We start from the raw sequence: 115,343 nt of genomic DNA, 5'->3' as shown, positions 1-115,343 counted from the left end.
CACGGTCGTGGTCGGCCACGGCGTCCCGGAGCCGGTCGCGCGTCCCGGCGGCGGCGCGCGCCTCCGCGAGGAGGGTCCGGCGGTGCCCGACCTCGTCCTCCGCGTGCCGCTGCAGCGCCGCGACGTCCCGCACCGACCCACCCTGAGCGACCCCGTCCCGCGCGGCGTCGTCCCGCACGGCGCTGTCCTGCACGGCGCTCTCCGGCTCGGTGTCGTCCCGTCGGGAGGTCGTGGCGCCGACCCGCTCCCGCAGCGCCGCGCAGCGCTCGGTCAGCGCGACGACGGCCGCGTCGCGCTCCCGCACGTCCGCCTCCGCGGCCCGGCGGCGCTCCTCCGCGGCGGCGACGTCCTCCTCGCGCACGTGGTCCGCGCCGAGCGGCGCGGGTCGGGGGTGCTCCGCCGCGCCGCACACCGGGCACGGCTCGCCGTCCGTGAGCCCGGCGGCGAGCTCGCCGGCGAAGCCCTCGAGCCGGGCGGTCCGCAGGCGCGCCTCCTCCTGGACCGCGACCCCGGCCACGGCGGCGGCGCCCGCGCGCTGCCGGGTCGCCTCCGCGAGCTCCCCCTCGGCCGCGCGCAGGTCACGCACGGCGGCGAGCAGCGCCTCGGCGTCCGCGACGTCGCGGGCGCGCGCGGGCTCGGTCGCGGCGAGGCCGGTCGCGTCGTCGAGCTCGGCGAGCAGCGCCTGCCGCTCCGTCGGGCGGGCGGCGAGCACCTCGTCCGCGTCGGCGATGGCACGCGCCCGTGCCGTCTGGCGGTCGCGCAGGCGGTCGAGCTCCCGGCGGCGGGCGGGCAGCCCGTCCTCGAGCGCGACGACCCGCCGCAGGGTCGCGACGAGGGCGGCCCCGGCGTCACGCTCCGCGGCGAGGGAGTCCGGCAGCGTGGCGTCGGCCAGGGCGGCGTCGGTGTCCGCGGGCGCCAGCCCTCCCGGCGCGGCGTCGAGGGCGGCGCGCAGCTCCTTCTCGGCACCGGCGGACGCCGCCCGGGCCTCGTCGAGGCCGCGCAGCGCCGGGCGCACGACCGCCGCCCGGCGTGCCCGGTCGAGCCGCCGGAGGTCCGCCGCGTGCTGATCGGCCGCGGCGGCGAGCCGCTCGCGCTCGACCACCAGGGAGGTGCGGCGCCGGACGAGCCGCAGCCGCCGGCCGGCCTCGTCGGTGGCCGCCCGGACGGTCGCGGCCCGCCGCGCGGCGGCCCGGGCGGACTCCTCCGCGGCAGCGGCCTCGGCGCGGAGCACGCCCAGGCGCTCCTCCACCAGCGCGGCGACCGTGGACGGGTCCTCCGTGGCCGCGTCGCGCAGCTCGGCGACCCCGTCGTCGTCCGCGCCGGAGGCGCCGGCGAACCGGGCGGCGCACTCCTGGACCCGGCCGCGGGCCTCGGCGACGGCCCGGGACGCCTCCCGCCCGAGCTCCTGGAGGCGCTGCTGCAGCCGGTCGTAGACCTCGGTGCCGAAGATCCGCTGCAGGAGGCCGCGGCGCTGCTCGGGGTCGGCCCGCAGGAACGCCGCGAACTCACCCTGCGGCAGCACCATGGTCTGGACGAACTGCGCGCGGTCGAGCCCGACCACCCGCGTGAGCTCGGCCCCGGCCTCGTCCAGCCGGGTCGACAGGAGCTCGCCGTCCGCGTCGTCCGGCTCCCCCGAGGCCGGTACCGCGGTCAGCCGCCAGAGCTTGACCGTCGCCTGCTGGCGCACGGTGCCGGAGCCCCGGCGCTTCGGCCGGTCGTACGCGGGGGTGCGCCGCACGCGGTAGACGCCCGCCCCGGTCTCGAGGACCAGGTCGACGACCGTCTCGACGTCCTCCCCCGCGAACGCGGAGCGCAGCCGGTCCTCGCTCGCGGCCGCGGACGCGACCTTGCCGTACAGCGCGAACACCACGGCGTCGATGACGGTCGACTTGCCCGCGCCCGTGGGGCCCTCCAGCAGGAACAGCCCCCCGGCGGACAGGGCGGCGAAGTCGACCGTGTGCCGCCCGGCGAACGGTCCGACGGCCTGCAGCGTGAGGGTGTGCAGCCGCATCAGGCGCTCCGCTCCGCCGCGGCCGCGTCCTCGTAGGCGCGCCGCAGCACGGCCGCCTCGGCGCCCGTCGGCGGGGCGCCGGTCACGTGCGCCACGAACTCGGCGGCCACCTCGAGCGGGTCGCGGGCGGCGGTCACCTCACTCGTCCGTCCGGCCGTGGCGCGGGCGGGCGGGCGGTGCTGCACGACGAGCGCGTGCGGGAACCGGCCGCGCACGCGGGCGTAGAGGTCGGCCGGTCGGAGCTCGTCCGTGACCGTGACGCGCACCCAGTCGTCCACGTGCGGCTCGCCCGCCTCGCCGAGCAGCTCCGCCAGCGTGCCCGTGACGTCCGCGAGCCGGCGCGGCACCGGTGCCGGGACCAGGCGCACCTGGACCGGCCCCTCGGGCGTGAGGTCCACCAGCGCGGTCGACTTGGTGTGGCGCGCCTCCGAGAACGAGTACGCCAGCGGCGAGCCGGCGTACCGCAGCACCGTCCGGGCGGCTGCGTCCCCGACCCGCTGCGGGCCGTGCAGGTGCCCGAGCGCGACGTAGTCGACGCCGCCGAACACCGCCGTGGGCGCGTGGTCGACGCCCCCGACGCGGATGTCCCGCTCGGACTCGCTGGCGGCGCCCCCGACGACGAAGGCGTGCGCCAGCACCACCGAGCGCGGCGTCGGGCGGCCCGCGGCCAGGGCGTCGGCGGTCCGCGCGGCCAGGTCGGCGCGCACGCGGTCCATCGCGGCGCCGAGCACCGCAGCGTGCGACCGCGGGAGCGGCTCCTCCCCGGGCGCGAGCGTGTGGCGGGCGGCGTCGGGGTCGAGGTACGGCAGGCCGTACACGAGCACGTCGCCGTCCGGGGACGGCAGCACGACGGGCCGCCCGACCTGGTCGGCGCGCGCCACCACGCGGACGCGATCGGTCAGCAGGTCGGACCCGAAGCCCAGGCGGACGGCGGAGTCGTGGTTGCCCGGGGTCAGCACGACGACCGCGTGCTCGGCGAGCCGCGCGAGCGCCGCGGAGAGCTGGGCGACCGACTCGACCGGGGGGATCGCGCGGTCGTACACGTCACCCGCCACGAGCACGGCGTCGACCTGCTCGTCCCGGACCACCTCGACCAGGTGGTCGAGGAACACCTGCTGGTGCGCCGTCAGGTCGACCCCGTGCAGGGTCCGCCCGAGGTGCCAGTCGGAGGTGTGGAGCAGGCGCATGCGTCGAACGTAGCCGCGGGCACCCACACCGGTCGCCACCCACCCCGTCCCCTGTGGAGGGACGGCGTGGCGGGGGGATGTGGAGGAGTCGCCGCCCTCCACGTCAGGCGACGGCGGGCTGGTCCTCGATCTCGAGCTCACCCGACATCCCGAGCAGCTCCAGCTTCTCCAGCACCTCGCGCCCCGGGTCGCGCAGCGTGAGCCGCTGACCCGTCTCGGAGGCGGCCAGGTGGAGCTGCAGCACGAACGCCAGACCGGACGAGTCGATGAACGTCACCCCGGAGGCGTCGACGACGATGGGAGCGGTGCTCGCCAGCGCCTGCGCCATCGACGCGCTGGCCTCCGCGCGCAGGGCGCCGTCGACCTCTCCCCACAGCCGGACCACCGTGCGCCCGTGCGCGGTGGTCACCCCGATGCCGCCCATGGGGCCGGTGGGATCCTCGGTCAGGTCCATCTGTCCTCGTCTTCTCGTCGTCGGGGCCGCGGAGATCATTCACCGGTGCAGCCGGTCGCGCACCCGCTGGCGCCCGCCCCGGCCTCCTCGTCGGGCCTCGTCCAGGGGAACGCGCGCACCGGCCCGGAAAGTTCCCCTCCGCAGGGGAGGGTTTGACCCGGGCTTGACCCGGGCCCTCGGGCACCGCTCAGCCGCGGTCCTCCGGCGCGGGATCCGTGACGTCCGCCACGGTCGCGCCGAGCACCCGCACGAGGTCGTCGCCGGCGAGCGTCGCGCCCACGCCGTGGCCCCCGCCGCCGATCGAGACCGTGCGGCCGGCCACCCGCGCGTCCGCGACCACGGGCCACGCCCGCAGGGACCCGAACGGCGTGATCGTGCCGCGCTCGTACCCGGTCACGTCGCGGGCGGTCGCCGCGTCCGGCATCGACATCCGGCTGGTGCCGAGCAGCGACCGGAGCTTCGGCCAGGAGATCGACCGGTCGCCGGGCACGAGGACGAACAGGAAGTCGTCGTCGCCGCGGCGGACGACGAGCGTCTTGACGATCGCCGCCGGCTCGACGCCGCGCGCCGCGGCCGCCTCGGCCAGCGACCCGACACGCCCGTGCCGCACGAGCGTGTGCGGGATGCCGGCATCGGCGAGCGCCTGCGCCGCGCGGCGCTCGCCCTCCGTCACGGGGGCCGCCGCGGCCGCGCCGTCGCCGGCCGGGGAGTCGCTCTGCGTCATGCCCGCCACCCTACGAGCGCCCTCCGACACGAGCCCGCCGTCCTCGACGCGCGCGGTCGTCCCGTGCCACGTGCGGCGCAGCCACCGGTCGTGCGACGCCACGACCACCGCCCCCGGGGCGCACCGCAGCGCCTCGGCCAGCTCGTCCGCGAGCGCCAGGGAGATGTGGTTGGTCGGCTCGTCGAGCAGCAGCACGTCGGGTGCCTGCGCGACGAGCAGCGCGAGGACGACCCGCCGCCGCTGGCCCACGGACAGCTCGCGCAAGGGCCGGTCCGCGTCCCGGGGCGCCACCAGCCCGAGCTCGACGAGCGGCACCGCGCCGGCGACGCCGCCCGTCACCAGGCCGTACACCTCCCGGGGCGTGCGCGGGTCGTCCGCGAGGCCCACGTCCTGCTCGAGCAGCGCCACCCGAGCCCCCCGGGCGCGGTGCACCGAGCCCCGCGCCGGCACCAGGTCGCCCGCGAGCAGGTGCAGCAGCGTCGACTTGCCGGAGCCGTTCGGACCGGTGACGAGCAGCGCGGTGTCCCGGTGCACGTCGAGCGCCGGGACGGACAGCCGACCGGGCACCTGCGCGCCCCGCACCGCCAGCACCGTCCCGTCCTGACGGGCCGCAGCCGTGAGCGTCCCCCGGAACGCGAGCCCGCGCGGCGGTCGTCGCACCGGCGCCGCCTCGATCTCGTCCAGCCGGCGGCGCGCGTCCCGCACCCGGCGCGACACCTGGTGCGCGACCCGGTCCCCGTAGCGCCCGTAGGCCATCTTGTTCCGGTCCGCCATCGCGCGGCCGGGCGCGACCGCGCGGGCCGACCCGTCGCCGGCGAGGGACGCGCGCAGCGCCGCGACCTCCTCGCGCTCGGCCTCCCAGCGCTCCTGCCACTGCCGGCGGGCCACCCGCTGCGCCTCCCGGTAGTCCGAGAACCGCCCGCCGACGACCCGCGGACCCCCGGGCACCGGGTCGAGGTCGAGCACCTCGGTGCCCACCTCGTCGAGGAACACCCGGTCGTGGCTCGCGAGCACCACGGCGCCGGGCAGCTCCACCAGGGCCGCCGCGAGGAACTCGGCCGCCGCGTCGTCCAGGTGGTTCGTCGGCTCGTCCAGCAGCACGGCGCCCGGGCGTCGGACCAGCACCGCCGCGAGCGCCAGCCGGCTCCGCTCGCCGCCGGACAAGGTGCCGCTGGGCCGGTCCGGGTCGACACCGCCGAGCCCGAGGCCCGCGAGCACGCGCTGGGCCCGGGCGTCGGCGTCCCAGACGTCGGCGGCCTGCGCCCGGGCGAGGGCCAGGTCGTACGCCGTCTCCGCCGCCGGTCCGGCACCGGGGTCGGCGAGCGCCGCCGCCGTCCGCTCCAGGTCGGCCGCGAGCGCGCGCACCACCGCGAGCGCGTCCTCGAGCACGTCGTGGACGGTCGCCCCCGGCCCGAACGGCGGCTCCTGGTGCAGGTACGCCAGGTCAGCGGGCCGTGAGACGGTGCCGCCGTCAGGGCGGTCCACGCCGGCGAGCAGCCGCAGCAGGGTGGACTTGCCGGCGCCGTTCTCGCCGACGACGGCCAGACGGTGGCCGGGGTCCACGGAGAGGCTCACGTCCGTGAGGACGCGGCGGTCGCCGAGCACGCGGGAGACGCCGACGGCACGCAGCACGGGCGTGCGGGACGACGCGGGAGACGCGGGAACAGGGCTGCCGGGTACCGGCACGGGATCACCACCAGCGGCGCGGCCGCGCGGACGGGCGCGGGCCGACGCGAGTCGAGGGACGGGACTCGGGGCCGCTCAGATCCACATGGCGACGACGGTAGGCGCGCCGGCACGAGGCGTCGAGGCCTTTTGCGGCCCCGCGCCCGCCGATCGCCCTGCGCGAATCGGATCGCGCCCGGCCGCCGCGAGCGGTGACAATGGTGCGCCGTGACTGACGCCGACCCCGCCTCCCCCGCACCCGCCCCCCGGCGGCGCGGTCGGCGACCCGGGCGGGGACGCGGCGGGAGCCGCCCGGCAGCCGGGGCACCCGCAGCGGCCGGCGCGCCCGGGGGCCCCGACCAGGGGCAGCCGACGGGCGGGCCCCGCGGCGCCGGCGCGCACGGGCGCCGGGGCGGTGCGGGCCGCGGACGCCGCCTCGCCGCCCTGGCCGACGCCCGCCGCGCGGCCGTCCTGCCGCCGGTCACCTACCCGGAGCAGCTCCCCGTCTCGGCCCGCCGCGCGGAGATCGCCGCCGCGATCCGGGACCACCAGGTCGTCATCGTCGCGGGCGAGACCGGATCCGGGAAGACCACGCAGCTCCCGAAGATCGCGCTGGAGCTCGGGCGCGGCCGGGACGGGCAGATCGGGCACACGCAGCCCCGGCGGATCGCCGCCCGCACGGTCGCGGAGCGCATCGCCGACGAGCTGGGGACGACCATCGGCGAGCTGGTCGGCTACCAGGTGCGGTTCACCGACGAGTCGTCGGACCGGACGCTCGTCAAGGTGATGACGGACGGCATCCTGCTCGCGCAGATCCAGCGGGACCCGGAGCTGCGCCAGTACGACACGCTCATCATCGACGAGGCGCACGAGCGCTCGTTGAACATCGACTTCGTCCTCGGGTACCTCGCGCAGCTGCTGCCGCGACGCCCGGACCTCAAGGTGGTCATCACCTCCGCGACCATCGACTCGGCGCGGTTCGCGGCCCACTTCGCCGGACCGGCGACGCCGGAGCACCCCGAGGGCGCACCCGCTCCGGTCGTCGAGGTCACCGGGCGCACCTACCCCGTGGAGGTCCGGTACCGGCCGCTGTCCCCCGACCGGCCCACCGACGACCCGGACGACGCCCCGGCCCGGCGTACCGCGCCGGCGGCGAAGGACGCCGCCAGGGACGAGGACCGCGACCTCATGACGGCGATCTGCGAGGCCGTCGACGAGCTCGCCGCCGAGGGGCCCGGCGACGTGCTGGTGTTCCTGTCCGGCGAGCGGGAGATCCGCGACGCCGAGGAGGCGCTGCGGGGGCACCTGGGCCCACGGGTGCAGGACGCGCGGCGCCCCGACGCGGTCGAGCTGCTGCCGCTGTACGGCCGGCTGTCCGCCGCCGAGCAGCACCGCGTGTTCCAGGCGCACGGCACCCGCCGCGTCGTGCTCGCCACCAACGTCGCCGAGACGTCGTTGACGGTGCCCGGCATCCGCTACGTCGTCGACCCGGGGACCGCCCGCATCTCGCGGTACTCCAAGGCCACGAAGGTGCAGCGGCTGCCGATCGAGCCGATCTCGCAGGCGTCCGCGAACCAGCGGTCCGGGCGCTGCGGGCGCGTCGCCGACGGCATCGCGATCCGGCTGTACTCCGAGGAGGACTACGCCTCCCGCCCGCGGTTCACCGAGCCGGAGATCCTGCGGACGTCCCTGGCGTCCGTGATCCTCCAGATGATCGCGGTCGGCGTCGCCGCGGGGCCGGACGACGTGGCGTCGTTCCCGTTCGTCGACCCGCCGGACGTGCGGGCCGTCCGCGACGGCGTGCAGCTGCTCACCGAGCTCGGCGCGCTCGAGGCCGGGCCGTCGGGCACCCGCCTCACGGACACCGGGCGGGCGCTCGCCCAGCTCCCGATGGACCCGCGGCTGGCGCGGATGATCGTCGAGGGCGGCCGCCGGGGTGTCGCGCGCGAGGTGATGGTCGTGGCCGCCGCGCTGTCGATCCAGGACCCGCGCGAGCGCCCCGTCGAGCAGCGCGCCCAGGCCGACCAGGCGCACGCCCGCTTCGCCGACCCGACCTCGGACTTCCTCACCTACCTCAATCTGTGGCAGTACGTCCGCGACGCGCAGCGCGACCTGTCGGGCTCGGCGTTCCGGCGGCTGTGCCGGTCGGAGTACCTCAACTGGCTGCGGCTGCGCGAGTGGCAGGACGTGGTGACGCAGCTCAAGGAGCTCGCGAAGCCGCTCGGCATCACCGTGAACCCCCCGCGCCGCACCGACCGCGACCTGTCCGCCGGCTCGGCCGACCACGAGGACCCGGCGACGGCCGCGCGCGGCTCGCTGCGGCTCGAGTGGGACGCGGACCGCATCCACGTGGCGCTGCTGTCGGGCCTGCTGTCGCAGATCGGGATGCAGGAGGCGTCCGACCTGTCGGGCGGCGCCCCGCAGCGCGGCCGGGGCCGGGACGGCGGGCGCGCACCCGACCGGCGCGGGCGCAACGAGTACCTCGGCGCGCGGGGTGCGCGGTTCGCGATCTTCCCGGGCTCGGCGCTCGCCAAGAAGCCGCCGGCGTGGGTGATGGCCGGCGAGCTCGTCGAGACCTCCCGGCTGTGGGGGCGGGACGCCGCGCGGATCCAGCCCGAGTGGGCCGAGGAGCTCGCCGGGCACCTGGTGAAGCGGTCGTACTCGGAGCCGTCGTGGTCCTCCAAGCAGGGCGCCGCCATGGCCCTGGAGCGCGTCATGCTCTACGGCGTCCCGATCGTCACGGGTCGGCGGGTGCTGTTCGGGAAGGTGGACGCCGAGCACGCGCGCGAGCTGTTCATCCGGCACGCCCTCGTCGAGGGCGACTGGACGACGCACCACGCGTTCTTCGCGGAGAACCGCCGCCTGCTCGACGAGGCGGAGGACCTGGAGGCGCGGTCCCGGCGGCGCGGGCTCGTGGTGGACGACGACGCGCTGTTCGACTTCTACGACGAGCGGATCCCCGACGACGTGGTGTCCGCGCGCCACTTCGACCAGTGGTGGAAGGGCGCCCGCCGGCAGGACCCCGACCTGCTGACGTTCACGCGCGAGCTGCTGGTCACCGAGGACGCCGCCGACGCCGGCATCGAGGGGGCGTTCCCGTCGACGTGGCCGCAGGGCGACCTGGAGCTGCCGCTGACCTACCAGTTCCAGCCGGGCACCGACGCGGACGGCGTGACCGTCCACGTGCCGCTCGTGGCCCTCGCGCGCGTGCAGCCCGACGGGTTCGACTGGATGGTGCCCGGCCTGCGCGAGGAGCTCGTGACCGCCACGATCCGCGCGCTGCCCAAGCCGGTGCGCGTCCAGCTGGTCCCCGCACCGGACGTGGCGCGGGACGTCGTCGCGTGGTTCGACGCGCACACCGCGTCCTGGGCGGACACGGTCCGCGCCGGGGACGCCGCGCCGTCGTTCCGCGCGACGTTCCGGCAGGCCGTCCGGGCGCTGCGGGACGTCGAGGTGCCCGAGGACGCCGTCGACGAGGACCGGCTGCCGCCGCACCTGCGCATGACGTTCCGCGTGGTCGACGACCGGGGGCGGGTCGTCGACGAGGGCAAGGACCTCGCGGTGCTGCAGCGCCGGCTCGCGGCCCGGACGCAGGACGCCGTCAGCACGGCGGTGCGGTCGGCGGTGCGCGACGCGATGGCCGACGCGGCACGCGGCGACGGCGACCGGGGCCGTGGGGAGCGGACGGCGCCCCGGCCGGCCGCACCCGTACCCGGCGCCGCCCCCGCCGGACGCCCCGCCCCCGCCGCGCTGCCCGGGTTCGACGCCGGGGACCTGTCCACCTGGCCCGACGGCCTGCCCGGCGGCGAGCTGCCCGAGCGCGTCGAGACCACCGACCCCAGCGGCCTCACCGTCCGCGGCTACCCGGCGCTCGTCGAGCACGGCCGCGGCCCGGCGGCCACCGTCCGCGTCGAGGTGCTCGCCGACGCCGGCGAGCAGGCGCTGCGGCACCGCGCCGGGCTGCGCCGCCTGCTGCTGCGCGACGTCGGCCTCGCGACCGCCCGGATCACCAGCCGGTGGACCGGCGCGCAGGCGCTCGCGCTCGCCGCCAGCCCGTACCCGAGCACCGAGGCCCTCGTCTCCGACGTGCAGCTCGCGGCGGTCGACCGCCTGCTCACCGAGCACCTCGCCGGCCGGCCCGCGACGTCCGTCCGCACCGCGGCGGCGTACGCCGAGGCCCGCGCGGTCGTCCGGGACCGTCTGGAGGACGCCACCCACCGCGTCGTCGGGGACGTCGTCGCCGTGCTCGGCGCGGCACGGGACCTCGACGCGGCGGTCCGGGGCACCCGGTCGCTCGCCCTGCTCGGCACGGTCCGGGACGTGCAGGCCCAGGCCGAGGCGCTCGTGCACGACGGGTTCGTCGCCGAGACCGGCGCCGACCGGCTGCCGCACCTCACCCGCTACCTGCGCGCCGCCGCCCACCGGCTCGACAAGGCGGGCGCCAACCCCGCGCGCGACGAGCAGCTCGCCTGGCAGGTGCGCGACCTCGAGCAGCTGCTCGGCCAGACCCGCGCCCGCGTGACCTCCCGGACCCCGGTGCCCGCAGCCCTCGCGGCGCTGGACGACGCCCGGTGGCTGGTCGAGGAGCTGCGGGTCAGCCTGTTCGCGCAGCAGCTCGGCACGCCGGTGCCGGTGAGCGAGAAGCGGATCCGGAAGGCCCTCGCGGCGCTGGGCTGAGCCTGTCGAACGCACTCCGTGTGGGAGGACCACCACCCGACGGGAGGCCGCTCAGGCCCTCCTGGCGTCGGGCAGCGTCGACCACATCGAGTACGGCAAGTACGTCACGGGTGTCCGCCAGCGACCCCTGGCCGTGAAGGGCGCGACTCCTGGCGCGGCACCGACACTCGTCCGCTCACGGGAGCCGTCGACGCGGCCGTCGTCGTCAGCAACGACTCCGACCTCCGGTTCCCGGTGCAGCTGGCTCGATCGCGCGTACCCGTCGGCTTGGTGAATCCTCGCGGCGGGCGCGTCGCCGGCGACCTCCGGGGGCACCCCGACGACGGCGTGGGCCGGCACTGGTGGCGCGGTGTCGGTGCTGCGGACTTCACGGACCATCAGCTGCCGGAGAGCGCCGGCGTGCCGGGCATGGCCTCCTCGCTGGTGCGACGAGGCCATGCCCGCCCGTCCGGCGCCCGCGTCAGCCCTCGTGCGACGCCCGCGTGTAGTCCTGGTCCTTCGTCTCCCGCGTGAGGAGCAGCGCCACGAGCGTCAGCACCGCGGCGCCCGACAGGTACAGGCCGACCAGCCACGTGCCGCCGTCCGCCAGGCCCCACAGGGCGAGCGCGACGATCGGCGCGAGCGCGGCGCCGAGGATCGACGACACGTTGTAGGCCACCGCGGAGCCCGTGTACCGGACGTTCGTGGGGAACAGCTCGGGCAGCAGCGCGCCCATCGGCCCGAACGTCGCGCCCATCAGGGTGAAGCCGAGGACGAGGAACGCCTGCACGAGCGCCCCGGTGAAGACCTGGTCCTCGCGCAGCGGCAGGAACAACGCGAACGTCATCCCGAACGCGATGATCCCGGAGGTCACCCAGATCAACAGCCGCCGGCGTCCGATCCGGTCGGCGAGCGGCCCGGAGAGCAGCGTGAAGAGGCCGAAGAACACGACTCCCAGGATCTGCATGAGCACGAAGTGCACGTACGGGATGCCCAGGCCGCCGGGCTCGCCGTCCTCCGGGGCGACGGCGCGGGTGCCGTAGGTCAGCGTGAAGTTCGTCATCAGGTAGAACAGCACGTAGGTCGCCAGCATGATGAACGTGCCGAGCAGGGTCTCGCGCCAGTGGAACCGCAGCGTCGTGCCGAGGGGCAGCTTGGTGAGCCGGCCCTTCTTCTCGGCGGTCGTGAACGCCTCGGACTCCACCAGGCGCAGCCGCACCCACAGGCCGATGACGACCATGACGGCCGAGAACAGGAACGGGATCCGCCAGCCCCAGGCCATGAACGCCTCGGACCCCTCGCCCAGCAGGCCGTTGATCGCGAGGAACAGGCCGTTCGCGATGATGAAGCCGAGCGGCGCCCCGAGCTGCGGGAACGTCCCGTACCAGGCGCGCTTGCCGGCGGGCGCGTTCTCGGTGGCCACCAGGGCGGCGCCGGACCACTCGCCGCCGAGCGCGAAGCCCTGGGCGAGCCGCAGCACCAGCAGCGCGACGGTGGCGCCGATGCCGATGTGGCCGAACGTGGGGAGCACGCCGATGAGGAAGGTCGCGATGCCCATCGTCAGCAGCGAGTAGACCAGCGTGGTCTTGCGCCCGCGGCGGTCCCCGAGGTGGCCGAAGAACACGGCGCCGACCGGGCGGGCGACCATCGCGGCGCCGAACACCGCGAACGACGCGAGCAGCGCGGTGGTGTCGTTGCCGGTCGGGAAGAACAGCTTCGGGAACACGAGGACCGCGGCCGTCGCGTAGACGTAGAAGTCGTAGAACTCGATCGTGGTGCCCACGAGGCTCGCCGCGATGACGCGGGAGGGCGAGTTGAGCGGCCGGGACGCGCCCGGCGGCGTGCTGGTGGCGGCGGTGGTGGCAGACATGCGGTGACGACTCCTCGACGGTCCGGGTGGCGCGGACCACCGGCGGTCGTCGGGGCGCTCCGGGGTCGGCTCGCGGGACGGTCGGTGCTCCAGCGCCCGAGCGACCTTACGCCGTCTCACTTGTCAGACAAGCCGTGTCCACATCGTGGTGGGAGGTCGTCCGACCGTCCACAGGCCGCGCGGAGGTGCGGGCTGGGGACCACCACCGCGGGGTGTCGGGCCGTTGCGGCAGAGTGGCGGCATGACGAGCAGCGACGCCACCGACGACCCCGCCACGACGACCACCGGCCCGGTCGGCCGCCGCTGCTTCGGCGACGGCGACCCCCTGTACGAGCGCTACCACGACGAGGAGTGGGGCGTCCCCGTGCACGGCGAGCGCGAGCTGTTCGAGCGGATGACGCTCGAGGCGTTCCAGTCGGGCCTGTCGTGGATCACGATCCTGCGACGACGCGAGGGGTTCCGGGAGGCGTTCGCGGGGTTCGACCCGGCCGTCGTCGCGGGCTACGACGAGCACGACGTCGAGCGGCTCATGACCGACACCGGCATCATCCGGAACCGCGCGAAGATCACCGCGGCCGTCGCCAACGCCCAGGCGCTGCTGGACCTGCACGACCGCGGGCTGGGCCTCGACGAGCTGTTCTGGTCCGCGGCTCCGCTCGCCGGCACCCGGCCCCGCCCGCGCACGTTCGCCGACGTGCCGGCGTCCACCGCGGAGTCCGCGGCGCTGGCCAAGGAGCTCAAGCGGCAGGGGTTCCGGTTCATCGGGCCGACGACGGCGTACGCCGCGATGCAGGCGTGCGGGATCGTCGACGACCACCTGGCCGACTGCCCCGTCGCGCTCGCCCGCACCGTGGGGTGAGGACGTGTCCCGGGGCGCCGACGGTGGGACCTGGTCGCCGGGACCGGAGGCCGCGCCGCGCGCCGGGGAGGAGCTCCGGACCCGGCTCGGCGCCGAGCAGCGCCTCGGCGCCGAGCTGCGGCACGCCCGGGGCCTCAGCCAGTCCGCCCTCGCGGAGCGCGCCTCGGTCCAGCAGGCCGACGTCAGCCGCATCGAGCGCGGCCTCGGCAACCCGACGCGCGACACGCTCGTCCGTCTCGCGGACGCCCTCGGGGCGCGCCTCACCCTGGAGCCCCGAGCCGACACCGCGGAGTGAGGACGCGCCGCCTCAGCCCTCCCCGAACTCCCGCACCGGGAGCCCGTCCACCGCCACGTCGACGCCGAACACCGCCCCCGCGAGCGGGTCGCCGTCCGCGTGAGCGGTCGTCACGTACGCCCGCCCCGTGCCCGGCGCCCCGAAGCCGAGGCACGTCACCCGCGCCGTCGGCACCCGCACCGCCCCGCGGGGCGTGCCGTCCGGCCCGAACCGCAGCACCGCGCCCCCGCCGTACAGCGCCACCCACAGGCACCCGTCCGCGTCGACGGTGGTGCCGTCCGGCATCGGGCCGTCCGACGCGAACGCCAGGAACGGCTCCCACGCGCCGACCGTGCCCGCCGCCACGTCGAACGGGGCCCGGTAGACCGTCCGGGTCGCCGAGTCCGTGAGGTACAGCGTCGAGCCGTCGGGGCTCCACGCGACGCCGTTGCCGCACCCGACGCCGGTGACGACCGCGGTGACGTCGAGCGCCCCGTCGGCGACCGCCGCGACGCGGTAGACCGTCCCCTCGCCCGTGGAGCCGTCGCGCGGCATCGTGGCGACCCACAGCCGCCCCGCGCCGTCGCAGGCACCGTCGTTGAACCGGTAGTCCCCCGGCATGGTCCCCGGCCGGGTGAGCGGGCCGAGCGTCGTCCCGTCGTGCACGCCGATCCCGTCGGCCGTCGCGAGCAGGAGCCCGCCCCCGGTCGGCCACGCGAGCGAGACCTGCGACGGCACGCTGACCACCTCGTCGCGCGCGTGGTCGCCGCCGGCCCAGCGGTGCACGCTGCGCGCGTCGATGTCGACCCAGACCAGGGAGCCGTCACGCGCGTCCAGCAGGGGGCGCTCGCCGAGCCGGGCGCGGACCTCGCCGAGCACCACCGCCTCCGGCGCGTCCGGCGGGACCAGCTCCGCGGCGTCGATCCGGCGGTCGGGCAGGGGCACGGTGCGCAGGTCGGTCACCTCACGCAGCCTCGCACGACGCGGGAGCCCCCGCGCGTCCCGCGGACCCTGCCGCCGCCGCGCGCCTCACGCCACCCGGTCCGTCAGCGTCCGGGTGCGCAGCAGGTCGAACAGCCGGTCCACCTCGTCGCGGGTCTCGGGGTCGAGCACGAACCCGTGCGGCGCCCGCGCGTCGGTGCGCTCGAGCACGCCCTGCCGCACCAGGAGGTGCTTCTCGACCGCCACGAACACGTCGATGGAGGTCTGCAGCGCGACGAGGGCGGACAGCGGCCCGCTGATCTCGTACGCGGCGTCCCAGCGGCCCGCCTCGACGAGCTCCCAGAGCCGGACGATCGCCCACGTCACCTCGGACCCCGGCATGGTGCCGACGATCCCGCGGCGGTAGGAGTCGACCAGGGCGGCGCCGCCGGTGCCCTCGAACACCCGCGCCTGCCCGCCGGTCGCCTCCCGCAGCAGGGTCAGCCGCTGCCCGATCGGCGCCGCCTCGGGCTTGAAGTACACGCGGTCGCCGTACCGGTCGAGCAGCCGCATCTGCAGCTCGATCGACAGGGACCGGCCCACGTACCCGGACGCGTCCTGCACCACGACGCCCAGCCCGGTGGCCTCGACGATCGCCGAGTAGTAGCCGAACAGCGCGTCGTCGCCGAGCTGCACGGTGATCGGCGGGATGGCCATGACGGCGTCGGCGCCGACCGACTCGGCGTGCCGCGCGGCGGCCACCGCGCCGAACGTCGACTCGGCGCCGCAGCTCACCACGGAGAGCGCCCCGCGGGCGCGCGCCTGCTCGGCCACGACCTCGGCGAGCCGCGCGCACTCGGTGGACGTCATGCGCAGGATCTCGCTGACCATCCCGGTGGTGACGCCGTGGGCGCCCTGGTCGATCACCCAGTCGACCTCGCGGCGCAGCGCGGCATCGTCGACGGTCCCGTCGGCGGCGAACGGTGTCTGGACGACCGGCAGGACGCCGGCCAGGGGCCGCGGTGCGGACATCGGGTCTCCTCGGTGAGTGGGTCGTGCGGTCGGGTGGGGGTCGCGGGGCGCGGTCACGAGCGGCCCACGACGGGTTCGACGAAGGTGCGGTGCGCCGGGGTCGGCGCGGTCAGGAAGTCGAGGTCGGCGCCCCGGTCGGCCTGGAGCACGTGGTCGGCGTACAGCCGCGGCCAGCCGCGCAGGTGCGTCGCGCCGGCCCGCGGCGTCGCACCGGAGCGGGCGGCCCGGCGGCGGTCCAGCTCGGCGTCGGGGACGAGCAGGTCGAGCCGGCGCGCCGGGACGTCGAGCCGCACGGGGTCGCCGTCCTCGACCAGCCCGAGGGGACCGCCCACGGCGGCCTCGGGGGCGACGTGCAGCACGACGGTGCCGAACGACGTGCCGCTCATCCGCCCGTCGCTGACGCGGACCATGTCGCGCACCCCCCGCTCGACGAGCCGCTGCGGGATCGGCGCCATGCCCCACTCCGGCATGCCGGGCACGCCGACGGGGCCGCACCCGCGCACGACGAGGACGTCGCCGGGGTCGACCTCGAGCGCGGGGTCGTCCAGCCGCGTGCGCATGTCGTCGTACGAGTCGAAGACGACCGCGCGGCCCGTGTGGGCGAGCAGCTCCGGGCTCGCCGCGGCGACCTTGATGACGGCCCCGGACGGCGCGAGGGACCCGGAGACGGCGGCGAGCGTCGGCGCGGGCAGGACGGGGTCGTCGGGCGTGCGCACCAGCGAGCCCGGGGCGCCCGGCTCCGGGTACGCCGGCAGCACGTCCCGCCACGGCCGCCCGTCGCCGGCCGCGGCGTCGAGGTCCACGAGCCCGCCCGCCGCGAGCGCGGCCAGCACCGTCGGCAGCCCGCCGTCCGCGCGCAGGCGGTGCACCAGGCCGGACCCGCAGGGCTCGACGTCGGCGAGCAGCGGGACGTCCCGCCACAGCGCGTCGAACCGGGCGAGCGAGGCGTCGAGCCCGAGCCGCCCGGCCACGGCCGCGAGGTGGATCACCGCGTTCGTCGACCCGCCCACCGCCGCGAGCACGCGCGCGGCGGTGTCGAGCGCCGCCTGCGTCAGGCGGGCGGAGGGGCGCTCCTGCGCGCGGACCATCGCGACCACCCGCTCGCCGGTGGCGCGCGCCGCGGCCTCGATGGCGGGACCGACGGCGTCCAGCAGGGCGGTGCCGGGCAGGGCCATGCCCATCGCCTCGGTCAGCATCGCGAGCGTGGACGCGGTGCCCATGACGTTGCACGCGCCCGGCCCGGCGCACGCGAGGCACTGCTCCAGCCCGCGCCAGCCGGCGTCGTCCAGCACGCCCGCGCGCCGGTCGTCGAGCGCCCGCCACAGGTCGGTGCCCGCGCCGAGCGGCCGGCCGCGGAACTCGGGCGCCGACCGGGCGCCGCCGAGCAGCAGCAGGGCCGGGACGTCGGCGCTGGCGGCGGCCATGAGGGCGGCGGGGACGGTCTTGTCGCAGTTCGCCAGGTGCACCACGCCGTCCAGCGGGTAGGCCCGGACGGTCTCCTCGAGCTCCATCGCGACGAGGTTGCGGTAGAGCATCGCGGACGGCTTCATGAGGTCCTCGCCCAGCGACATCACCGGGAACCGCACCGGCACACCGCCCGCGGCACGGACACCGGCCGCCACGTGCTCGGCGAGCGCGGTGAACCCGGCGTTGCAGGGGTTGAGGTCCGACGCCGTGTCCGCGATGCCGATGACCGGACGTCCGGCGTCCTCGGGCCCGAGCCGCAGGGCGACGCGGTGCAGCACCGCCACCTCGTCGTCCCCGGCGAACCAGCCGGCGCTGCGCAGCGTCACGCGCCCACCCCCGACCGGCGCGCGCCCGGCTCCTCCGGGTCGGCACCCAGCGCCGCGGTCCAGCCGCCGTCGATCGCGACCGTCTGGCCCGAGACGTACGACGCGTCGTCGGAGAGCAGGAACGCGACGACCGCCGCGACCTCCTCCGGCTCGGCGATGCGCAGCGCGGGGGACCGCCGGGCGAGGAACTCCCGCGCGGCGGCCGGGTCGGGGGCGCTGTCGAACGACGCCTCCAGGGCGGGCGAGCGCACGGCGCCCGGCGCGACGGCGTTGGCCCGGATGCCGTGCGCCGCGTACGTCACGGCCACCGACCGGGTCAGGGCCTCGACCGCGGCCTTGGTCATCTCGTAGACCGTGTGCTCCGGGTAGGCCGCGCGGCCGTGCACGGAGGACATGTTCACCACGGCGCCGCCGGCGCCGGCGCCGGCCCAGTGCGCCACGGCCGTCTCGCAGCCCCACAGCGAGCCGAGCTGGTTCCCGCGGACCATGTCGAGCGTCACCTGCTCGGACAGCTCGGTCAGGCCGTTGCGGACCGTGGTGCCGGCGCAGTTGACCCAGCCGCCGAGCGGCGCCAGGTCGAGCGCCGCGGCGAGCAGCCGCGCGTGCAGGTCGCGGTCGGCGACGTCGCCCACGCAGCCGGCGGCGGTCCCCCCGGCCGCGCGGACCTCGGCCACGACCGCGTCCACCCGCCCCGCGTCCCGGCCGACGACCACGACGGCCCAGCCGTCCGCGGCCAGCCGGAGCGCGATGGACCGGCCGATGCCGGAGGACGAGCCCGTGACGACCACCGAGCGCCCGGGGCGAGGCGGGGCGGTCGGGACGGAGGGCGTGGGCACGGCGGACGGGGCGGCGGGGGCGGTCATGCGGTCACCTCGCGGGGTCGGGGCAGGGCGGCGACCGCGGCGTCCGCCGCGGCGGTCAGGTCCTCCAGGCCGCCCGGGGCCAGGAGCGTCTGCCACACCTGGTACCGGTCGCGGTCGTAGGAGGCGCGGTCCGGCAGGTAGACGAACCCCGGGCCGTTGGTGAGGTTGAGCACGAGCACCGCGCGGTCGGGGTGCCGGCGGCGCAGCTCGGTCTGCAGGGCCGAGAACGCCTCGCCCGGGTGCGCGACGAGCACGGCGTCGCCGAGGCCCCACACCCACAGCGGGTGCCCGGCGACCCCGCCGGAGACGTAGCCGTCGGCGAGCCGGGTGGCGCGGCGCAGCCGCTCGGCGGCGGCCACGGGGTCGATCCCGGCCCACTGCTCCGCGACCTGCTCGGCGGTCGGCACCGGTCGCGCGGCAAGCGGGACGGTGTGCGCCGTGCACCGCACGTCGGCGGGGGCGGGCGCGGGCTCCCGGACCCAGAGCCCCAGCGGTGCGCCGGACTCGACGACCCCGTCGAACCGCAGGCGGGTGCCCGGCTCCCCGAGCTGCTCCAGCACGGCCACCGCCGCGTGCCCGAGGGCCCGGCCGTTGCGGTCGGCCTGCTCGGTGCCGGGCCCGTACTGCTCGCGCGGCGACAGCTCGCCGGACGCGCCCTGCAGGAACAGGCACGGCGCTCCCGCAGCCGCCTCGACCACCTCGCGGGCGGCCCCGACGAGGTCGGGCGACAGCAGGCTGTTGTGGTGCGCGAGGGTCGTGGGGTGGCACGCGTAGTTGAGCAGCACGCCCAGCGGCGCGCCTCCCCCCGCCGGCGACACCCGGCCGACCAGGAGCGTGCCGTCGGCGGGCGTCCCGGGGTCGAACGCGACGACGTCCCGGTCCCCGCACGGCAGGTTGCGGGTGACGGCCAGGTCGGACCAGCCCGTCCCCCACGTGACGACGGCGTCGACCGCGGCGTCGCGGGCCCGCCGGCACGCCGCCAGCACCCCCGCGTCGAGCGTGCGGTGGTAGTCGTCCAGCAGGTCGGCCCCGGGCAGGTCGAGGCCGCGGTCCGACACCGACGGGCCGGCATGGGTGTGCACGAGGTGCAGCAGCAGGTCGTCCGGCTCGGCACCCAGGGCGCCCAGCAGCGGGTCCCGGAGCCGCTCGAACGACGCCGCGTCCCGCCACCACCCGAGGTCGAGCGTCAGCAGGTACCGCCACCGGCCCGCGCCGGGGTCGTGGAACGCGAGCGCCGTCGCCGTGAGCGGCCGGTGCACGCCCGTGGCGACCTCGGTGCGGGACGCGCCCCAGTTGTGCGCGCGGACGCCGACGGGCGGCGTGATGTCCGCCCGTCCGACGCCGGCGTGCAGCCGGGACTCCCGCGGGGTCCACGTGGTGACCGCGGGTGTCGCGTCCCGCAGCACGGGTGCCTCGCTCACGATGCGATCTCCGCGGGTGCCGCGACGGCGCCCGGGCCGCCCCCGGGGTGCCGGGCGGGCGGCGCGCCCGCCGCCGGGTCGCCACCCGCCCGGGCGAGCGCGTCCGCCGACCCGGCGCGCAGCAGCGTCGTGTCGGTGGCGACCGTCAGCATCCGCACCCCGCGCGCCTGCCAGTACGCCGCCATCTCCGGCGTCGCGCAGTGCAGGCCCACCGCGGTGCCGGCGCCGGACGCCGCCGCCACCAGCCCGTCCAGGGCGGCGTGCACCGCGGGGGACGTCGCGTACGTGGCCCGCCCGTGCCCGAGGGAGAGCGCGAGGTCGTTCGGGCCGACGTAGACGGCGTCGACGCCCGGCACCGCCGCGATCGCCGCGGCGTTCCGCAGGCCGGCGGCGGTCTCGACCATGACGACGACCAGCCGCGCGGCGTCGGCCTCCGCGGGGGCGGGCGCCGCGCCGTCCACGTCGCCCCACATCGGCCCCCAGGACCGCACACCGCCCGGCGGGTAGGTGCACGCCGCCACCGCGGCCGCCGCCTGCTCGGGGGTGTCGACCATCGGGACGACGACCCCGTCGGCGCCGAGGTCGAGCGCGCGCATCATCAGCTCGGGGTCCGGTCCCGGCACGCGGACCAGCGTCGTCGCCGGGGTGTGCCGCAGCGCCTGCAGGACGGGCAGCACCGTGCCGGGGCCCGTCATCCCGTGCTGGAGGTCGACGCACACGTAGTCGTAGCCCGCGCGGCCGAGCAGCTCCGCCACCACCGGGTCCGGCAGGGTGCTCCACACCCCGCGTGCCGGCTCCCCGGCGGCCCACCGCCCGCGCACCCGCGCCGCGCCCCGCGCCTCCCGCACCACGTCGCCGTCCCCGCTCATGCCATCCGCTCCAGGTCCTCCGCCGTCACCGCGTGCCGCAGCGCGTCCCCGCGCGCGAACCGCGCCACCTCGTCCACCACGATCCCGCCCTGCCGGAGCCGCCCCTCCACCGTGCCCGCCGCGTGGTGCGGTGTCAGCAGCACGTTGGGCAGGGACCGCAGCGGGTGGCCGGCGGGCAGCGGCTCCTCGTCGAACACGTCCAGCGCCGCGTCGATCCGCCCGGTCCGGAGCTCGGCGACCAGCGCCGCCTCGTCGACGAGCCACGACCGCGCGGTGTTCACCAGCCCGGCGCCGTCCGGCAGCAGCGCCAGCCGCCGCGCGTCGATCAGGTGCCGGGTCTCCGGCAGCGACGGCGCGTGCAGCACGACGACGCGGGAGCGCCGCAGCAGGTCGTCGAGCTCGGCCCGCTCCACCCCGAGCGCCGCGGCGTCCTCCACGGTGAGGTACGGGTCGCTGACCAGCACGTGCGCGCCGAGCGCCCGGAGCAGCGCGATGTTCGCCCGGCCGGTCCGGGAGGCGCCGACCACGCCGATCGTCGCGCCGAGCACCTCGTGCCGCGCGGGGGCCGCCTCCGCCTCGGCCCAGGGCGCGCCGGCGTGCAGCGCGTGGTCGAACCGCGGCACCCGGTGCAGCAGCGCCAGCGTGAACGCGAGCGCCACCTCGGCGACCGACCGGGCCATGCCCTGGCCGGCCTGGGTGACGGCGACGCCGCGGGCCGCGACCTCGGGGGTCAGGAACGGCCGCACGGTCGCGCCGGTGTGCGCGACCAGCCCGAGCGCGGGCAGCCGGTCGAGCAGCGCGGCGTCGAGCAGCGGCTGACCCCATGTCGTCACCAGGACGCGCGCCCGCGGCCAGGCGGCACCCGGCGCGAGCAGCGCGGGCCCGCCCTCGACCCACGCCACCCCGCCGCCGAGCGCCGCGGCGGCCTCGCCGAGGGCGCGCTCGGCCGCGACGTCGAAGAACTCCGCCCGGAGCGCGGCGGGCACCGCCACCAGCACGGCCGTCACGCCAGCCACCCGTCGAGGTGCTCCGCGACGAAGTCGTCGTCGGACAGCCACGGGTGCAGCCGGAGCACGCGGTCGATCTCCTCGGCCTGGCCCGGCGACAGCGTCTCGTCCGGGTCGAGGCACCACGTGCCCGCGAGCAGCCCCTGCCTGCGCAGCACCTCGTGCACCCCGGCGATGCAGCCGGCGAACCCGTGCTGCGGGTCGAACAGCGCGGCGTTCGCGTCGGTCACCGCAGCCGACCGTGCGACCAGGTCGGCCAGCGCCTCCCGGTCGCCGGCACGGGCCCGGCCGACCTGCGCGTGCAGCTCGACCGCGCGCCGCGTCCAGACCGACCAGTGGCCGAGCAGCCCGCCCACCACGCGGCGCGTGACCGGCTCGCCGTCCGGGCCGTCGAACACCAGGTCGGACAGCAGGTCCGCCACGATCGCGTCGTCGTTGCCGGTGTACAGCGCGATGTCGGCGCCCCGGGACGACCCGGCCACCGCGCGCGCGACGTCGAGGGTCCGGTACCGGTCGAACGGCGCGGCCTTGACCGCGACGACCGCCTCCAGCTCCGCGAACCGCCGCCAGAAGTCGAGCGACAGCCGCGGACCGCGGATCGCGGCCTGCAGGTAGAACCCGATGACCGGCAGCACCTCCCCGACGGCGGCCGCGCGCTCGATCGCGTGGTCCTCCAGCCGGGCGGGGTCGGCGAGCACCGGGTCCCCGGGCGCGGGGCGCGGCGGGCTGAGCAGCACCGCGTGGTACCCGAGGCCCGCGGCGACCTCGGCCTCCGCCACGGCCTGCGCCGTCGGTCCGGCCACCCCGGCGACGCGGACGAACGGGCGCGGGCCGGCCCCCAGCGCGCCGTCGAGGGTGTCGGCCGCGAGCGCCAGCACCGGCTCGTACAGGCCGACGTCGCGGATCTCGAACTGCGTGGTGTGCACCCCGACCGCGACGCCCCCGGCGCCGGCCGCGGCGTAGTACCGGGTCAGCGCGCGCTGGTGCCGCTCGTCGAGGCGGCGGTCCTCCGTGAGCGCGAGCGGGTGCGCGGGGATGACGGTGCCGGCGCGCAGCAGCTCGCCGACCTCGCGCGGCAGGGCGGGGGTGGCGGGCGCGGCCGGGGCGGTGGGGCCGGCCATCAGAACCGCCCGTCCCGGACGGCCCACTTGGTGGGCTTCCCGCTGGTCGGCAGCCCGGCCGCCAGCCACGCCGCCTGCCAGTCCACGAGCGTGCCCGCGGTGACGTCGGGGTAGCCGAACAGGTCGAGGCACCGGGTCGCGTCGTTGAGCAGCGCGGTGCCCGACGGCGTGCCCGTGAACGCGACGTCGCGGTCCAGCCCCGTGGCCAGGCGCCGGGCGATCCGCTCGACGGGCAGCACCTCGGGCCCGGTGACGTTGAGCGTGAAGACGTCGGGCGACGCGTGCGCCGTGGCGCGCAGCGTGACCTCGTTCGCGTACCCCTGCCACACCACGTTGACGTGCCCGGTGGTGAGGTCGACCGGCTCGCCCGCGAGGATCGTCGAGGCGATGTCGTACAGCACCCCGTACCGCAGGTCGACGGCGTAGTTGAGCCGGATCAGCGACACCGGCGTCCCCCGGGTCAGCGCGCCGTGCGCGAACACCCGCTCCCGCCCGAGGCACGACATCGCGTACTCGCCGACCGGGCCCACGGGGTGGTCCTCCGCGGCGCCCTGGCTGCCGACGGGCACCAGCGGGTAGACGTTCCCGGTCGAGAACGCCGTGATCCGGCTGTCCCGGTACCGCCGCGCGACCCGGTCCGGCAGCGCGGCGTTCACCGCCCAGGCCCACGACGGGGCCGACGCGGAGCCGAACTTCGCCCCCACCATGAACAGCACGTCCGCGCCGTCGGGCAGCCCCGCCAGGTCGTCGTCGCCGAGCAGGTCGGCCGTCACCACCCGGACTCCCGCCGCGCGCAGCCGGTCGGCCTGCGCGGCGTCGGACCACCGGGACACGGCGTGCACCGCGTCGCCGTCGCGGCCCGCGGCGTCCAGCGCACGCCGCGCCAGCACGGCGAGCGTCGGGCCCATCTTGCCGCCGGCGCCGAGGATCACCAGGTCGCCGGCGCCACGGGCCAGATCGGCGACCAGCGCGGGCGACGGGGTGGTGAGGAGGTCCTCGAGCTCCTGCTCCGAGGTGAACATGCGGGTCCTTCCGTGGGGTCTGCGGGACGGGGGGCCGGGGGCGCGGCGGTCGCCGCGGCGGCTCAGCCCTTGATGCCGGTCTGCGCCACGCCCTCCTGGAACGAGCGCTGCGCGACGGCGTACGCGGCGAAGATCGGGACGAGGGCGACGACGGACCCGGCCAGCACCACCGACAGCGGCACCTGCTGCTGGCGCAGCGACGCGATGCCCACGGTGAGCGTCCACATGTCCGCGCTCTTGCCGATGATGAGCGGCCACAGGAAGTCGTTCCAGTGCCACAGGAACACGAACGTGCCGAGCGTCGCGAGCACCGGCTTGCACAGCGGCAGCACGATCGTGGCGAACGTGCGCCACTCCCCGGCGCCGTCGATCTTCGCGGCCTCGAACAGCTCGTCCGGCAGCCCCTTGATGAACTGCCGCATGAGGAACACCGCCTGGGCGTTCGCCAGCGACGGCAGGATCAGACCCCAGTACGTGTCGACGCCGCCGAGCTTCGCCATGACGATGAAGGTCGGGATGAGGGTGACGTGGTACGGCACCATCACCATCGCGAGGAACGACCAGAACATGGCCTCGCGCCCGGGGAACCGCTTCTTGGCGAACGCGTAGCCGGCCATTGACGCCATCACGAGCACCGCCACCACGGACACCACGGAGTAGATGACGCTGTTGAGCGTCCAGCGCAGCATGTCCTGCCCCGCGAGCACGTCGCGGAACGCGGAGGTGTCGAGGTTCCACGGCAGCAGCGACGACGGGAAGTCGATGGCCGTCTCGGGCCGCAGCGCGATGACGACCATCGCGTAGAACGGGAAGATCGTCAGCAGCGAGCCCGCCGCGAGCAGCAGCCCGCGCAGCACCTTCCCCCGGCGCGTGGGCTCGAGGGCGCGGTACGGGCGGCGGTGCGGGCCGGCCGAGGTCGTCGGGACGGCGGGCGGGGCCGTGACCTGTGCGGTGGGGGCGCTCACGATTCCCTCCCGAGGAAGCGTCGCTGGACCACGGCCACGACGAGCGTCATGGCGAACAGCGCGACGCCGATCGCCGCGGCGTAGCCGTAGTCGACGTACTTGAAGCCCTGGTCGTAGAGCATGTAGACGAGGGTGTAGCTGCCGCGGGCGGGACCGCCCTGGGTCATGACGAAGATCAGGTCGAAGACCTGGAACGACGCCGTCGTCTCGATGACCGCGAGGAAGAACAGCGACGGCTTCAGGTGCGGCAGCACGATGTACCGGAACCGAGCGAGGGGGCCGGCGCCGTCGGTCAGCGCGGCCTCCTCCAGCTCGCGCGGCACCTCCTGGAGGCCGGCCAGCAGGATGAGCATCCCGTAGCCGAACCGCGACCAGACGCCCACGAGCACGAGCGCCGGGACCACCAGCAGCGACGAGGACAGCCACGACTGCCCGCTGCCGCCCAGCCACTGCGAGACCGTCGACACCGGGCCGTCGGTCGAGAACACCCAGACGAACACCGTGCCCGCCAGCACCAGCGAGGTGATGACCGGCAGGAAGAACACCGACCGGAAGAACCCCACCCCGCGGAACCGGCGTCGCACCGCGAGCGCCATCACCAGGGACAGCCCCAGGGACAGCGGCACGGCGAGCAGCGTGTAGAGCACGGTCACGCGCAGGGCCTGCCAGAACACCGGGTCGCCGACCATGCGCTCGAAGTTCGCCAGCCCCTCCCACTCGAGGCTGCCGGAGATGTCGTAGTCGAAGAACGACAGGCCGACGCCGGCGATCGCCGGACCGAACCGGAACGCCAGGAACAGCAGGAACGTCGGCAGGGCGAACAGCAGGCCGGTCCGCGCGTCCCAGCGCGCCATCACCGACCGGCCACCGGCCCGGCCGGGCCCGCCGCGGCGCGTGGGCGCCGCGGCGGGCTCGCGGAGTGCAGAGGTCATCGCCTGGTCAGCCCAGCATGGCGTCGGCCGAGGCCGCGGCGTCGTCGAGGGCCTGCTGCGCGGACTTCTGCCCGAGCAGCGCGGCCTGGATCTCCGGGGCGAGGACGCCCATCACCTCGCGGGCGTGCTCGTTGACCGGGCCGACCGTGGTGTCGGGGATCGTCTTCTCGATCGCGCCGTACACCGGGTCGTCCGCGTAGAGCTCGCCGGTCGAGGACAGCGGGGAGAACATCTTCGCGGTGGTGACGAACTCGGTGACCGGGTCCGCCGAGGTCACGAAGTCGATCCACGCGCCGGCCGCGTCCTTGTTCTCCGAGCCCTTGAGCATCGACAGCGAGCCGACGGTGCCGTAGCCGACCGTCTCCTCGTGGGTCAGCGGCGGCTGGATGACGATGTTCTCGGTGCCCCAGTACGCCTCGACGTCAGCCGGGCCGGACTGCCAGGTGCAGGCGACCTTGTTCTGCGCGAGCGCCGTCTGCTCGATGCTCGGCGTGGTGGTGATGAGGTCGGGCTCGAGGTAGCCGCCCTCGTTCAGCTCGACGAGGAACTCGAGCGCCTCGACGCCCGCGTCCGAGTTGAACGCCACCGACGTGCCGTCCTCGCTGAACACGTCGCCCCCCGCCTGCCACAGCAGCGGGTAGAACGTCATGTTCAGCGTGACCTCGGGCGAGCCCCAGTAGTTCGTGGCGTAGATGCCCTGCTCGGCCAGGTCCGGGGCGATGTCCAGCAGGTCGTCCCAGGTCTCCGGGTACTCGGTGGCACCGATCGCGTCGAACGCCGCCTTGTCGCACACCAGCGGGTTGGAGCTGGTGAGCAGCGGCGCGCCGAGCATCTGGCCGTCGACGGTGATCGACTCGGCGACGTTCGGGAGGATGTCGGCGACGTGCTCCTCGGACAGGTAGCCGTCGACCGGCTCGATCGACGACTGGTACGTCGCGAGCTGGTCGGGGATCAGGTACACGACGTCCGGGCCGGTGCCGGACGCGATCGCGGTGGTCAGCGACTCGTCGCGGCCCGCCCACGGGTACACCTGGACGGTGACGTCGACGTCGGGGTTCTCCGCGGTGAACGCCTCGACCTGCGCGTCCCAGAAGTCCTGGTGCGCGGTCTCGTCCGCGATGATCGGGTAGATCCACATCGTGACCTCGCCGGACAGGGCTCCGTCCTCGCCGCTGCCGGCGGCGTCGCCGTCGGACGAGGAGGAACAGCCGGCGAGCAGGACCGTGCAGGCGGCTCCGGCCGCCACCAGCGACTTCGTCGCGAGTCTCATCGCATCTCCTTGATCAGGACCCTGGGGTCGGGGGAAGGCAGGGACTGCTGGGGGACGTGCGGGTGGTGCGTGGTGCCCCGGGCGGCGGCCGTCACGCGGCGCCCACCTCCCGGACCTCGCCGGTCCGGCGCGCCTGCTCGGCGGCGAACACGACGAGGTGGCTGTCGAGGGACTCGGCCGCTCCGGACCGGACCCAGGTGCGGTCACCGGTGGCGACCGCGGCGGTGAAGGCGTCCATGAGGCCGGCGTCGCCGCCGCCGTGGCCGTCCGCGGCGTTCGAGCCGGCCGCGCCGGTGTCGAGGACGCGCACGGTGTTGTCCCGGAAGTCGACGACGCGGACCCGCTCGCCGTCGCCCTCGAGCGACCCGTGCGTGCCGAACACCCGCGTCTGCCGGTGGGTCTGCTCGGAGAACGCCGTCATGGTGAACGTCGCCGCGGCACCGCCCTCGAGCCGCATCGCGACGACCTGGTGGTCGACCACGTCGTTGTCGCAGTCCCACACGCAGCGGCCGTACGGGCCGGTGCGGAGCGCGTCGACGACCCCCTGCTCGTCCGTGCGCGACGTGATGACCGTGACCGGCCAGACCGGGCCGTCCGCGCGCAGCGTGCCGAGGTACAGGCGCGGGGCGGAGTACGGGCACCCGGGCTCGAGCGCGCAGTCGAGGCACCGGTCCGCGGCGCCGGCGGGCCGGTGCTCGGGGCGGAACTCGGTGAGCGACCCGAAGGACGACACCCTCTCGACCCGCAGGCCGGTCACGTACCGGATCCAGTCGACGTCGTGGCAGGACTTGGCCAGCAGCATCGGCGCCGACTCGTCCTCGCGCCGCCACGGGCCGCGCACGTAGGAGTGCGCCATGTGCCACCAGCCGACCGGCTCGAGGTGCTGCACGTCGACCACCCGGCCGAGGACCCCGGAGTCGACGACCTCCTTCACCAGGTCGGTGTACGGCGTGTACCGCAGGACGTGGCAGACGCCGAACAGCACGCCCGCCCGCTCGACCGCCGCGACGATCCGGCGGCACTCCGCCTCGGTCGGGGCGATCGGCTTCTCCAGGAGCACCGCGTAGCCGAGCGCCGCGAACGCCTCCGCCGGCTCGGCGTGGTCGCGGTCCTGGGTGGAGATCACGACCATGTCCGCGACCCGGCCCTGCGCGGCGAGGTCCCGCCAGTCGTCGTAGTGCGTGACGCCCGGGTCGCCCGCGGCGACGAGCTCGCGCCGGTGCGGCTGCGGGTCGGCGACGGCGACCAGCCGGGCGCGTCCCGGGTTCGCCCGCGCCCACGCCAGGTAGGTCTGGCCGCGGTTGCCGGCGCCGACCAGGGCGACGGTGACCGGCGGCAGTCCGGCGACGGCGTCGGCGGTGCTGCGGCGCGGCGCGTGCTCCCACGACCGCGGGGCGGGGGCGGCCGGTGCCGTCGGCGACCGCGTCGCCGCGGCCGCCGGGACGCCGGTGGGCGCGCCCGTCGTGCGCGGGGACGTCTCGCTGCTCGTTGCCATGCCGACCGCCTGGGGACTCGTCACGTCGTGGACTCGTCCGCGCGGTGCGCGTCGTGGCGTCGGGGCCGTGCTGGCGGTCGTCCTCCCCGTCGAGGGCGACCGTCTGGCGGAGCGCAGGGGGCTGGCCTGCGTCGCGACGACCCTCCCGGGCTGGGGCGGGTCGTGCAGTGGGACGGGACGCTAGTCCGGGGCGACCGCCCCGTCAACCACCTCGGGGCCGCCGACCGTCGTCACCGCGGGGGCGTCCGGGTCGTACCCGAGGTCCCGGGAGATGTGCCGGGCGGAGTCGCGCACGGTGCGCCCGAGCTCCTGGTAGTGCCACGCCGGCTGGTCGAGCTTGAGGCCCGTGATGGAGATCGCGCCGACGCACGCGCCGTCGTGCCCGAGCAGCGGCGAGCCGATGCAGAACACCCCCTCGGCGTCCTCCTCGTCGTCGATGGCGTAGCCCTGCGCGCGGCTCTCGGCCAGGTGCGCGACCAGCGTGTCGACGTCCGTGATGGTGCGCGACGTCCGGCGCATGAGCCCCACGCGCCCCACCAGCTCGCGCACCTGGTCGGGCGGCAGCCACGACAGGATCGCCTTGCCGAGGCCGGTGGAGTGCGGCAGCTCGTGGCTGCCCATCCGCAGGTCGAGCCGGATGCGCTCGTTGCCGCCGACCTGGTCGATGACGACCGCCTGGTCCTGGACCAGCGTCGCGAGCCGCGCCGTCGCCGAGGTGGTGCGGGCCAGCGCGACGAGGTGCGGCCGCGCCACGTCGCGCAACGACGTCTGCGCCAGCGCCTGCGAGCCCAGGCGTGCGAGGGCCATGCCGAGCCGGTAGCGCCGGGACATGCCCGCGCCGTCGTCGGCCACCAGCCCGCGACGGGTGAGCGTGTACAGCGTCGCGAAGGCCGCGCTCTTGGACAGCCCGAGCGCCTGACCGATCTCGGTCACGGACATGCCGTCACCGGGTGGTCGAGCCGCCAGGAGCTCCAGCACGTCGACGGCACGGGCCACCGAGCGCACCCAGTACCGGGAGTCCTCGGACTCGGGCGGGCTCGGCTCCATGTGGTCTCCCCTGCAGGCCGGGGCGCCGCGCCGGCGCCGTGCTGCCAGGCTAGCCGCTGTTCGGTACCGCCGACTAGTGTCCGAGGCGGACGGCCGATCGCGCCCGTCGAGGCCGAGCCGGTCCCGCCCGCGCCGCGCTCCGCCGCTGTTCGGTCGTGCCGAACGCACAGGAGGACAGGATGCGACTGGGGATCGTCGGGGCCGAGTCGACGCACGTCGACCAGGTGCTGCGGCTCGCCCGGGCGGGCGCACTCGGCCCGGGTGTCGACGTCGCCGTCGTCGCCGTCCCGGACGCCGAACCGGCGGGGGACGACCGTCTCGCCACGCTCCGCCGCGCGGGCGCCGCGGCCACGCGGTCGGGCACACCGGAGCGCACGGCGGCCCTGCTCGCGCGCTCCGGCGTGCAGGCCGTGCTGCTGGCCACCCGGGACGCCCGCGGGCACCGCGCGCTGGCCGAGCCGCTGCTGCGGGCGGGCCTGCCGCTGCTCGTCGACAAGCCGTTCACCGCCGACCCCGAGGACGCGGCGCGGCTGGTGGAGCTGGCCGCGGCGCACGGGCTCCCGCTGAGCAGCGCCTCGGCCCTGCGCCTGCACCCGGACGTGCGCGCCCTCGCCGCGCGCTGGCGCCCGTCGCCGTCCGGCCTGACCGTCACGGCCTCCGGGCCGGCCGACCCCGCGTCCCCGCACGGCGGCCTGGCGTTCACCGCCGTGCACGTGGTCGAGGCCGCCCTCGGGGTGCTGCGCGACCCGGTGTCCGGGCCGGTCGCGGTGGTCGCCGGCGCCGGCACCCGGACGGCGCTGGTCCCCGCCGGGCGGGACGTGGGGGTGGTGACGGTCGCGACCCCCGGTCGCGGTGCCGATAGCGCCGGCACGCCGTACCAGGTGGCGGTCACCGGGGCCGACGGGCGGGAGGACGTGCGGGTCGAGCTGGGCGCCGACTACCTGCGGCCGGTGCTGTCCCGGTTCCTCGCGGGCGTGCGCAGCGGCACCGTGGCGCCGTCGGGTGCCGCACTGGTCGACGCCGTCCGCGTCCTCGCCGCGCTGTGCGCGTGACCGACCGGCCCGGGCGCGGCGGAGGGCAGCACCCGGTCGGGGTGCTGCCCTCCAGGGGTGCGGTCCAGCCCGGCCGCGGCCCCACGTGCTGCCTTGCGCTCCGCCACGAGCACTTTCCAAACGCCATTCGGCACAACCGAACGGACAGTTCATTGAAGCGCGCGACCGGGTCGGCGGCAAGGCCTGGGCGTTACGGTTCTGTAAAGCCTGCCGCTGTTCGGCATTGCCGAACGTAGAGCATCAGGCCACCAGGTTGCCGTCCGACAGGACGCGGTCCCCCGTCGCCGGGAGCGCCGTCCGGGTCACGCCGCGCTCCACGTTGGCCGTGTGCAGCAGCGACGACCCGGGCCCGAACGCCGCGTCGGCGAGCTCCAGCCGACCTCCCTCGAACGTCGAGCCGGTCGCGCGGTAGTGGTTGCTCCCGCCCGTGAGCGCGACGTGCGCGACCGCGTCCCCGCCGGCGACCCCGGTGTACCCGTCGAACGACCACGACAGGGTCCCGCCGGTCGCGGCCCGCCCGAACACCACACCCGACGCCGGGGCCCCCGTCGCCCGCGTGCCGCCGGTCACCTCGAGCGCCTGATCCCCGGTCCCGGCCAGCAGGACCCCGGTGCCGGCCAGCTCGGTCCCGTCCAGCACCAGGCGGGACGACGCCACGGTGAGCGCCGCGCCACCCTCGGAGCCCTGGAGCGTGCAGCCCGTCAGGATGAGCGGGCCGGTCCCGGAGAACAGGGTCGTGCCGCCGTCCAGGCCCGTGATCGTCGTCCGCACCAGGTGCACCGGCGTGGAGACGTTCGCGGCCACGAACGGCATCGACGCCAGCTGGTCCGCCAGGCCGATCACGCAGTCCTCGATCACCGTGGGGCGTGCGGACAGGTCCGTGGCCTGCGAGAGCTGGAACCGCCCGTCGACCCGGCACCCGCGCATCTGGAGGCCGTCCGCGTTCACCCACATCCACGACGGGTAGTCCGGCATGCTCGGGTCGCGCACCACCTGGCAGTCCTCCAGCGTCAGGTCGACGACGCCGACCCGGGCGAAGAACAGCGCGGCCACCTGCTGCCGCACCGTCACCCGCTTGGCGCGCCCGCCCCAGGTCGCGCCCGAGTTGGCGAAGGTCATCAGCCCGGAGTTCCCGATGTAGGTCAGGTCGTGCTCGTACTGCCCGTGCGTGACGAAGGGACCCTGCACGTCGCCGTCGCCGTGGCAGTTCTCCACGGTCGAGTACGCCGCGCAGGTGAAGTCGTTGAGGTGCCGGGCGTTCGAGGTCCGGCAGTCCACCACGTGCGCGTACAGGCAGGAGATCTGCTGGGTGAGGTAGCCCGCGCCGCCGAGCGTCACGCTCACCGGGTTGGCCAGGGAGCACTGCGACGTCACGTACGACGTGTTCCACCGCCGCATCACCACGGGCCAGAACGTGCGCTCCGCGGCGACCTGGTGCACGTCGCAGTGCGTCGCGTACTCGAAGGCCACCGGGTGCGAGCCCGACACCTGGTCCGTCCCGGTCCCGCGGAACCGCATCCGCTGCACCGTCACGCGCTGGACCGGCTCGACGCGCGTGAACGTCAGCACCCGGCCCGCCGCCAGCGGCCAGCCCGTCTTGTAGCCGAGCCGCACGTGCGTGGCGTCGACCACCTGCGTCACCTGCACCAGGTACATCAGCTCGCGCTCGGCGCTGCCGCCCCCGGGCCGGGTGTCCGTCTGCACGGCGTACCAGTCCCCCACCGCGAACGCCCCGGAGTCGGGCACCGGCACGATGTCGACGAGCTCCGGCAGCGCATCCGGCAGCGTCGAGGTCACGACGTGGTCGGTCACGGTCCCCCGGAAGAACATCACCGCCGCGAACGGGTCGTTGGCCGCGGCGGGCTCGATTCCCTCGGTCGTCACCAGGTGCCCGCCGAAGTCGAGCACGAGGTCGGACCGGGTGAACCGGTGCCGGCGGGTGAAGGTGAGGTCCGTGTGCGCCTCGATGCGGTGCACCGCCGGGTCGCCGACCATCGCGTCGAGCGCGTCGTCCGCCGGCGTGCTCGCGTCCAGGACGCCGAGCTGCCGGAAGTCGAGCACGCCGTCGTGGACGAGCAGCCAGCGGCCGCGCGACCGTCGCTCCGAGGCGATCACCGTGCCACCGTTCGCGTCCGCGGTGGCGGCGGCGTCCCACCGGGTCACCATCCCGCCGCCGTCGCCCGGCGCGGCGTACCCCGCGACGAGGACGACGGCGCCCGCGGTGGGCTGGAGACGCTTCAGGTCGGCGACCGTGGCCACGGTGCCGGTGGTGCGGGCGCCCGCGCCGGCCGGCGCGGGCCCGCGGCGACCGGGGAGGCGGCGGACGCCGTCCGGGCCGCGCCGAGCGCGACGGCCGACGCCAGGAGGCCGGCCCCTCCGGTGCGCAGGAGCGCGCGGCGGGACGCGCGGGCGGGCGCGGGCGCCGGGCCCGGGTCGGCGCCCGGGTCGGTAGCGCCCGGGTCGGTGGCGGACGGGTCGGGAGCGACGGTGTCGTCGGGGGTGGTGCGCATGCGAGGACCTCCAGGACGAGTCGGTGCGGACTGTCCGTGGGAGGTGCCGGGAGGCGTGCGGGTGGTGCGGTGGCGGAGCGCCCGTTCCGGGCAGCCGCGGCTTCGTGCCGGTGGGCGCCGCGACCAGCCGAACGTAGGACCGTCCCGGAGAGGGTGTCAACGGCCCGGCGCCGACCCGGTCGGTGACGCGTCAGGGGCAGTGGACGGCGGGCCCGGCGCGTCCTATCGTGGCGGCACCATCCAGAGCGACCGAGAGACCTGGCTCGTCGACGTCGCAGCAACCCCCCTCGCGAGAGGGTGAGGGTGCTTCCGCCAGGATCGATGGAGCGAAGCGATGAGCGGCACCCCTGCACCCGCACCCGTCCCGCCGGCCGGCGACGACGTCGTGTCCGACGGCCTGGGTGCCGTCGACCGGCCCACGGTGTCGTTCGAGCTGTTCCCGCCGCGGAACCCCGACGCCGCCCCGCGGCTGTGGGAGACCGTCCGCCACCTCGCCGGCGCGCGGCCCGACTTCGTGTCGGTGACCTACGGGGCGTCGGGCAGCACCCGGCAGACCACGCGCGCGCTGGTGCGGCGCCTGCTCCGCGAGACGTCCCTGACCCCGATCGCGCACCTGACCTGCGTCGCGACGTCCCGCGACGAGCTGGAGCGGACGGTCGAGGAGTTCCTCGACGAGGGCGTGCGCGCGTTCCTGGCCCTGCGCGGCGACCCGCCCGCCGACGGGTCGTGGGCGCCGCACCCCGACGGGCTGCCGACCGCGAGCGCCCTGGTGGCGCTGCTGCGGGAGGTCGAGGCGCGGCGGTGCGCGTCCAGCCCGGCGCAGGCGGTCCGTGCCGCGACCCGGCCGCTGTCCGTCGCGGTCGCGGCGTTCCCGCGCGGCAACGCCGGGTCCGGAAGCACCCGCGAGCAGGACGTCGCGGCGCTGCTCGCCAAGCAGCAGGCCGGCGCGGACTTCGCGATCACCCAGGTGTTCTACGACGCCGAGTCGTACGCGGAGCTGGTCGCCCTGGCGCGGGACGCCGGCGTCACGATCCCGGTGGTCCCGGGGATCATCCCCACGACCGACCCCGCCCGGCTGCGGCGCGTGCAGCAGCTCACCGGCGTGGCCGTGCCCGCGTCCGTCCTCGAGGTGCTCGACGCCTTCGACCCGGACGACCCCGCGGAGGTCGCCCGGCGGCACCGGGCGGGCACGCGCCTCGGCGTGGACCTGGTCGCCCGGGTGCTCGACGGCGGCGCGCCCGGCGTCCACCTCTACACGTTCAACCAGCACGGCCCGGCGCTCGACCTGCTCGAGGGCGCGGGCCTGGGCGGCGACGCACCCCGGGCGCACAGCCGGGTCGCGACCGGCGCGCCCTCGACCCCGACCCCCGTCCCGACCACCTGAGGCGAGAGATGACCCACCTGACCCACCCGTTCCCCGCCGGCACCGTCCTGGGCTACCCCCGGATCGGGCCGCGCCGCGAGCTCAAGAAGGCCATCGAGGCGTTCTGGGCCGGCCGCACGACCGCCGACGAGCTGGAGGCGACCGCCGCCGGGCTGCGCCGCCGCACCCGCGAGCGGCTCGCGGGCCTCGGGCTCGACACCCGGCTGCCGGCCATCCCGAGCGCGTTCTCGTTCTACGACCACGTGCTCGACACCGCCGCGGTGCTCGGCGCCGTGCCGGAGCGGTTCGCGGACCTGCTCACCGCCGACGGCGGCCTGGACCTCGCGGGGTACTCGACGGTCGCGCGCGGCCGCGGCGCCGACCTGCCGCTCGAGATGACGAAGTGGTTCGACTCGAACTACCACTACCTGGTGCCGGAGATCGGCCCGACGACGGCGTTCCGCTACGCGGGTGACCGCCCGGTCCGCGAGCTCGCGGAGGGCCTCGAGGAGGGCGTCCTGACCCGGCCGGTCCTCGTCGGCCCGGTCACGTTCCTGGCGCTGTCGAAGCCGGCGGAGGGCTCCCCGGAGGACTTCCTGCCGATCGACCGGCTGCCGGACGTGCTGCCCGTCTACGCGGCGCTGCTGCGGGACCTCGCCGCGGCGGGGGCGACGTGGGTGCAGCTGGACGAGCCCGCGCTGGTGTCGGACTCGACGGGGGTGCCCGCGGACCGGCTGCTCGCCGCCGCGGCGGACGCGTACCGCGCCCTCGCCACGGACCTCCCCGCGTCCGAGCGCCCCGCCCTGCTCGTGGCGGCGCCCTACGGCGACCTCGGCGACGCGCTGCCCGTGCTCGCCGCGTCCGACGTCGACGGCCTCGCGCTCGACCTGGTGCGCGGCGCGGCCCCGGCGGGCGACGTCCCCGGGCTCGGGTCGAAGCTGCTGGTCGGCGGCGTGGTCGACGGGCACAACATCTGGCGCGCCGACCTCGACGCCGCGCTGGCGACGCTGGAGGGACTCGAGACGCTGGGCGCCGCGCAGGTCTCCGTCGCGACGTCCACCTCGCTGTTCCACGTGCCGCACGACGTCGACGACGAGCCGGCGCTCGACCCGACGCTGCGGTCCTGGCTGGCGTTCGCCGACCAGAAGGTCGGCGAGGTCGTCACGCTCGCGACCGGGCTGCGCGAGGGCCGTGAGGCCGTGCACGCCGAGCTGCTCGCCGCCGCTGACGCGCGCCGCAGCCGCGCCCAGGCGCCGGGCGTGGTGCGCCGCGACGTGCGGGACCGGCTCGCGGCGCTGCCGGAGGACGCGTTCCGCCGCGGCGACTTCGCGGAGCGGCAGGCCGCCCAGACCGCGCGCCTGCGCCTGCCCGTGCTGCCGACGACCACCATCGGCTCGTTCCCGCAGACGCCGGAGATCCGGGTGGCGCGCGCCGCGTCCGCCCGCGGGGAGCTGACGGCCGCGCAGTACGAGGACGCCATGCGGGCGGAGATCCGCCACGTCGTCGAGCTCCAGGAGCAGATCGGCCTGGACGTCCTCGTGCACGGCGAGGCCGAGCGGAACGACATGGTGCAGTACTTCGCCGAGAACCTCGACGGGTTCGCCGTCACGCAGAACGGCTGGGTGCAGTCGTACGGCTCCCGCTGCACGCGCCCGTCCGTCCTGTGGGGCGACGTCGCCCGCCCGGCGCCCATCACGGTGCCGTGGACGACGTACGCGCAGTCCCTGACCGCGAAGCCGGTCAAGGGCATGCTCACCGGGCCGGTCACGATCCTCGCGTGGTCGTTCGTGCGGGACGACCAGCCGCTGGCCGACACTGCGAACCAGGTGGCGCTGGCGCTGCGGGACGAGATCGCCGACCTGGAGGCCGCCGGCACCGCGGTCGTGCAGGTCGACGAGCCGGCGCTGCGGGAGCTGCTCCCCCTGCGGGCGGCGGACCACGCGGCGTACCTCGACTGGTCGGTGCGGTCGTTCCGCCTCGCCACGTCGGGCGTCCGCCCGGACACCCAGATCCACACCCACCTGTGCTACTCGGAGTTCGGCGAGGTCATCGGGGCGATCGACGGGCTCGACGCGGACGTCACGTCCATCGAGGCCGCGCGCTCGAAGATGGAGATCCTCGGGGACATCGCCGCGGAGGGCTACCCCCGCGGGATCGGCCCGGGCGTCTGGGACATCCACTCCCCGCGGGTGCCGAGCGAGGCCGAGGTCACCGAGCTGCTCACCGAGGCGGTCCGGGCGATCGACCCCGCGCAGCTCTGGGTGAACCCCGACTGCGGCCTCAAGACCCGGGGCTACGCCGAGGTCACGCCGTCGCTCGAGCACGTGCTGGCGGCCACCCGCGCTGTGCGCGCCGCGCTGTCCGTGCCGACGACGGCCTGATCCGCGGGCGCCCCCGCAGCACGGCGCCCCGGTCCCGTGACGGGACCGGGGCGCCGGTGTGCGGGCGTCAGGCGTCCGCGTGCTGGGCGTCGGCCGTGGCCTCGATGGTCGCCGGTGTCTCACCGGTCCGGACCTCGATGCGCCGCGGCTTGGCCTCCTCGGCCACCGGGATGGTCAGCGTCAGGACGCCGTCGGCGTACGACGCGTGGATGGCGTCCAGGTCGAGCCCGCGGCCGACCGTCAGCTGGCGGGCGTAGGTGCCGACCGGGCGCTCCTTGGCGAGCCACTGCACGCCGTCCTCCGTGCGTGCCGTGCGCTGCGCGCGGATGGTCAGGGTGCGGTCGTCCACGCTCACGTCGATCGAGCCCGGGTCGGCGCCCGGCAGGTCGACGTGCAGGACGTAGTGGTCACCGGCGCGGTACAGGTCCATCGGCATCGACGCCGCCGCGCGCTGCGAGCCGAGCACCTGGCCCATGAGCCGGTCCATCTCCTGGAACGGGTCGAATCGCGTAGCCACAGCCCGTCACCTCCTCGTCTCCGACGGGCCCCGGCCGGTCCGGGGCCATCGCGCTGCTCCGGCGGGCACACCCGCCGGAAGGGGCTACAGCTCCTGTTCTAGCACTCGGGCACCGGGAGTGCTAACCCTGTCGCGGCTCGTTCGCCAACAGATGAACTCCCAGGTCAGGGCACGGTCGGGAGGCGACCGGCCCCCTCGGTGGCCGCCGCCAGCGCAGACACGATCCGCACGTCGGCGTCCAGCCACGGCACCGTCAGCCACTCCCCGCGGCGCAGCCACCGGAGCTCGTCGTGCTCCACCAGCGGCTCCGGCTCGCCCGCGTCGACCCGTGCCAGCCACAGCCGCATCGTGTACCGGTCGGTCAGCCGCCAGCACCCCTCGTCCGGCCCGGCCAGCTCCGTCCCCAGCTCGACCGTCACGCCGAGCTCCTCGCGCAGCTCCCGGTGCAGCGCCGCCTCGGGCTCCTCGCCCGGCTCCACCTTGCCGCCCGGGAACTCCCAGCGCCCCGCCAGGCTCACGGGCGACCGGCGCCGGGCGGCCAGCAGCGCGCGCGGGTCGTCGAGGTCGTCGACGAGCGCCGCGGCGACGACGAGCACGGGCGGGGTCATGCGCCGATCCTGCCAGGCCCGGGTCGACGGACCCGCGGTGGCACGGACGTGGTCGGAGCCGCGGCTGCCCTCCGCGAGCCGGAGGTGCCCCCGATCACCCCACCAGCAGCAGGCCGCCGAGGCTGACGGCAGCGGCGACGACGGTCGACGCCGCGCCGAGCGCGAGGGGCCGTCCGCCGGTGCGGACCAGGCGCCCGACGTGGATCTGCGTGCCGAGGGCGGTCATCGCGGCGCCGAGCGCGAGGGTCGTCACGGGCTTCACCGCCGGCAGGACCGCGTCGGGGACGAGGCCGGCGGACCGCACCAGCACGGCCACGACGAACCCCGCGACGAACAGCGGGACGAGCGGCGCGCGACGGCCGGGTCCCGCGACGGCACCCCCGGCACGGCGGCGGACGACGCCGACACCGGCGACGAGCGGCGCGAGCAGCAGGACGCGCGCGAGCTTCGCGACCACGGCGACCGCGAGCGCGGCGGCGGACACGGTGCCCGCGGCGGCGACGACCTGGGCGACCTCGTGCACGGACATCCCGGCCCAGAGCCCTGCGGTGCGGTCGGTCAGCCCCAGCACGCCCGCGAGCAGCGGCAGCGCGACGATCGCGAGGCTCCCGTACACGGTGACCAGGGCGACGGCGGTCGCGACGTCCTCCTCGTCGGCATCGGCGACGGGGCTCATGCCCGCGACGGCAGCGGCACCGCAGATCGAGAAGCCGGTCGCCACCAGCAGGGTCAGGGCGCGGCCGACGCCGAGGCGCGGGCCGAGCCACAGCGTCGCGGAGAAGGTCGCCGCGACGGTGACGAGCAGGACCGCGACCTCGCGGGCGCCGAGGCCCAGCAGATCGCCCAGGGACAGCTGGAGGCCGAGCAGGACCACGCCGGCCCGCAGGAGGCGGCGGCTCGTCCAGGCGAGCCCGGGCTCGAGGGATGCCGGGACGGCACCCGCCGAACGGGCGACGGCGCCGAGGGCGATCGCGACGAGCAGGCCCGGCAGCACGGGGACGACCGTGGTCAGGCCGACGCAGAGCGCGGCGACGGCCACCGCCGCGGCGATCCCCGGCGCCAGGCGGCGTGCGGCGGCGAGGGACGAGGCGGGCGGGCCCCCGGTCGTCGCCGGGGACGCGGCGGCCCGGGGATCGGCGAGCGCGGGGCGGTCGGTGGGCTGCGGTCGGGTCACGCCTCCACGATCCGACCCCGGGCCGTCCCGCGGAACGTCGAGCTCGCTCGCACCCTCTAGCCTGAGGCTATGGATGATGCTCCGGCTGCGGGTCGCCGTGCGCCGCTGGGCGCGCTCGAGCTGCTCGACGCGGTCGACGCGCACGGCTCCCTCTCGGCCGCCGCCCGCGCCCTGGGCCTCGCCCAGCCGTCCGTCAGCACGGGACTGCGCCGCCTGGAGCGGCAGACGGGCCTGACGCTGCTCACCCGCTCCGCGTCCGGCACCCGGCTGACGCCCGCGGGGGTCGCGCTGCTCGCGCGCGCCCGCGACGTGCTCGCCGCCTCGGACGCCCTCGAGCGCGAGGTGGTGGCCCTGCGGACCGCGCAGCAGGGTCGCGTGCGGGTGGCGGCGAGCCTGAGCGTCGCGGAGTACCTGGTGCCCGGCTGGCTGGCGTCCCGGCCCGCGGGATCGCCCGTCGTCGACCTCGTCGTGGCCAACTCGAGGGACGTCATGGACGCGGTGCTGCACGGCCGCGCGGACCTCGGGTTCGTGGAGGGGCCGGACGTCGAGGACGGCCTGGAGGCGCGGGCGCTGGGCGAGGACGAGCTGGTCGTCGTCGTGGCACCCGGGCACCCCTGGGCGCGCCGACGTCGGCCGCTCACCGCGGAGGAGCTCGCGTCCGCGCCGCTGGCGGTGCGGGAGGCGGGCTCCGGGACCCGCGCCGTGCTGGAGCGGGCGCTGGCCGCCTCGGGGCACGCGCTCGCCGGGTCGCCCGCCCAGCTCGGGTCGACGTCCGCGGTGAAGAACGTCGTCCGAGGTGGCGGCCCCGCCGCGGTGCTGTCCCGGCTGACCGTCGCCGACGAGATCGCGCGCGGCGACCTGAGGGTCGTGCCCGTCGAGGGGGTCGACCTACGACGGACCCTGCGCGTCGTGTGGGCACGCTCCCGGCGGCCGTCGACCGCGGCGCGGGACCTCGCCGAGCACGTGCTCCGGGAGGCCCGCCGCCGGGCGGGCGCCTGACCCGGCCCGGCGCGGCGCGGAGGTCAGCGGATGCCGGCGGCGTGCGCCCAGGCCACCGCCTCGGCGCGCGTGGAGACGCCGATCTTGCGGTAGACCGACCGCACCTGGGACTTCACGGTGTTCCGGGTGACGAAGAGGCGGCGCGCGATGTCCTCGAGGGTCACGTCCTCGCTGAGCTCCGCGAGGACGACGCGCTCACGGGTGGTGAGCGGCTCGCCGAGGATGCTGATCGCCGTGGTGGGGGCGAGCTCGAGAGTGGCCATGATGACCTCCGGGTGAGGGACGAGTACCGGCTGCTGGGGGTTCCCGGCTGCCGACTCCCGGTTGATCGGCAAGTGTGGCGGTCGCGATCGCAGTTCGGTTCTCACCCGACGGCCCGGCGCGTCGGCGATGTACGTACGAACGGGTCATGTGATAGGACCGAAGTCCCAGGTCACTCGGCCGGGAAACGATTCCCACCCGGTCGGACCAGAACCACCCGAACGGCCTAGCGCCCCTCCTGGCCCCGTCTCAGTCCGTGATCGAGGCGGCGTACTCCTCGGCCGACAGCAGCGCCCCGGTGCCCGTGACGTCCACCCGGAACAGCCACCCCTCACCGTACGGGTCGGCGTTGACGACCGAGGGCTCGTCCACCGCCGCCTGGTTCACCTCGACCACGGTCCCGGACACGGGGGAGAACAGCTCCGACACCGACTTGGTGGACTCGACCTCGCCCACGACGGCGCCGGCCGCGATCTCGCTGCCGACCGTCGGCAGCTCCAGGTACACGATGTCGCCGAGCGCGTCCGCGGCGTTCTTCGTGATGCCGACCGTGGCCGGGGCCTCGCCGTCGATCCACTCGTGCTCGGCGGTGTACTGCAGGGTCGCGGGGACGTCGCTCATGGGTGCTCTCCGGGTCGGGTGTCGGGGACGGTGCGGGACGTGCGGGGGCCGGAGGTGCTCCGGCGGATGTGGTCAGGAGCGACGGTAGAACGGCAGCTCGACCACCCGGACGGGCTCGCGGCGCCCGCGGACGTCGACCGCCAGCTCGGTTCCGGGGGCCGAGACCTCCGGGGTGACGTACGCCATCGCGATGGGCGTGCCGAGGGTCGGCGACGGTGCGCCGGACGTCACCCGGCCGACCGTCGCGGCGCCCGGGTCGGTGCCGGTGAGGACCTCGTGGCCGTGGCGGGCGGCGCGGCGACCGAGGCCAATCAGCCCGACGAGCACCCGGGACGGCGTCGCGTGGGCGCGGGCGGCGAGCGCCTCGCGCCCGACGAACGGCAGCGGCTCGCCGTCCGGGGTCGTCTTGTCGAGGCGCACGACCCGCCCCAGCCCGGCGTCGTGCGGGGTCGTCGTGCGGTCCAGCTCGTTGCCGTACAGGGGCATGCCGGCCTCGAGCCGCAGACTGTCGCGGGCCGAGAGGCCGGCGGGCACCAGGCCGACGGGGCGCCCCGCCTCGAGCAGGTCCCGCCACAGGCCGGGCGCCGCGTCCGCCGGGACGAACAGCTCGAAGCCGTCCTCGCCGGTGTACCCGGTGCGCGCGACGAGCGCGGGCACGCCGTCGACCGTCGCCCGCACGGCGGCGTAGTACCGGACGTCGCGCACGGCTGCAGCCTCGTCCGGGTCCGCGACGAGCCCGGTGACGATCTCGGCCGCGCGCGGACCCTGCACCGCGACCAGCGCGGTCTCGAGGGTGCGGTCGGTCAGCGACGCGTCCGCGCCGGTGAGCCGTCCGGCGAGCTCGTCGCGCACGACGGCGACGTTGGCGGCGTTCGCGACGACGAGGAACGACTCGTCCGCGAGCCGGTAGACGATGAGGTCGTCGAGGATGCCGCCGTCCTCCGCCGTGATCATCGTGTAGCGCGCCCGGCCGACCGCGAGCCCGGAGATGTTCCCGACGAGTGCGCGGTCCAGGCCGGCACCCGCGCCCGGGCCGTCGACGTGGAGCTCGCCCATGTGCGACAGGTCGAACAGCCCCGCCGCGGTACGCACCGCCTGGTGCTCGGCGAGGTCACCGGCGTACCGCAGCGGCATCATCCAGCCGGCGAAGGGCGTCATGGTCGCGCCGAGCGCCTCGTGCTCCGCGTGCAGCGGCGACAGGACCGTGTCGCCGGCGGCGTCCGTGGCCGGGGCCTCCACCACGGGCAGGTCCGGCACGACGGGCGGGGTGGTCGGGTCGGTCACAGGGTCTCTCCCTCGGCGTAGGCCTCGACGGGCGGGCAGGAGCACACGAGGTTGCGGTCCCCGTGGGCGCCGTCGATCCGCCGGACCGGCGGCCAGTACTTGCCGGCGCGCAGGCTCGCGACCGGGTAGGCGGCGAGCTCGCGGCCGTACGGGTGCTCCCACGCGTCGGCGGTGACGGCCGCGGCGGTGTGCGGCGCGTTCCGCAGCGGGGAGTCCGCCACCGGCCAGCGCCCCGCGGCCACCGCGTCGATCTCCCCGCGGATCGCGACCAGGGCGTCGACGAACCGGTCGAGCTCGGCCAGGTCCTCGCTCTCGGTGGGCTCGACCATGAGGGTCCCCGCGACCGGGAACGACAGCGTGGGGGCGTGGAACCCGTAGTCCATCAGCCGCTTGGCGACGTCCTCGGCGGTCACACCGGTCTGCTTCGTGATGCCGCGCAGGTCGAGGATGCACTCGTGGGCGACCAGCCCGGCCGGCCCCGTGTACAGGACGGGGAAGTGCGGGGCGAGGCGCGAGGCGAGGTAGTTCGCGGACAGCACCGCGGTCTCGGTCGCCCGGCGCAGGCCGTCGCCGCCCATCAGCGCGACGTACGCCCACGAGATCGGCAGGATGCCCGCCGACCCGAACGGGGCGGCCGACACCGCGGGCGCCGACCCGCCCGCGAGCGCCGCGCCCTCCCCCAGCACCACGTCGGTGGCCGGGAGGTACGGCACCAGGTGCGCCGCGACGCCGATCGGGCCGACGCCCGGGCCGCCGCCGCCGTGCGGGATGCAGAACGTCTTGTGCAGGTTGAGGTGCGAGACGTCGCCGCCGAACTCGCCCGGCCGGGCCAGCCCGACGAGCGCGTTGAGGTTCGCCCCGTCGATGTAGACCTGGCCGCCGGCCTCGTGCACCAGGTCGCAGACCTCGCGCACGTCCTCCTCGTACACGCCGTGCGTCGAGGGGTACGTGATCATGATCGCGGCGACGCGCGGCCCGTGCTGCTCGAGCTTCGCCCGCAGGTCGTCGAGCTGCACCGAGCCGTCCTCGGCGGTCGCCACCACGACCACGCGCATGCCGGCCAGCGCGGCGGAGGCGGCGTTCGTGCCGTGCGCCGACGCCGGGATGAGGCAGACGTCGCGGACCGGGACGTCCTCCGGCGCGGCCCCGGCGGCCAGCGCCTCGCCGCGCCGGCCCTCGTGGTACCCGCGGATGGCCAGCAGCCCGGCGAACTCCCCCTGCGACCCGGCGTTCGGCTGCACCGAGACCGCCGCGTACCCGGTGATCTCCGCGAGCCAGCCGGCCAGGTCCCCGATGAGCTCCGCGTAGCCGGCGGCCTGCTCGGCCGGGACGAACGGGTGCAGGCCCGCGAACCCGGGCCAGGAGATGGCCTCCATCTCGACCGTCGCGTTGAGCTTCATCGTGCAGGAGCCCAGCGGGATCATCGTCCGGTCCAGGGCCAGGTCCTTGTCGGACAGCGCGCGCAGGTACCGGAGCATCGCGGTCTCCGAGCGGTACCGGTGGAACACCGGGTGCGTCAGGTACGCGGAGGTGCGGCGGAGCGCGCCGGGGATCGCGGGGTCCGCGTCGGGGGCCGCGGGGGTGCCGGGGGCGAGCGGGCCCGCGTCGGCGAACGCCGCGAGCACCTGCGCGACTTGCCGCTCGGTCGTCACCTCGTCGCAGGCCACCTGCACATGGTCGTCGTCGGCCGCCCAGACGTTGATGCCGCGGGCGGCGGCCGCCGCGACGACCGCGCGGGCGCGGCCCGGGACGACGGCGCGCACCGTGTCGAAGAACGCGGCGTGCTCCACCTCGACCCCGCCGGCGCGCAGGCCCGCGGCCAGCGACGCGGCGCGTGCGTGCACCCGCTCCGCGATCTCCCGCAGCCCGTCGGGGCCGTGGTGGACGGCGTACATCGACGCGACGATCGCCAGCAGCGCCTGCGCGGTGCAGATGTTGCTCGTCGCCTTCTCGCGGCGGATGTGCTGCTCACGGGTCTGCAGCGCGAGCCGGTACGCCGGTGCGCCGTCCGCGTCGACCGACACCCCGACCAGGCGGCCCGGCAGCGACCGCTCCAGGCCGGTGCGCACGGCCATGTACGCCGCGTGCGGCCCGCCGTAGAACAGCGGGACGCCGAACCGCTGCGCCGACCCGACCGCGATGTCCGCGCCGAGCTCCCCGGGCGGCGTCAGCAGGGTCAGGGACAGCAGGTCCGCGGCGACGGTCACGAGCGCGCCCGCGTCCTTGGCGGCGGCGACCAGCGGGGCGAGGTCGCGCACGGCGCCCGACGCGCCCGGGGCCTGCAGCACCAGGCCGACCAGCGCCTCGTCGCCCAGGTCCGGCAGGCCCGCGGTCAGGTCGGCGACCCGCACCGCCAGCCCGGCGGCCTGTGCCCGGCCCAGCGTCACGGCGAGCGTCTGCGGCAGGCAGTCGGCGTCCAGGAGGACGACGCCCGCGCGGCCCTTCGCCGCGCGGTGCATGAGCGCGACGGCCTCGGCCACCGCCGTCGCCTCGTCCAGCAGCGACGCGTTCGCGACGGGAAGCGCGGTGAGGTCCGAGACGACCGTCTGGAAGTTCAGCAGCGCCTCCAGCCGGCCCTGGGAGATCTCCGGCTGGTACGGCGTGTACGCGGTGTACCAGGCGGGGGACTCCAGCACGTTCCGGCGGATCACGGGCGGCGTCACCGTGTCGTGGTAGCCGAGCCCGATCATCTGCGTCAGGACGGTGTTCTTGTCCGCGATCGACCGCAGGGCGGCCAGCACCTCGGACTCGCCGCGGGCCTCCGGCAGCGCGAGCGGCCGCCCGGTGCGGATGCTCGCCGGGACTGCGGCGTCGACCAGCGCGTCCAGGCTCGGCCACCCGTCGCCGACGTGCCGGAGCATGGCGTCGGTGTCGGTGGGGCGCGGGCCGACGTGCCGGTCCGCGAAGCCGCGCGCGGCGTCCGTGACGGCGGGCACGGCGGGCGCGGCGTCCCGGGGGGCGGTGCGGACGTCGGTCGGGAGGGACTCGAGAGGGGTCACGCGGCTGCTCCGGGTCGGCGGGCGGGGACGGACGTGCGGGTGGCGCGGCCTCCCCGCTCTGTCATCCGCCGTCCCGCGCGCGGCGGGATCGGGCGACCTGAGAGTTTTGCCGGTCCGCCGTGCCCGTGAGGGCCGGGGCGCGCCGACTTGCACCGTCGGTGGACCGGCTGCGCGTCGGGGGACGCGCAGGGGCGGTCGCTTTCCAGAGTTGCCTCGCCACGGCGGTACGGGGGCCTGAGAGATTCCCGGGGAGGGTTGCTCCTTCGGCGCCTCGCGCGGCACCCGGGTCACCGGGCGCCTGCGGGAGGGCTCTCCCGCCGCGGTTCGAGCAGCGTGTTGAGTTGTGGGGTCAGCGTAACCGCGCGGCGCGCCGGCGTCGCCCCCCTCGTCCGGCGGCGGGACGTCAGCACGGCTCGTCACCGGCGGGTGCCACGCCGACCGACCGCACCACCGCGAGGCGGGCGATCGCACGCTCCAGGGCCCGGCACCGGCGGGCGTCCGCCCGGAACCGGATCACGACCGTGCCGGCGTCCCCGGCCGAGTACGCCGTGGTCAGGGCGTCGAAGTTCACCCCGCGCGTCGCGAACACGGCCGACAGCGCGGCGATCGTCCCGGTGCGGTGGTCCGCCACGACGTGGGCGGTCCACGGCGTCTCGTCGGGGTCGGAGGCGTCGGCTGCCACCCCGGCGGGCATCGTGCCGGGGGCGACGGCCGCGGCGCCGGGATCCGGGTCGGTCCCGGCGGGAGCGGCCGGGGCGGTCGCGTCGGGAGCGGCCCCGGTCTCCGCCGGCCCGGCGCCGTCCGGTCCCGTCGACGTCGCGGCGCGCGCCGCCTCCGCCCGCCAGCCCGCCACCGCCGCACCGATCCGCCCGGCGACGGCCGCGAGCCGCCGCTCCTCGTCGGGCGGAAGCTCGTCCAGCAGCACCCGCGTCCAGCCCTCCGGCCCGAGCACCACCGGCACGCCCAGCACGCCGTGCACCGGCCGGCCGGCCACGCTCACCTCGCCCGCCAGGTCCACCTGCCCGGCCACCACCGTCTCGCGGCCGTCGAGGATCGTGTCCACCAGGTCGACGGTCGCGGCGGCGGTGGCCGACGCCGTCTTCGCCCCGCTCTGGTGCGTCAGCCACGGCCGCGCGACGGCACGCAGGTCCGCCGGCCAGGTGTCCACGAGGGCGAACGCCCGACCCGCGTCGTGGGCGCCGACCACCGCGAGCTCCTGCTTCGCCGCCTCGATCTCCGCGCCGAACCCGTCGAGCGTCCGCCCGCCCCGGAGCCGCGCCACCGCCCGGCGGCGCTCCTCGACGTCGAGGCCGCTGATCCGCACGGTCGACCACAGCGGCACCAGGTCGTCCCCGTGCTGCCCGGCCACGAACCCTCCGACGCGGTGCCGTCGCACGCCCAGGGACACAGCCGTCTCCCGCCGGAACCGCAGGGTGTCCAACCACGCGCCCATCCCGATCACGCGGTGCCGCCCGAGCTCGCGCGCGACGACGGCGACCGCGAGCTCGACCGGGTTCGACACCACCACGACGACCTCGTGACCGGACCCGTACCGCGCGATGGCGCGCGCGTACGACTCGAAGACCGCGAGGTTCCCGGCCGCGAGCGCCGCCCGGTCGGTGCTCGCCCCCGCGCGCGCCGGCGCGGTGCGGCCCGCCGTGAGCACGACGACGTCCGCCACCACGTCCTCCGGGTCGAGCGCCACGTCGATCAGCGGGGCGTGCTCGTCGTAGGCGTCCACGAGGTCGGCGCGCAGCCCGTACGTCGCGCGCCCGGAGGCCCCGCCGTGACGGCCCACGAGCTGCAGCCGCGAGGTCGTCGGCAGCACCCGCCGCTCGATGAGCTGGGCGCAGACCTGCCGCCCCACGTCCCCCGTCGCTCCCAGCACCGCCACGTCCACGCGGCCGAGGCTAGGTCAGCGACGTGTCCGGCGCGTTGCGCGGCCCGTCCGGCCGCACTCCGCGGCCCCCGGGGCCGGCCCAGCGGCTCAGTCGAAGTCGAGCAGGTCGCCCAGCCACGACTCGCGGCGCTTCTTGCGACCGTACGGGTAGCGGGGGTCGCGACGGTCGTCGCGGTAGCGGGGGTCGCGACGGTCGTCGCGGTAGCGGTCGTCGTACCGCCGGTCGTCACCGTGGCCCGGGGGCGCGGGGGCGGGAGGGAACCCGCCGTACCCGGCCTCGGGGGGCAGAGGGACGGCGGGGGCCGGCGGAGCACCCGCAGGCACGCCGGCGGCGCGGTCGAGGATCTTGTCGAGCTCCCCGCGGTCCAGCCAGATGCCGCGGCACGACGGGCAGTAGTCGATCTCGACGCCCTGCCGCTCCGCCATCACCAGCTCCGCCCCGTCGGTGGGACACCTCATGTCGACCTCCTCGCCCGCGCCTGTCGGCGCACGTCCTGCCCGGGCAACGAACGGTCCCCGCGCCCGGTTCCGGCGACGCGCTCCCCTACAGCCGCGCCTGCCAGGCGACGACCCGGTCCACCGCCTCCGCGACGACCTCCGGCGCGGACGCGAACGACAGCCGCACCCAGTCGTGGCCGTCGATGCGGTCGAAGTCGGTGCCGGGCGTGAGCGCCACGCCCGCCTCGTCCAGCAGCCGCCGGCACCACTCGCGGGAGTCGAGCCCCGACGGGGAGATGTCGGCGTACACGTAGAACGCGCCGTCCGCCGGGGCGACGCGGGCCCAGCCGAGCTCGGGCAGGCGGTCCAGGACGGTGCGGCGGGACGCGGCGTACTGCGCGACGTTCGCGGTCGCCGCGGCGTACCCCTCGGGCGTGAACGCGGCGACGCCCGCGTGCTGCGCCAGCGCCGGCGGGCACAGCGCGACGTTGCCCGCGAGCGCGTCGACCGGCTGCACCAGGTCGTCCGGGAGCAGCAGCCACCCGAGCCGCCAGCCCGTCATGGCCCAGAACTTCGAGAACGAGTTCACCACCACCGCGCCGGTCCCCAGGGCGGTGGCCGCGGTCGGGGCGCCGGCCGGACCGGGCTCGGCGGCCGCCGCGTCCGGGTAGGTGATGCCGTGGTAGATCTCGTCGGACACCAGCCGCACGCCGTGGTCCGCGCACCAGCCGGCGAGCGCGTCGAGCGCCGCCCGGTCGACGAGCGTGCCGGTGGGGTTCGCCGGCCCCGCGACAACCAGGCCGTCGACCTGCTCCGGCAGCGCCTCGAGCTGCTCGACCGTCGGCTGGTACCGGGTCTCCGGCCCGCACGGCAGCTCGACCACCTCGCAGCCCAGCGAGGCGAGGATGTTGCTGTACGCCGGGTAGCCCGGGCGCGCGAGGGCCACGCGGTCGCCGACGTCGAACGCGGCGAGGAAGGCCAGCAGGAACCCGCCGGACGACCCCGTCGTGACGGCGACGCGCGCCGGGTCGACCTCGACGTCGTACCAGGAGCGGTAGTGGCCGGCGATCGCCGCGCGCAGCGCGGGCGAGCCCATGGCCTCCGTGTAGCCGAGGTCCCCGCCGGCGAGCAGCTGCACGGCCCGCTCCCGCACGACGTCCGACGCGCCGGCCGACGGCTCGCCCACGCAGAGGTTCAGCACGGACTGACCGGCGGCGCGGCGGGCGTTCGCGGCCGCGACGATGTCCATCACGGCGAACGGGGGCACGTGGGAGCGGGACGAGACCTTCACCCCGCCATCCTGCCCCCGAGGTGCTCGGGTGCACCGTTCGACGGGGCGCTCGACCCGCCGGCGGCCGCGGTCGCACCGCCCGGTCGCCTCGCCCGGTACGACGCCGGCGAGACCGGGGGCTCAGGCCCGGGCGGCGTCCCGCTCGTCCAGCGCCGCCCGGACCGCGTCGACCACGCCGTCGGCCGCCGCCTCGATCTCGTCGAGGCAGTGCTCGAACTCCTGCGGCCCGCCGTACCAGGGGTCGTCGACGTCCAGGGCGTGCTCGTCGCGCACGTCCCGGACCGCCGGGGCCGCCGGGTCGAACGTCCGGAACATCACCACGCGCGACGCGGCCTCGTCGTCCGGGGCGAGCCGCCGCAGCGCCCGCGCGTGCGACGCCGTCATGGCGAGCACCAGGTCGCGCTCGGCCAGGTCGGAGCCGCGCACCTGCCGCGCCTGCCGCGCCGGGACCGGGTACCCCCGGGCCGCGAGCGCGGCACGGGCCCGGCGGTCGATCGGGTTGCCGTGCTCCTCGTCGCTCACCCCTGTGGAGTCGACGACCACCCGGTCGCCCAGCCCCGCGGCCTCCAGCCGGTCGCGCAGCACCACCTCGGCCATCGGCGACCGGCAGATGTTGCCGGTGCACACGGTCATCGCGCGGTAGCGCCCGCCGTCCGTCACGTCGCGTCCTCCTGTCGTCGCCGGTGCAGCAGCACGCCCGTGCCGCCCTCGAACTCGATGCCCGCGTACGTCGCGGCCCGGCCCGCCTCGGTGAACCCGTGCCGGGCGTGCAGCGCCAGCGACGGGGTGTTGCGCGCGTTCACCACGCTGCGGACGTCGCCGTCGGCGCGCTCGAGCAGCGCCGCGAGCAGCCGGGTGCCCGCGCCGGTGCGCCGGCGGTCCGGGTGCACGGTGAGCGCCGAGACGTAGAGGCCGTCCGGGACGTCGTCGTGCCCGTCCCAGCGTGCCAGCATCGCCCAGCCCACGACGGCTCCCTCCCGCTCGGCGACGAGCAGGTGCCGCGCCCGGTCGGCGGACCAGCCGGCGACCCGTGCCGCGAAGCCGTCGGGCAGGGGCCCGCGGGTGGCGGCCACGAGGGCGATCCCCCCGGCGTCGGCGGCCCGGCCGGCGCGCACGGCGACGGCCGGGTCCGGGCGGCCGTGGGCGTCGGGCGCGGCGACGGCGAACAGGGGCACGCCGCCATCGTCGCACCCCCGGCGTCGACGGTACAGCGATCCGTGTACTGTCGGCCTCGTGGAGACGGTCACCCTCACGCACACCGCGGCGCTCGCCCGGCTGGGGCACGCCCTGTCGGACGAGACGCGGACGCGGGTCCTGCTCGCCCTGCGGGAGGCACCCGCCTGCCCGTCGGACCTCGCGGAGGCCCTCGGCGTCTCCCGGCAGGTCATGTCCAACCAGCTCGCCTGCCTGCGGGGGTGCGGCCTCGTCGACGCCGTCCGCGACGGTCGCCGCACCTGGTACCGGCTCGCGGACGCCGGCCTGGGGCCCGCGCTCGGCGACCTGCTCACGCTGGTGCTCGCCGTGGACCCGGCCTGCTGCGGCCCCGACTGCGCGTGCGCATGAGCACCGCACCCCTCCCCGACGACGCCGCCCGGCCGACCGCACCCGGCGCATCTCGCGCATCCGGCGCATCTCGCGCATCCGGCGCATCTCGCGCATCCGGCGCATCTCGCGCATCCGGCGCATCCGGCGCATCCGATGCATCCGATGCATCCGATGCATCCGATGCATCCGGCAGGCTCGACGCACCCGCCGCACCCGGCGCGCTCGACGCGCCTGAAGCGCTCGACGCGAACGCCGCACCCGCCGCGCACGGCCGCGCCCCCGGACCCGCCCGCGCGGCCGTGCTGCGCCGCCGGATCCGCCTCGTCGTCGCCGTGACCATCGCCTACAACGTCGTCGAGGCGGTCGTCGCGCTGACCGCGGGCAGCGTCGCGTCGTCGTCCGCCCTCGTGGCCTTCGGGCTCGACTCCGTCGTCGAGGTGCTGTCGGCCGCCGCGGTGGCCTGGCAGTTCGCCGCACCCGACCCGGAGGTGCGCGAGCGGACCGCGATGCGGCTCATCGCCCTGTCGTTCCTCGGGCTGGCCGCGTTCGTGACGGTCGACGCCCTGCGCACGCTGCTCGGCGGCGCGGAGCCGGAGCGCTCCGCCGTCGGCCTGGCGCTCGCCGCGGTCAGCCTCGCCGTGATGCCCGGCCTGTCCTGGTTCGAGCGCCGCACGGGCCGGGAGCTCGGCTCGGCGTCCGCGGTCGCCGACTCCCACCAGACGCTCATCTGCTCGTACCTCTCGGCCGCCCTGCTCGCCGGGCTGCTGCTGCACACAGCGCTCGGCTGGTGGTGGGCCGACCCGGTCGCGGCGCTGGTCATCGCGGCCTTCGCGGCCCGGGAGGGGGTCGAGGCCTGGCACGGCGACGCGTGCGGGACGCCGATCGCGGAGCTCGTCGGCGGGGAGCGGGCACCCGGCGCCCCCGGTCGCTGACGACCCCGATGCCGGCCGTGGTTCCCCGGTGCCGCCGGGTCGCCCTGCCGACGTCGATGACGACGGCTACCGTCGCTGCCAGCCGGCGGACGCCGGCGCACCGGCCGGCACCAGGGAGCGGGGCATGGACGACGGGCTGATCGTGGTGACGGGCGCCTCCGGGAGGATCGGCCGGCGGCTCGCCGTCCGGCTGGCGGCGGAGGGCGCGCAGCAGCGCCTGGTGGTCCGGTCGCCCGACCGCGCGCCGCACCTGCCGGGGACCGAGACGGAGATCGCGCTGAGCCCCGGCTACCTGGACGTCGGGTCCATGCGGGCCGCGTTCGCCGGCGCCCGCACCGTGTTCCTCGTCTCGGGCCGCGAGTCCGCCGACCGGGTCACCGAGCACCGCGCGGCCGTGGACGCCGCGGTCGACGCCGGCGTCGAGCGGGTGGTCTACCTATCGTTCATGGGCGCCGCGCCGGACGCGACGTTCACGTTCGCCCGCGACCACTGGGCCACCGAGGAGCACATCCGGGCGTCGGGCCTGCGGTACACGTTCCTGCGCGACTGCCTGTACCACGACGCGATCGTCCGGTTCGTCGGCGAGGACGGCGTGATCCGCGGGCCGGCCGGGCAGGGACGGGTCGCCGCGGTGGCGCACGACGACGTGGCGGACGTCGCGACGGCCGTGCTGCTCGACGAGCGCGACCACGCGCACGACGGGCAGGCCTACGACGTCACGGGGCCGACGGCGTACCCGCTCGCGGAGGCTGCGCAGACCTTGAGCGCCGCGACCGGGCGACCGATCCGGTACGAGGCCGAGACCGTCGAGCAGGCGTACGCCTCGCGCGCCGGGTACGGCGCGGAGCCGTGGGAGGTCGAGGGCTGGGTGACGTCCTACGAGGCGATCGCCGCCGGCGAGCTCGAGTCGACGTCCTCCACCGTGAAGCGGCTCGCGGGCCGGCCGGCGCAGTCGTTCTCCGAGTGGCTGACGCTGAACCCGGCAGCGTGGGAGCACCTGCGCGCCTGACCGCTGCGGCGGGCCACCGCACGACCCGACACACCCGCACCTCACGGACCGTTCGGATCCGGATGACCCGACACGCCCGGCGCGCCCGCACGAGCGGATCCGAACCGTCGACACGGCCGAGACCGGGGGCGAGGGCGGCGTGCGACCTCCCCCGAGCGCCCGCCGCCCCCACCGGTCCGGCCGGGGCCGGCTCCCAGCATCGGGGTCGCCGGTGTCCGCAGGGCGACCGGGGCGTGAACGCCGGCCGTCCGCGGGGCGTCAGCGCGGGCGCCGCGCCGTCAGCACCAGCGGCCCGTCCGGCGTGATGGCGACGGTGTGCTCCGCGTGCGCCGCCCGGGAGCCGTCGGCCGTGCGGATGGTCCAGCCGTCGTCGTCGATCAGGTACCCGTCGCCGCCGGCCATGAACCAGGGCTCGATGGCGATGACGAGCCCGGCGCGGAGCTTGAGCCCGGACCGCCGCCGGCCGAGGTTCGGCACGTGCGGTTCCTCGTGCATGGTGCGCCCGACGCCGTGCCCGCCGAAGTCCGCGTTGATGCCGAACCCGGCGGCGCGCCCGATCTCGCCGATCGCCGCGGAGATGTCCCCCATCCGGTTGCCGGGCCGCGCCTGGGCGATGCCGGCGGCGAGCGCCTGCTCGGTGACCTCGATGAGCCGCTGCGCGTCCGGGTCGGGCGTCCCGAGCTGGAACGTCACCGCGGAGTCCGCCACCCAGCCCTGGACCTGCGCGGCGAAGTCGATGCTCAGCACGTCGCCGTCGGCGAGCACCTGGTCGGACGGCAGCCCGTGCAGCGCTGCGTCGTTGACGCTGGTGCACAGCACGCCCGGGTAGGGCATGGCGCCGAACGACGGGTGGTACCCGAGGTACACGGAGTGCGCGCCGGCCTCGTCGATCAGGCGGTGCGCGTGCGCGTCGAGCTCCCGGAGCGTCATGCCCACGCGGGCCACGTCCTGCAGGCTGCTCAGCACGCGCGCGACGAACGCGCCCGCGGGCCGCATGGCCTCGATCTCCCGGGGTGTCTTCAGCTGGACCACGCCCCCACCCTAGGCGGCGGCGAGCGCCTCGATCCCGGCGACCACGAGGTCCACCAGCACGGCGAAGCTGCGGTCCCGGTCCTGCGGGAGGCGGAAGCCCCCGCCGAGCTCGAGCGAGACGTACCCGTGCACGGCGGCGCGCACGGCGCGCACGGCGTCGACGGCGCGCTCCTCGGGCAGGTCGAACCCGCGGAGCACGGCGGTGATGACCCCGACGACCTCCGCCCCGGCCGCGGCGAGCTCCGCGTCGTCGGGGTCGGCGGGGTCGGCGGCCACCTGCACCGCCGCGTACCGCCCGGGGTGCGCGTGGGCGTAGTCCCGCATCGCGTGGCACAGCGCGCGCACCGCGTCGGGCCCGGACCGGCCGAGCGTGGCCCGCACGAGCTGCTCGGTGAGGTCGCGGACCGCGAGGACGGCCACCTCCCGCCGCAGCGCGGCCAGCGAGCCGACGTGCTTGTAGAGGCTGGGGGTCGCCACGCCGGCCTCGGCGGCCACCCGGGCGAGCGTCAGGTCGGCGAACCCTGCCGGGCCGCCCGCGTCGACCGCCCCGAGGGCGACCCGGCTGACCGCGGCTGCGGAGAGCCCGGCCCTAGGCACCGGGCACCTCGGGCGCACCGGGCACGGGCGCGGCGTCGCGCAGCAGGTCGAGCACGGCGTCCGCGACCACGTCGGGCGTCTGGTGCTGGGGGTAGTGGCCGGCGTCGGGCACCAGCAGGGTCCGGGCACCGGGCAGCGTCGCGCCGATCCACGCGAGCTCGGCGGCGGGGTCCCGCCAGTCGGGGTCGAGCGCCCCGACGACCGCGAGCGCCGGGGCCTGGATGCGTGGCAGGCGGGGCTCGACGACGGCGTGCGTGAGCGCGAGCGTGAGGCGCCGGAACGCCGCGAGGTACCCGGGCCGGCGCAGGCTCGCGCGGATGGCGGCGCTGTGCGTGGCGAGCCGGTCCGACCGCCGTCCGCGGTTCAGCGTGCGGTAGTACCAGGCCCACGCCGCGGCGCCCCACGGCCGGGCGAGCAGGACCCGGTAGACGACGCCGAGCAGCGCGCGGGTCGCCCCGCCGGGCGCGGGGTCGCGGAGGAAGGGCCCGAGCAGGACGAGCGCCCGCACGAGGTCCGGCCGGTCGGCGGCGAGCACGGCGGCGGCGGAGGCGCCCATCGAGCTGCCGACGACGACCGCGGGGCCGGCGCCGAGGTGCTCGACCAGCGCGGCGAGGTCGGCGGCCGTGGCCTCGTCGCCGAGCTCGGTCACGTCGGGCGAGGAGTCGCCGTGGCCGCGGAGGTCGGTGGTCACCACGCGGTAGCCGGCGGCGAGCAGGGCGTCACGGAGCTCGTCGTAGGTGGACCGCAGGTCGCCCATGCCGGGCACGGCGACGACGAGCGGGCCGGTGCCCGTGTCGTCGTACGCGACGGTGCAGAGCCGGCCGTCGCCGGCGGGTCGCTCGAGGGGCCGGGTCTCCCGGGTGCTGTCCATAGCTTGGAGGCTAATGCCATTAGCCACGACGACGCGAGGGCGTACCTGGGATGCTCCTCGCGTGCAGCACGACCTCACGCTCACCGGCCACGGCGTCCGCCTCGTCCCGCTGGCCCCGGAGCACGCCCCCGGCTTGGCCGCGTTCGTCGACGACCGGGTGTGGGCGGGGATGTCCTCGCCGCTGCCGGTCGGCGTCGCGGGCTGGGAGGCGGAGGTCGAGCAGGCCCGCCGCTCGCCCGGCCGGATCGCCCTCGCCGTGCTCGACGCGGGCACCGGCGAGGTCCGCGGCAGCACGTCGTTCTACGACCTCGACCTGCGTGTCGGGCGGGTCGAGGTCGGGCACACGTTCTACGCGCCGCGCTGGTGGGGCGGCGCGACCAACCCCGCGTGCAAGCACCTCATGCTGCGGCACGCGTTCGAGGAGTGGGGGTGCGTCCGTGTCGCGCTGCGCGCCGACACCCGCAACACCCGGTCGGTCGGCGCGATCACCCGCCTCGGCGCGGTCCCGGAGGGCGTCCTGCGCTCGCACCGCCTCGCGCCCGACGGCAGCCGCGGCGACACGGCGTACTTCTCGGTGCTCGCCGACGAGTGGCCGGCGGTGCGCGACGGGCTGCTCGCCCGCCTGGGTGGCGCGGACCGCTGAGCCCGCCGACCCCGGGCAGGGAACAGCCCGTGGGCCGGGCCTCGGTGCGAGGCCCTGCCGCGAAGGACGAGGTCGCGGCTCCCACGGGCTGCGGTGACTGCCGGAGATTCGCTCGTCGCCCTGCCGGACCGGGCCGGCGGAGCAGCGAACGGATCGAGCAATCCGTCCGATGTGCTCGGGCGACTAGCGGACAGCCACCTCACGCGTCCTGGAAGACTTCATGTCTCGGACCACCTCCTTCCCGTGTGCCTCGACCGTACGTCCGCCCCCGAGCGCCGGCCAGCGTTTTTCGCCCACGGCGTGCGGCGCGGAACATCGCCGGGGCCCGCCCGGTTGCGGCGGTCATGACCACGATCGGATTCATCGGCTCCGGCAACATCGGGGGCACCCTCGCGCGCCTCGCCGTCGAGCACGGCCACGCGGCCGTCGTCAGCAACTCGCGCGGACCGCACACGCTCGTCGACCTGGTGGCGGACCTCGGGGACGGCGCGCGCGCCGGCACCGCCGAGGAGGCCGCCGCGGACGGCGAGATCGTCGTCGTGTCGGTGCCGTTCCACGCCTACCGCTCCGTGCCGGCAGCCGCGCTCGCCGGCAAGGTCGTCATCGACACGAACAACTACTACTGGGAGCGCGACGGCCACGTCGCCGAGCTCGACGACGGCACCACCACCAGCTCCGAGCTGCTCGCCGGGCACCTCGAGGGCGCCCACGTCGTCAAGGCGTTCAACCACATCACGTCGGCCGACCTCGGGTCGCGCGGCACGCCCGCCGGGACGCCCGGACGGCGCGCGCTGGCGATCGCCGGCGACGACGCGGACGCCAAGGCGCTCGTCACGTCCCTGGTCGACCGGTGGGGCTTCGACGTCGTGGACACGGGCCCGCTCGCCGAGGGCTGGCGGTACCAGCGCGACATGCCCGCCTACGGCCCCGACCTGGACGCGGACGGCCTGCGCGCCGCACTGGCGGCCGCGCAGCGCTGACGCCGGCGCCGGGTCGCAGGGCCCGCGCCACGCCGGACAGGGGCGGCACCGCCGGGTCAGCCGGTGGTGCCGCCTCGCTGGGCCGGTACCCGCACCTCGGGCGCGAGCCGGTAGCCGAGCCCCCGGACCGTCCCGATCACCGACCGGTCGCCGGTCCGCTCCGCCAGCTTGCGGCGCAGGTTCGCCATGTGGACCTCGATGCTGCGCCGGTCCGCGTCCGTCGGCACGGGCACGGCGTGCGGGCCGTGGACGGCGACCGCGTGCACCAGCTCGTCCTTCGACACCGGCGTGCCCGCGCGCTCGGCGAGGGCCACGAGGATCTCGAACTCGCTCCGGGTCAGCGGGACCGGACGGTCCCCGACGCGCACGCACCGGGAGGGCACCTCGACCACGAGGTCCCCGCGGCGCAGGACCCGGTCGTCGACCGGCCGGGTCGGGTCAGGGCTCGACACCTTCACCACGGTACGTCCGCGGTCCGGAGGCTGCCAGGGATGCGCCCGCAGGGGTGGTAGGACCTACGTCCCAGATCTCGTGGCTCAGTTTCCCTGACACATCCGGCGCCCGCGTCGATGGGGCCCCCGTTCACACATCGGACCGGGGACACCCCGGCGACACCCGGGGGAGACCCGTGCACACAGCTCGAGAGAGGCGGGGCCGCGTCCGGCGCTCCGCAGCGGCCGCTGCCGTCCTCGCCGTCCTGGGGACGCTCGTCCCCGTCGGCCAGGCCGTCGCCGCCGCATCCGGCATCTCCACGGTCGACGGGGTCGAGGAGGCGGTCGACACGACCGTCGTCTACAACTTCGACTGCGACAACCAGGGCGATCCGCTGCCGCCGATCTACCGGCTCTGGGGCCCGGACAACCTGTACCACTACGTCGCCATCGACGACTACGTGGAGCAGGGCTCGACGACCTCCGGGTTCTTCACGATCGCGTACGACGACTACGCGACCGGCTCGTACAGCCTGCTGGTGCAGTGCGGCGGCCTCCCCGACAACGGCGTGACGCGGAACTTCACCCTCGGGTCCACCCAGGCGGAGACCTCCACGTCGCTCGCCGTGTCCGCCACCACCGTCGTCACCGGCGACACGGTCACGTTGACCGCCACGGTCGACGGCGCCGAGTCCGGTGACGTCACGTTCCTCGCCGGCGGCTCGCCGATCGGCACGGCGGCGCTCCTGGGCGGCACCGCGTCGCTGACGTACCAGGTCGACGAGGAGCAGACGTTCACCGCCCGGTTCGAGGGCACCGAGACCGCCGCGACGTCGACCTCCGCCCCGACGTCGGTCGAGGTGGTCTCCGCGATCACGCCCGGCACCGTCGCCATCGCCACGAACCCCGCCGTGGGCGTCGAGCAGTCGGCGACCGTCGGCACCTGGGCCCCCGAGGACGTCGCGCTGTCGTACGCGTGGACCGTCGACGGCCACCAGGTCGGCACCCAGCCCACCTACACGCCGACCGCCGCCGACCAGGGCAAGGCGCTGCGCGTCGTCGTCACCGGCACCCGCGCCCCGCTGACCGCCGTCCCGCAGACCAGCGCCCCGAAGACGGTCGAGCTCGGCACGATCGAGAACGGCTACCTCGAGCTCGACGGGCGGGACGGCAACAACGCGGTCCTCGGGCAGACGCTCACGCCGCGCCCCGTCGGCTACGGCCCCGACGCGCAGTTCTCCTACGAGTGGGTCATCGGGGACCACGAGCGCACCGTCACCGCCCCGACGTACACGCCGGACGCCGCCGACCTGGGCAAGCTGATCCAGGTGCGGATGACCGTCACCGCCCCCGGCAAGCAGCCGACCGGCGACTGGGCGTACGCCTGGCCCGCCGTCACCACGCCGACCGTCGCCGTCGGCTCGCAGTCCGTCACGGTCGGCCGCGACGTGGTCGTCCCCGTGACCGTCGCCGGTCCGCAGGGCGGGCCGACGCCGAAGGGCTCGGTCGAGGTCACGCTGACGCCGCAGGGCTCCGCCACGGGCCGGCCGCTCGACGCGGTGGCCCTGGACGGCGAGGGACGCGCGTCCGTGCCGCTGACCGGCCTCGCCGTCGGCAGCTACACGGTCTCCGTGACGTACGTGCCGACCCCGGGCTCGATGCCCGTGTTCGCGGTCGCCGCGATCGCGGTCGAGACCAACCCCTACACCGGCGCGACCGGCTCCGGCACGGTCACCGTCACGAAGGTCACCCCGACCGTGACGGTGCCGGCGACGGTCGCCGTCCCGGTCGCCACCGAGGCGACGCTCGAGGCCCGCGTCGGCGGGGCGGTGCTGCCGAGCACCTTCGTGTTCCGCGAGGGCGCGACCGTGATCGGCCAGGGCCAGCTCGCGACGGACGGCGTCATCCCGGCGTCGCTGGGCGTGCTCGCGCCGGGCACGCACACCGTGGTCCTGGAGCTCCCGGAGACCGCGAGCACCCGCGCCGCCAGCGCCACGTTCACCGTGACGGTCGGCGGCGAGCCGGCCCGCGTCGGGGCGCTCCCGACGGCAGTGCTCGACACGCCGGAGGCCGCCACCGCGCCGGGGCAGCAGATGCAGCTGGTCGCCGAGGGCTTCGAGCCCGGGGAGACCGTCGCGTTCTACCTGCACTCCGACCCGGTGTTCCTCGGCACGGCCGTCGCGGACGAGAACGGCGTCGCCCGCCTGCTGGCCGACATCCCCGCGGACGTCCCGGCCGGCGCGCACACCGTGATCGCCACCGGCGGCACCTCGGGCCGCTGGGCCACGCTCCCGGTGGAGCTGGCCGTCCCGGCGGCTGCGGCGACCCCGAGCGGGGACCTGGCCGCCACCGGTGCCCAGGCCGGCCTGCTCATGGCGGGTGCCTGGACGCTGCTGCTGGCCGGCGGCGCCCTGGTGGTCGTCGCCCGGCGGGTGCGCACCGCGCGCTGACACCGCACCACGACGGCCCCCCGACCCGCACCGGGTCAGGGGGCCGTCCTGCGTCCGCAGGACCGGGGGTCAGCAGGTCGCGAACACGTAGCCGTCGTCGTCCGGGGTGCGCAGGTCGACGTCGCGCAGGACCGTGCTCACCGGGCGCCGCGGGTCGGCGCACGCCCCGTCCCAGTCCGCCGCCGGGTCCGAGCCCGCGTACTCGACGTCGATCACCGCATCGCCGTAGACGTCCGTGTACGCGGCGCACTCGTCGTACTGCAGGCACTGCTCCGCGACCGCGAAGTCGAACCCGGCCTCGTCCCGCCCGCGCGTCCCGAGGTCCGGGGTGTTCTTCTGGCCCGCCGCGAGACCCGCGTCGTGCGCCACCACGACCAGCCGCGCCGCCAGGTCCACGGCCGCGTCCTCGGTCAGCAGGCCGCCCGAGCGCGTCCACGAGTCGAGGTTGTCGAGCTCCACGGCGACGAACCCGCGCTCCGCGCACCGGCGCACCTGCTCCCCGACGACCTCCGTGACCGCGGCGCGCTGCTGCGCGGTGCGGGTGTCGAGCAGCAGCTCGTCCGGCCACCCCGGGTCGGCGACCGGGTCCCCGGCGGCGTCGCGCAGCACGAGGTCCGGGTGGTCGGCGAGCCAGGCGTCCCGCTCCGCGGGCTGCGTCTGGAACCCGTTGACGTAGCAGCCGGACCACAGACCCGGCTCGGGCACGTCCGTGACGTCCCGCACCACGCCGCCGACGCCGGCCGCCGGCGGGTAGCCGCCGCCCAGCTGGTAGTCGACGACGGCGCCCGCGGGAGGCAGGCCCGCCCGGGAGCCCGCGCTGCTCGCGCCCGGTGCCGGGGCACCTCCCGCAGCCGGGCCGTCGTCCCCGGCGCTGCCGCAGCCGGCCAGCGCGAGCACGACCGCGACGGCCCCGGCCACCCGGCGGAGCCCCCGCGCCCCGCGCGGCCCCTGCGCCCGGCGCGCCACCCGCGCCCGGTGACCGTCCGGCGCCCACCCGTGCTCCACACCCGCTCCTGTCGCGCTGTCCCCCGTGCGACCCGCGCCGCACCCGGCGTCGATGGTCGCACCCGACGCGACGTGCTGCCGGGGCCGAGGCGCCGGGCGGTGGCTCGGGGGACGCACCCGGGCCGCGCCCAGTGACGCGGCGCACGGCGGAATCGACGTGACGCGCCCCCGCCCGGAGGTGCAAGATGGCGGGCGACCAGAGCCGCCCGGGGACCCGGTGGCCGTCACCACCACGGGAGAGCAGCGGATGTCCGCAGGGAGCGGGGTCGGCCGACACGGCCACCTTGCGTGACCGGGCACAGCCCGTCACGCCGCACCACCGTCCCCGGACCCGGCCAGAGCGCCGCGGTCGGGACGGCTCGTCGTCGCCCCGTGACGGGAGTCCCTCCCCTGCGCCCGCGCGCCGCCGTCGTGCGCGCCGGCGCGCCCCACTCCCGTGAGAGCGAGTCCGTCATGCGTCCCGTCACCGATGCCCAGATCCACGCGTCCTTCGTCAACTGCTCCCGCCGCGAGGCCGCCCAGGCCACGATGCCGGCCGGCCTCGCCGCCCTCGGCTGGGAGCGCCTGGACTACCTCGGGTGGAACGACCCGAAGAACCCCCGCCGCGCCTACGTCGTGACCTGGCTGGACGACCGGCCCGTCGGCATCGTGCTGCGGGCGGCGGACGGCGCGACCACCCGCAACGCGGTGTGCGCCTGGTGCGAGGACGTCATCGCCACCAACGACGTCAGCCTGTTCGTCGCGAAGCGTGCCGGCTCCGCCGGGCGCAACGGCAACACCCTCGGCACGCTGATCTGCGCGGACTTCGCGTGCTCGCAGAACGCCCGCCGCCGCCCGACGATCGTCGAGGCCGGGGACGACGCCGCCGCCGTGGTGGCCCGCCGGGTCGCCGGGCTGCAGGAGCGCAGCGCCCGGTTCGTCGCGTCCGTCGCGCAGGGCTGACAGGCGCCGTCGGGCCGGCGTCGTCAGGCCGGCGTCGTCAGGCCGGCGTCGTCAGGCCGGTGTCGTCAGAGCACCGTCGCCAGCGCGTCGAGGGCCGCGAGCGGGTCGGCGCCGGCCGGGGCCAGGACCACCGCGTCCGCCCCGGCCGCGCCGATCTCGTCGATGCGGGCACGCGCCTGCTCGGGCGTCCCGCACACGGCCAGCCGGTCGACCCACGCGTCGGGCAGGGCGGCGGCGAACGCGGCGCGGTCGTCCGTGCCGGCGCGCAGGGCCCGCAGCTCGTCCGCGAACGGCAGGGGTGCGACGTGCACGTCCCAGTCGGGGTCCCCGATCCACGCGAGCGCCGGGCGCACCGCCGCCCGGGCCGCCGCGGGGTCGGCGTCCACGGCCGCGACGTCGTACACCGCGACCCGGTGCCCCGGCCCCGCGCCGATCTGCGCCCGCGCCGCCCGCACGTACTCGGGGCCCGCCGGCTCCGCGAGCACCGTCCCGTCCGCGCAGCGCCCTGCGGCGGCGAGGGACCGCGGCCCCCGGACGCCCGCCAGGACGGGCGGGACCACCGCCGGCGGGGACTCCAGGCGCACCCCGTCCAGGCGCACGAACCTGCCCTCCGTCGTGACCGTCTCCCCGCGCAGCAGCGCCCGCAGCGCCGTCACGTGCTCCTCGAAGGCGGTCAGCGGGCTCGCCGGCCACGCGCCCGCCTGACGCATCCACCCCGGCATCCCGTGCCCGACGCCCAGCTGCAGCCGGCCGGGGAACAGCTCCGCGACGGTCGCAGCCTCCATCGCGGCGAACGCCACGTTGCGCGCACCGGCCGGCAGGATGCCGACGCACACCCGGATCCGCTCCGTCGACGCGAGCACCGCCGCGGCCTGGGCGATGCCCCCGCGGAAGCCCAGGTCCTCCACCACCCACAGCTCCGAGAACCCCAGCTCGTCCGCCCGGCGTGCGTACGGCAGCAGCCGGTCGACGGGCAGGTCACGGGGCAGCAGGACACCGGTGTCGGGACGCATGACCCGACTCTAGGGGGCGACGGGCGGCACCCGGCTGTGCTCTCCTGGTGCCCCGACCCGCGACGGCGCGGGACCCACCCCGGGGGAGGTCGGCGTGGCCACGCTCGTGCACGCAGCGATCACGTCGCTGGACGGCTACGTCGCCGACCGGGACGGCCGGTTCGACTGGAGCGCCCCCGACGAGGAGGTGCACCTGGCGGTCAACGCCCTGCACCACGGCGTCGGGACGCTGCTGTACGGGCGGCGCGTCTACGACGTGATGACCGCCTGGGAGGACATGGCGACCGCCGACGAACCCCCGGCCGTGCAGGAGTTCGCGGAGCTGTGGCGCGCCGCGCACAAGGTCGTCTACTCCCGGACCCTCACCGAGCCGCGCAGCGCCCGCACGCAGATCGAGCGGGACTTCGACGCCGAGGCCGTCCGGCGGCTGCTGCGGTCGTCCCCGCACGACGTGCTGATCGGCGGGTCCGACCTCACCGGCCAGGCGCTGCGCGCGGGCCTCGTGGGCGAGCTGCACCTGTTCGTGACGCCGGTGCTCGTCGGGGGCGGGACCCGGGCGCTGCCGGACGACGTCCGGCTGGACCTCGAGCTGGTGGACGTGCGGCGGTTCGCGGGCGGGGTCGTGCACCTGCACCACCGGGTGCGGGACGGCGGCCCGGCGACGGGCTCGGGCGGCGGGGCAGGCAAGGCGTCCGCCGGCTGACGCGGCCCCGGCGATCGCCCGGAGCCCCGCCCACCTCGACCTCGGGTCCACGCGGGCCGCGGTCCTCCGGCGGCCCCGGGCCCGCGCGGGCGCCGGGTCAGACGCGCGCGTACCGGGCGCGTCCGAACGCGTACACCCCGTACGCGGCGAACCCGATCGCGGCCAGCGTCAGCAGCACCGCACCGAACGGCAGGCTCGCGAGCGCGTGCAGCGCGGCGTCGAGGCCCTGCGCCTTCTCCGGGTCGGCCTGCACCGCGGCGACCACCAGCAGCACCCCGACGACCGCGAGCGCGGCGCCCTTGCCGACGTAGCCGGCGCGACCGGCCCGCACGACCCACGGCGCCGGGCTCCCGGCCAGGTCCCGGAGGAACCTCTCGCGCCAGCCCTTGACCACGTGGTAGCCGGCGACGCCGACCACCCCGAGGCCCACGGCGCCGACGAGCACCCGGCCCGCACCGCTGCCGAGCAGCCCGGCCGTCGCGCCCTGCGACCCGCCGCCCGACCCACCGCCGGTGAGCACCGACACGGTCGAGGCCGCGAGCACCCCGTACGTCACGGCCTTCGCGGCAGCCTTGGCCCGGTCGGAGACCTCGCCCCACGCGATCGCCTCCGTGGCCTGCCACAGCGCCAGCAGCACGAACCCCACGAGCAGCACCCAGAGCAGCGCCGTGCCGACGCCGTTCCCCGCGAGCTGCGCGAGGGCGCCCTGCTGGTCGGCCTGCTCGCTGCCGGACGTCCACGCGAGCTGCACGGTCACCCACGCGAGCAGCAGGTGGAGCACGCCGGCGGCGGCGTACCCGAGGCGGGCGCCCGCCTCGAGGGCAGGGTGGTCGCCGGCGCGCGAGACGGCGGACTGCACGTTCCCGGTCACCCGCCGAGCGTCGCACCGAACCCCCACCCCCGCACCCGCACCGCATCCACCCCGCACCGCACGCACCGCACCCGGGGCACCAGTCACCGGCCACCGGCCACCGGCCACCGGTCACCGGTCACCACCTCGATCCGTTCGGAGACTCCGACGGGCATCGGAGGTACGCACGCGCGATCGGAGGGGTCCGCGGACCCCCACGAGAGCACGCCGACACCTCCGAGCACGGTGGGAGCCTCCGACGGGATCGCGGGGCCGGGGGCGCGCGCGAGGGGGCGGGGAGGGGTGGGGCGGGGAGGGGTGGGGCGGGGGGTGGTCAGATCAGGGGGCGGCGGTCGAGCTGCTCGGACCCGGCGGCGCGGGGGAGGGCGCCGCGCCACAGGACGGCGCGGCCGGCGGCGAGGGACGCCGGCACGTCGAGCACGCGCTGGTTCGCCGAGCCGCGGAACGCCAGGGTGAGGTCCCGCTGCGCGAGCTCGAACCGGCCGTCCACCAGCACGTCGAGCTCGGCGAGCAGGTCCCGCTTGTCGTCCTGGCCCGCTGCCGACTCCGCCAGCAGCTCCTCGAAGGTGTAGCCCGTCCAGCACCACACGTCCTTGGACCGGCCGTGCTCGGCGCGCAGGCGGCGCACGACGGCCAGGCACACGCGGGTGTTGAGGAACGGCTCCCCGCCGAGCAGCGACAGCCCCTGGACGGCCTCGTGCGCGAGGTCGGCGGCGATGCGGTCGGCGAGCGCGTCGTCGAACGGCGTGCCGTACCGGAACGACCAGGCGGCCTCGTTGAAGCAGCCGGCGCAGGCGAACGGGCACCCGGAGACGTACAGGCTGCACCGCACGCCCTCGCCGTCGACCATGACGAACGGCTTGTAGTCCGCGACGTGGTCCTGGCTGAGCGCCCCCGCACGCCACTGCCCGGGGCGCGGGTCCCGCGCCATCAGCCCGCGTCGGCGGCGGGCGGCATCGACCCCGTGCTGCCCTCGAGGTGCTTCACCCGCGAGGAGATCTCCACGTGCCGTCCGTGCACCATCGGCCGCTGCTGCGGGTTGCCGAGGTAGCCGCAGGTCCGCTTCACGACGTCGCACGTGCGGGGGTCGGCGTTGCCGCAGCCGGGGCAGGCGAACCCGCGCTCGGTGGGCGTGAAGTCGCCGGAGAACCCGCACTCCAGGCACCGGTCGATCGGGGTGTTGGTGCCGAGGTACCCGACCCGGTCGTACGCGTAGTCCCACACGGCCTCGAGCGCCTTCGGGTTCTGCTGCAGCACCGGGTACTCGCAGTAGTGGATGAACCCGCCGGACGCGTACTGCGGGTAGTCCTGCTCGAAGTCGAGCTTCTCGAACGGCGTCGGGGCCTTGCGGACGTCGTAGTGGAACGAGTTCGTGTAGTAGTCCTTGTCGGTGATGTCCGGCACGGACCCGAACTTCTTCTTGTCGAGCCGGCAGAACCGGTCGGTGAGCGACTCGGACGGGGTGGAGTACACCGAGAACTGGTAGCCGTGGCGGGCGGTCCACTGCTTGGCGCGGGTGCTGAGGGTCCGCAGCACCCGGAGCGTGAACTCCTTGGCCTCCGGGTCGGACTCCCACGCGCCGCCGTAGAACGCGGCGGCGGCCTCGTACAGGCCGATGTACCCGAGCGACACGGTGGCGCGGCCGCCGCGGAACAGGGCGTCCACGTCGTCGTCCGGCGCGAGCCGCTGCCCGAACGCGCCGTGCACGTAGAGGATCGGGGCGTTGGCCGGCACGGCCTCCTTGCAGCGCTCGACGCGGTACAGCATCGCGTCGTGGACGATCTCGAGCCGCTCCTCGAGCAGTGCCCAGAACGCGTCCTGGTCGCCGCGGGTCTCGAGCGCGATGCGGGGGATGTTGAGCGTGACGACACCGAGGTTCATCCGGCCCTCGACGACGTCGTTCCCGTCCTCGTCGCTCCAGCCCTGCAGGAACGACCGGCAGCCCATCGGGACCTTGAACGAGCCGGTGATCTCGACGATCTTGTCGTAGCTGAGGACGTCGGGGTACATGCGCTTGGTGGCGCACTCCACGGCGAGCTGCTTGATGTCGTAGTTCGGGTCCTCGGCGGTGAGGTTGGTCCCGCGGCGCAGCGTGAAGATGAGCTTGGGGAAGATCGCCGTGCGCCGCTCCTTGCCGAGCCCGAGGATGCGGATCTGCAGGATGGCGCGCTGGATCTCCCGCTCGAACCAGCCGGTGCCGAGCCCGAAGCCGACGGACGTGAACGGCGTCTGCCCGTTGGACGTGAAGAGGGTGTTGATCTCGTACTCGAGGCTCTGCATCGCGTCGTAGATGTCCTTGCGGGTCTTCTCCTCCGCGTAGGCGCGGCGCCGCTCGGGCTCGGAGACCCACTGCTCCGCGTCGGCCATGTGCTTCGCGAAGTTCCGCTCGGCGTACGGGGCCAGCAGCTCGTCGATGCGGTTCACGGAGCAGCCGCCGTACTGGCTGGACGACACGTTGGCGATGATCTGGGAGATCTGCGCGGTCGCCGTCTGGATGGAGCGCGGCGGGTCGACCTGCGCGTTCCCGATCCGGAAGCCCTGGGACAGCATCGTCCGGAAGTCGATGAGGCAGCAGTTCGTCATCGGGGCGTACGGGTGGTAGTCGAGGTCGTGGTAGTGGATGTCGCCCTTGGCGTGCGCGTTCGCGACGTGCGGCGGGAGCATCCGCAGGCCGATGGCCTTGCCGACGGCACCGGCGGTGAGGTCGCGCTGCGTGTTGAAGACGTCGGCGTCCTTGTTGGCGTTCTCGTGGACGACCGTGGAGTCCTTGCCGACGAGCTGGCCGATGGAGTGGTTGACGTCGAGCGCCCGGGAGCGCGCCAGGTCCCGCTGCACCCGGTAGTCGATGTAGACCCGGGCGACGTCGTACTGGTGGGACTCCAGCAGGGTGTGCTCGACGACGTTCTGGATCTCGTAGATCTTCACCTCGCCGTCGAACCGGGAGGTGAGCTCCCCGACGACCTGCTCCGTGATGTCGTCGAGCACCAGCTCGTGCAGCGCGCCGAGCTCGCCGTGCACCTCGACGAACGCCTTCGCGACGGCGGCGCGGATGCGGGAGGGGTCGAACGGGAGGGCTCGGCCGTCCCGCTTCCGGACGGTGAGAGCGGCTTCCTGGAGGGTGAGCTCCACCGGCCGCCCGGCCCCGTCCAGCTCGATCGTCGTCATCGTCGCCACTCCCCTCCGGACCCCTCCGCCGCACTACATCTTGTGCGAACCACACCGCTGTCACACTAGATCTGGGGGTGTCGCGCGCTTGGGCCCAAGGTCCCGCCACCAGCCGACGACCCTGGTCGCGAGCGGCCAGATCCACCCGCGCGGGCGTAGCGCCCCGGCGTGTCGCCGTGCGCTCAGCGCAGCGGCGCCCCCGGGCGCCGGATCCCGGGGCCGAGGCGCGCGACGGGCACCGACCGCACCTGCGCCGCGAGCCGGTCCCGGAGCCGGGCGTTCTCCTCCTCCAACCGGGTGACGGCTGCCTGGAGCGCCGCGGCCCGCCGCTCGGCGCGCACGAGCCGGCCCCGCAGCGCGCGGCACCGCTCGTCCTCGGGATCCTGCGGCACGGTCGCCTGGAGCGCGCGGATCCGGGTGGCGAACTCGCGGTGCTGCCGGAGGTACGCGACCGAGCAGTGCGCGGCGCTCGCGAGCGACAGGAAGTCGAAGGGACCGCCCTGCTGCTCGGCCAGCGCGAGGGCCTGCTCGACGTGGTCGCGCACCAGCTCCGCCCGGCGGCGCGCCTGCCCGATGACGTCGTCCTGCTCGTCCCCGACGGGCGGCAGCGCGTCCCGCGGGACCCCGGCGCGCGGGGTCGGCTCGTCCAGAAGCACGACCCCCACCATGCTCCGGCCGGCGGTCCGGGTCGAACTCCGACCTCGCCCGCGCGGCCCCGGGCCCCCCGGGTGGGTGAGGCCCTGGCACGCCCCGCCCACGCCCGCGCGGGACGTACGGCCCGATCTCGGCGTCTCGCTCGCCACTGCCGCGGGCCCTCGTCCGCTCCCCGGTCCGACCCCGCCCTGCGCGCGGCCCGTCCGGGGGGCTACCGTGCGGCATGGCCCTTCGCGTCCTCGTCATCGGCGGCACCGGCGTCATCAGCTCCGCCGTCACCCGCCTCGCCGTCGAGCGCGGTCTCGACGTCACCGTCCTGCACCGCGGCTCCGCGTCCGCCCGCCCCCTGCCCGAGGGCGTCGAGGCGGTCCACGGCGACATCCGCGACCCCGCGTCCGTGCGCGACGCGCTCGGCGACCGGGAGTTCGACGCCGTCGTCGACTGGGTGGCGTTCACGCCGCAGCACGTCACCACGGACATCGAGCTGTTCACCGGCCGCACCGGGCAGTACGTGTTCATCAGCTCCGCGTCCGCCTACCAGACGCCGCCGGAGCGCCTGCCCGTCACCGAGTCCACGCCGCTGCGCAACCCGTTCTGGCAGTACTCGCGCGACAAGATCGCGTGCGAGGACCTGCTGCAGCGCGCGTACCGCGACTCCGGCTTCCCCGTCACGGTCGTCCGCCCGTCCCACACGTACGACCGCACGTCCGTGCCGCTGGACGGCGGGTGGACCGCGGTGGAGCGGATGCGCCAGGGCAAGGAGGTCGTCGTGCACGGCGACGGGACCTCGCTGTGGACCCTCACGCACCACGAGGACTTCGCCCGCGGGTTCGTCCCGCTGCTCGGGCACCCGCGGGCGCTCGGCGACGCGTTCCACATCACCTCGGACGACGTGCTCACGTGGAACCAGGTGGTCCGCGCGCTCGCCGCCGCCGCCGGCGTGGAGCCCCGCGTCGTGCACGTCCCGTCGGACGCCATCGCGGCGGCGGACCCGGACTGGGGCGCCGGCCTGCTGGGGGACAAGGCCCACTCGATGGTGTTCGACACCAGCAAGCTGCGCGCCCTCGTCCCGGACTTCCGGACGACCGTCACGTTCGAGGAGGGCGCGCGCCAGATCGTCGCCTGGCACGACGCCGACCCGGCGCGCCGCCGGGTGGACGCCCGTCTCGACGCGGTCATGGACGACCTGGTGACGCGGTTCCGCGTGGCCTGACGCCCCTGGTCAGGAGGTCGACCGCCCGTGGCGGCGGGCGTGTCCCGTCACAGCCCTGCCGAGCTCCGGCGGGACCGGAACCACGCCGTCGAGCCGCCCGGGACGTCCGGCCCGTCACCGGGCACGCTCGCCAGGAGCCGCTCGAGGTCGCCGGCCACCCGGTAGGGCTCCGTCCCGGTGTTCGTCACGACGTGCCAGCCGTGGGGCCGCACGTAGTGCACGACGTCCTCACGGCCCGTCCCGACCCACTCCAGGCGCTCCGCGGTCTGGAGCGTGCGGCGCAGCGCGAGCGCCCGCCGGTAGAGCGTCAGCGTCGAGTCCGGGTCCCCGTCCTGCACGTCCGCGGCGTGGCGGGCGAACCACGCCGGCTGCGGCAGGTGGGCGCCACCGGCTCCGAACCCGAACGACCCGCCCTCCGCCGTCCACGGCAGCGGCACGCGGCACCCGTCACGACCCACGTGCGCGCCGCCGGTGCGGGCGAACGTGGGGTCCTGCCGCCGGTCCGCGGGGATGTCCGCGACCTCGTGGAGGCCCAGCTCCTCGCCCTGGTAGAGGTACGTCGACCCGGGCAGGCCCAGCACGAACAGCGTCGCGGCGCGGGCGAGCCGCAGCCCGAGGTCCCGGTCGAGCTCCTCCTCCGGCCCCCCGCGCAGCAGCCAGTCCGCGCCGCGCTCGCGCGGGTCCCGGCTGCCGTCGCCGCGGGGCAGCCCGTACCGGGTGGCGTGCCGGACGACGTCGTGGTTCGACAGCACCCACGTGCTGGACGACCCGGAGCGGGACGCGAGCTCGAGGTTGTCGGTCACGAGCCGCCGGAACTGCGCGGCGTCGGGCTCGGCGAGCAGCAGGTCGAAGTTGAACGACTGCCCGAGGCTCTCCGGCCGGGCGTACAGCGGGACGCGGGCGGAGTCCACCCAGGCCTCCGCGACGGCCGCACGCGGCGGGTCGTAGGAGTTGAGCACCGTGCGCCACTCCGCGTAGACCTCGTGCACGTCGTCCCGGTCGTGCAGCGGGTGGTTCCCGTCCCGGGGCAGCGCCTTCAGCTCGGCCGCCGACGGCAGGGGCTCGCTGAGGTCCTTCGTGAGCATGTGCGCGACGTCGATGCGGAACCCGTCGACCCCGCGGTCCGACCAGAACCGCAGCGTGGTGAGGAAGTCGTCCCGCACCTCCCGGTGGTCCCAGTTGAGGTCCGGCTGCTCGGCGGCGAAGTTGTGCAGGTACCACTGGCCGTCGGCGACACGCGTCCACGCCGGGCCGCCGAACGTCGACTCCCAGTCCGTGGGCGGCAGCGACCCGTCCGGCCCCGTCCCCTCGCGGAAGATGTACCGCTCCCGCGCAGCCGACCCGCGCCCGGCCGCGAGCGCCTCCTGGAACCAGCGGTGCTGGTCGGAGGTGTGGTTCGGGACGATGTCCACGACCACCTTGATCCCCCGGGTGTGCAGGGCCGTGACGAGCGCGTCGAGGTCCTCGAGGGTGCCGAGCCGCGGGTCGACGTCGCGGTAGTCCGCCACGTCGTAGCCGCCGTCCGCGAGCGCGGACGGGTAGAACGGGCTGAGCCACACCGCGTCGACGCCGAGCTCCGCGAGGTAGTCCGCGCGGGAGACGATGCCGGCGATGTCGCCCAGGCCGTCCCCGTCGGCGTCCGCGAAGCTGCGCGGGTAGACCTGGTAGACGACCGCCTGGCGCCACCACGGCGGCACCACGGCGTGGCCGTCGGGCACGAGGTCGGTGTCGGTGGCCGGGGCGGTGGGGTGCGGTGCGGTCATGCTGGCGGTTCCTCCTGGACGATCGGGTCGGGTCGGGTCGGTCAGCCCTTGACGGCGCCCTGCGTGACGCCCGCCATGACCCAGCGCTGCGTGAACAGGTACGCGAGGATCGCGGGCGCCATGGCCATGAGGTAGGACGCGAAGGCCACGTGGTAGTTGTTGCTGAACTGCGTCTGGAACAGGTTCTGCCGCACGGGCAGCGTCTGCAGGGCGGGGTCGGCGATGATCAGCGACGGCATCATGAAGTCGTTCCAGGCGTACAGGAACGCGAAGATCCCGACGGTCGCACTCATCGGGGCGAGCAGCGGGAAGATCAGCCGCCAGAACGTCTGCCACGTGGTGGCGCCGTCCAGGCGGGCGCTCTCCTCGAGCTCGTCGGGGATGGAGCGCAGGAACGCCGTGAACAGCAGCACGCTGAAGCTCAGCTGGAACATCGTGGCCAGCAGCACCACGCCGACGGGGTTGTCGAGCCCCACGCGCCCGGTGAGCTGGATCTGCGGCAGCGCCACCACCGGGAACGGGATGAACATCGCCGCGAGCAGGTAGTAGAACGAGTACCGGAACAGCCGGCGGTCCCAGTTCCGGACGATCGCGTACGACGCGAACGCGGCGAGCAGGATGGTCGCGGCGACGGTGCCGGCGGTCACGAACAGCGAGATGCCGGCCCCGACGGGGAAGTCCGTGAGGTTCCACGCCTGGACGAACCCGTCGATACTGAACGGCGCGGGCAGCGAGAACGCCTGGCCGTCGACCGCCTGGCTCTGCGTCTTGAACGCCATCGACACCGTCACGTACAGCGGCAGCAGCACGGTGACCGCGCACAGGGCGAGGACGACGGTGCCGGACCAGCTCACGCGCGCGGCGCGGTCGCCGCGGGCGGGCCGCCCGCCGGGGGTGGTGCCGGTGGTGGGCGTGCGGCCGCCGGCCGCCAGGGTCTGCGTCGCCATCACGAGGCCTTCCGGTTGTTCCGCATCAGCGAGAGCTGCAGGAGGGAGATGAGCACCGCGACGACGAAGAAGATGGTGGCGTTGGCCATCTGGTAGGCGTAGTCGCCGCCGTTGAAGCCGGCGATGATCGTCATCGCGACGCTGCGCGTGGCCGTCCCGGGGCCGCCGTTGGTGAGGCCGACGATGATGTCGTAGGCGTTGAGGAAGCCCTTGAAGCCGAGGATGACGTTGATGACCACGTACCCGGCCACGAGCGGCACCGTGATGCGCAGGAGCTGCTGGACCTTGCTCGCGCCGTCCAGGTCCGCCGCCTCGTAGACGTCGGACGGCACGGACAGCAGGCCGGCGATGTAGATGAGCATCGTGCCGGGGACCGCCTGCCAGGCCGTGACCGCGACGATGGCGACCCACGCGAGGTCGGGGTTCGCGAGCAGGCTCGTCTCCAGCCACGGGACGCCGAGCGCCGAGCCGGCCGCGGGCAGGGAGTTGGAGAACAGGAAGTTGAAGACGTAGGCGATGATGATCCCGGAGATCACCATCGGGACCACGAAGACGGTCCGCAGCGCCGTCCTCATGCGGATGCGCGACGTGAGCCCCACCGCGAGCAGGAACGCCACCACGTTGACGACGACCACGGTGGCCACCGAGAACCCGAACGTGAACAGGTAGCTCTGCACGACGGCCGGGTCGCTGAACATCGCGATGTAGTTGGTCAGCCCGACGAAGCTCCAGTCCCCGATGCCGATCGAGTCGGTGAAGCTGAAGAAGATCCCGACGACGCCCGGCACCGTGATCGCGAGCGTGAACAGCACGACCGTGGGCAGCAGGAACAGGTAGTAGATCGGCTCGACGCGGCGGCGGTGCGGCCGGTGGGCCGCGCTCGGGGCGGGCCTGGTCCCGGGGCCGCCCCCTGTGCCGGCCGGGGTGGTGACGGTGGCGCTCATCGCGAGGACTCCTTCGTCTCGGCGGCCGGCGCGGGCTGTCGGAACGCGAGCCGCGCCCAGTCCGCGTCGAGCGTGCGCAGCGTGGCGGCGGTGTCCTGGCCGAGGATCATCGCCTGGGCGTAGCTGTTGACCGGGATGGTCTTGGGGATGAGCACGGACGGCCCCTGGTACACCCGGCCCGTCTCGTAGTACTCGGCCATGCCGGCGACGCGGGGGTCGTCGACCGGCGCGGCGTCCGTGGTCGGCGCGAAGCCGAGCTGGGACGCGTTGTACGCCTCGACGACCTCCGGCTGGAACAGGTACTCCAGGAAGTCGCGCGCGGCGTCGGGGTGCTGCGCCTCGACGGGGATCCAGGCCGCGAGGTCCATGTTGACGCGCACCTTGAGGTCGTCCGGGTCGTCGGTCATCGGCAGCGGGAAGGTGCCGAGGTCGAGGTCCGGGTCCGTCTTCGCGATCTCGCTGAACGCCCACGGCCCCTGCAGGTACATCGCCGCCTCCCCGGTGGCGAAGGCCAGGTTGCCGTCGCCGTAGGCGCGGCTCGCGGCGTCGGGGTTCGTGTACGGCAGCAGCTCGGAGACCTGCTCCAGCGGGCGGGCGAAGTCCTGCGAGAACGACGCCGGCGCGCCGGGGCCGACGTCGGTGCCCTGCGCCGCGAGGTCCTCGAAGAACCCGAGCACGTCGAGCTGCCCGCCCACCGCGTAGTCGAACCAGCCCTGTGCGACGGTCCAGTCGTCCTTGAACGTCCCGTAGATCGGCGTCACCCCGGCGTCCTGGAACGTCGCGCAGGCCTCGAGCAGCTCGCTCCAGGTCTGCGGGACCTCGACGCCGTGCTCGGCGAAGAGCTGCTTGTTGTAGATGACGGACGCGGCCATGACGGAGTACGGCAGCGCGCTGACCCGCCCGGGGTAGGAGCCGTACTGGTCCATGAGGGGCTGCAGGTCCTCGCGGATGCGGCCGGCCGCCTCGGTGTCCGACAGGTCGCTCAGGGCCCCGCGCTGCACGAACCGGGACGTCTCCATGTTGTAGTTCGACAGCGCGATGTCCGGGGGGTTGCCCCGGACGAAGCTGGCGGAGACGACGTCGACGCCCGAGGTGTCGAGCTCGATCCGCACGTCGTCCTGCGAGGCGTTGTAGTCGTCGACCAGCTCGGTCATGAAGCCGATCGCCTCGCGCTTGCTGAACGCGAACCGCACCTCCTCGCGGCCGTCACCCGCGCAGCCGGCCAGCGCCAGCGTCCCGCCCGCCACGGCCACCAGGGCCGCCGCCAGCGCGCGTCGCCGCCGTGGTGCACGTCGTTCTCGTCGTGAGATCTCGGACACCCTCGTCCCCCTCGTCGCGGACACCGGTCGGCGCACGTCATCGTGCGCCGAGTAGATCTACTTGCCGAATCAAGTCGGTTCCGGCAGTCTGGCACCCCTGGAGAAGGACGGTCAAGACCCGTGACGACGACGCACCCCGGCCCGCCGGCCCCGCCCCGGACGCCCGCGCGGCCGGCCAGCCTGGACGCCGTGCTCGCGTACGCCTGGGGCGCCGGCGAGCTCACCGCGAGCGACGCCCTCGCCGCGACCGGGCTGACCCGCTCGACCACGATCGAGGCGCTCGACGCCCTCACGGGCATGGGCCTGCTGCGCGAGCTGCCGAACGCCCGTGAGGCCGGCACGTACCGCAAGGGCCGGCCCGCCCGGCGCTTCGAGCTGCGGGCGGACGGCGCGGTCCTCGTCGGCGTCGACAGCGGGCAGGTGCACGTGACGGCCACCGTGACCGACCTGCTCTCCCGGCCCCTCGGGACGGCGCGGGCCGTGCTCGACCCCGAGGACGACGCGGTGACCCGCCGGGCCGCCGTGCTCGGGACCGTCGACTCCGCCCTCGACGCCGCCGGCCGCACCCGCGCCGACGTGCTCTCGCTGTGCGCCGGCGTCCCCGCGCCGGTCAACACCCGCGGGGAGTCCCCCCGGCACCCCGACGGGTTCTGGGACCGCATGAACCCCGGGCTGCAGGGCGCCTTCGCGGTGTGGGCGCCGCTCGTCCGGATCGAGAACGACGCCTCGCTCGCCGCTGTCGCCGAGGGCGCTGCCGGGGCCGCGACAGGGAGCCGCAACTACGTCTCCCTGCTCGCCGGCGGCCGGCTCGGCGCGGGCGTCGTGGTGGACGGCCGGGTGCTGCACGGCGCGCACGGCGGCGTCGGCGAGATGGTCGCGTTCGACCTCGTCGAGGGCGTCGGCACGGCGTCCGGCCTCGGCGCCCGCGCGGCCGAGTGGGCGGCGGAGGCGGTCGCCCGCGGGGAGGTCGACCCGAGCGGCGCGCTCGCCGCGCTCGCCCCCGGCGAGATCGACGGCCAGCGGGTGCTCGGGCTCGCCGCGGCCGGCGACCCCGACGCCCTGCGCGTGGTGCAGCGGGTCGGGGGGATGCTCGCCCGGGTCGTCAACGTGCTGGCCAGCATGTTCGACCCCGAGCGCATCGTGGTGTCGGGTGCCGTCTCCGCCGGGGTGCAGCAGGTCGTCGAGGCCGCGCGTGCGGCACTCCCCACCGGCCGGCACCTGCCTGCGCCCGTGCTGGCGATCTCCCCGCTCGGGGCCGACGTCGTGGTCACCGGCGCGGTCGCCGAGGCCGCCGCCGCCGCGAGGCGGCACGCACTCGACCTCTGGGGAACCCGCTCCGGCTGAGCCCCGGCTGCTACCCGGTCCCGACCGCGCGGATCGTCCACCCGGTCGTCCACGGCCGCCCGGGCTCGAGCCCGACCAGGTCCCGCCCGGACCGCAGCGCGTCCGGCGGGCACGTCATCGGCTCGACCGCGAGGCCGCCGCGCCACGCGTCGCCGTCCTGGTGGTCGGCCGTGTAGACCTGCAGCCACCGGCACCGCGCGTCCGCGACGAGCTCGGCGCCGCGCCCGGTGTCGTCGAGGACCCGCACCCGCGTGCGTCCGTCGGGGCCGGGCTCGAGGGCCGTCCACGCGTGGTTCAGCTCCGCCGGCCCGATCCGCCGCGCGCGGCGGAAGTCCAGCGCGGCGTGCTCCGCGACGTCGACCTCGCGGACGGGCAGCAGCCGCTCGTCGGTGAGCAGCACCCTCCGCGCGGGCAGCTCCAGCATCCAGCCGTCGACGGCCCCGCGACCGCCCGCTCCCGCGACCAGGTACGGGTGCCCGCCGACGCCGTAGGGCGCCACCTGCGGGCTCTCGTTGGTCGCCGTCACCCGCTGGGTGCACCCGTCCTCGCCGACCGCGTGCTCCACATCCAGGCGGACGCGCCACGGGTAGCCGGGCTGCGGCTCGATCGTCCCGGTGAGCAGCACCCGCGACCCGGTCGCCCCGACCAGCCGGAAGCCGAGCCACGCCACCAGGCCGTGGGCGGCGTGACCCAGCCCGGGCTCCGTCAGCGGGAGCTGGTGGGACACCCCGGCGTACGCGTAGCGGCCGTCCCCGGTCCGGTTGGGCCAGGGCGCCAGCAGCGCGCCGCGCATCGCCGGGCGGGGCTCGTCCTCGTCGAACGGCACGACGAGGTCGCGGCGCTCGTGACGCAGGGAGCGCAGCGTCGCCCCGACGCCGGCGACGCACGCCTCGTAGCCGCCACCCCGGATGACGTGCTGGTCGCCGGACGGCGGCCTGGTCACTCCGCGGCGTCCTCGCGGGCGAACAGCAGCAGGTCCGGCAGGCTCGTGGCGAAGTAGTCGGTCACGCCGTCGTCCCGCACGGCCGCCGGCGGGACGTACTGCGCCCGCGCCTCGCCGAGGTTGCCGGGCGGATCGGCCGGCGGCAGACCCAGCGCGGCGAGGGTCGCGTCCCACGCGGCGACCGCGCGCCCCTCGCCCCCCTCCCACGGGTGGAAGGACCGCGTCACGAGGATCTCGTGCGCGCGCTCCGCCCGCCCCGCGGCGACCAGCAGGCCGACGTACTCGATGGTCAGGTCGTCGCGGGTGAGGACGAGCGGCTCCACGGGCGCGAGCCGCGCGAGCCGGTCCTGCGGACCGTGGCCGAGCCGCACCGCGAGCTGGTCCTGCTCGTAGCGCAGGCGGGCGTCGTCCGGCGCGAGCGTGACCGCCCGTGCGTACCGCTGCCACGCGCGGTCGTCGTCGTGCGCCACGTTGTACGCCGCGAGGCCGGCGTTGCGCAGCAGCACCGCGTCCTCCCGGCCGAGCGCGATCGCGTCCTCCCAGCACGCCAGCGCCTCGGCCCGCCGCCCGAGCGCGTACAGCAGGGTGCCGAGCAGCGAGCGGGCCACGGCGTCGGCCGCGTCCGCCGCGACGGCCCGTCGCAGGACGTCGTGCGCGTCCAGGCCGGACGGGAACGCCCACGTCAGGTCGGCCGCCCGCGCGCGCTCCCGGTGCTCGGCGCCCCGCGCCGTCTCACCGAGGTCGTCGAGCACCGCCGCCGCCGTGTACAGCGCCAGCGGCCGGACGTTGCCCGCGGGCGTCACAGGGGCGGCCGCGGCCCGGTCGAGCAGGTCGAGCGCCGCGTGCCGCTCGCCGGCCCGGACCAGGTCGGTCGCCACGTCGAGCAGGGTGCCGGCGTCGGTGGGCGCATCGCGCCCGGCCAGCACCCGCACCGTCGCGTCGAGCGGATCGAGCCGCAGCGCCCCGGCCAGCAGCGCGTCGGCCCGCCCGGCCTCCCCGACCCGCCGCAGGACGACGGCCCGCAGCGCGGTGCGGCGCGTGTCGTGACCCACCACGCCGTCCAGGGTGTCGAGCACGCGCAGCGTCGCCCGGTTCTGCCCCCGCCGCGCCAGCGACCGCGCGAGCTCCAGGCCGGCCGCCGCCGCCCAGGTGGCGTCCCAGCCCGCCTTGCCGAACGCCTGCTCGGCCTCGACGGTCCGGCCGAGGCGCGCGAGCGCGAGGCCGGCCAGGTAGTACGCCTCGGCGTCCACAGGGTTGGCGTTGCGGCGCGTCAGGCGGTGCAGGGCCGTCCGCGCCAGCTCCAGCGCGCGCTCGTAGCGCCCGGCGCGGTAGGCCCGGTCGGCGAGCGCGAGGTTCGTGCGCACCTCGCCGGGGTCGCGGCGCAGGGCCTCCGTCCAGTACGGCAGCGGCGAGCGGGTGGGGTGCCGGTACTGGCTCAGGTGCAGGCCGGTCAGGTACAGCTCCTCGACCGAGTCGATCACGTGCGGCTGCGGGGGTTCGTCGGCCACCCACGGCTCCTCGTCGGGCACCTCGGTGGGCGTCCACCGGACCAGCAGACGGCCGGTGGCGTCCAGCAGCTCCGCCACGAGGTCCGCCGCGTCGCCGGGCACGTCCGCGTCGACCGCGGCCACGGCCCCCGGCACGAGGTCCGCCCGGTGCTCCGCGACGACCTCCGCGCCGCGGCGGACACGCAGCGTGGCGCCGGCCCGGGGGGACGTGACGGCGAACCGGGCGGTGACGCCCTCGCCGTGCCCGCCCCGCGCCACGTGCACCGCGGCGTCCGGCGTGGCCTGGTGGGCGGCGCCGATCGCCGGGATCGGGTACCAGTACTGCGTGAAGACCTTCGTCTCCCCCGGCAGCAGCCACGTGAAGTCCGGCTGGTTGTCGGTGTACACCCCGGCCATCAGCTCGACGTAGGGGCCGTCCGCGTCCGTGAGCTGTGCGTCCCAGGCGTGCCCGAACGGCGCGTCGCCCCACGTCCACTGCTTCTTGCCCGGGGAGACCCGCCGCTCCGCCCAGTGCACGAACCCGGCACCCGCGCCGTGGTCGTAGCCGCCGAAGAAGTCCTGCTGCGAGTCGACGATCATGTACGACGTCGGGACGGGGATGTTGCGGTAGAAGTCGATGCGGTCGGCCCCGGGGGTCTCCGCCGCCAGCGCGGCGTAGTCGACGCCGTAGTACGGGCGGTCGGCGTGCGGGAACGACGTCAGCGCCCGCCGGGCGTGGTCAGCGACGTACCGCACGTCCTCGGGGAAGAACGACTGGTAGTCGTCGTTCACCCGCGCCGCGACGTTCGCCCACCACAGGAACGTCTGCCGCTCGCTGGTGCGGTTGTGCAACCGCACGGCGAGCTCCACCACCGAGCTGTCCGGCCGGAGCCGCACCCCGTGCTGGGCCGACATGCGCGCGAACGGGTCGTGGTCGTGGCACCAGACGGTGACGGAGCCGTCCTCGCCGCGCTCGATCGTGGTCTCGACCGGCAGGTAGGTGGCGGGGCGGTGGTGCTGCGGCCAGTTGAGCTCCACGCCGCCGCTGATCCACGGGCCGCCCAGGCCGACGAGCGCCGGCTTGATGACGTTGTTGCGGTAGAAGAAGTCGTACCCCGTCGTCTTGTCGTACCCGATGTGGATGCGGCCCCCGAGCTCGGGCAGCACGACCAGGCGGACGTAGGCGTTCTCCAGGTGGACCGCCTGCCAGGGCCGGTCGTGGCCCTCGTCGGCCACCTGGTCGACGAACGGCAGCGGGTACACCGCACCGCTGGAGCCCTGGTAGACCCGGCGATCGAGGAACATCGGGTACGGGCTGGGCTCCCCCGCCTCGTAGGTCCGGATGGTCAGCGGCTCGTCCCACGCCACCGCCCCGCCGGCGGCGAGGGTCTCCGCCTCGCCGACGGGCGCCCCGGGCAGCACGATCGCCGCGGCGGGACGGGTCCCGTCGTCGACCCCGGTGGCCTGCCCTCCGGGCGCCGCGGTCCGCGGGGCGCTCGTCGGGGCGGGCTGGGTGCGCGCGTCGGTGGACATCGCCGACCTCCTCGTTGTGCGGCGGCGCTCCTGTGCGCCGGCTGCCTCGACCGTAGGGGCGGCGACTCGGCCGGGTACATGGGCTGAGCGCCGGAGATCATGGACGAATCACCGGCTCGAAGGCCACGCGTCGCACCGACGAGAAGCCCCGTCCTCGCCGCTCCTTGACGACATGCCGGGTCCGGGCTTGGATCGGCTCATGGATGAACCGGCGCTGGTCACCGCGGAGTCCCGACGCGAGGGGTTCGCGGGGCAGCGCATGTTCGTCGTCGCCCGGCCCGTCGTCCGTGCGGCGCTCGCGCGCCCCGTCACCGGCCGGCTCGTCGTCACCGACGCCGGGTGCTTCCCGCACGCCGCCCGCCACGGCCGCGCGCGACCGTCCGGCGCCCCGCAGCACGTCGTGCTCGTGTGCACCGAGGGCAGCGGGTGGTGCCGGACCCCCGAGGGCCGGGAACCGGTGCAGCGCGGCGACGCCGTGGTGCTGCCCGCCGGGGTCGAGCACGAGTACGCGGCCTCCGACGACGACCCCTGGACGCTGTGGTGGTTCCACTTCGCCGGGTCCGACGCCGCCGAGCTCGCCGGAGCCGCACACGCCGCCGCCGGGGGGCCGGTCACGCACCTGCGGGACGCCGCGCCCGTCGCCAGCCTCGTGTCCCAGGTGCTCGACGACCTCGACACCGGCACCGCCGGCGGGCTCACCCGGGCCACCGGCACCGCGTGGAACGCCCTGACGGAGATCATCGCGACCGGGCGCCGCTCGCCCGGGCCGACACTCGGACCCGTCGAGCGCGCGGTCGAGCACCTGCGCGCCACCACCCCGCGGCGGACCTCCGTCACGGCGCTGGCAGCCATGGTCGGCCTCGGCACGTCGCAGCTCGGCGCGCTGTTCCGCGAGCACGTCGGGGTGTCGCCGCTGCGGTACCAGACCGACCTGCGCATGGCGCGCGCCCGCGAGCTGCTCGACACCACCAGCCTGTCGGTCACCGCCGTGGCCGGCGCGTGCGGCTACGACGACCCCCTGTACTTCTCGCGGCAGTTCACGAGCACGCAGGGCCAGTCGCCGCGGGCGTTCCGGCACCGGGCGACCTGACACCGGCACCGACGCCCGGCACCGCCCCGGCGGGCGGGACCGGGCCGGGCGTCGGCGCGTCACTTCGGCAGGCCGACCCGGCGCTCGCCGTTGCGGAGCTGCTGGATGACCACCGCGGCGACGAGCAGCGTGCCCTGCGCGACGTTCTGCCAGAACACGTTCACCCCGAGCAGGCTCATGCCGTTCAGCAGGACCCCCAGCAGGATCACCGCGAGGATCGTGCCGCCGATGGACCCCTTGCCTCCGCGCAGCGCCACGCCGCCCAGCGCCGCGGCGGTGATCGACTGGAACTCCAGGCCCTCGGAGCCGGACACCGGCTGCCCGGACCCGGTGCGGGCGGTGATGAGGACGCCCGCCAGCGCCGCGACCGTCCCCGCGAGCACGAACACGCCCAGGATGTAGCGGTTGATGTCGATGCCGGACAGCCGGGCGGCGGTGTCGTTGCCGCCGACCGCGTAGATGTTCCGGCCGAACCGCGCGTACCGCAGCATCACGTGGATGGCGACGGCCACGAGCGCCAGCACCCACACGAGCGTCGGGATGCCGAGGATCGCCCCGCGCGCCAGGAAGATGTAGACGGCGTCGGCGCCCGTGTACCCCTGCGCGCGCCCGTCCGAGACGAGCTGCGCCACGCCCTTGTAGGCGATGAGCCCGGCCAGCGTCGCGATCATCGGCGTGACCCGACCGAACACGACGATGCACGCGTTGACCAGCCCGCACACGGCCCCCACCGCGAGCGCGCCCACGATGCTCACCGCCGCCGAGCTCGTCGTCGTGAACAGCATCGCTGACGTCACCGAGGCGAGACCCGCGACCGAGCCCACCGAGAGGTCGATGCCGCCGAGGATGATGACGACCGTCTGCACCAGGGCCAGCAGGCCGGAGATCGTGACCGCCATGCCGATGGTCTTGAGGTTCGACGTCAGGAAGAACGCCGAGTTCTGCGACCCGATGACGGCGACGAGGATCGCGATGGCGAGGATCAGCGACAGGTTCTGCACGCCGACCGCCAGCACCACCCGGCGCAGCGGGTTCGTCGCCGGCTCCGGCGGCGCGGTCGGGGGCGCGGCGGGCGCGGTCACGTGGGCGGCGTTCATCGGGTCTGCTCCTCGGAGGCGGTGTGGTCGGCGATGGCGAGCGTGAGGATCCGCTCCTCGGTGGCGTCCTCGCGGGTGAGCTCGCCGGCGACGCGCCCGTCGCGCATGACGACGACGCGGTCGGCCAGCCCGAGGACCTCGGGCAGCTCGGACGAGACGACCAGCACCGCGGCGCCCTCGGCCACGAGCTGGTCGATGATCGTGTAGATCTCGGACTTCGCGCCGACGTCGACCCCGCGGGTCGGCTCGTCGAGCACGAGGATGTCGGTGCGCCGTGCCAGCCAGCGGGCGAGGACGACCTTCTGCTGGTTGCCGCCCGACAGGTTCTGGACACGCTGCTCCAGCGACGGCGTGCGGACGCGCAGCTGGGCGACGTACCGCGCGGCGAGCGAGCGCTCCTCGCGGGACCGGACGAACCCGAACCGGCTCAGCCGGTCGAGCACGGCGAGCGCGATGTTGTCCCGGACCGTCCGCACCATCACCAGGGCGTCCGCCTTGCGCTCCTCCGGCGCGAGGCCGATGCCGGCGGCGATCGCGTCGGCCGGCGTGCGGAACGTCCGGGCCCTGCCGTGCACGAGCACCTGCCCCGAGCGCACCGGCCGGTCGCCGGCGATCGCGAGGGCGAGCTCGCTGCGGCCCGCACCGACCAGGCCCGCGAGCGCGACGACCTCCCCGCGGCGCAGCGTCAGCGACACCCCGGTCACGTCGTCGGTCGTGACGTCCCGCAGCTCGAGCGCGACGTCCCCGGGTGTCACCGGGGTGCGGTGGAACAGGCTCGACAGGTCGCGGCCCACCATCATCCGGACGATCTCGCCGACGGTGGTGTCGGCCACCTCCCGGGAGCCCACCAGCCGGCCGTCGCGCAGGACGGTCACCGAGTCGGCCACCTGGAAGATCTCGTTCATCCGGTGCGAGACGTAGGCGATCGCCTTGCCCGCGTCGCGCAGCCCGCCGATGAGGCGGAACAGCACCTCGGTCTCCGCGTCCGACAGCGACGACGTCGGCTCGTCGAAGCAGATCACCTGCGGGTCGTCGACGAGCGCCCGCACGATCTCGACCATCTGCCGCTGCGCGGGGGACAGCGCGTCGCCGCGCAGCCGCGGGTCGAGGTAGCGCAGCAGGCCGAACCGGGTGAGGTCGGCGGTCGCCCGCTCCTGGAGCGTGCGCTGGTCGACGAAGCCCGCCCGCCCGGGCAGGGCACCGAGGTAGATGTTCTCGGCGACGCTGACGAACGGGACGATCTCCGGCTCCTGCGCGATCACGCGCACGCCGGCGGCCCGCGAGGCCAGCGGCCCGGAGAACGCGACGGCCTCACCGCCGATCTCGATCGTCCCCGCGTCGGGCTGGTAGTCGCCGGTGAGGATCTTCAGCAGCGTGGACTTGCCCGCGCCGTTCTCCCCCATCAGCGCGGTGACGTGGCCCGCGCGCAGGTCGAGGTCGACGCCCTGGAGCGCCTGCACCCCGGCGAAGCCCTTCGAGATGCCGCGGGCCGCCAGGCTCGCGCCCGTCGTCGTGGTCGTGGTCATGGATGTTCCATCCGGTCGGGGGTGGTGCGCGGCTGCGCCGGGACCGCGAGGTGCGGGGCCGTCGGCGACGGCCCCGCACCCGGTCGTGTCACGTGCAGACGACGCCCTCGGACTCCCAGTTGTCCGCGTCGACCATGTGCGTGTCGGCGATCGTCTCGGCCGGCAACGCCACGCCGTCGCGCACCTGCGCCACCATCGCGTCCACCGCCGCGGCGCCGACGTCGCGGCCGGAGATGAACAGCGCCGCCTTGTTGCCGGTCTCCTGCCCCGCCGACCAGTCCTTGCACGTGAGGTACGCGCCGAGGCCGACGCCGATGATGTGGTCCGGGGACACCCCGGCGTTCTGCAGCGCCGTCACGACGCCCGTCTCGGTCTCGTCGTTGCAGCCCACGACGACCCAGTTGGCGACGTCCTGGTGGGCGGTGATGACCGCACCCGCGCGGTTCATCGCGTCGGTCGCCGAGTTGTCGTTGCCCAGCTCGATCACCTCGGGCACCGGGTCGACGGCCTCGCCGAACGCGTCCGTCGCGCCGTCCAACCGCTGCACGCACACCGACAGGTCCATCTTGCCGGTGGCGATGATGCGGGTGTCCGCGGCGTCCCAGCCGGCGTCGGCGTACAGCTCGGCCGCCTTCTCGCCGACCGAGTTGCCCATCGCGGTGCCGTTGAAGCCCACGAACGGGGCGGGGTTGCCGTCGGCGTCCTCGAGGGAGTCGTCGGACGCGAGCAGCGGGATCCCGGCGGCGGTCGCCTTCTCGATCACCTGCGGGCCGATCGCCTGGTCGGGCGCGACCATGATGATGCCGTCGACGCCGCGCGCGATGGCCGCGTCCAGCTCGGAGATCGCCTTGTTGGAGTCGGTCCCCAGGTTGACGACCGTCACGGTCACGTCGCCGATCTCGGCCGCCGCCGCCTTGGCGCCGTCCGCCTGGTCGACGAAGTACTGCTGGTCGCCCTGCTTCTGCAGGTACACGATCTCGATCGGCCCGCCGTCCGAGCCGCCGCCGGCCGCCGGCGCGGACCCGCCCTCGGGCGCCTGCCCGGAGCTGCACGCGGCCAGGGCCAGCACCAGGCCGACGGTGCCGGCCGCCGCCCTGGCCCGCGCCTTCTGAGTGGATGTCTTCATCGTCATCGCCTTGTCTGTCGTGGTGCCTGTCGGCCTGCGCGGCCGGTGAGCCTGCTCGGACGACGGTGGTTCCCTGCCGCGGATCGCCTGCCCGGTACCCGCGTGCCCCGCTCGCCGTCGAGCACGGGGGGAACCTAACGCCACCCGCGCAACCGGCAGCAGGGGTGTTCAGACGGAGTTCATGGACGAAACACCGATCGACACCGTGCCGACCGGGCACGGAGGCGCGAACGCGCGACCCTCGCGGGGCGGCGCGGCGGGGGCACCCGGCCCGGTGGTCGGTCCGGCACCGAGGGCGCGGCCCCGTGAGGCACCTCGAGCACCGCCCCGAGGTGTGCCGTGCAGGTGGCCGAGGTCGACCGGCCTCGCTTCCCCCCTGCGGTCGACGAGCACCGCGGCGTGCGGGAGCAAGCGCGTCGACCCGGATCGGGGCGAAGCAGCGCGAGCGGCTCGCGCACCTCGCGGCTCTTCAGGTCGGTATGTACGTACTGCACGGTGCCGCTCGTCTCGATCTGGGCGACCGGGGTACTGGACGGCCCGTAAAGGTACCGGTGCTCCTCGTCGGTGAGCAGCCGGGGCACGGTGGTTGGTGTGCCCCACGCGAACGCGATCTGCCGGGCGTCGGTGAGTGCGGTGGCTCGCAGCCCGTCGGCGAAGTAGCTGTAGGCGTAGCCGACGCCGTCCACGGTGGCGACGGTGAGCCGGTTCGCGGCATCCCAGCCGAAGACATCGGTGCGCGTCCGGCCGGACGGCGCACCCGTGTCGAGGCCGTCCGCGGCCGGGAGGCCCGCAGGCGGGTGATCTCGCCCGCACGAACTGAACAGCGCCACCCGCACAGCCCGCTGACCCACCCGGTCAGCAGGCACCGTGGCATGCATCCACGGGTGCCTCGAGCACCCCGGACTCACAGCTCCAGCACACCAGCGTGCTAGCGAAACCGCAGGTCAGACCCCACAAACAGGTAACCCCCAGCCGGATCACTCCGACCAGGGGTTACCTGGACAACTTCGGCTGTCCTAGACGAACAACCCTGCGTGCGCGAGGGGGGATTTGAACCCCCACGCCCTTTCGGACACTGGCACCTGAAGCCAGCGCGTCTGCCGTTCCGCCACTCGCGCGCCGCAGAAGATTAGCACGACTCGCGGGCCGCTCCGGACCACGCCGCGGCCGCCCCCGGCATCGCCGGAACGACCCGCCTCGCGCCCCGGCGCGCCCCCGCACACCGCGCCGCCACTGCCCACCACGACCCTTTCACCAGGTCCGCGCCGCCCCGCCGTCCCCAGGCAGGGTCCGGGGATCGGTCCCACGGCTACCATTCAGGCAGAATGTCGGGCGCCGTCCGGTGACCGGCGGCACACGCGTGCGGTGAGGAGGTGGTGGGCGTGGGCATCCTCGACCGTTTCGAGCACGGGGTGGAGCGCGTCGTGAACACCGCGTTCGCCAAGGCCTTCCGCAGCGAGGTGAAGCCCGTCGAGCTGGCGAGCGCGCTGCGCCGCGAGGTCGACGACCGGGCCGCCGTGGTGGGCCGCGACCGGACGGTGGTGCCGAACGAGTTCACCATCGAGCTGTCGCCGGGCGACTACGACCAGGTCGAGGCGTGGGGCGCGGAGGCCCTGGCGGACGAGCTGGCGGCGAACGTCACGGAGCACGCGACGGGTCAGCGGTACGCGTTCGTCGGGCCGGTGACGGTGGCGTTCCACGAGTACGAGGACCTGGAGACGGGCCGGTTCCGCGTGAAGTCGGCGACGGTCCGCGGCGCGGCCGCCCCGGCGACGACCGCCGCGCCGAGCCCCCGGCACCCGCTCATCGACATCGACGGCCAGCGGTACCTGCTGACCGGGCCGGTGACGGTGATCGGCCGCGGCTCCGAGGCGGACATCGTGGTGGACGACCCGGGGGTCTCCCGCCGGCACCTCGAGATCCGGGTGTCGCCGCAGGGCGTCGTCGCCTCGGACCTCGGGTCGACGAACGGGCTGTTCGTCGAGGGCCACCAGGTCCCGGCCGCGACACTCCTGGATGGGAACACGCTGACGATCGGCCGGACCCGCATCATGTTCTGGACGGGCGACGGCGACGGACAGGACCTGGACGAGTGAGCGGCTCCACGATCGGCACGCATGAGTGAGCTGACGGTCACCCTGCTGCGGCTGGGCTACCTCGTCCTCCTGTGGGCGTTCGTGCTGTCCGCCATCGGGGTGCTGCGCCGCGACCTGTACGGCACGCGGATCGTCAACCGCCGTCGCCCCGGCCGTCCGGCCCCCGCGGCTCCGGGCGCCACGCCCGCAGCACCGGCCGCCGCGGCGCCGCCGGCCCCCGAGCGCGGCCGCGGCCGTCGTGCCGGTCCGACGCGGCTCGTCGTGACCGAGGGTCCGCTGCGCGGGACGACGCTGCCGCTGGGCACGTCCGCGGTGCTCATCGGCCGCGCCCCGTCCTGCACGCTCGTGCTCGACGACGACTACTCCTCCTCCCGGCACGCCCGCGTCTTCCCCGAGGGCGACCAGTGGCTCGTGGAGGACATGGGGTCCACCAACGGCACGTTCCTGGACGACCAGCGGGTCGCGGACGCCGTGCCGTTCCGCCCCGGCGCGCAGCTGCGCATCGGCCAGAGCGTCCTCGAGCTGCAGGGGTAGCGGGTCGTGACCATCGCGCTGCGCTACGCCGCCCGGTCCGACGTGGGGCTGGTCCGGTCGAACAACCAGGACTCCGCCTACGCGGGGCCGCACCTGCTGGTCGTCGCGGACGGCATGGGCGGGCACGCGGGCGGCGACGTGGCGTCGTCGGTGGCGATCGCGGCGCTGGCGCCCCTGGACGGCGAGTCCCACGGCCCGGACGACGCCCTGGACGAGCTGGAGCGGGCTCTCGAGGAGGCGCGCGAGGAGATCATCACCCGCTCGCAGACGAACCCCGAGCTCGCGGGCATGGGCACCACGGTCACCGCGATCCTGCGGGCCGGCAACAAGCTCGCGATGGTGCACCTGGGCGACTCCCGCGGCTACCTGCTGCGCGACGGGGTCCTCACGCAGGTCACCACCGACCACACGTTCGTCCAGCACCTGGTCAACACCGGCAAGATCACGCCGGAGGAGGCCGAGCACCACCCGCAGCGGTCGGTCGTGATGCGGGTGCTCGGGGACTTCGACGTCGACATCGCGCCGGACCTGTCCGTGCGGGAGGCGCGTGCGGGCGACCGCTGGCTGCTGTGCTCCGACGGGCTGTCGGGCTTCGTCAGCGGGGACACGATCGCCCAGACGCTGCACGACATCGCGGACGTCGACACCTGCGCCGAGCGGCTCGTGCAGCTCGCGCTGCGGGCGGGCGGCGGCGACAACGTCACCGTCGTGGTCGCGGACGTGCTGGAGCTCGACCAGGTCCGCGACGGCGCGGGGCCGCGCACCAACGCCGTGGTGGTCGGCTCGGCCGCCGTGACCCGCAACCGCCCGACGTCCGCGCAGGACGGCCCGGCCGCCCGTGCCGCGGAGCTGTCCCGGCAGGCGGCGGCGAGCACCCCCGGCGGTGGCGTCCCCGCGGTCGAGGACGACGAGGACGACCCGGACGAGCGCCGCGCCCGCCGGCGGTGCCGCGTCCGCGGGACCGTGGTGACCCTGCTGGCGGTGCTGCTGCTCGCTGCCGGCGCCACCGGGTTCTACCGCTGGACGCAGACGCAGTTCTACGTCGGCGTCGACGGCGAGGTCGTCGCGATCTACCGCGGCATCCCGCAGTCCATCGGGCCCCTGACACTGTCCGACGTGGTGGAGCGGACCGAGCTGGCGGTCGACGACCTCCCCGGCTTCGTGCGCGACCGCGTGGAGCAGACCATCCACACCGCCTCGCTCGCGGACGCCCGCACCCGCGTGGACGCCCTCGCGGAGGACGCTGCCGCCGAGCAGCCGGATCCGGAGCCGACCCGCAGCCCGCGCCCGACGTCGTCCGCCCGCCCGACCGGCACGGCGGCACCCTGATGGCGACCGTGGAGGCGCACCGCGTGCGCGCCGGTCGCGGGACGGAGCTGGGCCTGATCGTGGTGGCGCTGGTCATCGCGGTCGCGGCGTACGCGCTGGTCGGTCTCGGGGCGACGGACGAGCTGCCCGCCGACGTGCTCGGGTACGGGGCGGGCATGGCCGGCCTGGCGCTGCTCGTGCACGCGGTGCTGCGCTGGCGCGCCCCCTACGCGGACCCGGTGATCCTGCCGGTCGTCATCGCGCTGAACGGCATCGGCCTGGCGATGATCTACCGGATCGACCTCGCCCGGGAGGCGCGCGGCGGCACGGAGATGTTCGCCGGCAAGCAGCTCGCGTTGTCGGCGGTCTCCGTGGTGCTGGCGTGCGTGCTGCTCCTCGTGCTGCGCGACCACCGGACGCTGCGCCGGTACACGTACACGGCGATGGTGGCGGCCCTGGTGCTGCTCGTCCTGCCGCTCGTCCCGGGGCTGGGCGTCGAGATCAACGGCGCGCGCATCTGGATCCGGGCGCTCGGGTTCTCGTTGCAGCCCGCCGAGCTCGCGAAGATCGCCCTGGCGGTGTTCTTCGCCGGCTACCTCGTCACGCACCGCGACACCCTGGCGCTCGCCGGGCCGAAGGTGCTCGGCCTGCAGCTCCCCCGGCTGCGGGACCTGGGCCCGATCGCCGTGGTGTGGGCCGCGTCGATCGCCCTGCTGGTGTTCCAGCGGGACCTCGGCACGTCGCTGCTGCTGTTCGGCCTGTTCGTCGCGATGCTCTACGTCGCGACCGAGCGGCTGTCGTGGATCATCATCGGCCTCGTCATGTTCGGCGGCGGGGTGGCCCTGGCCGCGTCGTCGTTCGGGCACGTGGCCGCGCGGTTCCACATCTGGCTGCACGCGCTGGACCAGGACGTCTTCGACCGCGCCCCCGGCGGCTCCGGCCAGCTCGTGCGCGGGCTGTTCGGCCTGGCCAGCGGCGGGCTGTTCGGCACCGGGTGGGGGCAGGGCCGCCCGGACCTGGTGCCGTTCGCCGAGTCGGACTTCATCGTCGCGTCGCTCGGCGAGGAGCTGGGCCTCACCGGCCTCATGGCGATCCTCGTCATGTACCTGGTGCTGAGCCAGCGCGGCCTGCGCACCGCCATCGGGGTCCGTGACGGGTTCGGCAAGCTGCTGGCCGCCGGCCTCGCGTTCGTCATCGCGTTCCAGTGCTTCGTCGTGGTCGGCGGCATCACGCGGATCATCCCGCTGACCGGTCTGACCACGCCGTTCCTCGCGTACGGCGGGTCTTCGCTGCTCGCGAACTGGCTGATCGCCGCGCTGCTGCTGCGGATCTCCGACGACGCGCGCCGCCCCGCGCCGGAGGTGGCCGGGCCCCTGATCGAGACGCCCGCCGGCGGTATCCCGCTGGACGAGGAGCTCGCCGCACCGGTCCGGGTGGCGGGCGCGAACCCCACCGACGACCAGCCGACCGAGCGGCTGCGCCGGACGAGCGGGGGCGGTGCCGCGTGAACGCCCCGCTGCGCCGCCTCGCCACGGTGGTCCTCGTCATGTTCCTCGCGCTGCTCGCCGGCACGTCCTGGGTGCAGTTCGGCCAGGCGTCCGCGCTGAACAACGACCCCCGCAACGTCCGCACGCTGTACCGGGAGTACGGCCGGCCGCGCGGGCCGATCATCGTGGCCGGGCAGACCATCGCGGAGTCGAAGCCGGTCGACGACCCGTTCGGCTACCAGCGTTCCTACCTGCAGCCCGAGCTGTACTCGACGGTGACCGGCTTCTACTCGGTGGTCAACGGCGGCACGCAGCTCGAACGCGCCATGAACGACGTGCTGACCGGGCAGGCCGACTCGCTGTTCTGGACCCGCGTCCAGGACCTCGTGACCGGCCGGCAGCCGCAGGGCTCGTCGATCGAGCTGACGCTGGACCCCGCCGCGCAGCAGGCGGCGTTCGACGCGCTCGGCGGCCAGCAGGGCGCGGTCGTCGCCGTCGAGCCGTCGACCGGCCGCATCCTCGCGATGGTGTCCACGCCCGGGTTCGACCCGAACGCGCTGGCCACCCACGACACCACGGCCGCGAACGCCGCGTACCAGCAGCTCGCGGCCGCCGAGGGCGACCCGCTGCTCAACACGACGATCCGCGAGAACTACCCGCCCGGGTCGACGTTCAAGCTCATCACCGCCGCGGCCGCGCTGGAGTCGGGTGACTACTCCCCCGAGTCGGTGCTCGCCGCCCCCGACGAGCTGACGCTGCCCGGGACGCGGACCCAGCTCCCGAACTTCGGCGGGTCGTCCTGCGGGGCCGACGAGCAGACCACGCTCGCGAACGCTCTGCGGATCTCCTGCAACACGGCGTTCGCCCAGCTCGGTGTCGACCTCGGCGACGACGCCCTGCGCGAGCAGGCGGACCGCTTCGGGTTCGACTCGGACGGCCTCACCGTGCCGATGTCCGTCTCGGCGTCCACGTTCCCGGCCGACCCGAACGCGGCGCAGACCGCGCTGTCGGCGATCGGCCAGGAGTCGGTGCGCTCGACGCCGCTGCAGATGGCGATGGTCTCGGCGGCCATCGCGAACGGCGGCGCCCTCATGACGCCGTACCTGGTGCAGACCGTCCGCACCGCCGACCTCGACGTCGTCAGCGAGACCGAGCCGTCCGAGCTGTCCGACGCCGTCTCCGGCGCCACCGCGAGCGCGCTCACCGACATGATGGTCGGCGTCGTGGACTCCGGTTCCGGCACCGCGGCGCAGATCCCCGGCGTGCGGGTGGCCGGCAAGACCGGCACGGCGCAGACCGGCCGCGAGGGCGAGGCGCCGCACGCCTGGTTCACCGGCTTCGCGCCCGCGGACGACCCGCAGGTCGCGGTCGCCGTCATCGTCGAGCACGGCGGTGACGTCGGCTCCGAGGCCACGGGCGGGCGCGTCGCCGCCCCGATCGCGCGCGCCGTCATGCAGGCGGTGATCGGGCAGTGAGGCCCGCACCCGGCGTCGTCCTGGGCGGCCGCTACCGGCTGACCCGGCAGATCGCCGTCGGCGGCATGGGTGAGGTGTGGGCGGCGCACGACGAGTCGCTGCAGCGCGACGTCGCCATCAAGGTGCTGCGCGAGGAGTTCGCGGGCGACACGGGGTTCCTCGAGCGGTTCCGCACCGAGGCCCGGAACGCCGGCAGCCTGTCGCACGAGGGCATCGCCGCGCTGTTCGACTACGGCGAGCAGGACGGCTCCGCGTTCCTGGCGATGGAGCTCGTCGTCGGCGAACCGATGAGCGACCTGCTGGAGCGCGAGCCCGTGCTGCCGCCGCGCCGCCTGCTGCCGATCCTGGCGCAGACCGCCCGCGGCCTGCACGCCGCGCACCAGGCCGGCGTCGTGCACCGGGACGTCAAGCCCGGCAACATCCTGCTGACGCCCACCGGCAAGGTGAAGATCACCGACTTCGGCGTCTCGCTGTCGCACAACCAGGTGCCGATGACCGCCACCGGCATGGTCATGGGCACGGCGCAGTACCTGTCCCCGGAGCAGGCCGTCGGCGGTCCGGCGACCGCGGCCTCGGACATGTACGCGCTCGGCATCGTGGCGTACGAGGCCCTGGTCGGCCACCGGCCGTTCACCGGCCCGACCGCCGTGGACATCGCGGTCGCCCACGTGAACACGCCCGTCCCGCCGCTGCCCGCGTCCGTGGACCGGCAGATCGCGGCGCTCGTCATGCGGCTGCTCTCCAAGGACCCGTCGCAGCGTCCCGCGAGCGCCGAGGAGCTCGCGCGGATGTTCGACGCGCTCGTCCCGCACACGCCGGCCGGCGGCAGCCCGCCCGTGTCGATCGTGCCCGGCCGGGCACGGTCCGCGGCGGTCGCGACGCCCGGCGGATCCGGTCCGGCCGGTGACGCCACCGTGCGACCCGCGGCCGCCGACACCCGGCGCGGGCGGGCCACCGGCTCCCGGCCGACCGCCGCGGGCGCCACCCGGGTCCGGGGGTCCGTCAACCCGACGGCCGCCGCGACCCCCGCAGCGCCGCCGGCGTTCGACCCCCGCACCGGCCGGCCGGTCGACCGCCCGACCTACCAGGTCGGGGGTGCCGCACGAGGCGGTGCCCACGCCCAGCCCACCACCCGCGCGCACGTGCGCGTCGCCGAGCGGCCCGCCTGGAGGCGGCTGCAGGTGCGGTGGCCCCTGCTCGTGCTGGCCGTGCTGGTGGTGGCGCTGCTCGGCGCCGCGCTGGCCGACAGCCTGACGGGCGGCGACACCGGGTCGACCGGCCGTGCGGACGTCCCCGGGTACGCCCGGGCGGCAGCCGAGGGTGGGATGATCTCCGAGCACGTGCCCGGCGCAGCCGCACCGGACGCGCGAACGACGACAGCGAAGGACGCCTAGTGGTGGACGACGGATCCCGGATCCTCGCCGGACGGTACGAGGTCGGCGAGCTCATCGGCCGCGGCGGCATGGCCGAGGTGCACATCGGGCACGACGCGCGGCTCGGTCGCACCGTCGCGATCAAGATCCTGCGCTCCGACCTCGCGCGCGACCCGTCCTTCCAGGCGCGGTTCCGCCGGGAGGCGCAGGCCGCGGCCGGCCTCAACCACCCGTCCATCGTCGCGGTGTACGACACCGGCGAGGACGTCTACACCGAGCCCACCGGTGCCGTCGCGCACGTGCCGTTCATCGTCATGGAGTACGTCGAGGGGCACACGGTCCGCGACATCCTCCGCGACGGGCAGGCCGTGCCGATCGAGGAGGCCATCGAGATCACCGCCGGCGTGCTGTCGGCGCTCGAGTACTCCCACCACGCCGGCATCGTGCACCGGGACATCAAGCCCGCGAACGTCATGCTGACGCCGACGGGTGCGGTCAAGGTGATGGACTTCGGCATCGCCCGGGCCGTCGCCGACTCCGCGGCCACCATGACCCAGACGCAGGCCGTCATCGGCACGGCGCAGTACCTGTCCCCCGAGCAGGCCCGCGGCGAGACCGTCGACGCGCGCTCGGACCTGTACTCGGCCGGCTGCCTGCTGTTCGAGCTGCTGACCGGGCGCCCGCCGTTCGTCGGCGACTCCCCCGTCGCCGTCGCGTACCAGCACGTCCGGGAGATCGCGCCGGCGCCGTCGTCCGTCGCGTCCGACGTGCCCGAGGTCCTCGACCGGATCTGCGCGAAGGCCCTCGCGAAGGAGCGGGACGCCCGCTACTCCTCGGCGGCGGAGTTCCGCGCCGACCTCGAGGCCGCCGCCCGCGGGGGCGCCGTGGCCGCTCCCCCGGTCGTCCCCGCCGCCCTCGGCGCCGGCGCCGCGACCCAGGTGATGGGCGCGGACGCCGCCACGACCCAGCTCATGCCCGGCGACGCCCCGGCGTGGGCGCCGACGAGCCCCGGGACGGCGGTCCTGCCGCCGTCGGACCCGGAGGACGAGGAGCCGGAGAAGAAGTCGAAGCGCTGGCTCTGGATCACGCTCAGCGTGATCGCCGCGCTCGCCGTCGCCGGCCTCGTGTACCTGCTCGCGCAGGACCGCACTCCGCCGCCCGAGACGGTCCCCGTCCCGCCGGTCGCGGGCCTGACCGAGGACGCCGCGGTCGCCGCGATCCAGGAGGTCGGTCTCAACCCGGTGCGGAAGGCCGAGGCCAGCACCGAGGTCGAGGCCGGCACCGTCATCAGCAGCACCCCCGACGCCGGCGAGGAGGTCGAGGAGGGCTCCGACGTCACGTACGTCGTCTCCACCGGCCCGAGCTCCGTCGAGGTCCCGGACGTCGCCGGCCTCACCCAGGACCAGGCGCGCCAGCAGATCGAGGAGCGCGGCCTCGTCGTCGGCAGCGTCCAGGAGGAGGACAGCGCCGACCAGCCGGGCGACCGGGCGCTGCGCACGGACCCCGCCGCCGGTCAGTCCGTCGCGGACGGCTCGTCCGTCGCGCTGTTCATCGCGTCCGGCAACGTCGAGCTGCCCGACCTGCGCGGCCAGAAGCAGGAGGACGCCGTCGCGGCGCTCAACAGCCTGAAGCTCGGGTCGAACATCCAGCAGCAGGAGACGGCGGACGCCGAGCCGGGCACCGTCATCGCGCAGGACCGGTCGGGCATCATCCCGCAGCAGACCGTCATCACGCTGACCGTCGCGGCCGCCCCGACCACCGTGCAGATCCCGTCGGACGTCGTCGGGAAGTCCGAGGAGGACGCCACCGCGCAGCTCCGCGGGCTGGGGCTCGAGGTGCAGTCGCAGGAGGCCAGCGGGCAGTTCCAGAACGCGCAGCCCGGCGAGGTCGTCTCGACGTCCCCCTCGCCCGGGAGCACCGTGCAGATCGGGTCGACGGTGACGCTGAACGTCTACGCGGGGCCGTCCGGAGACCCGACCGCCAACCCCTGACCGCCCGACGGCGACCGCGCCTGGCCGCCGGCACCCCGTGGGATCTCCCGCACGGGTGCCGGCGGCGTCGTCGTTCGCGGCGCCCCGGCGTCGCGCGCGCTACGGGCGGACGAGCGGGTGCAGGTCCGCGGAGCGCTCGACGGCGTCGTCCGCGCCGGTCAGCGCCAGCCAGTTCGCGAGCAGCCGGTGGCCGCCCTCGGTCAGCACGGACTCCGGGTGGAACTGGACGCCGTGCAGCGGCAGCTCGCGGTGCTGCAGGCCCATGATGATGCCGTTCGCCCGGGCGGTGACGACGAGCTCGTCGGACGCGGTCCCGTCGACGACGGCCAGCGAGTGGTAGCGCGTCGCGGTGAACGGCGTCGGCAGGCCCTCGAACACGCCCTGCCCGTCGTGCGCGACCTGGCTGGTCTTGCCGTGCATGAGCTCGGGCGCGTGCGTGACCGTGCCGCCGAACACCTCGCCGAGCGCCTGGTGGCCGAGGCAGACGCCGAGCATGGGCGTCCCCGACGCCGCGCAGTCGCGGATCACCTGCATCGAGGCGCCGGCCTCCGACGGCGTGCCGGGGCCGGGCGAGATGAGCACGCCGTCGAACCCGGCCCGCTCCTCGACGGGCGGCACCGCGTCGTTCCGCACGACCACCGTCTCCGCGCCGAGCTGGTCGAGGTAGCCGACGATCGTGTAGACGAACGAGTCGTAGTTGTCGACGACGAGGATCCGGCTCATCGGTCACTCCCCCACGGTGGTGTCGTTGAACGGCATGGACGGGGCGAGCCACGGGAACACCCACACGAAGCACGCCGCGAGCACGCCCGCGGCGAGGACCAGCAGCACGAGCGCCCGCACGAGCGCGGGTCCGGGCAGGTGCCGCCACAACCAGCCGTACATCAGGTGCCCTCCACGAGCTCGGCGGGCACACCCTCGTCGAGGGGTGCCCAGTAGTCCATCACACCGTGCACGATGTAGCGCTCGCGCGCGGAGAACATGGGGTGGCAGGTCGTCAGGGTGATGAACCGCTCGGTCGGCGCTACGCCGGGCTGGTTCGGGACCGGCTCGATGACCTGCGTCTCGTGCGGCAGGACGATCTGCGAGTCCGTGACCCGGTAGACGTACCAGGCCTCCTCGGTCCACACGACGATCGGGTCGCCCTCCTGGAGCTCCTCGATCCGGTTGAACGGCTTGCCGTAGGTGGTGCGGTGCGCGGCCAGGGCGAAGTTGCCGACCCCGCCGGGCATGGCGGTGCCGTCGTAGTGCCCGACGCCCAGCGGGTTGAGCACGTTCTCCCGGTCGGTGCCCTGGGTGATGGTGCGGGTCGGCTCGCCGTCCCACCGCGGCACGCGCATGGACGCGAAGGTCGTGAGGTACGGCGGCTGCTCCATGACGGGAGGCTCGTCGTACCGCGGCGTGACGATCGCCGGGCCGTCGTCGAGGTCGGCGAGCGGCTCGTCCCAGCCCTGCTCGGCGACGACGCGGGCCTGCTCCCGGTCGGCCACGACGTCGGTCCACCACAGCTGCCACGCGAGGAACGCGAGCAGCAGCACGCCGGCGGTGATGAGCAGCTCGCCGAGCACGCCCACGGCTCCGAGCAGGATCCCGGCGCCCCGGCGCGGCGGACGAGCGGCACCGGCGCTCCCCCGCGACGCCCGGCGGCCCGCCCGTGTCGGCGGCTCGGTCGTCCCCGTCGTGGCCGGGCCGCGGGCGCCCCCGTCGCCGGGCTCGCCGAGGGGCGGCCACGTGGCCTCCGTCCCGCTCATCCCCCGGTGCCCTCCCGCCGGCTCTGCGCTCCGGTCGCGGTGCTGCTGCCCGCGACGAGGCCGGGCAGGACCTCGGTGCCGGACGGCACGCTGGCGTACCTCATGTCGACCGACCCATCGTAGGCGGGCACCTGGACGCCGCCGTCCGGCTCGGTCACGGCCCAGCCGAGGCCGACGGCGTCCACCCACGACCGGTAGGCCCGCACGGCGGGGTCGGCGTCGAGCGCGGCGAGCAGCTCCTCGGGGTCGCCCACGGCGGTGACGACGTACGGCGGCGAGTACCGGCGGCCCTGGAGCGACAGCACGTTGCCGATGCACTGGAACGCGCTCGTCGAGATCACGCGCTGGTCCATGAGCGCCATGGCCTCGGCGCCACCCACCCACAGCGCGTTGATGACGGCCTGCAGGTCCTGCTGGTGCACCACGAGATCGTCCGGCCCGGTGCCGGCCGGACGGGGACCGTCCGCCGGCGCGTCGTCGAGGCTCACCGTGATCCCGGTGCCGGTGACGGCGACGCGCCCGGAGGCGATGTCGAACGCCGAGCCGGCCGACTGCCACTCGAGGCCGACGGTGTCGGTCTGCTCCTGGGTCAGCGCGTCGACCTCGGCGCGCAGCACCGCCACCTCGTCGGCGAGCCGCTCGCGCCGCGCGTCCTCGTTGGCCTGCAGCCCCTGGAGGTCCTGCGGCTGGCGGGTGTCGGTCCCCGCCGAGAGCCGGGCGTTGGCGGTGAACAGCGCGCCGGCGAGCGCCATGACCAGGGCCACCGACGCGGTGCCCCGCAGGGCGCGCCCGCGCCGCTGCCGGGTGAGGCGGTGCTGAGCCCGCTCGCGCGCGGCGTGCAGGCGGGCGGAGACCTGGTCGTCGCCGTGCCGGGCCGGGTCACGCAGGCGCTCCGTCGGACGGGCGCCCGCACCGGACGCCCCCGCGGGACCGGACGTACCGGGAACCCCGCCGTCCGCCGTGCTGCGGGCACCGGAGGACGACGCCGCGGTCCTCGCGGCGTGGGCGCCGTGGGGCCGGCGCTCGGGGTGCTCGTCAGGCACGCTTCCCCCCCTCGGTGTCGCCACTACGCTAGGCCACGACGGCGCCGCGGAGGTGTGCGTCCACAGCGGGTCGTGCGCAGATCGGGCGCACGTCCGACGGTCGAGGTCAGGAGCATCCCCGTGCCCAAGTCGAGGACGCGGCAGAAGTCGCACTACACCGCGCCGCCCGAGAAGTCCGCCGGCCCCGGCGTCAACCCGCCGTGGTTCGTGCCGGTGCTGGGCGGGCTGCTGCTGCTCGGCCTGCTCTGGATCGTCGTCACGTACCTCACGGGGTTCGACTACCCGGTCCCCGGCATCCGGTCGTGGAACCTCGCGATCGGCTTCGCGTTCGCGCTGGGCGGGCTCGGGATGGCCACCCGCTGGAAGTAGCGCGACGAGGGCGTCGGGGTGCCGGGACAGGGTCTCCTGCGGCCCGCCGCCCCGGTGACCGGGCGGGTCACCACGACGTCGACCACAGCACCGTCCCCAGCCCGCGCGCCGTTGTCCCCAGGCACCGGCGCACGATGTCCCCAGGGGTGCACAACCCTGTGGATAACTACAGCGGTGTAATTCCCCAGCTGTGAGCAACGCTGGGGACGGGCGTCACACCGCCCCGTAGCTCACCAGGACGGCCGCTGCCAGGAGCACCGCGACGCCCGCGCAGGCGCCGACCGCCACCGGCAGCCGGCGCTCGCGCGGCGCGTACGCGAACGCCGTGCCGAGCACGGCGCCCACCACCAGGCCGCCGAGGTGCGCCTGCCAGGCCACGCCCGGCAGCACGAACCCGAGCACGGCGTTGATCACCAGGACACCGACGATGCCGCCGGCGCTGCGCCCCGTGCGACGCAGCACGACGAGCACAGCGCCGAACAGCCCGAACACCGCGCCGGACGCGCCGACGAGCCAGGTGAACCAGCTCAGCGAGTCCGGCGACGCGAGCAGCAGGAACATCACCGACCCGCCGACCGCGCTGAGCAGGTACAGCGCGAGGAAGCGCCACCGCCCGAGCATCGCCTCGAGGAACGGTCCGACCGACCACAGCGCCACCATGTTGAACACGATGTGCAGGATCTGGTTCTGGGAGTGCAGGAACGCCGCCGTGAGGAACCGCCACGGTTCCGACTCGCCCAGCACCGGCGCGAACGCCAGACGCTGCGTCCAGCCCGGCACGGTCAGCTGGAGGACGTACGACAGGACGCACAGCGCGATGAGCGTGTACGTCACCACGGGGGTGCGGCCGGTGACGGCGCCCCCGAAGGCGGTGCGTGCGGGACGGGACTGACGCGCCGCGTCCCGCACGCAGTCGACGCACTGGATGCCCACCGCGGCCGGCCGCTGGCACTCCGGGCACGTCGGCCGGCCGCACCGCTGGCACCGCACGTAGGCGATGCGGTCGGGGTGCCGCGGGCAGACCGGCGGGGGAGCGGGAGCGGGGACCGGCTGCGGCTGGGTCATCGGGGCGTCAGGGCTCGATGGTCACCGACTGGATGACGACGTCCTCGACCGGCCGGTCGCCCGGGCGGGTGCGGGTCGTCGCGATCGCGTCGACGACGGCGCGGGACTCGTCGTCCGCCACCTTGCCGAAGATCGTGTGCTTGCCGTTGAGGTGCGGCGTCGTGGTCACGGTGATGAAGAACTGCGAGCCGTTCGTGCCGCCGACCTGGCCGGTGACCGGGTCGCGGCGCAGGCCCGCGTTCGCCATGGCCAGCAGGTACGGCTCGGAGAACCGCAGCTCGGGGTGGATCTCGTCGTCGAACGTGTACCCGGGGCCGCCGGTGCCACGCCCGAGCGGGTCACCGCCCTGGATCATGAAGCCGTCGATGACGCGGTGGAAGACGACTCCGTCGTACAGCGGGGTCCCGGTGCGCGGCTCGCCGGTCGCGGGGTCGGTCCACTCCTTCTCGCCGGTGGCGAGGCCGCGGAAGTTCTCCACGGTGCGCGGGGCGTGGTTCGGGAAGAGCTCCAGGCGGATGTCACCACGGTTGGTGTGCAGGGTCGCGTGCATGCCCGTCATCCTGTCACGCCGGACCCGGCGGCGACCCCGTGAGGGTCCCGTGTTCACGGGCGACGAACACAGCGCCGCCACCTGCGCGAAGAGCGCGACGGTGGCAGAGTGGGACGTCAACGGACCACCCCTGAGGGAGAGTGTGGACATGGCCTTCCTGACCCGACGGAGCAAGCTCGAGACCGTCACCGACCACCTGACCTCCGAGCGCCTCAAGGACCAGGCCGCCGACGTGGGCGCCGCCCTCGCCGACGCCGGGAGCAAGGCCGCCGACGGAGCCGGCAAGCTGGCGGCGACCGCGAAGGTGCAGGCGGCGGAGGCGGCCGTCGCCGCGAAGGGCGCCGCCGGGCACGCCGTCGAGTGGACCCAGCCGCGCGTCGAGGCCGCCGTCGAGTGGCTGATCCCGCGGATCGACCACCTGTACAAGGAGAGCGTCAAGGCCGCCGCCCCGCGCGTCGAGAAGGCGGCGGTGAAGGCCGGCCCGGTCATCGACACCGCTCACGACAAGCTCGTCGACGAGCTGCTGCCGAAGCTCGTCGCGGCTGTGAACGAGGCCGCCGAGCGCGCCGGCTCCGCGGTCGAGCACGTGGCCGACAAGGGCGCGGACGCCTCGAAGGCCCGGGCCGCCGCAGCGGCCGCGGCGGTCGCAGCAGCGACGAAGCAGTCCGGCAAGAAGAAGCACACGGGTGCCAAGCGGTTCTTCCTCGTGGCGGCCCTGGCCGGCGCCGGCGCCGCAGCGTTCGCCTGGACCCGGTCCCGGACGACCACGGACCCGTGGGCCGAGCCGTGGGAGCCGGAGGCCCCGGCGGCCGACCAGCTCCGCGCCCGCGCGGGTGACGCCGCCGAGGCCGTCGGCGAGGCGGCCGGCGAGGCCGTCGCCCGCGGCCGCGAGGCCACCAAGAAGGCTGCGGAGAGGGTCGCGGAGGTCCGCGAGGACGTCGAGGAGCGCGTCGCCGACGCCACCGAGAAGGTCGGCGAGGCGACCAAGAAGGCGACGCAGCGCCGTGCGGCCCCGAAGAAGCCCGACACCGCGGCGGAGGGCGAGAAGCCGGAGGCCTGAGCCCCCCAGCACGACCCGGACGGCCCGGCACCGCGCAGGTGCCGGGCCGTCCCGCGTCCGGAGCGGTCCACGCGGGACTCAGGTCCCGCTCATACCCCAGGGGGTATCGGTACGGTCGTGGCCGCACACCGGCAGAAGGAGTGGGTCATGAAGATCGTCGTCGTCGGGGGCGTCGCCGCGGGTGCCTCGGTGGCCGCGCGGGCACGCCGCCTCGACGAGCACGCGGAGATCGTCGTGCTCGAGCGAGGTCGGCACGTGTCGTTCGCGAACTGCGGGCTGCCGTACCACATCGGCGAGGTGATCGCGGAACGTGAGCGGCTGCTGCTGCAGACCCCCGCGTCCCTGCGGGAGAGCCTCGACATCGACGTGCGGGTCGCCCAGGAGGTCGTCGCCGTCGACCCCGAGGCCCGTCGCGTGCACGTGCTGGACCGCGACACCGGACGCGAGTACACGGAGGACTACGACGCGCTCGCGCTGTGCCCGGGCGCGGAGCCCGTCCGCCCGGCGCTGCCCGGCGCCGACCTGCCCGAGGTGCTGGTGCTGCGGCGGGTCGGCGACATGGACCGCATCAAGGCGCGGGTGGACGAGGCGCTGGCGGCGCACGCCCGCGGTGATCGCGGCCCTGTGCGCGCCGTCGTCGTCGGCGCCGGGTACATCGGCCTCGAGACCGCGGAGAACCTCCACCACCGCGGCGTCCACGTCGCCGTGGTCGAGACGGCAGACCAGATCCTGCCGCCCGTCGACCGGGAGATCGCCGTCCCCGTCGAGCAGCATCTGCGCTCACGCGGCGTCGAGCTGCACCTGTCCACGGCGGCAGCGGCGTTCGTCGCCCGGTCCGACGGCGGCGTCGACGCCGAGCTGACCTCCGCGCGCACGCTGCGCGCCGACCTCGTCGTCCTGGCCGTCGGCGTGCGTCCCGCGGCGGGTCTCGCCCGGGACGCCGGGCTCGAGATCGGTGAGCACGGCGGCGTCGTCGTCGACGAGCAGATGCGCACGAGCGACCCGCACATCTGGGCCGCGGGGGACGTCGTGGAGACCGCGCACCCGGTGCTCCCGGGACGGTGGCTGCAGCCGCTGGCCGGTCCGGCGAACCGCCAGGGCCGGGTGGCGGCGGAGAGCATCTGCGGCCGCGACACGCGCTACCGGTCGACGCAGGGGACGTCCGTGGTGAAGGTCTTCGACATGGTCGCGGGCGGCACCGGCGCGACCGAGCGCCAGCTGCGGGACCTCGGCGTTCCGTACCGGGCCGTGCACGTGCACCCGTCCGGCCACGCGGGCTACTACCCCGGCACCGCGATGATGCACCTCAAGGTCCTGTTCGACCCGGCCTCCGGACGGCTGCTCGGCGCGCAGGCCTCGGGTTTCGACGGCGTCGACAAGCGCCTCGACGTCCTCGCGGTCGCGCTCCGCGCGGGGCTGACCGTCGAGGACCTGGAGGAGGCCGAGCTGGCGTACGCCCCGCCGTTCGGCTCGGCCAAGGACCCGGTGAACATGGCGGCGTTCGTCGCCGCCAACACCCGCCGCGGCGACCTCGACCTCTGGTACGCCCAGGAGTACCCGCAGGCCGTGGACGGCGCACGTCTGGTGGACGTGCGCACCCCCGAGGAGTTCGCCCTCTGGCACCTGCCGGGCGCCGAGAACGTCCCCCTCGCGACGCTCCGCGAGGCGAGCGCCGGCTGGGACCGCTCCGTGCCGGTGCGGCTGTACTGCGCGGTCGGCTTCCGGTCCTACCTCGCGCACCGCGCGCTGGTGCAGCGCGGGTTCGCCGACGTGCGCACACTGTCCGGCGGGTCGACGACGTTCCGGGCCTGGCACCACGTCCCCGGGGAGCCCGCGCCGCAGGAGCCGGAGATCCCGTACGCCGCGCCTCCGACGTCACGCACCGCGCCCGTGCCGGCGGAGGCCGCGGCCGGGCGGCTCGTGGAGCTCGACTGCACCGGGCTCGCCTGCCCGGGACCGATCATGCGCCTCGCGGAGACCGTGCGGGGCCTGGCCCCCGGGGACGACGTGGAGGTGCGCGTCTCCGACCCGGGGTTCGCGCACGACGGCCCGGCGTGGGCGGCGGCGCAGGGCCACGAGCTGCTGAGCATGCAGCCCGACGGTCCCGGGTTCCGGGCTCGGTTCCGGGCAGGGCACCGGGCGCCCGCTCAGGCCGCGCCGGCCGGACAGGTCGCCGCGCCACGGGACGGCGTCTCGTTCGTGGTGTTCAGCGGTGACCTCGACAAGGTGCTCGCCGCGTTCATCATCGCGAACGGCGCGCTCGCGATGGGCAAGCCCGTGTCGATGTTCTTCACGTTCTGGGGCCTCAACGCCCTGCGGCGGGCCGATGCGCCCACGCGCCCCAAGAGCGTCACCGACCGGATGTTCGCCGCGATGATGCCCTCCGGGCCGGACGCACTGACCCTGTCGCAGATGCACCTGGCCGGGGCCGGCACGGCGATGATCAAGAAGGTGATGCGCGACCACGCCGTGCCGTCCCTGCCGGAGCTCCTGGAGTCCGCGGTGAGCGGCGGCGCCGACCTCACGGCGTGCACGATGAGCATGGACCTCATGGGCATCGCGGCGAGCGACCTCGTGGACGGCGTGACGTTCGCCGGTGTGGCGTCGTTCCTCGGTGCGGCCGACCGGTCCGGCACGACCCTGTTCATCTGACCTGCGGCACAGCCGTCCGCCGTGGGTCACGCCCGCCGGCGTCGTCACGGGTCAGCGGCCTGTGGTGGTGGAGCCAAGGGGACTCGAACCCCTAACCCCCTGCTTGCAAAGCAGGTGCGCTACCAATTGCGCCATGGCCCCGTGTGCGACCGGGTGCGGCCGCACCGGGAGGTGCTGCGTGGGCGAGCCCTACTCGACCGGGTCGGTGACCTCGGCCCACAGGTCCCGGTCGTCGCGCTCGGCGGCGTACCGCGTCCAGGCGACGTATCCCGCGACGGCCACGGCCGTCAGGAGAAGGAGCTTCTTCACGGGTTCCCCCCAGGGCTCGGGAGTGGGCCTAAGAGGACTTGAACCTCTGACCTCTTCCTTATCAGGGAAGCGCTCTAACCGTCTGAGCTATAGGCCCGTCGCACGGCTGGCGTGCCGGACGAGACTACCCCAGCAGGGGCTGCCCGCCCAAACCGCGGGTCACTCGTCCGTCATGGTGACGTGCACGCCACCGACCAGGGCGGCGGTGATATTGTACAGGAACGCCCCGATGGTGGACAGCGCGGTGATGAGGAAGACGTCGACGACCCCGATGAGCGTGGCCACGGAGATGACCCGGTCGAACTCGACGTACTGCATGATGTCGAAGTCGGAGTCCGCGAGGATCTCGGTGATGAGGCCGTTGAGCTTGGCGAACACCTCGAGCCCGTCGAGCGTCAGCCACACCACGGCGGCCGCGACGACGATCATGATGCCGATCGCGACGGACATGAGGAACGACAGCTTCATGACCGACCACGGGTCGACCCGCGAGATCGCGAGGCGGACGCGCCGCGGGCCGGCCCCGGTGACCGAGGGGCGCGGCGCGGTCGCGGTCTCGGCGTCACGCGCGGGGCGCGGCGCCGGCTTGGTGGCGGTCGCCGTGCCGGCCGCGGCGGCGCCGGCAGGAGCGGCGGACGCCGGAGCCGCCGACCCGGAGGTCGCGCCGGCCGGCTTGCTGGAACCCGCGGGCTTGCCCGCGGGCGACGCGCCGCCGGTGGCGGGCCGGGCCGGGGCGGTCGCGGAGCCGCGGGGCGCGGTGGGCGTGGCCTGCGTGGACGCTGCGCCGCGCGGCGAGGTCTCGGTGGCCGTGCGACCGCCCGACGGCTTCTCGGACGCGTCCGCGGCCTTGCGCGGCGGGATCGACGGAGGCGTGTCGCTCACGCATCCTCCTCGGAGGTCTCGTCAGCCACCGGGGCTTCCGGAGCTGTGGTGGCGCTGGTGTCCTCGAGGGCGGCGGATGCCACGTCCGGCTCGCCCGTCGCACCCACGGTACCCGCCTCGTCGCCGAGGTGACGTTCGATGTTGCGCGCGACGGCGATGATCCGGTCGCCGTTGTCGGGCTTCGCGAAGATGACGCCCTGCGTCGTGCGACCCGTGGCGTTGACCTCCGACGTGGCCGAGCGCACGATCTTGCCGCGCTCCATGATGACCAGCACCTCGTCGTCCGCGTCGGTGACGAGGGCGCCCACCAGGTCGCCGTTCGCCTCCGGGAGGTTGGCGACCTTGATGCCGAGGCCGCCACGCCCCTGCACGCGGTAGTTCTCCACGGTGAGCGCCGTGCGCTTGGCGATGCCGCCCTGGGTCACCGTGAACAGGAACGCCTCCTCACGGACCACGTCCATGGCCAGCAGCTCGTCGTCGGCGCGGAACTTCATGCCCGTGACGCCGGAGGTGGCGCGACCCATCGGCCGCAGCGCCTCGTCGGTGGCGGTGAAGCGCAGCGACTGGCCCTTGCGCGACACGAGGATCAGGTCGTTCACGGAGTCGACGATGCGCGCCGACACCAGCTCGTCCGGCAGGCCGTTCTCGTCCTCGCGGAGGTTGATCGCGATGACGCCGCCGGACCGGTTGGAGTCGTACTCGGTCAGGCGCGTCTTCTTGACCAGGCCGCGCTTGGTGGCGAGCACCAGGTACTCCGCCTGCTCGTAGTCCCGCAGGTCCAGCACCTGGGCGATCTTCTCGCCCGGCTGGAACGCCAGCAGGTTCGCGACGTGCTGGCCCTTCGCGTCCCGGCCACCCTCGGGCAGCTCGTACGCCTTGGCGCGGTAGACCCGGCCGAGGTTGGTGAAGAAGAGCAGCCAGTGGTGGGTCGTCGTGACGAAGAAGTGGTCGACGATGTCGTCCTCGCGCAGCTGCGCGCCCCGGACGCCCTTGCCGCCGCGGCGCTGCGCGCGGTAGCTGTCCGACCGGGTCCGCTTGGCGTAGCCGCCGCGGGTGATGGTGACGACCATCTCCTCCTCGGCGATGAGGTCCTCGACCGACACCTCGCCGTCGAACGGCAGGATCGTGGTCCGGCGCTCGTCGCCGTACTTGTCGACGATCTCGTCGAGCTCCTCGCGGACGATGCCGCGCTGCCGCTCCGGGGACTCGAGGATCGCGCGGTAGCCCTGGATCTCCCGCTCGAGCTTGGCGTAGTCGTCGAGGATCCTCTGGCGCTCGAGCGCGGCGAGCCGGCGGAGCTGCAGGGTGAGGATCGCGTTCGCCTGGAGCTCGTCGATGTCCAGGAGGGCCATCAGCCCGGTGCGGGCCTCGTCCGCGTCGGGGGAGCGACGGATCAGCGCGATGACCTCGTCGAGCGCGTCGAGCGCCTTGAGGTAGCCGCGGTAGATGTGGATCTGCTCCTCGGCCTTGCGCAGCCGGAAGCTGGTCCGCCGGACGATGACGTCCATCTGGTGGGTCGTCCAGTGCCGGATGAACGCGTCGAGGCTGAGCGTGCGCGGCACGCCGTCGACCAGCGCGAGCATGTTGGCGCCGAACGTGTCCTGCAGCTGGGTGTGCTTGTACAGGTTGTTGAGCACGACCTTCGCGACGGCGTCGCGCTTGAGCACGATGACGAGGCGCTGGCCGGTGCGGCCGGAGGTCTCGTCGCGGATGTCCGCGATGCCCTGGACCCGGTTCTCGCGCACCAGGTCGGCGATCTTCTTCGCGAGGGTGTCGGGGTTGACCTGGTACGGCAGCTCGGTGACGACCAGGCAGATGCGGCCCTGGATCTCCTCGACCTCGACGACCGCGCGCATCGTGATGGAGCCACGCCCCGTGCGGTACGCCTCGTCGATGCCCTTGTGCCCGAGGATCGTCGCGCCGGTGGGGAAGTCCGGCCCCTTGATGCGCGTGAGGAGGGCCGCGAGCAGCTCCTCCTTGGACGCCCCGGGGTTGTCGAGGTGCCAGCGGACGCCCTCCGCGACCTCGCGCAGGTTGTGCGGCGGGATGTTGGTCGCCATGCCGACCGCGATGCCGGCGGAGCCGTTGACCAGCAGGTTCGGGAACCGCGAGGGCAGGATCGACGGCTCCTGGGTGCGGCCGTCGTAGTTGTCCTGGAAGTCGACGGTGTCCTCGTCGATGTCCCGCACCATCTCCATGGCGAGCGGGGCCATCTTGCACTCGGTGTACCGCGGGGCCGCGGCCGGGTCGTCGCCGGGCGACCCGAAGTTCCCCTGGCCCGCGACCAGCGGGTACCGCAGCGACCAGTCCTGCACCAGGCGGACCAGGGCGTCGTAGATCGCCGTGTCACCGTGCGGGTGGTACTTGCCCATGACGTCGCCGACGACGCGCGAGCACTTCGAGAACTGGCGGTCCGGGCGGTAGCCGCCGTCGTACATCGCGTACAGGACGCGGCGGTGCACCGGCTTGAGGCCGTCGCGGACGTCCGGGAGCGCGCGGCCCACGATGACGGCCATCGCGTAGTCCAGGTAGGACCGCTGCATCTCGAGCTGCAGGTCCACCTGGTCGATGCGGCCGTGCTCGATGTTGTCGCCGGTCAGCTCTGTCACTGGTCAGTGTCCTTCGGTGGGACGGGGCCCGGCGCGCAGGCAGCCGGCCGGGCGGGTCGGGCAGGTCAGATGTCGAGGAACCGCACGTCGCGCGCGTTGCGCTGGATGAACGAGCGGCGGGACTCGACGTCCTCGCCCATGAGCACGGAGAAGATCTCGTCCGCCGCGGCCGCCTCGTCGAGCGTGACCTGCAGCAGGGTGCGGTGCTCGGGGGACATCGTGGTCTCCCAGAGCTCCGAGTAGTCCATCTCGCCCAGACCCTTGTAGCGCTGGATGCCGTTGTCCTTCGGGATCCGCTTGCCGTTCGCCTGGCCGTCGGCGAGCACGGCGTCCCGCTCCCGGTCGGAGTACACGTAGTCGTGCGGGGCGTTCGACCACTTGATGCGGAACAGCGGCGGCTGCGCCATGTACACGTGGCCCTTGAGGATCAGCTCGGGCATGTACCGGTACAGCAGCGTCAGCAGGAGCGTCCGGATGTGCTGGCCGTCGACGTCGGCGTCGGCCATGAGCACGATCTTGTGGTAGCGCAGCTTGGAGAGGTCGAAGTCCTCGCCGATGCCGGTGCCGAACGCCGTGATGAGCGCCTGGACCTCGGCGTTGCCGAGCGCCCGGTCGAGGCGGGCCCGCTCGACGTTGAGGATCTTGCCGCGCAGCGGGAGGATCGCCTGCGTCTGCGGGTTCCGGCCACGGACCGCCGAGCCGCCGGCGGAGTCGCCCTCGACGATGAAGATCTCGCACTCGGCCGGGTTGTTGGACTGGCAGTCCTTGAGCTTGCCCGGCATCGAGTTCGACTCGAGCAGGCCCTTGCGCCGGGTGGCCTCGCGCGCCTTGCGGGCGGCGATGCGGGCCTGGCTGGCCTGGATGGCCTTGCGGATGACGTCCCGCGCCTCGTTGGGGTGCGAGTCCAGCCAGTCGCCGAGCTGCTCGTTCACCACGCGCTGCACGAACGTCTTGGCCTCGGTGTTGCCGAGCTTGGTCTTGGTCTGACCCTCGAACTGCGGCTCGCCGAGCTTGACCGAGATGACCGCCGTGAGGCCCTCGCGGATGTCGTCGCCCGTGAGGTTGTCGTCCTTCTCCTTGAGGATGCCCTTGTCCCGCGCGTACCGGTTGACCAGCGAGGTCATCGCGGCGCGGAAGCCCTCCTCGTGCGTCCCGCCCTCGGTGGTCGAGATGGTGTTCGCGTAGGTGTGCACCGACTCCGAGTAGGCGTTCGTCCACTGGAGGGCGATCTCGACGGAGATCTTGCGTTCGGTGTCCTCCGCCTCGAAGTCGACGACCTCCGGGTGCACCAGCTCGACCTTCTTCGCCGAGTTGAGGTGCTTGACGTAGTCGACCAGGCCGCCGTCGTACCGGTACACGACCTTGCGGGCCGCAGCCGGAGCCTCGTCCGCCGCGCCGTCGCTGCCGGCGACCTCGTCCTCGGTGTCGCCGTGCTGCGGGCGCTCGTCCGTGAGCGTGATCTGGAGGCCCTTGTTGAGGAACGCCATCTGCTGGAACCGCGAGCGCAGTGTCTCGAAGTCGAAGTCGACGGTCTCGAAGATGCCCGGGTCGGCCCAGAACGTCTGGGAGGTGCCGGTCTCCTGCGTGGCCTCGCCGCGGCGCAGCTCGCCCGCCGGCTTGCCGCCGTCCTCGAAGTCCTGCTCCCAGGTGTACCCGTCGCGCTTGACGACCGTCTGCACGCGCGTCGACAGGGCGTTGACGACCGAGATGCCGACGCCGTGCAGGCCGCCGGAGACCGCGTAGCCGCCCCCGCCGAACTTGCCGCCCGCGTGCAGGATGGTCATGACGACCTCGACCGTCGGGCGGCCCTCCGTCGGGTGGATCGCGACGGGGATGCCGCGGCCGTTGTCGACGACGCGCACCCCGCCGTCGGCCAGCAGCGTGACCTCGATGTGGTCGCAGTACCCCGCGAGCGCCTCGTCCACGGAGTTGTCGACGACCTCGTACACGAGGTGGTGCAGGCCGCGCTCACCGGTCGAGCCGATGTACATGCCGGGACGCTTGCGGACGGCCTCGAGGCCCTCGAGCACCGTGATCGCGGAGGCGTCGTAGGCGGGAGCCCCGTCCACCGTCCTCCCCGGTGCGTTCGGGTCGTCGACGGCAGGTCCGGTGGAGGGGCTCTGGTCAGCCACGGGCGGTGGTGCTCCTCAGTTCTCACACGCGGCGGAGGGGCCCCTCTGCCCGGCGGGAGAGCGGATCACTCCACGACGACGGAGATCGTGCGTCCTGGACCGGCGCAGACGCGCCAGGATGTCACTCCACAGTGTACCCGGCCCCGCGCCGGAACCCCCGTCGAACCGCGGGCCTGTGGATGCGTTCCCGCGGTGCGGTCCCGCGGCATCAGCCCCAGGTGTCCCGCGCCCCCCGGCCGCGCACCGAGCGCTTGCCGCGCCCGAAGCCCGGCCCGGCCGGTCCCAGCACCCTGACCTCCTGGACCACGCCCTCGCCGACGTCCTCCGAGAGCCGCCGGACGAGCTGCGGGGCGAGCAGCTTGAGCTGCTGCGCCCACGCCGAGGAGTCGGTGCGCACCACCAGGACGCCCTCGGCGAACGTCTCGGGCGTGCAGTGGTCGGCGATCTGGTCACCCACGACGTCCCGCCACCGGCCGATCACCCCGCCGACCGACACCTCCTGCACCCAGCCGCGGTCGCGGAACAGCGAGGCCATCGTGCTGGACACGGTCTGCGGGTCGCGCGGGTGGATCCCCGGGCCACCGCGCTCCGCCGGCGAGAGGGGCGAGCGTCCGCGCGCCTGCTGGCCGGGGCGGTACCCCTTGGACCGGGCCACCGCACGGAACCGGGCGAGGGACGTCCGGGCCATCTGCGCCGCCGGGGTGACGTCGAGCTGCTCGCACACCGGGACGGCGGGGTCCAGGACGGGGGAGACGCCTTCGGCAGCGTCCGGGGAGCCCGCCGCGTCGGCGGCGCCCGCCGGTCCGGCGGGACCCGGGGGGGCAGAAGCGCCTGCCGCGTCAGGCGCCGGCACGGGCGACCTCCGACGCCAGCACGTCGAAGCGCGCACCCGCCAGGCGGTCCGGGACGTCGCCCGGCACGGCCGCCGTCACGAACACCTGCCGCGCCCCGGCGACCATCTCCGCCAGGCGCGCCCGCCTCCGGGCGTCGAGCTCCGCGAACACGTCGTCGAGCATGAGGACCGGCTCGCCGTCCGGTCCGCTGTCCGCCACCCACAACGCCGCGGCGTCGTCGCCCGTCCCGGGTCGAGGCCCGTGCGTGAGCAGGTCGTACGAGGCCAGCCGCAGCGCCAGCGCGAACGACCAGGACTCGCCGTGGCTGGCGTAACCCTTCGCGGGGAGGTCACCCAGCACGAGCGTCAGGTCGTCGCGGTGCGGGCCGACCAGGCAGACGCCGCGCTCCAGCTCCTTGGGCCGGACGCGTGCCAGGGCCTCGAGCATCTGGGCCTCGACCTCGGCGTGCCCCGCACCGGCGTGCGGTCCGCCGCCCGGACGCCGCGCCGCGCCGTCGCCGTCCTCGTCGGCACCGAGAGCGGCCGCGAGCGAGGACCTGTACGTGACGCGGGCCACCCCCTGGCCCTCGCTCACCCGCTCGTACGCGTCACCCACGTACGGGTCGAGGGCCGTCACCACCGCCTGGCGGGCGACGACGACCCGGGCACCGAGCTCCGCGAGCTTCGCGTCCCAGACGTCCAGGGTGCTGAGGTCGAGGCCCGACCGGGAGCCGCGGAAGCCGGCCGCCGACTTCAGGAGCGCCGTGCGCTGCCGCACCACGCGGTCGTACTCGGAGAACACGCCCGCGAGCCGCGGCGTGACCTGCACCGCCAGCTCGTCCACGAAACGCCGGCGGCCGTCCGGGTCCCCCTTCACCAGCGCGAGGTCCTCAGGCGCGAACAGCACCGACCGCAGGGCACCGACCACGTCCCGGGCACGCGACGGCGTGCCGTTCAGCTTCACGCGGTTCGACCGGCCCGAGCCGAGCTGGATGTCGATCACCAGAGCCCGCTCGGACCCGTCGTCCTGCGCGCGGACGATGCGCGAGCGCACCACGGCCGCCGGTGCGCCCGCCCGGACGAGCGGCGCGTCGGTCGGCACGCGGTGGCTCGAGAACGTCGAGACGTAGCCGATCGCCTCGACGAGGTTCGTCTTGCCCTGCCCGTTCGGACCGACGAGCGCGGTGATCCCCGGCTCGAAGGTCAGGTCGACCTGGTGGTACGACCGGAAGTCCGTCAGGGACAGGTGCGAGACGTACATCGACGCGGCGTCAGCCCTCCGAGCGCACGCCCGACGGGGCGTCGCCGGAGATCGGGGCGCCGGCGGCGCGGACGGCGTGCCCGCCGAACTGCTGACGCAGTGCGGCGACGGCCTTCATGGCCGGCGACTCCTCCTGGCGGGACTGGAACCGGGCGAACAGCGCGGCGGTGATGACGGGCAGCGGGACCGCGGCCTCGATGGCCTCGTCGACCGTCCAGCGTCCCTCGCCGGAGTCCGCGACCCAGTCGTCGATCGCCTCGAAGTCCTGGTCCTCCTCGAGCGCCTTGACCAGCAGCTCCAGCAGCCAGGACCGCACGACGGTGCCGCGCTGCCAGGCCTTCATGGTGCCGGCGACGTCGGTCACGATGTCCTTGGCCGCCAGCAGCTCGTAGCCCTCGGCGTACGCCTGCATGAGGCCGTACTCGATGCCGTTGTGCACCATCTTCGCGTAGTGCCCGGCGCCCACCGCGCCCGCGTGCACGAAGCCCTCCTCGCGGGGGCCCTCGGGTCGCAGGGCGTCGAACACGGGCATCACGCGGGCGACCTGCTCGGCGTCTCCGCCGACCATGAGTCCGTAGCCGTTGGCGAGCCCCCACACGCCGCCGGAGACGCCGACGTCGACGAAGTGGATCCCGCGCTCGCCGAGCTGCGCGGCGTGCCCCTTGTCGTCGCCGAAGTACGAGTTGCCGCCGTCGATGACGAGGTCGCCGGCACCGAGCAGACCCGCGAGCTCCTCGATCACGCCGTGCGTGACCTCACCGGCCGGGACCATGACCCAGACGATGCGGTCGCCCTCGGGCAGGGCGGCGACCAGGTCGGCCAGCGACGCGACGTCGGAGACCTCCGGGTTCCGGTCGTACCCCGTGACCTCGATCCCCGCGCGCCGCATCCGGTCGCGCATGTTCGCGCCCATCCTGCCCAGACCCACCAGGCCGATCCGCATCGCTCCACCTCTCGTCGCCCGCACGTCCCCCGCCCCTGCGAGCAGGTCCAGGACGTGGTGTTCGTCCGCCATTGTCCTGCGGCGTCGCCGCGTTGACGACCGATGCCGGTGCGTGGCCGGTCACACGGGCAGGGCCTCAGGAGGCGAAGCGGATGGGGACCAGCAGGTAGCGGTAGTCCTTGAGGTCCTCGCCCTCGAGCGACTCCTGGCCGGTGAACTCCACCGGCTTGTTCGGGTGCGTGAACGACAGCCTCACGAACGACGTGGTCAGCGCGCCGAGCCCGTCCAGCAGGAACTGCGGGTTGAAGGCCACGGCGATGTCCTCGCCGACCAGCGTGGCCTCGAGCGCCTCGGAGGCCTGCGCGTCGTCGCCCTGGCCGGCGTCGAGCACGACCTGGCCCTCGGTGAAGGTCAGGCGGATCGGGGTGTTGCGCTCGGCGACGAGCGCGACGCGCTTCGCCGCGTCCGCCAGGAGCTGCGTGTTGACCACGGCGTGGATGGGCGACTCGTCCGGGAACAGCCGCCGCACCGCCGGGTAGTCACCGTCGACCAGCAGCGAGGTCGTGTGGCGTCCGCCGGCCTCGAAGCCGATGAGGTCGACCCCCTGGCCGGTGGCGAGGCCGACGTTCACCGAGCCCGAGGCGCCGAGCGACTTCGCCGCGTCGGACAGGGTGCGGGCGCGGACGAGCGCGACGTCCGAGGCGTCCGGGAACGCGGGCTTCCACCGCATCTCCCGCAGCGCGAGGCGGTAGCGGTCGGTGGCGAGCAGGGTGACCTTCTCGCCCTCGATCTCCACGCGGACGCCCGTGAGCAGGGGGAGGGTGTCGTCCCGGCTGGCCGCGACGGTGACCTGGGCGACGGCGCGGGTGAGCTCGTCCCCGTCGACCGTGCCGGTGAGCGCCGGCATCGTCGGCAGCTGCGGGTAGTCCTCGACGGGCATCGTCAGGAGGGTGAAGCGGCTCGCGCCGCAGGTGACCGACACCTTGGTGCCGTCCAGGGACACGTCGACCGGCTTCGCGGGAAGGGCGCGGGAGATCTCGGCGAGGAGCCGCCCGGAGACCAGGACGGTGCCCGGCTCGCTGACGTCCGCGGGGATCTCCGAGCGCGCGGACACCTCGTAGTCGAAGCTCGCGAGCCGGAGGGTGCCGTCGGCGTCCGCCTCGATGCGGACACCGGCCAGGACGGGGACCGGGGGGCGGGTGGGCAGGCTGCGGGCGATCCACGTGACGGCTTCTGCGAGGACGTCGCGTTCGACGCGGAACTTCATGCCCCACCCTCTCGGTCGGGGGATCACAGGATCCCTGCTGTGCTGGTCGGTGCTCGGCGGCCCCCGGGGGCGTCGAGGGCGCTCAGGGGTCCCCCGAACACTACGCGAGGGACCAGGCCTCCGGTACCGACGAACGGGGGCTGTGGACGAACGTCGTGGGCCTCTGACGTTCGCCAGGACGGCACGGGAGAGCCGTGGTGACGGGCACCGACCGGCTCCGGCCGGAGCCCGGGTCGTCAGGGGGCGTCCTGACGACGGATCGGGGCACGTCGACGTCATCCCCAGGGCCCGTCGCGGTGCTCCGTGGCAGCTCCGTGGTCCCGGTGGGACGGGAGGGCGCTCGGACCGCCCGGCAGGGCACTGACGGGTTGTGGATCCTCTTCCTGGGTAACGGTCGTCGTCGTCTTCGCTTCTGTGGAACCTGGGGACGGTCGACGTCGTCGCAGGTCAGGCCCCGGAACGGGATGTGCACGAGCGCTGTGGACCCGCTGGGGACGGCGCAGGCGGACGGGGACGGAGCGGTCGTCGTCCTCCCGCGTCCCCAGAAACCGGAGGATGCGTCCACACGAACCCGGGGGGTCATCCACCGGTATCCACAGACTCGTCCACAGGTGTGAGTAATCGTCCCACCGCTCCTTCGTGCTCTGGTTGAGGCTGAGACACGGGACGTCCGTCCCAGGACGCACCGGACCCCCGCGCGGAGGTCCGGGCGGGGGTCCTGGCGGAGGAGGGGGCGACGGCTCAGCCGCGGCTCTCCTGCTTGATGCGGTTGGTCAGCTCGGTGACCTGGTTGAAGATCGAACGGCGCTCGGCCATGAGCTCGCGGATCTTCCGGTTGGCGTGCATGACGGTCGTGTGGTCGCGACCTCCGAAAGCCTGACCGATCTTCGGCAGCGACAGGTCGGTCAGCTCCCGGCACAGGTACATGGCGATCTGCCGCGCGGTCACCAGCACCCGTGACCGGGACGAGCCGCACAGGTCCTCGATGGTCAGGCCGAAGTACGCCGCGGTCTGGCCGATGACCGCCGTCGCGGTGATGTCCGCCTGGTCCTCGTCGGTGATGAGGTCCTTCAGGACGATCTCCGCCAGCGACAGGTCGACCTGCTGGCGGTTGAGGTTCGCGAACGCGGTCACCCGGATGAGCGCGCCCTCGAGCTCGCGGATGTTCGTGGAGATCTTCGACGCGATGTACTCCAGCACGTCGTCGGGGGCCTGCAGCTTGTCGTTCGCGGACTTCTTCCGCAGGATCGCGATCCGGGTCTCGAGGTCCGGCGGCTGCACGTCCGTGATGAGGCCCCACTCGAACCGCGACCGCATGCGGTCCTCGAAGCCGTTGAGCTGCTTCGGCGGCAGGTCGGACGTGATGACGACCTGCTTGTTCGCGTTGTGCAGGGTGTTGAACGTGTGGAAGAACTCCTCCATCGTCTGCTCTTTGCCCTGCAGGAACTGGATGTCGTCGATGAGCAGGACGTCCACCTCGCGGTAGCGGCGCTGGAACGCGCCGGCCTTGCCCTCGCCGATGGAGTTGATGAAGTCGTTGGTGAACTCCTCGGAGTTCACGTAGCGCACGCGCACCGAGGGGTAGAGGTTGCGCGCGTAGTGGCCGATCGCGTGCAGCAGGTGCGTCTTGCCGAGGCCGGAGTCGCCGTAGATGAACAGCGGGTTGTAGGCCTTGGCGGGCGCCTCGGCGACCGCCACCGCGGCCGCGTGCGCGAAGCGGTTGGACGAGCCGATGACGAAGGTCTCGAACAGGTACTTCGGGTTGAGACGGGCCGGCTCGACGCTCGGTGTGGGGCCGGCGGGCTCCCGGCGGAACGGCTCGGGCCGTGCGGGCTCCGGGGTGGTCACCTCGGCGGCCGACGCGAGGCCGGCTGCGGCGACGGGACCCGTGTCGCCGTCCTGGTCCGCGGTGCGGGCCGGGGGCGGACCCGCGGTGAGCGCCTCGCCGCCGCCGTCCAGCGACGGGTCGACGGTGATCGCGAACCGGGCCTCGCGGCCGAGCGCGCCGGCCAGCGCCTCCGTGACCTCCTGGCGGACGCGCGTCTCCAGGTAGTCCTTGGTGAGGTCGTTGCCGACGGCCAGCAGCATCGTGCCGTCCAGCAGGCCGAGCGGCTTGGCCAGCCGCACGAACGCCAGCTGGCGGGGGGTGATGTCCGGGCTCACCTCGAGCTGCGCCATGGCGGCCGACCAGACCTGGCCCAGCTGATCGTCCTGTCCTGACACCTGTACCTCGTCGCTGCCGTCGTGAGTCGCGTGGTCGAGTGTCGCACGCCCAGTCCGTGCGTCCACAGACTTGTCCACACCTGTGGGTCACGCGGGTTCA

Annotated in this window: 96 protein-coding genes, 3 tRNA genes and 2 riboswitches (1 of these 101 running past the window's edge); of the genes, 28 read left to right on the top strand and 71 right to left on the bottom strand. The window is 75.2% G+C overall.

What is annotated here, in order from left to right; genetic code table 11:
- From K5O09_RS00495 to K5O09_RS00480, 4 genes are all read right to left on the bottom strand, one after another.
- Positions 1 to 2,011 carry the 5' portion of an AAA family ATPase gene (locus tag K5O09_RS00495; protein WP_222170966.1) on the bottom strand. It extends 1,193 nt beyond the left edge of the window, so the window shows 2,011 of its 3,204 coding nt (coding positions 1–2,011); the start codon lies at positions 2,009 to 2,011; the stop codon falls past the left edge of the window.
- Positions 2,011 to 3,198, bottom strand: coding sequence for an exonuclease SbcCD subunit D (locus tag K5O09_RS00490; protein WP_222170965.1), 1,188 nt, complete (start codon positions 3,196 to 3,198; stop codon positions 2,011 to 2,013). Before K5O09_RS00490 ends, K5O09_RS00495 begins: the two co-directional genes overlap by 1 nt.
- A gap of 103 nt (positions 3,199 to 3,301) precedes the next feature.
- The gene (locus K5O09_RS00485; RefSeq protein WP_255595931.1) at positions 3,302 to 3,652 is read right to left on the bottom strand and encodes an STAS domain-containing protein; all 351 of its coding nucleotides are present in this window, start codon (positions 3,650 to 3,652) and stop codon (positions 3,302 to 3,304) included.
- A gap of 187 nt (positions 3,653 to 3,839) precedes the next feature.
- Entirely contained in the window at positions 3,840 to 6,008 is a 2,169-nt protein-coding gene (locus K5O09_RS00480; RefSeq protein ID WP_222170964.1) for an ATP-binding cassette domain-containing protein, read from the bottom strand.
- A 261-nt stretch (positions 6,009 to 6,269) separates the two neighbouring features.
- On the opposite strand from K5O09_RS00480, the gene hrpA reads away from it, so the two are divergent.
- Positions 6,270 to 10,718 (top strand): ATP-dependent RNA helicase HrpA, encoded by a 4,449-nt coding sequence (gene hrpA / locus K5O09_RS00475; protein ID WP_222170963.1) that lies wholly within the window; start codon positions 6,270 to 6,272, stop codon positions 10,716 to 10,718.
- 460 nt (positions 10,719 to 11,178) lie between these two features.
- Here hrpA and K5O09_RS00470 read toward each other — a convergent pair whose 3' ends face one another.
- A complete protein-coding gene (locus K5O09_RS00470) occupies positions 11,179 to 12,567 on the bottom strand; it encodes an MFS transporter (RefSeq protein WP_222170962.1) in 1,389 nt (462 codons plus the stop codon).
- Positions 12,568 to 12,808: 241 nt separating this feature from the next.
- Between K5O09_RS00470 and K5O09_RS00465 the strand changes: the two genes are divergently transcribed.
- Both K5O09_RS00465 and K5O09_RS00460 read left to right on the top strand, forming a co-directional pair.
- The gene (locus tag K5O09_RS00465) at positions 12,809 to 13,426 is read left to right on the top strand and encodes a DNA-3-methyladenine glycosylase I (RefSeq protein ID WP_222170961.1); all 618 of its coding nucleotides are present in this window, start codon (positions 12,809 to 12,811) and stop codon (positions 13,424 to 13,426) included.
- A gap of 4 nt (positions 13,427 to 13,430) precedes the next feature.
- Positions 13,431 to 13,721 (top strand): helix-turn-helix domain-containing protein, encoded by a 291-nt coding sequence (locus K5O09_RS00460; protein ID WP_222170960.1) that lies wholly within the window; start codon positions 13,431 to 13,433, stop codon positions 13,719 to 13,721.
- Between the two features lie 12 nt (positions 13,722 to 13,733).
- Here K5O09_RS00460 and K5O09_RS00455 read toward each other — a convergent pair whose 3' ends face one another.
- The 14 genes from K5O09_RS00455 to K5O09_RS00390 form a co-directional block, all read right to left on the bottom strand.
- Positions 13,734 to 14,663 carry an SMP-30/gluconolactonase/LRE family protein gene (locus tag K5O09_RS00455; protein ID WP_222170959.1) on the bottom strand — a complete coding sequence of 310 codons (930 nt, stop codon included), beginning with the start codon at positions 14,661 to 14,663 and terminating at the stop codon, positions 13,734 to 13,736.
- A 66-nt stretch (positions 14,664 to 14,729) separates the two neighbouring features.
- The gene (locus K5O09_RS00450) at positions 14,730 to 15,653 is read right to left on the bottom strand and encodes a dihydrodipicolinate synthase family protein (RefSeq protein WP_222170958.1); all 924 of its coding nucleotides are present in this window, start codon (positions 15,651 to 15,653) and stop codon (positions 14,730 to 14,732) included.
- Between the two features lie 53 nt (positions 15,654 to 15,706).
- Positions 15,707 to 17,446 (bottom strand): dihydroxy-acid dehydratase, encoded by a 1,740-nt coding sequence (locus tag K5O09_RS00445; RefSeq protein ID WP_222170957.1) that lies wholly within the window; start codon positions 17,444 to 17,446, stop codon positions 15,707 to 15,709.
- Entirely contained in the window at positions 17,443 to 18,309 is an 867-nt protein-coding gene (locus K5O09_RS00440) for an SDR family NAD(P)-dependent oxidoreductase (protein WP_222170956.1), read from the bottom strand. The genes K5O09_RS00445 and K5O09_RS00440 overlap by 4 nt, the downstream gene beginning before the upstream one ends.
- On the bottom strand, positions 18,306 to 19,730 hold the full coding sequence (locus K5O09_RS00435) for a hypothetical protein (RefSeq protein ID WP_222170955.1): 1,425 nt from the start codon (positions 19,728 to 19,730) through the stop codon (positions 18,306 to 18,308). Before K5O09_RS00435 ends, K5O09_RS00440 begins: the two co-directional genes overlap by 4 nt.
- Positions 19,727 to 20,599 (bottom strand): HpcH/HpaI aldolase/citrate lyase family protein, encoded by an 873-nt coding sequence (locus tag K5O09_RS00430; RefSeq protein WP_222170954.1) that lies wholly within the window; start codon positions 20,597 to 20,599, stop codon positions 19,727 to 19,729. Before K5O09_RS00430 ends, K5O09_RS00435 begins: the two co-directional genes overlap by 4 nt.
- Positions 20,596 to 21,606, bottom strand: coding sequence for a hydroxyacid dehydrogenase (locus K5O09_RS00425; RefSeq protein WP_222170953.1), 1,011 nt, complete (start codon positions 21,604 to 21,606; stop codon positions 20,596 to 20,598). Before K5O09_RS00425 ends, K5O09_RS00430 begins: the two co-directional genes overlap by 4 nt.
- Complete coding sequence (locus tag K5O09_RS00420) at positions 21,603 to 22,727, bottom strand: dihydrodipicolinate synthase family protein (protein ID WP_255595926.1); 1,125 nt, start codon at positions 22,725 to 22,727, stop codon at positions 21,603 to 21,605. The genes K5O09_RS00425 and K5O09_RS00420 overlap by 4 nt, the downstream gene beginning before the upstream one ends.
- Positions 22,727 to 23,749, bottom strand: a complete 1,023-nt coding sequence (locus tag K5O09_RS00415; RefSeq protein WP_222170952.1) for an NAD(P)-dependent oxidoreductase — start codon at positions 23,747 to 23,749, stop codon at positions 22,727 to 22,729. Before K5O09_RS00415 ends, K5O09_RS00420 begins: the two co-directional genes overlap by 1 nt.
- A gap of 62 nt (positions 23,750 to 23,811) precedes the next feature.
- Positions 23,812 to 24,714 (bottom strand): carbohydrate ABC transporter permease, encoded by a 903-nt coding sequence (locus K5O09_RS00410; RefSeq protein WP_255595924.1) that lies wholly within the window; start codon positions 24,712 to 24,714, stop codon positions 23,812 to 23,814.
- Positions 24,711 to 25,646 (bottom strand): carbohydrate ABC transporter permease, encoded by a 936-nt coding sequence (locus K5O09_RS00405; RefSeq protein WP_222170951.1) that lies wholly within the window; start codon positions 25,644 to 25,646, stop codon positions 24,711 to 24,713. The genes K5O09_RS00410 and K5O09_RS00405 overlap by 4 nt, the downstream gene beginning before the upstream one ends.
- Positions 25,647 to 25,653: 7 nt before the next feature.
- Positions 25,654 to 26,916, bottom strand: coding sequence for an ABC transporter substrate-binding protein (locus K5O09_RS00400; protein ID WP_222170950.1), 1,263 nt, complete (start codon positions 26,914 to 26,916; stop codon positions 25,654 to 25,656).
- Between the two features lie 91 nt (positions 26,917 to 27,007).
- Positions 27,008 to 28,411, bottom strand: coding sequence for a Gfo/Idh/MocA family protein (locus K5O09_RS00395; RefSeq protein ID WP_222170949.1), 1,404 nt, complete (start codon positions 28,409 to 28,411; stop codon positions 27,008 to 27,010).
- A gap of 180 nt (positions 28,412 to 28,591) precedes the next feature.
- Positions 28,592 to 29,458 (bottom strand): IclR family transcriptional regulator, encoded by an 867-nt coding sequence (locus K5O09_RS00390; protein ID WP_222170948.1) that lies wholly within the window; start codon positions 29,456 to 29,458, stop codon positions 28,592 to 28,594.
- A 179-nt stretch (positions 29,459 to 29,637) separates the two neighbouring features.
- On the opposite strand from K5O09_RS00390, the gene K5O09_RS00385 reads away from it, so the two are divergent.
- Entirely contained in the window at positions 29,638 to 30,510 is an 873-nt protein-coding gene (locus K5O09_RS00385; protein ID WP_222170947.1) for a Gfo/Idh/MocA family oxidoreductase, read from the top strand.
- 240 nt (positions 30,511 to 30,750) lie between these two features.
- Here the strand turns inward: K5O09_RS00385 and K5O09_RS00380 are convergent, their stop codons facing one another.
- Positions 30,751 to 32,769, bottom strand: a complete 2,019-nt coding sequence (locus K5O09_RS00380) for a peptidase C14 (protein WP_222170946.1) — start codon at positions 32,767 to 32,769, stop codon at positions 30,751 to 30,753.
- Positions 32,748 to 33,020, bottom strand: coding sequence for a hypothetical protein (locus K5O09_RS00375; RefSeq protein WP_222170945.1), 273 nt, complete (start codon positions 33,018 to 33,020; stop codon positions 32,748 to 32,750). The genes K5O09_RS00380 and K5O09_RS00375 overlap by 22 nt, the downstream gene beginning before the upstream one ends.
- 233 nt (positions 33,021 to 33,253) lie before the next feature.
- Positions 33,254 to 33,348: riboswitch (SAM riboswitch) on the top strand.
- Between the two features lie 6 nt (positions 33,349 to 33,354).
- On the opposite strand from K5O09_RS00375, the gene K5O09_RS00370 reads away from it, so the two are divergent.
- Together K5O09_RS00370 and metE are read left to right on the top strand one after the other, a co-directional pair.
- Positions 33,355 to 34,404, top strand: a complete 1,050-nt coding sequence (locus tag K5O09_RS00370) for a methylenetetrahydrofolate reductase (RefSeq protein ID WP_222170944.1) — start codon at positions 33,355 to 33,357, stop codon at positions 34,402 to 34,404.
- An 8-nt stretch (positions 34,405 to 34,412) separates the two neighbouring features.
- Complete coding sequence (metE, locus tag K5O09_RS00365; RefSeq protein ID WP_222170943.1) at positions 34,413 to 36,764, top strand: 5-methyltetrahydropteroyltriglutamate--homocysteine S-methyltransferase; 2,352 nt, start codon at positions 34,413 to 34,415, stop codon at positions 36,762 to 36,764.
- Positions 36,765 to 36,831: 67 nt separating this feature from the next.
- Here metE and K5O09_RS00360 read toward each other — a convergent pair whose 3' ends face one another.
- From K5O09_RS00360 to K5O09_RS00350, 3 genes are all read right to left on the bottom strand, one after another.
- The gene (locus tag K5O09_RS00360; RefSeq protein WP_222170942.1) at positions 36,832 to 37,281 is read right to left on the bottom strand and encodes an Hsp20/alpha crystallin family protein; all 450 of its coding nucleotides are present in this window, start codon (positions 37,279 to 37,281) and stop codon (positions 36,832 to 36,834) included.
- A 164-nt stretch (positions 37,282 to 37,445) separates the two neighbouring features.
- Positions 37,446 to 37,889, bottom strand: a complete 444-nt coding sequence (locus K5O09_RS00355; RefSeq protein WP_222170941.1) for a (deoxy)nucleoside triphosphate pyrophosphohydrolase — start codon at positions 37,887 to 37,889, stop codon at positions 37,446 to 37,448.
- Between the two features lie 94 nt (positions 37,890 to 37,983).
- A complete protein-coding gene (locus tag K5O09_RS00350) occupies positions 37,984 to 39,063 on the bottom strand; it encodes a YeiH family protein (RefSeq protein ID WP_255595921.1) in 1,080 nt (359 codons plus the stop codon).
- 69 nt (positions 39,064 to 39,132) lie between these two features.
- On the opposite strand from K5O09_RS00350, the gene K5O09_RS00345 reads away from it, so the two are divergent.
- Positions 39,133 to 40,062 (top strand): LysR family transcriptional regulator, encoded by a 930-nt coding sequence (locus K5O09_RS00345; RefSeq protein WP_222170940.1) that lies wholly within the window; start codon positions 39,133 to 39,135, stop codon positions 40,060 to 40,062.
- A gap of 23 nt (positions 40,063 to 40,085) precedes the next feature.
- Here K5O09_RS00345 and K5O09_RS00340 read toward each other — a convergent pair whose 3' ends face one another.
- The 9 genes from K5O09_RS00340 to K5O09_RS00300 form a co-directional block, all read right to left on the bottom strand.
- Positions 40,086 to 40,325 carry a helix-turn-helix transcriptional regulator gene (locus K5O09_RS00340; RefSeq protein ID WP_222170939.1) on the bottom strand — a complete coding sequence of 80 codons (240 nt, stop codon included), beginning with the start codon at positions 40,323 to 40,325 and terminating at the stop codon, positions 40,086 to 40,088.
- Positions 40,326 to 40,572: 247 nt separating this feature from the next.
- Positions 40,573 to 40,944 carry a glycine cleavage system protein GcvH gene (gene gcvH / locus K5O09_RS00335; RefSeq protein WP_222170938.1) on the bottom strand — a complete coding sequence of 124 codons (372 nt, stop codon included), beginning with the start codon at positions 40,942 to 40,944 and terminating at the stop codon, positions 40,573 to 40,575.
- A gap of 72 nt (positions 40,945 to 41,016) precedes the next feature.
- Positions 41,017 to 42,201 (bottom strand): glycine cleavage system aminomethyltransferase GcvT, encoded by a 1,185-nt coding sequence (gcvT, locus tag K5O09_RS00330; protein WP_370635565.1) that lies wholly within the window; start codon positions 42,199 to 42,201, stop codon positions 41,017 to 41,019.
- Between the two features lie 23 nt (positions 42,202 to 42,224).
- Positions 42,225 to 45,227 carry an aminomethyl-transferring glycine dehydrogenase gene (gene gcvP, locus K5O09_RS00325; protein WP_222170937.1) on the bottom strand — a complete coding sequence of 1,001 codons (3,003 nt, stop codon included), beginning with the start codon at positions 45,225 to 45,227 and terminating at the stop codon, positions 42,225 to 42,227.
- A 212-nt stretch (positions 45,228 to 45,439) separates the two neighbouring features.
- Positions 45,440 to 45,554: riboswitch (glycine riboswitch) on the bottom strand.
- A gap of 76 nt (positions 45,555 to 45,630) precedes the next feature.
- On the bottom strand, positions 45,631 to 47,127 hold the full coding sequence (locus K5O09_RS00320) for a lactate dehydrogenase (protein WP_222170936.1): 1,497 nt from the start codon (positions 47,125 to 47,127) through the stop codon (positions 45,631 to 45,633).
- An 87-nt stretch (positions 47,128 to 47,214) separates the two neighbouring features.
- Positions 47,215 to 47,586, bottom strand: coding sequence for a zf-TFIIB domain-containing protein (locus K5O09_RS00315; protein ID WP_222170935.1), 372 nt, complete (start codon positions 47,584 to 47,586; stop codon positions 47,215 to 47,217).
- 85 nt (positions 47,587 to 47,671) lie between these two features.
- The gene (locus K5O09_RS00310) at positions 47,672 to 48,856 is read right to left on the bottom strand and encodes a pyridoxal phosphate-dependent aminotransferase (RefSeq protein ID WP_222170934.1); all 1,185 of its coding nucleotides are present in this window, start codon (positions 48,854 to 48,856) and stop codon (positions 47,672 to 47,674) included.
- A gap of 120 nt (positions 48,857 to 48,976) precedes the next feature.
- Positions 48,977 to 49,489 carry a low molecular weight protein-tyrosine-phosphatase gene (locus tag K5O09_RS00305; protein ID WP_222172481.1) on the bottom strand — a complete coding sequence of 171 codons (513 nt, stop codon included), beginning with the start codon at positions 49,487 to 49,489 and terminating at the stop codon, positions 48,977 to 48,979.
- Between the two features lie 23 nt (positions 49,490 to 49,512).
- A complete protein-coding gene (locus K5O09_RS00300; RefSeq protein ID WP_222170933.1) occupies positions 49,513 to 50,031 on the bottom strand; it encodes a GNAT family N-acetyltransferase in 519 nt (172 codons plus the stop codon).
- A gap of 58 nt (positions 50,032 to 50,089) precedes the next feature.
- Between K5O09_RS00300 and K5O09_RS00295 the strand changes: the two genes are divergently transcribed.
- From K5O09_RS00295 to K5O09_RS00285, 3 genes are all read left to right on the top strand, one after another.
- The gene (locus K5O09_RS00295; protein ID WP_222170932.1) at positions 50,090 to 50,419 is read left to right on the top strand and encodes a helix-turn-helix transcriptional regulator; all 330 of its coding nucleotides are present in this window, start codon (positions 50,090 to 50,092) and stop codon (positions 50,417 to 50,419) included.
- Between the two features lie 281 nt (positions 50,420 to 50,700).
- A complete protein-coding gene (locus K5O09_RS00290) occupies positions 50,701 to 51,333 on the top strand; it encodes a cation transporter (RefSeq protein ID WP_255596427.1) in 633 nt (210 codons plus the stop codon).
- 124 nt (positions 51,334 to 51,457) lie between these two features.
- Positions 51,458 to 52,342 carry an SDR family oxidoreductase gene (locus K5O09_RS00285; protein ID WP_222170930.1) on the top strand — a complete coding sequence of 295 codons (885 nt, stop codon included), beginning with the start codon at positions 51,458 to 51,460 and terminating at the stop codon, positions 52,340 to 52,342.
- Positions 52,343 to 52,600: 258 nt separating this feature from the next.
- Here K5O09_RS00285 and map read toward each other — a convergent pair whose 3' ends face one another.
- The 3 genes from map to K5O09_RS00270 are packed head-to-tail and all read right to left on the bottom strand — an operon-like array spanning position 52,601 to position 54,842.
- Complete coding sequence (gene map / locus K5O09_RS00280; RefSeq protein WP_222170929.1) at positions 52,601 to 53,374, bottom strand: type I methionyl aminopeptidase; 774 nt, start codon at positions 53,372 to 53,374, stop codon at positions 52,601 to 52,603.
- 9 nt (positions 53,375 to 53,383) lie between these two features.
- Complete coding sequence (locus K5O09_RS00275; protein WP_222170928.1) at positions 53,384 to 53,971, bottom strand: WHG domain-containing protein; 588 nt, start codon at positions 53,969 to 53,971, stop codon at positions 53,384 to 53,386.
- Positions 53,964 to 54,842: an alpha/beta fold hydrolase gene (locus K5O09_RS00270; RefSeq protein ID WP_222170927.1), complete on the bottom strand. Its 879-nt coding sequence runs from the start codon at positions 54,840 to 54,842 to the stop codon at positions 53,964 to 53,966. Before K5O09_RS00270 ends, K5O09_RS00275 begins: the two co-directional genes overlap by 8 nt.
- A 61-nt stretch (positions 54,843 to 54,903) precedes the next feature.
- Here K5O09_RS00270 and K5O09_RS00265 point away from each other — a divergent pair, with 61 nt between their 5' ends.
- Positions 54,904 to 55,485 carry a GNAT family N-acetyltransferase gene (locus tag K5O09_RS00265; RefSeq protein WP_222170926.1) on the top strand — a complete coding sequence of 194 codons (582 nt, stop codon included), beginning with the start codon at positions 54,904 to 54,906 and terminating at the stop codon, positions 55,483 to 55,485.
- A gap of 344 nt (positions 55,486 to 55,829) precedes the next feature.
- Positions 55,830 to 56,465: an NADPH-dependent F420 reductase gene (locus tag K5O09_RS00260; RefSeq protein WP_222170925.1), complete on the top strand. Its 636-nt coding sequence runs from the start codon at positions 55,830 to 55,832 to the stop codon at positions 56,463 to 56,465.
- A gap of 56 nt (positions 56,466 to 56,521) precedes the next feature.
- Here the strand turns inward: K5O09_RS00260 and K5O09_RS00255 are convergent, their stop codons facing one another.
- Positions 56,522 to 56,917, bottom strand: coding sequence for a response regulator transcription factor (locus K5O09_RS00255; protein WP_222170924.1), 396 nt, complete (start codon positions 56,915 to 56,917; stop codon positions 56,522 to 56,524).
- 176 nt (positions 56,918 to 57,093) lie between these two features.
- Here K5O09_RS00255 and K5O09_RS00250 point away from each other — a divergent pair, with 176 nt between their 5' ends.
- Positions 57,094 to 59,346 (top strand): Ig-like domain repeat protein, encoded by a 2,253-nt coding sequence (locus K5O09_RS00250; RefSeq protein WP_222170923.1) that lies wholly within the window; start codon positions 57,094 to 57,096, stop codon positions 59,344 to 59,346.
- A 69-nt stretch (positions 59,347 to 59,415) separates the two neighbouring features.
- On the opposite strand, the gene K5O09_RS00245 is transcribed toward K5O09_RS00250, so the two are convergent.
- Complete coding sequence (locus tag K5O09_RS00245) at positions 59,416 to 60,351, bottom strand: endo alpha-1,4 polygalactosaminidase (RefSeq protein WP_255595914.1); 936 nt, start codon at positions 60,349 to 60,351, stop codon at positions 59,416 to 59,418.
- A gap of 453 nt (positions 60,352 to 60,804) precedes the next feature.
- Here K5O09_RS00245 and K5O09_RS00240 point away from each other — a divergent pair, with 453 nt between their 5' ends.
- Complete coding sequence (locus K5O09_RS00240; protein WP_222170922.1) at positions 60,805 to 61,293, top strand: FBP domain-containing protein; 489 nt, start codon at positions 60,805 to 60,807, stop codon at positions 61,291 to 61,293.
- Between the two features lie 65 nt (positions 61,294 to 61,358).
- On the opposite strand, the gene K5O09_RS00235 is transcribed toward K5O09_RS00240, so the two are convergent.
- A complete protein-coding gene (locus K5O09_RS00235; RefSeq protein WP_222170921.1) occupies positions 61,359 to 62,306 on the bottom strand; it encodes an LLM class flavin-dependent oxidoreductase in 948 nt (315 codons plus the stop codon).
- 94 nt (positions 62,307 to 62,400) lie between these two features.
- Between K5O09_RS00235 and K5O09_RS00230 the strand changes: the two genes are divergently transcribed.
- The gene (locus K5O09_RS00230; RefSeq protein WP_222170920.1) at positions 62,401 to 63,009 is read left to right on the top strand and encodes a dihydrofolate reductase family protein; all 609 of its coding nucleotides are present in this window, start codon (positions 62,401 to 62,403) and stop codon (positions 63,007 to 63,009) included.
- 97 nt (positions 63,010 to 63,106) lie between these two features.
- Here K5O09_RS00230 and K5O09_RS00225 read toward each other — a convergent pair whose 3' ends face one another.
- The 4 genes from K5O09_RS00225 to K5O09_RS00210 form a co-directional block, all read right to left on the bottom strand.
- Positions 63,107 to 63,880: a DUF1206 domain-containing protein gene (locus K5O09_RS00225; protein WP_255595910.1), complete on the bottom strand. Its 774-nt coding sequence runs from the start codon at positions 63,878 to 63,880 to the stop codon at positions 63,107 to 63,109.
- A 313-nt stretch (positions 63,881 to 64,193) separates the two neighbouring features.
- Complete coding sequence (gene nrdG / locus K5O09_RS00220) at positions 64,194 to 64,811, bottom strand: anaerobic ribonucleoside-triphosphate reductase activating protein (RefSeq protein ID WP_222170919.1); 618 nt, start codon at positions 64,809 to 64,811, stop codon at positions 64,194 to 64,196.
- Positions 64,811 to 67,045: an anaerobic ribonucleoside-triphosphate reductase gene (nrdD, locus tag K5O09_RS00215; RefSeq protein ID WP_222170918.1), complete on the bottom strand. Its 2,235-nt coding sequence runs from the start codon at positions 67,043 to 67,045 to the stop codon at positions 64,811 to 64,813. Before nrdD ends, nrdG begins: the two co-directional genes overlap by 1 nt.
- Positions 67,046 to 67,227: 182 nt before the next feature.
- Complete coding sequence (locus tag K5O09_RS00210; protein WP_222170917.1) at positions 67,228 to 67,701, bottom strand: hypothetical protein; 474 nt, start codon at positions 67,699 to 67,701, stop codon at positions 67,228 to 67,230.
- A gap of 221 nt (positions 67,702 to 67,922) precedes the next feature.
- Here K5O09_RS00210 and K5O09_RS00205 point away from each other — a divergent pair, with 221 nt between their 5' ends.
- Entirely contained in the window at positions 67,923 to 68,912 is a 990-nt protein-coding gene (locus K5O09_RS00205; RefSeq protein ID WP_222170916.1) for an SDR family oxidoreductase, read from the top strand.
- Positions 68,913 to 68,959: 47 nt separating this feature from the next.
- On the opposite strand, the gene K5O09_RS00200 is transcribed toward K5O09_RS00205, so the two are convergent.
- Genes K5O09_RS00200 through K5O09_RS00185 form a run of 4 tightly spaced genes read right to left on the bottom strand, consistent with a single transcriptional unit; the run spans position 68,960 to position 73,885 of the window.
- Positions 68,960 to 70,675, bottom strand: a complete 1,716-nt coding sequence (locus tag K5O09_RS00200) for a glycoside hydrolase family 13 protein (RefSeq protein WP_222170915.1) — start codon at positions 70,673 to 70,675, stop codon at positions 68,960 to 68,962.
- A gap of 41 nt (positions 70,676 to 70,716) precedes the next feature.
- The gene (locus tag K5O09_RS00195) at positions 70,717 to 71,622 is read right to left on the bottom strand and encodes a carbohydrate ABC transporter permease (protein WP_255595907.1); all 906 of its coding nucleotides are present in this window, start codon (positions 71,620 to 71,622) and stop codon (positions 70,717 to 70,719) included.
- Positions 71,622 to 72,566 (bottom strand): carbohydrate ABC transporter permease, encoded by a 945-nt coding sequence (locus K5O09_RS00190; protein WP_222170914.1) that lies wholly within the window; start codon positions 72,564 to 72,566, stop codon positions 71,622 to 71,624. Before K5O09_RS00190 ends, K5O09_RS00195 begins: the two co-directional genes overlap by 1 nt.
- Positions 72,563 to 73,885: an ABC transporter substrate-binding protein gene (locus K5O09_RS00185; protein WP_370635498.1), complete on the bottom strand. Its 1,323-nt coding sequence runs from the start codon at positions 73,883 to 73,885 to the stop codon at positions 72,563 to 72,565. Before K5O09_RS00185 ends, K5O09_RS00190 begins: the two co-directional genes overlap by 4 nt.
- A gap of 120 nt (positions 73,886 to 74,005) precedes the next feature.
- On the opposite strand from K5O09_RS00185, the gene K5O09_RS00180 reads away from it, so the two are divergent.
- Positions 74,006 to 75,229, top strand: a complete 1,224-nt coding sequence (locus tag K5O09_RS00180) for an ROK family protein (RefSeq protein WP_222170913.1) — start codon at positions 74,006 to 74,008, stop codon at positions 75,227 to 75,229.
- Between the two features lie 10 nt (positions 75,230 to 75,239).
- Here the strand turns inward: K5O09_RS00180 and K5O09_RS00175 are convergent, their stop codons facing one another.
- Positions 75,240 to 76,172: an aldose 1-epimerase family protein gene (locus K5O09_RS00175; protein WP_222170912.1), complete on the bottom strand. Its 933-nt coding sequence runs from the start codon at positions 76,170 to 76,172 to the stop codon at positions 75,240 to 75,242.
- Positions 76,169 to 79,192 (bottom strand): DUF5107 domain-containing protein, encoded by a 3,024-nt coding sequence (locus K5O09_RS00170; RefSeq protein ID WP_222170911.1) that lies wholly within the window; start codon positions 79,190 to 79,192, stop codon positions 76,169 to 76,171. Before K5O09_RS00170 ends, K5O09_RS00175 begins: the two co-directional genes overlap by 4 nt.
- 199 nt (positions 79,193 to 79,391) lie before the next feature.
- On the opposite strand from K5O09_RS00170, the gene K5O09_RS00165 reads away from it, so the two are divergent.
- A complete protein-coding gene (locus tag K5O09_RS00165; RefSeq protein ID WP_222170910.1) occupies positions 79,392 to 80,282 on the top strand; it encodes an AraC family transcriptional regulator in 891 nt (296 codons plus the stop codon).
- A 59-nt stretch (positions 80,283 to 80,341) separates the two neighbouring features.
- On the opposite strand, the gene K5O09_RS00160 is transcribed toward K5O09_RS00165, so the two are convergent.
- The 5 genes from K5O09_RS00160 to K5O09_RS00140 form a co-directional block, all read right to left on the bottom strand.
- Complete coding sequence (locus K5O09_RS00160; protein WP_222170909.1) at positions 80,342 to 81,379, bottom strand: ABC transporter permease; 1,038 nt, start codon at positions 81,377 to 81,379, stop codon at positions 80,342 to 80,344.
- Entirely contained in the window at positions 81,376 to 82,905 is a 1,530-nt protein-coding gene (locus K5O09_RS00155) for a sugar ABC transporter ATP-binding protein (protein WP_222170908.1), read from the bottom strand. Before K5O09_RS00155 ends, K5O09_RS00160 begins: the two co-directional genes overlap by 4 nt.
- Before the next feature lie 88 nt (positions 82,906 to 82,993).
- A complete protein-coding gene (locus tag K5O09_RS00150) occupies positions 82,994 to 84,031 on the bottom strand; it encodes a substrate-binding domain-containing protein (RefSeq protein WP_222170907.1) in 1,038 nt (345 codons plus the stop codon).
- A gap of 179 nt (positions 84,032 to 84,210) precedes the next feature.
- Positions 84,211 to 84,861: a hypothetical protein gene (locus tag K5O09_RS00145; protein ID WP_222170906.1), complete on the bottom strand. Its 651-nt coding sequence runs from the start codon at positions 84,859 to 84,861 to the stop codon at positions 84,211 to 84,213.
- A 205-nt stretch (positions 84,862 to 85,066) separates the two neighbouring features.
- Positions 85,067 to 85,149, bottom strand: a tRNA-Leu gene (locus tag K5O09_RS00140).
- A 264-nt stretch (positions 85,150 to 85,413) separates the two neighbouring features.
- On the opposite strand from K5O09_RS00140, the gene K5O09_RS00135 reads away from it, so the two are divergent.
- Genes K5O09_RS00135 through pknB form a run of 7 tightly spaced genes read left to right on the top strand, consistent with a single transcriptional unit; the run spans position 85,414 to position 94,295 of the window.
- Complete coding sequence (locus tag K5O09_RS00135) at positions 85,414 to 86,127, top strand: DUF3662 and FHA domain-containing protein (RefSeq protein WP_222170905.1); 714 nt, start codon at positions 85,414 to 85,416, stop codon at positions 86,125 to 86,127.
- 21 nt (positions 86,128 to 86,148) lie between these two features.
- On the top strand, positions 86,149 to 86,661 hold the full coding sequence (locus K5O09_RS00130) for an FHA domain-containing protein (RefSeq protein WP_222170904.1): 513 nt from the start codon (positions 86,149 to 86,151) through the stop codon (positions 86,659 to 86,661).
- Positions 86,662 to 86,667: 6 nt separating this feature from the next.
- A complete protein-coding gene (locus tag K5O09_RS00125) occupies positions 86,668 to 87,990 on the top strand; it encodes a Stp1/IreP family PP2C-type Ser/Thr phosphatase (RefSeq protein ID WP_222170903.1) in 1,323 nt (440 codons plus the stop codon).
- Positions 87,990 to 89,477 (top strand): FtsW/RodA/SpoVE family cell cycle protein, encoded by a 1,488-nt coding sequence (locus K5O09_RS00120; RefSeq protein WP_222170902.1) that lies wholly within the window; start codon positions 87,990 to 87,992, stop codon positions 89,475 to 89,477. The genes K5O09_RS00125 and K5O09_RS00120 overlap by 1 nt, the downstream gene beginning before the upstream one ends.
- Complete coding sequence (locus K5O09_RS00115) at positions 89,474 to 90,931, top strand: penicillin-binding protein 2 (RefSeq protein ID WP_222170901.1); 1,458 nt, start codon at positions 89,474 to 89,476, stop codon at positions 90,929 to 90,931. The genes K5O09_RS00120 and K5O09_RS00115 overlap by 4 nt, the downstream gene beginning before the upstream one ends.
- Positions 90,928 to 92,325: a serine/threonine-protein kinase gene (locus tag K5O09_RS00110; RefSeq protein WP_222170900.1), complete on the top strand. Its 1,398-nt coding sequence runs from the start codon at positions 90,928 to 90,930 to the stop codon at positions 92,323 to 92,325. Before K5O09_RS00115 ends, K5O09_RS00110 begins: the two co-directional genes overlap by 4 nt.
- Positions 92,325 to 94,295 (top strand): Stk1 family PASTA domain-containing Ser/Thr kinase, encoded by a 1,971-nt coding sequence (pknB, locus tag K5O09_RS00105; protein ID WP_222170899.1) that lies wholly within the window; start codon positions 92,325 to 92,327, stop codon positions 94,293 to 94,295. Before K5O09_RS00110 ends, pknB begins: the two co-directional genes overlap by 1 nt.
- Before the next feature lie 99 nt (positions 94,296 to 94,394).
- On the opposite strand, the gene K5O09_RS00100 is transcribed toward pknB, so the two are convergent.
- Genes K5O09_RS00100 through K5O09_RS00085 form a run of 4 tightly spaced genes read right to left on the bottom strand, consistent with a single transcriptional unit; the run spans position 94,395 to position 97,089 of the window.
- The gene (locus tag K5O09_RS00100) at positions 94,395 to 95,018 is read right to left on the bottom strand and encodes an aminodeoxychorismate/anthranilate synthase component II (RefSeq protein WP_222170898.1); all 624 of its coding nucleotides are present in this window, start codon (positions 95,016 to 95,018) and stop codon (positions 94,395 to 94,397) included.
- Positions 95,019 to 95,021: 3 nt separating this feature from the next.
- Positions 95,022 to 95,180: a hypothetical protein gene (locus K5O09_RS00095; protein WP_222170897.1), complete on the bottom strand. Its 159-nt coding sequence runs from the start codon at positions 95,178 to 95,180 to the stop codon at positions 95,022 to 95,024.
- Positions 95,180 to 96,046, bottom strand: coding sequence for a class E sortase (locus tag K5O09_RS00090; protein ID WP_222170896.1), 867 nt, complete (start codon positions 96,044 to 96,046; stop codon positions 95,180 to 95,182). The genes K5O09_RS00095 and K5O09_RS00090 overlap by 1 nt, the downstream gene beginning before the upstream one ends.
- A complete protein-coding gene (locus K5O09_RS00085) occupies positions 96,043 to 97,089 on the bottom strand; it encodes a DUF881 domain-containing protein (RefSeq protein ID WP_255595899.1) in 1,047 nt (348 codons plus the stop codon). Before K5O09_RS00085 ends, K5O09_RS00090 begins: the two co-directional genes overlap by 4 nt.
- Positions 97,090 to 97,209: 120 nt before the next feature.
- Here K5O09_RS00085 and K5O09_RS00080 point away from each other — a divergent pair, with 120 nt between their 5' ends.
- Positions 97,210 to 97,458: a cell division protein CrgA gene (locus K5O09_RS00080; RefSeq protein WP_222170895.1), complete on the top strand. Its 249-nt coding sequence runs from the start codon at positions 97,210 to 97,212 to the stop codon at positions 97,456 to 97,458.
- A gap of 213 nt (positions 97,459 to 97,671) precedes the next feature.
- On the opposite strand, the gene K5O09_RS00075 is transcribed toward K5O09_RS00080, so the two are convergent.
- Positions 97,672 to 98,523 (bottom strand): rhomboid family intramembrane serine protease, encoded by an 852-nt coding sequence (locus K5O09_RS00075; protein WP_222170894.1) that lies wholly within the window; start codon positions 98,521 to 98,523, stop codon positions 97,672 to 97,674.
- 7 nt (positions 98,524 to 98,530) lie between these two features.
- Positions 98,531 to 99,073 (bottom strand): peptidylprolyl isomerase, encoded by a 543-nt coding sequence (locus tag K5O09_RS00070; protein ID WP_222170893.1) that lies wholly within the window; start codon positions 99,071 to 99,073, stop codon positions 98,531 to 98,533.
- Positions 99,074 to 99,221: 148 nt separating this feature from the next.
- Between K5O09_RS00070 and K5O09_RS00065 the strand changes: the two genes are divergently transcribed.
- Positions 99,222 to 100,133, top strand: coding sequence for a hypothetical protein (locus K5O09_RS00065; RefSeq protein ID WP_222170892.1), 912 nt, complete (start codon positions 99,222 to 99,224; stop codon positions 100,131 to 100,133).
- A 147-nt stretch (positions 100,134 to 100,280) separates the two neighbouring features.
- The gene (locus tag K5O09_RS00060) at positions 100,281 to 102,785 is read left to right on the top strand and encodes an FAD-dependent oxidoreductase (RefSeq protein WP_222170891.1); all 2,505 of its coding nucleotides are present in this window, start codon (positions 100,281 to 100,283) and stop codon (positions 102,783 to 102,785) included.
- 65 nt (positions 102,786 to 102,850) lie between these two features.
- On the opposite strand, the gene K5O09_RS00055 is transcribed toward K5O09_RS00060, so the two are convergent.
- The 11 genes from K5O09_RS00055 to dnaA all read right to left on the bottom strand — a co-directional run bounded on the left by K5O09_RS00055 (position 102,851) and on the right by dnaA (position 115,198).
- Positions 102,851 to 102,926 (bottom strand) — tRNA-Ala (locus tag K5O09_RS00055).
- A gap of 48 nt (positions 102,927 to 102,974) precedes the next feature.
- Positions 102,975 to 103,094, bottom strand: coding sequence for a DLW-39 family protein (locus K5O09_RS00050; protein ID WP_222170890.1), 120 nt, complete (start codon positions 103,092 to 103,094; stop codon positions 102,975 to 102,977).
- Positions 103,095 to 103,117: 23 nt separating this feature from the next.
- Positions 103,118 to 103,191, bottom strand: a tRNA-Ile gene (locus tag K5O09_RS00045).
- A 62-nt stretch (positions 103,192 to 103,253) separates the two neighbouring features.
- On the bottom strand, positions 103,254 to 103,976 hold the full coding sequence (locus K5O09_RS00040) for a DUF3566 domain-containing protein (protein ID WP_222170889.1): 723 nt from the start codon (positions 103,974 to 103,976) through the stop codon (positions 103,254 to 103,256).
- Positions 103,973 to 106,585 (bottom strand): DNA gyrase subunit A, encoded by a 2,613-nt coding sequence (gyrA, locus tag K5O09_RS00035; protein ID WP_222170888.1) that lies wholly within the window; start codon positions 106,583 to 106,585, stop codon positions 103,973 to 103,975. Before gyrA ends, K5O09_RS00040 begins: the two co-directional genes overlap by 4 nt.
- Before the next feature lie 65 nt (positions 106,586 to 106,650).
- Positions 106,651 to 108,654: a DNA topoisomerase (ATP-hydrolyzing) subunit B gene (gyrB, locus tag K5O09_RS00030; protein ID WP_222172475.1), complete on the bottom strand. Its 2,004-nt coding sequence runs from the start codon at positions 108,652 to 108,654 to the stop codon at positions 106,651 to 106,653.
- Positions 108,655 to 108,925: 271 nt separating this feature from the next.
- Complete coding sequence (locus K5O09_RS00025) at positions 108,926 to 109,570, bottom strand: DUF721 domain-containing protein (RefSeq protein ID WP_255595887.1); 645 nt, start codon at positions 109,568 to 109,570, stop codon at positions 108,926 to 108,928.
- Positions 109,557 to 110,810 carry a DNA replication/repair protein RecF gene (recF, locus tag K5O09_RS00020; protein ID WP_222170887.1) on the bottom strand — a complete coding sequence of 418 codons (1,254 nt, stop codon included), beginning with the start codon at positions 110,808 to 110,810 and terminating at the stop codon, positions 109,557 to 109,559. Before recF ends, K5O09_RS00025 begins: the two co-directional genes overlap by 14 nt.
- A 10-nt stretch (positions 110,811 to 110,820) precedes the next feature.
- Positions 110,821 to 111,753: a phosphogluconate dehydrogenase (NAD(+)-dependent, decarboxylating) gene (gnd, locus tag K5O09_RS00015; RefSeq protein WP_222170886.1), complete on the bottom strand. Its 933-nt coding sequence runs from the start codon at positions 111,751 to 111,753 to the stop codon at positions 110,821 to 110,823.
- Between the two features lie 136 nt (positions 111,754 to 111,889).
- The gene (dnaN, locus tag K5O09_RS00010) at positions 111,890 to 113,020 is read right to left on the bottom strand and encodes a DNA polymerase III subunit beta (RefSeq protein WP_222170885.1); all 1,131 of its coding nucleotides are present in this window, start codon (positions 113,018 to 113,020) and stop codon (positions 111,890 to 111,892) included.
- Between the two features lie 741 nt (positions 113,021 to 113,761).
- Positions 113,762 to 115,198: a chromosomal replication initiator protein DnaA gene (gene dnaA, locus K5O09_RS00005; protein ID WP_222172473.1), complete on the bottom strand. Its 1,437-nt coding sequence runs from the start codon at positions 115,196 to 115,198 to the stop codon at positions 113,762 to 113,764.
- Between the last annotated feature and the right edge of the window lie 145 nt (positions 115,199 to 115,343).

Origin of the sequence: Cellulomonas sp. C5510, from assembly GCF_019797765.1 — a bacterium.
Lineage (GTDB): Bacteria > Actinomycetota > Actinomycetes > Actinomycetales > Cellulomonadaceae > Cellulomonas.
This window is presented reverse-complemented; position numbering and strand designations above follow the sequence as displayed.

Excerpts from the sequence above, each read along its gene's own strand:
- K5O09_RS00490 (WP_222170965.1), bottom strand. The coding sequence starts at position 3,198 with ATGCGCCTGCTCCACACCTCCGACTGGCACCTCGGGCGGACCCTGCAC.
- K5O09_RS00485 (WP_255595931.1), bottom strand. The coding sequence starts at position 3,652 with ATGGACCTGACCGAGGATCCCACCGGCCCCATGGGCGGCATCGGGGTG.
- K5O09_RS00470 (WP_222170962.1), bottom strand. The coding sequence starts at position 12,567 with ATGTCTGCCACCACCGCCGCCACCAGCACGCCGCCGGGCGCGTCCCGG.
- K5O09_RS00465 (WP_222170961.1), top strand. The coding sequence starts at position 12,809 with ATGACGAGCAGCGACGCCACCGACGACCCCGCCACGACGACCACCGGC.
- K5O09_RS00450 (WP_222170958.1), bottom strand. The coding sequence starts at position 15,653 with ATGTCCGCACCGCGGCCCCTGGCCGGCGTCCTGCCGGTCGTCCAGACA.
- K5O09_RS00440 (WP_222170956.1), bottom strand. The coding sequence starts at position 18,309 with ATGACCGCCCCCGCCGCCCCGTCCGCCGTGCCCACGCCCTCCGTCCCG.
- K5O09_RS00430 (WP_222170954.1), bottom strand. The coding sequence starts at position 20,599 with ATGAGCGGGGACGGCGACGTGGTGCGGGAGGCGCGGGGCGCGGCGCGG.
- K5O09_RS00420 (WP_255595926.1), bottom strand. The coding sequence starts at position 22,727 with ATGGCCGGCCCCACCGCCCCGGCCGCGCCCGCCACCCCCGCCCTGCCG.
- K5O09_RS00415 (WP_222170952.1), bottom strand. The coding sequence starts at position 23,749 with ATGTTCACCTCGGAGCAGGAGCTCGAGGACCTCCTCACCACCCCGTCG.
- K5O09_RS00405 (WP_222170951.1), bottom strand. The coding sequence starts at position 25,646 with ATGACCTCTGCACTCCGCGAGCCCGCCGCGGCGCCCACGCGCCGCGGC.
- K5O09_RS00400 (WP_222170950.1), bottom strand. The coding sequence starts at position 26,916 with ATGAGACTCGCGACGAAGTCGCTGGTGGCGGCCGGAGCCGCCTGCACG.
- K5O09_RS00395 (WP_222170949.1), bottom strand. The coding sequence starts at position 28,411 with ATGGCAACGAGCAGCGAGACGTCCCCGCGCACGACGGGCGCGCCCACC.
- K5O09_RS00390 (WP_222170948.1), bottom strand. The coding sequence starts at position 29,458 with ATGGAGCCGAGCCCGCCCGAGTCCGAGGACTCCCGGTACTGGGTGCGC.
- K5O09_RS00385 (WP_222170947.1), top strand. The coding sequence starts at position 29,638 with ATGCGACTGGGGATCGTCGGGGCCGAGTCGACGCACGTCGACCAGGTG.
- K5O09_RS00375 (WP_222170945.1), bottom strand. The coding sequence starts at position 33,020 with ATGCGCACCACCCCCGACGACACCGTCGCTCCCGACCCGTCCGCCACC.
- K5O09_RS00370 (WP_222170944.1), top strand. The coding sequence starts at position 33,355 with ATGAGCGGCACCCCTGCACCCGCACCCGTCCCGCCGGCCGGCGACGAC.
- metE (WP_222170943.1), top strand. The coding sequence starts at position 34,413 with ATGACCCACCTGACCCACCCGTTCCCCGCCGGCACCGTCCTGGGCTAC.
- K5O09_RS00355 (WP_222170941.1), bottom strand. The coding sequence starts at position 37,889 with ATGACCCCGCCCGTGCTCGTCGTCGCCGCGGCGCTCGTCGACGACCTC.
- K5O09_RS00345 (WP_222170940.1), top strand. The coding sequence starts at position 39,133 with ATGGATGATGCTCCGGCTGCGGGTCGCCGTGCGCCGCTGGGCGCGCTC.
- K5O09_RS00340 (WP_222170939.1), bottom strand. The coding sequence starts at position 40,325 with ATGGCCACTCTCGAGCTCGCCCCCACCACGGCGATCAGCATCCTCGGC.
- gcvH (WP_222170938.1), bottom strand. The coding sequence starts at position 40,944 with ATGAGCGACGTCCCCGCGACCCTGCAGTACACCGCCGAGCACGAGTGG.
- K5O09_RS00315 (WP_222170935.1), bottom strand. The coding sequence starts at position 47,586 with ATGAGGTGTCCCACCGACGGGGCGGAGCTGGTGATGGCGGAGCGGCAG.
- K5O09_RS00305 (WP_222172481.1), bottom strand. The coding sequence starts at position 49,489 with ATGACCGTGTGCACCGGCAACATCTGCCGGTCGCCGATGGCCGAGGTG.
- K5O09_RS00285 (WP_222170930.1), top strand. The coding sequence starts at position 51,458 with ATGGACGACGGGCTGATCGTGGTGACGGGCGCCTCCGGGAGGATCGGC.
- K5O09_RS00270 (WP_222170927.1), bottom strand. The coding sequence starts at position 54,842 with ATGGACAGCACCCGGGAGACCCGGCCCCTCGAGCGACCCGCCGGCGAC.
- K5O09_RS00260 (WP_222170925.1), top strand. The coding sequence starts at position 55,830 with ATGACCACGATCGGATTCATCGGCTCCGGCAACATCGGGGGCACCCTC.
- K5O09_RS00240 (WP_222170922.1), top strand. The coding sequence starts at position 60,805 with ATGCGTCCCGTCACCGATGCCCAGATCCACGCGTCCTTCGTCAACTGC.
- K5O09_RS00235 (WP_222170921.1), bottom strand. The coding sequence starts at position 62,306 with ATGCGTCCCGACACCGGTGTCCTGCTGCCCCGTGACCTGCCCGTCGAC.
- nrdG (WP_222170919.1), bottom strand. The coding sequence starts at position 64,811 with ATGGCGCGGGACCCGCGCCCCGGGCAGTGGCGTGCGGGGGCGCTCAGC.
- nrdD (WP_222170918.1), bottom strand. The coding sequence starts at position 67,045 with ATGACGACGATCGAGCTGGACGGGGCCGGGCGGCCGGTGGAGCTCACC.
- K5O09_RS00205 (WP_222170916.1), top strand. The coding sequence starts at position 67,923 with ATGGCCCTTCGCGTCCTCGTCATCGGCGGCACCGGCGTCATCAGCTCC.
- K5O09_RS00200 (WP_222170915.1), bottom strand. The coding sequence starts at position 70,675 with ATGACCGCACCGCACCCCACCGCCCCGGCCACCGACACCGACCTCGTG.
- K5O09_RS00195 (WP_255595907.1), bottom strand. The coding sequence starts at position 71,622 with ATGGCGACGCAGACCCTGGCGGCCGGCGGCCGCACGCCCACCACCGGC.
- K5O09_RS00190 (WP_222170914.1), bottom strand. The coding sequence starts at position 72,566 with ATGAGCGCCACCGTCACCACCCCGGCCGGCACAGGGGGCGGCCCCGGG.
- K5O09_RS00170 (WP_222170911.1), bottom strand. The coding sequence starts at position 79,192 with ATGTCCACCGACGCGCGCACCCAGCCCGCCCCGACGAGCGCCCCGCGG.
- K5O09_RS00165 (WP_222170910.1), top strand. The coding sequence starts at position 79,392 with ATGGATGAACCGGCGCTGGTCACCGCGGAGTCCCGACGCGAGGGGTTC.
- K5O09_RS00160 (WP_222170909.1), bottom strand. The coding sequence starts at position 81,379 with ATGAACGCCGCCCACGTGACCGCGCCCGCCGCGCCCCCGACCGCGCCG.
- K5O09_RS00155 (WP_222170908.1), bottom strand. The coding sequence starts at position 82,905 with ATGACCACGACCACGACGACGGGCGCGAGCCTGGCGGCCCGCGGCATC.
- K5O09_RS00150 (WP_222170907.1), bottom strand. The coding sequence starts at position 84,031 with ATGAAGACATCCACTCAGAAGGCGCGGGCCAGGGCGGCGGCCGGCACC.
- K5O09_RS00130 (WP_222170904.1), top strand. The coding sequence starts at position 86,149 with ATGAGTGAGCTGACGGTCACCCTGCTGCGGCTGGGCTACCTCGTCCTC.
- K5O09_RS00120 (WP_222170902.1), top strand. The coding sequence starts at position 87,990 with ATGGCGACCGTGGAGGCGCACCGCGTGCGCGCCGGTCGCGGGACGGAG.
- K5O09_RS00100 (WP_222170898.1), bottom strand. The coding sequence starts at position 95,018 with ATGAGCCGGATCCTCGTCGTCGACAACTACGACTCGTTCGTCTACACG.
- K5O09_RS00095 (WP_222170897.1), bottom strand. The coding sequence starts at position 95,180 with ATGTACGGCTGGTTGTGGCGGCACCTGCCCGGACCCGCGCTCGTGCGG.
- K5O09_RS00090 (WP_222170896.1), bottom strand. The coding sequence starts at position 96,046 with ATGAGCGGGACGGAGGCCACGTGGCCGCCCCTCGGCGAGCCCGGCGAC.
- K5O09_RS00075 (WP_222170894.1), bottom strand. The coding sequence starts at position 98,523 with ATGACCCAGCCGCAGCCGGTCCCCGCTCCCGCTCCCCCGCCGGTCTGC.
- K5O09_RS00070 (WP_222170893.1), bottom strand. The coding sequence starts at position 99,073 with ATGCACGCGACCCTGCACACCAACCGTGGTGACATCCGCCTGGAGCTC.
- K5O09_RS00065 (WP_222170892.1), top strand. The coding sequence starts at position 99,222 with ATGGCCTTCCTGACCCGACGGAGCAAGCTCGAGACCGTCACCGACCAC.
- K5O09_RS00060 (WP_222170891.1), top strand. The coding sequence starts at position 100,281 with ATGAAGATCGTCGTCGTCGGGGGCGTCGCCGCGGGTGCCTCGGTGGCC.
- recF (WP_222170887.1), bottom strand. The coding sequence starts at position 110,810 with ATGTACGTCTCGCACCTGTCCCTGACGGACTTCCGGTCGTACCACCAG.
- gnd (WP_222170886.1), bottom strand. The coding sequence starts at position 111,753 with ATGCGGATCGGCCTGGTGGGTCTGGGCAGGATGGGCGCGAACATGCGC.
- dnaN (WP_222170885.1), bottom strand. The coding sequence starts at position 113,020 with ATGAAGTTCCGCGTCGAACGCGACGTCCTCGCAGAAGCCGTCACGTGG.
- dnaA (WP_222172473.1), bottom strand. The coding sequence starts at position 115,198 with ATGGCGCAGCTCGAGGTGAGCCCGGACATCACCCCCCGCCAGCTGGCG.